Raw genomic sequence first — 115343 nt, 5'->3', positions numbered from 1 at the left:
GATTTGATGTAGAGAATGGCCGCGGTGCGCGGAGTGATCGCCGCCGCCAGCTGATCGGCGGAGCATTCGTTGGCGTAGCCCGCTTCCACCAGTCGGCCGCCGCCCAGCGCCACCATGGTGCCCACCGGGGCGCCGAAGTTGACGTTGTGGCCTTTCGGCAGGACGATCTCATTGTTCTCAATCGGGGTGACGTGGAGGTTTTCCAGCAGCCAGTCGCTGTCCTTCACCAGCACCGCCGCCACCGACTGGGCGATGCCCGCCGAGGCGCAGGAGACGACGGTTGCCCCTTCCACATCCAGCAGTTTTGCAATGTATTCACCGGTTTTGTTGACCAGATCCTTCATCTCAAAGTACTGGTTCATCCCCTCCATTGCCGCCTGCACTACCTCCGGGCGCGGGGTGGAGACGCCCAGCGCCGTCATGCGCCCGGAGGTGTTAATCACCTGTTTTAAATTGTATTTCTCAAAAATTGAAGGCATGTTCCGTGCTCCCTTGTTCGGTCATGTAGCCCTTGCCCGCGCGGATCGCGGCAAGCGGCACCAGAATGTGTTCAGCCTGCAGGCTGTCGTTTTCGGCATCCACCAGCAGCGTTGGCTGGCGCTTAAGGGTGAAGAGCGTCAGGTCGGCGTCGAGACCCGGCTGAATGCGGCCTTTGCGCGTCAGGCGCAGGCCGTCGGCGGCATTGGCGGTGACGCACTCAATCACCTGCGGCAGCGACATGCCGATAGCGAGGAATTTCGACATCACGCTCGCCAGCGAGCCCACCGGGCCGTTGATGCGGTTGCGGCAGTAGATATCCGAGCTGATGGTGTGCGGCAGAATGCCCATCGCGATGGCGCGTTTCGCCACCTCAAAGCTGAAGCTCGCCGTGCCGTGGCCCACGTCCAGCCGCACGCCGCGCTTCAGGGCGGAGGTGATGGAGGCGCGCAGCTCGCCGGAGGGGGTCAGAATGCGGTTCGGTTTGCCGTTGTAGCAGTGGGTAATGATGTCGCCTGAACTCAGCAGCTCGGCGATTTCGTCGAGGTTTGGCGGGTTGTTGCCAATGTGCACCATCAGCGGCAGATCGCCGTTCTCTTTCTGGATGGCCTTCGCACGTTCCAGCGGCGTAATGCCATTCTCGCCCACCACGCTGCTGCTCATGCGCGCTTTCAGGCCGACGATAAAATCAGGGTGGCGCTTTACCGCCTGCTTTACCGCATCGGCGTCGATATTGGCCATATTGGCCAGCTCGTTCTGGGCAATCAGCCCCACGCGGGAGATGTTCAGCAGGGCAAATACCTCGGTAGAGGCGTTGCGGGTGATGGCGTAAAAATCATCCACGTCATCCGCCCCGGTGCTGCCCGCATCCACCACGGAAGTGACGCCGGTGGCGATACCGACGCTGTCCGGCTCGTCGTGATAAATCGGCGAGTTCGGGTAGCAGTGAACGTGGGAATCAATCCAGCCCGCGCTGACCCAGGTGTCACCGTTGAGCTCAACGGTGTGCTGTGCGGGATCGGTGATGTCGCCAACCGCCGCGATCTTCCCGTCCTGAATGGCGATATCGGTCAGGGTATCGTCGGTGAGGCGCGCACGGCGCAGGAGTAAATCAAACATGGGGTTCTCCTGAGAAGGCGGGCGCCGGAGCGCCCGCGGGTATTAAAGGGCGACCGGGAACAGCCAGCCTAAAAGCATTGCGCCGAGGATGGCGCCACCGGTAATCGGCTTCTGCCAGATATAGAACAGCAGCGCGCCCAACAGGGAACCGATGCCGATCGGGATTGAGGCGGTCATGGCGCTGAGGATAATCAACGGCCCAAGGAAGCGGCCAGAGGCGTTACCCGCGCCCATCATCACGTCTGCCCCGTAGGTGGAGTTGCTCTGATTGATGGTGAACTTACGCGCCAGGATGATGACGTAGCCAATCGCCAGGCCAATCACCAGGCCGGTTGCCAACGAGGCGATAAAGTTGGTCACCGGGAACATGATGCCCGCGCCCAGCAGCAGCGCCGGCACGCCTAAGCCGACGCCGGTCTGGATCGCCCCGCCGATATCCAGAATCCCCACCAGGGAGCCTTCGATAATACGGGCGAACAGGAAGCTGGCGCCGAACGCCGCCACCGCGCCGTAGGCACCGGTATCGATGCCCGCTTTCAGCATCGCCACGAAGGCCACTTCGTTAAAGGCGCCGATGCCGTAGAGGTAATACATGTGTGTCCCGGCGAAGACGCCGGAGGAGAGCAGGCCAACAAAGATCGGGAACGACCAGTCGGCATACCAAAAACCTTTATTCTGTTCCATTTAGAGGCTCCTGTTACTTGCCGCTGAGCGAGTTGTGGATCATGTCGAGCCAGTTCGGCACGGTCAGATGGAAGGATTCGATCATCTTCATGTCGAAGCCGCGGAAGAAGCCGCTCAGCACGAAGAGCAGAACGATGGCCGCCATCATCACTTTGGTGACGTGGTTCCAGCCGCTCTCTTCCACCCCTTTACCGATCAGAATACCCAGTACCAGACCCGGTACGGCGTTACCCATAATCAGCTGCGCCGCGCCGCCAAAGACGGTGGCCCAGAAGCCCGATTTTTTACCCGCATCGATGGCCGCCAGCCAGAAGATCACCGGCATCACGGTGTTAACCAGCAGGTTTGCCGCCGGCACCAGCACCTTAACGGCGGTGACCTGCAACGCAGCCGGAACGGAGGAGGCGGTGAGGTTCAGGAAGGTGACGACAATCATGCCGATCACGCCGCAGGCGATCGCCATTTTGCGGGGATCGTGCAGTGTCTCGCCGACGTTGCGGTTTTTGATCATCAGCGCCGCGGCACCCCAGTTCGGGATGATGCGGTGGTCAACGTCCTGGGTGAAGGAACCCGCCGCAACCGACGAGGCCCAGGCGTTAAAGAAGAAGCCTAACCCAAAGGAGAAGTGGGACGCCGGATCCCCCTCGCAGGAGTTCAGCTCCCCCAACGTACGAAACGCGCCCATACCCTGTGTGGTAGGCGCATTAAACATGCGTGCAGCCCCGGCCCCAACGCCGACGCCAACCAGGCCGCCGATGATGAGCGATTTTATTAAAATTATCAGGAACATTCGTCTGCCCTATTAGTAAGAATCAGCGTTGCGTGACAAAGTCCACCTGGTCCAGATTGATGGCAGTCACGTTGACGGTCACGTCCAGCTCCACGCTGTAGGTGCGTCTTTCCCGGCGCAAAAAGAAGAACAGAAACGCCTCTTTACGCACCGCTTCTTGCGCCTGAACAACCTGCACATCCTGTGGCTCAATACGCAGTAAGATATGCGGCGATGCTTTCATCACCGCGGCCTGAACATGGTTCAGCGCGTCGGCAAAGGCGCGCGCTTTGGCGTCGCCCTTGCCCTTCACTCTCACCGTGGTGGTGAACTGTTCTTTCATGCTTATGCGCCGTGCTTCTTCTGCCACGCCTGGACCAGACGCTCGCCCAGCTCTTCTTTATCCATAAAGCCAAAGCCGAGCACGTTGCAGCCTTCGTTGATGGCGGTGACGCCTTCATCGACCGAGCGCATGCCATACTTCGCTTTGTAGCCATATTTGGTCTGGGCGGTGATAGCACCCGCGCCGCCGCTGCCGCAGAAGGAGATACCGAAGGTGGCATTCTCCGCCTTCATCACGTCGCCCAGCTTCATATCTGCCGCCATGCCTGGCACCACGACCGCACGGCCACCCGCTTTTTCAACGCCTGCTGCAACCTTCTGGCCTTTACCCAGGCGATCGCCGATGACGACTGTAATTTGTTCCATGATGTGCTCCTTAAAGGTTGTCTTTGGCGACTTCGAAGTGAACGGAGAGCAGCCAGGCTTCTTCATCAGGAAGATTGCCAAACTGCGCCACCACTTCACGGGCAAGTCGCATGGATTCTGGTGAAATTTCGTCAAACAGGTCAGCCTCGACCTCCGGCAACGGCTCGCCGGTTACCGACCGGTGCGCCATGGCGCGAACGTGGGAGGTCAGCATCTGCTCCTGAACGGCATTGGGGATAATGTGGTGATGACTAAGCAGGGCGAAAATCTGCCTGAGCATGGTGTCGGCCAGCTGTTCAGTTTGCGCCGCCTGGTCTCCAGTGTCGTTTATTACCGTTCCGTTAATCACTCGTCTTACCCCGTTATTGGCTCTGGGATAAAACTAACGCCGGGTGTCAGGGGTTTGTAGCGAGTTGTTTTCCACTTCGAAGTGGAAAGGAGAGCGGCACCAGTGATCTGTGCCACATAATTGCGCTGAATAACGATTTTTCGCTGGCCTAACGTGATGAATATCACGCTCCTGAACGGCAAAAGCCACGTTGTGGAAGTGAAAAAGTTTACGAACAGACTCGTAGAAGTGTGAGCTGGATAAGGTTTTCTTATGAGGATTCGTTAGAGTGGCCGTGGGTGCTTGAGACTGACCGTCTCATGCATGGGACGGGAAGTGGAAAGCCCCGCCTGACGAAAAATCAGGGCGGGGGCTCGAAACGACACGTCCGAACACGTGGAGTTCGCTACCTCGCCCGCTTTAAAAGCAAGGAGGCATCCATGAAAAGCACAAAACTTATTATCAGAGTAACAACGATTGCCGCAATAACAGCAATCCTGCTCACACTGATAACCCGGCGAAACCTGTGCGAAATTAGCTATCGCAAAGGTTCACTGGAGGTGACTGCCCGACTGGATTGCAACTCTGGCAAGGAGTAGAGCGAGTATGCGGGGGGAGTACAATCCCCCTGCATTTCATGAGTGTATCAAGGACGTAAGGCTCAGGCACCCATTAACGGTATTTTTTGTGATAGGTATTGCGCGTGGTAACAAAGCCATCGGCTGCCGCCTGGGCCTCTTTTACTTTGCCTTCGTTCGCCAGCTTCAGCGCGCCGTCAATCTGGCCCACCAGCGTCTCAAGGCCGTGGCGGAAATCTTTCATCTCCGGGCTATCTTCCGCTTTGCCTTCCAGCTTTGGCGGGGTCTCTTTTTGCGCGTCTACCGCGGCGGTGCGCATTTTGGTTAACGCCTCTTTCATCTCAGCCGCGTTATCGGTTTTTTGCACCACTTTCAGGTTTTCGCTGAGGGTGTCCATATTGTCTTCCAGGTCGGCAAAGACCGAGGTGCTCATGACCAGCGATGACGCTGCGAGGATAGCTAACAGGGTTTTACGCATTGCTCACTTCCTTTTTTATTATTAAAAAAAGCGCACCGAAGTGCGCCTGGTATTATTGACCGGCGATTTTCATTTCCGGCAGAAGAACGGAACCGCACTGGATATTGCTGCGTGTCTCAATATCGTTGCCCACCGTCACGATATTACGCCACATATCTTTCAGGTTACCGGCGATGGTAATTTCACTCACCGGATACTGAATCTCACCGTTTTCCACCCAGAAGCCAGACGCCCCGCGCGAGTAGTCGCCGGTGACGCCGCTCACGCCCTGCCCCATCAGCTCGGTGACCACCAGCCCGGTGCCCATCTCTTTCAGCATCTGCTCAAAGCTCAGGCCGCGGCCCGGAATGCGCCAGTTGTGGATGCCGCCCGCATGGCCGGTGCTCTTAAGCCCCAGTTTGCGTGCGGAATAGTTGGTCAGCAGCCACTGGGTCAGGATGCCCTCTTTGACGATATCGCGACGCTCGGTGCGCACGCCTTCGCTGTCGAACGGTGTGGAGGCCAGTCCTTTCAGCAGATGCGGGTGCTCTTCAATGGTCAACCACTCCGGCAGGATTTGCGTACCCAGCGCATCGAGCAGGAAGGTGGATTTACGGTAGACCGCGCCGCCGGCAATCGCGCCGACCAGATGCCCGAACAGCCCGGTCGCCACTTCATTGGCAAAGATAACCGGTGCTTTCATGGTAGAGAGTTTACGCGGAGCCAGGCGGGATAAGGTGCGTTTTGCACACTCCGCCCCAACCCACTCTGGCGACTGTAGATCGCCCATCGCGCGGCCAATGGTATAGGCGTAATCGCGCTCCATGTCGCCGTTCTCTTCGGCAATCACGCAGCTGGAAAGAGAGTGACGGGTGGAGCAATAGCCCTGCAACATGCCGTGGCTGTTGCCAAAAACTTTAATGCCGTAGTGGCTGTTAAAGCTGCCGCCTTCGGTATTGGTGATGCGCTTATCGGCATTAAGGGAGGCCTGCTCCGCGCGAGCGGCGAACTCAATGGCTTCGTCCGGGGTCACTTCCGCCGGATGGAAGAGATCCAGATCCGGGGCCTCAAAGGCCAGCAGCTCTTTGTCAGCCACCCCGGCATAGGGGTCTGGAGAGGTGTAGGAGGCGATATCCAGCGCCGCCTGGACGGTCCGCGCAATGGCGTCAGGGCTTAAATCGGTAGAGGAGGCGCTGCCTTTACGGTTCTGGTGATAAACAGTAATCCCTAATGCGCCATCGCTATTAAATTCAACGGTTTCCACTTCGCCATAGCGGGTGCTGACGCTCAGGCCAGTGGTTTTGCTGACGGCGACTTCTGCCCCGTCCGATTTCGCTGACGCCAGCTCCAGGGCCATGGAGACGGCCTCTTCCAGTGCTTTACGCTGCGCTGCAACTTGTGAGATCACTTTCATCGTAAATGCCATAATGTAAGGTGTAGTTAGCTGAAGTCTAACAGAGAACCGTTTCTCAGTACGCGTCTAAACTGGTAACATTAGCCTCTTTTTTTAAGGAGCCTGACATGACTAAGCAGCCCGAAGACTGGCTCGACGACGTTCCCGGTGATGACATCGAAGACGAAGATGATGAGATCATCTGGGTCAGTAAAAGTGAAATTAAACGCGACGCCGAAGAGTTAAAACAGCTTGGTGCGGAGATGGTAGAGCTGGGTAAAAACGCGCTGGATAAAATCCCGCTCGACCCGGATCTGCGTGCCGCCATCGAACTGGCACAGCGCATCAAGAAAGAGGGCCGTCGCCGCCAGCTTCAGTTGATTGGTAAATTATTGCGCCAGCGCGACGTAGAGCCGATTCGCCAGGCGCTGGATAAGCTGAAAAACCGCCACAACCAACAGGTTGCGCTGTTCCATAAGCTGGAGCAGATCCGCGATCGTCTGATTGAACAGGGCGATGACGCCGTACCGGAAGTGCTGAACCTGTGGCCAGATGCCGATCGCCAGCAGCTGCGGTCTCTGATCCGTAACGCGAAGAAAGAGAAAGAAGGGAATAAACCGCCGAAGTCTGCGCGTCTGATCTTCCAGTATCTGCGCGAGCTGGCGGAAGCCGAAGATTAATATTTTACTTACTGTTTGCCGGATGGCGGCGTAAACGCCTTATCCGGCCTACAAAAAAACCCGGTCAGCGTTAACGCCACCGGGCTTTTTTTTACGCCACTGCTTCTGCTTTCTTCGCCAGACCGTCCAGCAGTTTCTGATGGATCCCACCAAACCCGCCGTTGCTCATCACCAGAATGTGATCGCCCGGCTGCGCGGTTTTCACCACCATCTCCGCCAGCGTATCCACGTCGGCACTCCAGTGCGCAGGCTGAACGCAGGCTTCGGCCACTTCCGCCACCTGCCACGGAATGTGCTGCGGTTGCAGGAGGAAGACCTCGTCCGCGCGACCTAAAGAGGGGGCTAAATCGTCTTTGCAAATCCCCATCTTCATGGTGTTGGAGCGCGGTTCCAGTACGGCCAGAATGCGTGCCGTGCCGCCCACTTTGCCGCGCAGGGCAGCCAGCGTCGCGAGGATCGCGGTCGGGTGATGGGCAAAATCGTCATACACCGTCACGCCATTGGCTTCGCCGCGCAGCTCAAGACGGCGACGAGCGTTGATGAACGATCCCAGCGCATTCGCCGCATCGGCAGGCAAGACACCCACATGACGGGCCGCGGCGATCGCCATCAGGCCGTTATGCATGTTATGTTCGCCCACCAGCGCCCAGTGCACTTCCCCGACTTTTTCGCCATCCAGCAACACTTCCCAGCGGGAGGCATCGTTGGTGAGCTTTTTCGCCTGCCAGTGGCCCTGCTCGCCCACCAGCTCCTGCTCGCTCCAGCATCCCATCGCCAGGGTCTGCTTCAGGTTAATGTCGTTCTCCGGCAGGATGATGCGTCCCTGCCCCGGTACGATGCGCACCAGGTGGTGGAACTGCTTCTGAATCGCTTTCAGGTCGTCGAAAATGTCCGCGTGGTCAAACTCAAGGTTGTTGAGGATCAGCGTACGCGGGCAGTAATGAACGAACTTGGAGCGTTTATCAAAGAACGCGCAGTCATATTCGTCCGCCTCAATAACAAAGAACGGGCTCTCGCCCAGACGGGCAGAAACGTCAAAGTTCCCCGGCACGCCACCAATCACAAAGCCCGGCTTGTAGCCGCAGGCTTCGAGGATCCACGTCGCCATACCGGCGGTGGTGGTTTTACCGTGGGTTCCCGCCACCGCCAGCACCCAGCGATCGCGCAGAACGAAATCATGCAGCCACTGCGGGCCTGACATGTAGGGAATATTCCTTTCCAGCACGGCTTCTACGCAGGGATTGCCCCGGGTCATGGCGTTTCCGATGATCACCAGATCCGGCTGCGGCTCCAGCTGGCTGGCGTCGTAGCCCTGAATCAGATCAATGCCCTGGTTTTCCAGCAGCGTGCTCATCGGCGGATACACATTGGCGTCCGAACCTGTCACCTCATGGCCAAGAGCGCGCGCCAGCATAGCCAGGCCGCCCATGAAAGTGCCACAAATCCCCAATATATGAATGCGCATACGTCACTATCCTTCTTCAATGTGGCGCACATTTTACGCATATGTCAGCAGCAGAGAAATGCATTTCAGGAAAATCTGTAGCAAGCTGGCGCGATTCACCTCTGCGCGACAATTTGAAAGTTTGTTAAGATTGTTGGGCATCAACAACTTTACTCAACATCCAATGCAGGGAAAGTGTTATGAAAACGTTAGGTGAATTTATTGTCGAAAAGCAGCACGAGTTCTCGCATGCTACCGGTGAGCTCACTGCTTTGTTGTCGGCAATAAAGCTGGGCGCCAAGATCATCCACCGCGATATCAACAAAGCCGGACTGGTCGATATCCTGGGTGCCAGCGGTGCTGAAAACGTGCAGGGCGAAGTTCAACAGAAACTCGATCTGTTCGCGAATGAAAAACTGAAAGCTGCACTGCGCGCGCGCGACATCGTTGCGGGGATCGCCTCCGAGGAAGAAGATGAAATCGTCGTCTTTGAAGGCTGTGAACACGCCAAGTATGTCGTCCTGATGGATCCGCTGGATGGCTCCTCCAACATCGACGTTAACGTCTCTGTCGGCACCATTTTCTCCATTTACCGTCGCGTCACCCCTGTCGGCACGCCGGTCACCGAAGAAGATTTCCTGCAGCCGGGCAATAAGCAGGTTGCTGCGGGTTATGTGGTATATGGCTCCTCCACCATGCTGGTCTACACCACCGGCTGCGGCGTCCACGCCTTTACCTACGATCCGTCGCTGGGTGTATTCTGCCTGTGCCAGGAGCGCATGCGCTTCCCGCAGAAAGGCAGCACTTACTCCATCAACGAAGGGAACTACATTAAATTCCCGGCCGGGGTGAAGAAGTACATCAAATTCTGCCAGGAAGAGGATAAATCGACCCAGCGTCCTTATACCTCGCGTTATATCGGCTCCCTGGTGGCGGATTTCCACCGCAACCTGCTGAAGGGCGGTATCTACCTCTACCCAAGCACCGCCAGCCACCCGGAAGGCAAGCTGCGCCTGCTGTATGAGTGCAACCCAATGGCCTTCCTCGCCGAACAGGCGGGCGGTAAAGCCAGCGACGGCAAAGAGCGGATTATGGATATCATTCCTGAAAGCCTGCACCAGCGCCGTTCCTTCTTCGTTGGCAACGATCATATGGTTGACGACGTGGAACGCTTTATCCGTGAATTCCCGGATGCCTGATTGTTGAGTTTGACCAAAAGGGGCCACTCGGCCCCTTTTTGTTTTTCCAAACATTTATATCTTTGTTGGTATAAAACTATATAAAAATGCTGCTGTAACCCGCTGAATCAATGCGTCATCATGACGGCGTTCAAATAGCGTTCAATGGAAATCAGCCGATATGAAAAACCTCTCTCGCTCATCCACTGGCATCGACCTCAATCTGATTCCGGTATTTATTGAAGTCGTCAGGTGCGGGAGCATGGCCAAAGCCTCTTCACGTCTTGAGATGTCCAGGCCAGCAGTCAGCCTGGCCCTGAAACGCTTTGGCATGCTGTTTAATGAGCCGCTGTTTACCCGCAAGGGTCTGTTTCTTGAGCCAACGCCTTATGCGTTGCGCTTGACCGCTGAGATGGAAAAGCTGCTGGGCGCCATTCATGACCATATCGCCAGCACCCCGGCTGGCGCGGAAAGCCTCCCGGCGCCGGAAGACGATAAGGCTACGCCTGTTGCGACGACAGCTTAAACAGTGACATCGCCTCGATGAGCTCGCGGGACTGCTCTTCCAGCGAGCGCGTCGCGGCGGACGATTGCTGGACCAGCGCCGCGTTTTGCTGCGCGGTTTCGTCCATCTGATTAACCGCAATATTCACCTGCTCAATACCTCGGCTCTGCTCGTGCGACGCATTGGCGATCTCACGCATCAGGCGGGTCATGCGCATCACCTCGTTGGCGATCTCGTCCATGGTTTCACCCGCCTGCTGCGCCAGTTCGCTGCCTTCGCTGACGTGCGCCTGGGAATCACTGATGAGCGTGCGGATCTCTTTCGCCGCATCGGCGCTACGGCTGGCGAGGTTACGGACCTCTCCGGCCACCACCGCAAAGCCGCGCCCCTGCTCACCCGCGCGGGCGGCTTCCACCGAGGCGTTCAGCGCCAGGATATTGGTCTGGAAGGCAATGCCGTCGATGACGCTGAGAATATCGGCGATACGATCGGCGCTGCCGGAGATATCGCGCATCTTCTCAATCACATAACAGACCATCTCGCTGCCGCGGTCAGCGGTATCTGACATCGTCTTCGCCACCTGATGCGCCTGCTCGGCGTTGTGGGCATTCTGCTTCACCGTGGCGGTGATCTCTTCCATGCTGGCCGCGGTCTGCTCCAGCGAGGTGGCGGTCGATTCTGTACGCTGGGCAAGGTGCATATTGCCTGCAGTCAGCTCCCGGCTGCCGGTATCGATCTGCGAGCTGGCATCGCGCACCCGCAGCACCGACCCCATCAGCGACTGACGCATCTCCTCAATGGCGGCGTTGAGGCGGTTAAACTCCTGGCTTGCGGGGGTGGTCAGGGCGTGGGTCAGATCCCCGGCGGCCACGTGTTCAAGCTGGGCGATAGAGGAGGAGAGCGGCTTCAGCAGCATATGACGAAGTGCCAGCCACGCCAGCACGATAATGCCCGCGGTCAGCAGCGCGGCGACGATGATCAGCAGCATCACCCGACTTTTACTCGCCTGCACTGCGGCGACTTCAGCTTTGCCCCGGTTGTCACTCCAGGCCTGGAAGGCCTGCATATCGTTATCAAACTGACGCGCTACCGGCACCAGACGGTTCTCCAGCAGATCGTAATAGTCATCGGCATTCTGCGCATTCAGGGCGTTCTGCATTGGCACGATCCCCTCAGCATTATAGGCGGCGAGGCTCGCGGCAACTTTCTTCAGCAGCGCCTCACCTTCGGGATCGTTTACCCCGCTATCGATCACGCTTTTCAGCGTGGTTTGCGCCTGTTTGAGTTCGTCATTGATGTTTTTCACCGATTTTGTGGCGTCATCCAGCAGCCCCACCTCCATCATGCGGACGGCCTGCCCCGCCTCGTTGCGCGCGCGCAGGATCAGGGTGTAGCCCGAGTTGAGCTGCACCAGCTGTTCGCCCTGAAGATGGTTAATGCGCTGCAAAGAGGAGGAGCTCTGGGTGAGGGCATAAATGCCGATACCGCTGACAAGCAGCAGCAGAAGGGTCATAACGGCCAGTAACGAAAGCAAGCCGGTACGAATCGATAGCGTTTTAAGCATGATGTAATTTCCGGTAGCGAGATAAATCTGGACAGAATTAAGGGTTATCGGCTGCTACCGGAAAAGATTTAGACTTGACGTAAATTCAGGCGCTTATAGCTTGCTGGTGGTGCTCACCCGTGTGACAGGCGAGTTCTGGCGGTTCTCCCAGAGCACCGTCAGGCCGCGCTGCAGGGCGATAAAGATGAACAGCAGAATGCCAATCGCAATCTTGGTCCACCACGAGCTGAGGGTGCCGTCGAAGTTAATATAAGTCTGGATCAGCCCCTGGATCGCCACCCCAAACAGCGTGCCCAGCACCGTGCCGACGCCGCCGCTGAGCAGCGTGCCGCCAATCACCACCGAGGCAATCGCGTCCAGCTCCACCCCTACCCCCGCCAGCGCATAGCCCGCCTGGGTGTAGATGGAGAAGACGATCCCCGCCAGCGTCGCCAGCCCGGTGGAGAGCATGTAGATACGAATGGTGGTGCTGCGGGTGGAGATGCCCATCAGGTTGGCGGAGGTCGCGCTGCCGCCGATGGCATACACTTCGTTGCCAAAGCGGGTGCGGTGGGCGAGGAAAATGCCGATCACTATCACGCCCAGCATCACCAGCCCCAGAATACTCAGCCGGCCACCGCCGGGGATTTTCCACGCCAGGCTTGAGAGGGTGTCGTAGACCGGATGGTTAATCGGGATCGACTCCTCTGACACCAGATAGCTGACGCCGCGCAGGAAGAACATCCCGGCGAGGGTGATAATAAACGCCGGGATCTTCAGGGCGTCGATCAGCAGTCCCATAAAGGCGCCAAAGGCGCAGCCCATCACCAGCACCAGCGGGAAGGCCAGCAGCGGGGAGATCCCCCAGTAGCCAATCGCCTTAGCCAGGAAGACGCCGGTAAAGGCGATCACCGACCCGACGGAGAGGTCGATCCCGCCGGAAAGGATCACGAAGGTCATGCCGACGGCGATGATCCCGAGGAAGGCGTTGTCGGTCAGGATGTTGCAGATCACCCGCGTCGAAGCAAAACCGGGGAACTGCGTCAGGCAGTAGAGATACCCCAGCACAAACACGCCCAGGGTTATCATGAGCGGTAAATTACGTTTTATCATGACCACGCATCCCCTTAATGAGACTGATAAAGCGCGGCGACTGCACGATGAGCACGCAGAGCACCACCACCGCTTTCACCACCTGGTTGAGTTCCGGCGGGAAACCGGACAACAGGATCCCGGTGTTCATCCCCTGGATAATCAGCGCGCCAATCACCGACAGCAGCAGGTTGAAGCGCCCGCCCATCAGCGAGCCGCCGCCAATCACCACCGCGAGGATCGCATCCAGTTCCAGCCAGAGCCCGGCGTTATTGGCATCGGCCCCGCGAATATCCGCCGCGACGATAATCCCGGCAATGGCGGCACAGACCCCACTCAATACGTAGGTGAGCATCACCATCAGACGGGTGCTGACCCCGGCGTTTTTCGCGGCGCGAATGTTAATCCCCACCGCTTCGATAAACATCCCGAGGGCGGTTTTGCGGGTGAACAGCCAGAAGGCGATCAGGGTGACCACCACAATAATCACCGGCGTCGGGAAGAAGAACAGCGATCCGCTGCCAATCCACGCCAGATTCGGGGCGTTGAAGGTGACGATCTGCCCGGAGGTGATCAGCTGCGCCACCCCGCGTCCGGCCACCATTAAAATGAGGGTGGCGACAAAGGGCTGGATTTTGAGGATCGCCACCAGGATGCCGTTCCACAATCCCGCGAGCACGCCGGTGCCCAGCGTCGCCAGCAGCACCACCGGCAGGCTGTGTCCGGCCACGGTCATTGAGGCCGCCGTCGCCCCGGCAATCGCCATCACCGCCCCGACCGACAGGTCGATACCGCCGGTGGCAATCACCAAGGTCATGCCGATCGCCAGCAGGGCGACCGGCGCGGCGCGGTTTAAGATATCAATCGGACTGCCGAACAGGCGGCCATCCTGGAGGATAATCTGATAAAAATGCGGCGAAACGAGGCTGTCCACCAGCAACACCAGGATCAGCGCAATGATTTGCGGCGTGCCGGTGGGCCAGCTGAAGCGGCGCTTCGTCTCGCCGGTCTGAGAAAGTGAACGTGACATCACGATCTACTCCTTATGCCGCAATGGCGTTCATGATTGCCGGAACGGAGAGCGCATCCAGCGGGATCTCGGCCACCTGCTGACGGTCGCGCATGATGATCACCCGATCCGCATAGCCCACCAGCTCCTCCAGCTCCGAGGAGATCACCAGCAGCGCAAGACCGTCGGCGCAGAGGGTTTCGATCAGGCGGATAATTTCCGCGTGCGCTCCTACGTCGATACCGCGGGTCGGCTCGTCGAGGATCAGGAACTGCGGCTTGGTCAGCAGCCAGCGTGACAGCAGCACCTTCTGCTGGTTACCGCCGGAGAGAAATTCGATCGGCTGCTCCGCACTCGGGGTGCGGATGCCCAGCTGGCGAATAAAGCGCTCGGCAATCACATTTTGCTCTTTACGGGGAATGGGGCGCAGCCAGCCGCGCTGGGCCTGCAGGGCCAGAATGATGTTCTCACGCACCGAGGCGGCGGCGATGATGCCGTCGGTCTTGCGATCTTCCGGGCAGAAACCGATCCCCAGGCTGGAAGCCTGATGCGGGGAGCGCAGCGTCTGCGGTTTACCTTTGATCAGCGCAGTGCCGCTGTCGGCAGGTTTAATCCCGAAGATCACCTCGGCCGTTTCGGTACGTCCCGATCCTAACAGCCCCGCCAGTCCGACGATTTCGCCCGGGCGCACCTCAAGATCAAAGGGCGCGATAGTGCCTTTCTTGCCGTACCCTTTAAACGCCGCCACCGGCTTCTCGCTGAGCAGCGTCCGGCCCGCACGCTGCAGGGCATTGCTCTCCAGCTCGCGGCCCAGCATCATTTTCACCAGCTCGATTTGCGGCAGCTCCCGGGTTTCGCGACAGCCGACGAAGCCGCCGTTACGCAGGACGGTAATGCGGTCGCTCACCTCATACACCTGATCGAGGAAGTGGGTGACGAAAATCAGGCTCACCCCCTGATCGCGCAGCTGGCGCATCAGGGTGAAGAGCATTTCGACCTCCTGGGTATCCAGGCTGGCGGTAGGTTCATCGAGGATCAGCACTTTTGCCGAGAGATCGATAGCCCGGCAGATGGCGACGATCTGCTGCATCGCCACCGAGAAGCGGTTGAGCGGCTCGCGGACGTCGAGAGAGAAACCGTAGGACGCCATCAGTTTTGTGGCGCGCTCTTCCATCTCTTTACGGCGCAGCAGGCCAAAGCGTCGTGGCTCGCGGCCGATAAACAGGTTATCCGCCACCGACATATTCGGCAGCAGATTCACTTCCTGATAGACCGTCCCGATACCCAGCTGCTGGGCATGGGCGGTATTTTTGGGCGATATGGCGTGGCCTTCCAGCCAGATGGTGCCGCGATCGGCGTGATAGACACCGGTCAGGGCTTTAATCAGGGTCGATTTTCCGGCGCCGTTTTCGCCCAGCAGGGCCATGATCTCGCCACGCCGCAGGCTGAAATCGACATTATCCAGCGCTTTTACGCCGGGAAAATATTTGCTCAAGCCCTCTGTGCGGAGGATTTCCTGGTGTTGGTCTGTGATCATGGTTCCCCCTGCATCATGTCGGATGGCGCTACGCTTATCCGGCCTACAAAAAGCGAGCCGCAGGCCGGGCAAGCGCAGCGTCGCCCGGCATTTTCAGTCGAGCTTAGTAGCCCATATTTTTCTTCTTCTCTAACTCTTCTGCAGCGGTATCAGGCAGATAGAGCGTGGACTTGGTGATCGTGACTTTCTCTGGCATGGTGCCGTCTTTCTTGAATTTCTCCAGCGCGTCAAAGGCCGGGCCTGCCATGTTTGGCGTCAGCTCCACGCTGGCGTTGGCCTCTTTGTCGATCATCGCTTTATAGATATCCGGTACGCCGTCGATGGAGCCGGTCAGGATGTCGGTACCCGGCTTCAGGCCCGCCTCTTTGATCGCCTGAATAGCGCCGATCACCATGTCATCGTTATGGGCATAAACCATGCAGATGTTCTTGCCGTTGTTCTCAGCTTTGATAAAGCTCTCCATGACCTCTTTCCCCTTACTGCGGGTGAAGTCGCCGGACTGAGAACGGATAATCTTGATGTTTGACGCTTTGGAGATGGCATCAGCAAAGCCTTTCTTACGGTCGATGGCCACGCTGGCGCCGACGGTGCCCTGCAGTTCCACCACGTTACACGGCTTACCATCCACCTGTTTCACCAGCCATTCACCAATCAATTTGCCTTCCAGCACGTTGTCGGCGGTGACGGTGGTCATATAGAGAGATTTGTCTTTTACATCGATGGAACGATCGAGCAGGAAGACCGGAATTTCGGCATCTTTCGCTTCTTTCAGAACCGGTTCCCAACCCGTCGCCACGACCGGGGCAATGAAGATGGCGTCAACGCCCTGAGCGATAAAAGAGCGTACCGCTTTGATCTGGTTTTCCTGTTTTTGCTGACCATCGGCGATCTTCAGCGTAATGCCGCGTTTTTCGGCCTCACTCTTCGCGACGTTGGTCTCAGCGGCGCGCCAGCCGGACTCTGAGCCGACCTGGGCAAATCCTACGGTTAAGGGGGCGGCCATCGCCATAGACGACATGGCTGCCGAAACTGCTGTGACAAGAAGTAAGCGCTTCCACATAAGTGCGTCCTCGTAGGGGAGTTTATTGTTGGGTAAAAAATGTTCTGCGAAGAGACTATAGACAATGCGAGATGTAACGGAGTGTGTTACATCACACTTCGGAAAAGTGAATAAAACGTTAATCACAAGTTTGTAATCGCTTTCACTGAGCCATTAAAAATGCGGCTGAGTTTATGGATTATCTTGTCATGAGAAAGTGCTGATAAGGGTTTTCAGGAACAGGGATTGGCGAAAACAGGCGGAGACATTCCGCGCCAGTTGGCTATAATACTCGCCACTTGATTACCAATCATTTAAAGGACACAGACATGAGCTTACTCAACGTCCCAGCGGGTAAAGAACTGCCGGAAGACATCTACGTAGTTATCGAAATCCCGGCGAACGCTGATCCTATCAAATACGAAATCGACAAAGACACCGGCGCACTGTTCGTTGACCGTTTCATGTCTACCGCGATGTTCTATCCGTGCAACTACGGTTACATCAACCACACCCTGTCTCTGGACGGTGACCCGGTAGACGTGCTGGTCCCAACGCCATACCCACTGCAGCCGGGCTCCGTGATCCGCTGCCGTCCAGTTGGCGTGCTGAAAATGACCGACGAAGCGGGTGAAGATGCGAAGCTGGTTGCGGTACCGCACACCAAGCTGAGCAAAGAGTACGATCACATCAAAGATGTGAACGACCTGCCAGAGCTGCTGAAAGCGCAGATCGCCCACTTCTTCGAGCACTACAAAGATCTCGAGAAAGGCAAATGGGTGAAAGTGGAAGGCTGGGACAACGCAGAAGCCGCTAAAGCGGAAATCGTTGCCTCCTTCGAACGCGCTAAGAAGTAATGCTTAACGTGTGAAAAAAGCCCCGACTTGTCGGGGCTTTTTTTATCTGTGCGGTCTGTTGCCGGGTGGCGGCTGCGCCTTACCCGGCTTACAAAATCTGTGCGGCCTGAAAAAACAACGCCACCCGAAGGTGGCGTTATTCATATCAGTACTGGTCTCTGTCTAACCAGTTACCGCTTTCAATCAGCGTCAGGCCTTCCACCGAACGTTGGTACACGTACATCCATGCACTGCCGTAGGGTGTCTGGATTAACCGGCGAGCGTATTCCCCGCCTTTGGTGCGCAAGGCATCAAGTTCGGCCAGCGTGGCATTATCAATACGATAAACCTCACCGTGTACTGCTCCTTCTCCCGGAACGGCGCCTGGATAGTGGCCCAGGCTGTACAGCTGGTAGTTCTCGATACTGTAATCCCCCAGCAACTGGGCGTTAGTCATCCAGTGGCTGTTGCCTTGCTTTGTTCTTAAACTGCCGTAGACAAATATTCGCATTGCTAAAACTCAAACTGATAGAGCAGATCGAGTGCCTGGTCTACGCCAGACACCGCTTCCAGATATAGCTTAGGCATCAGGCGATAGCGTAACGTGAGAGTTGCTAATGAGTCAAAGATCCCCACACCATATTTCACCTGCAGACCCGGCAGTACATAGCCGCTGACCACCACCTGAGAGGAGTCGCCGACCCCTTGGGTGTCCAGCGCCAGATTGCTTACGCCAAACGTCTCGCCGATTTTACCCACAACCTGACCACTTTGTGCAACCCCCAGACCGACTAACATTGAGGTCATCGCCGCGCTGTCGCTCTGATTGCTGTCCAGCCCCTGCCCGCGCAGCAGGTATGAGAGCGCTTCCTGCTGGGACATGGCCGGGTCAGAGAAAATTTCCGCTTTCGGTTCGTCCGCGGTGCCCGTCACGCGCACCCCGGCGATCACGTCATTTTCGGTGGCCTCCGGATTACGGATCGCTTCGATATTCAGCAGCGGCTGATCCGGCGGGCCGGAGAAGAGCAGTTCGCCTTTACGCACCATCAAATCCTGGCCGTAGGCGTGGAAACGCCCTTCCGGAATGTTGATCTGCCCATTCAGGCCCAGCCCCTGTTTATCCTGCGCGACTTTCAGATCGCCGGTCAGTCTGGCCTTCAGCCCAAACGCATCCAGGCGCACGTTGTTGCCCACGTGTACGATCAGGTTGCTGTTGATCGGGATAGAGGCGGTCTGTGGCTCCTCCGGCTGGAGGTTGTTGTTGAGCATCACCTCATCGCTGGAGACGCCCACCGCGCTTTCCGGCAGTTCATGCACCACGATACGAGCCCACGGTACATCGACGCGGCCATCAAGGGTGAATAGCTGCGGCGTGGCCTCAAAGACCACATCCGGCGAGACGTCTAAACGCACCATCGGCGGCACGGTGATCCGCACCTTGCTGCCTTTGGCCGCCACGCGGGCGCGCCAGTTATCGAGCTGGCTCCAGTCCGCATCGCCGCTGAGGTTGATCTGCCCCTGCTGGGTACGCACGGTGCCCGTAAGCGTCGAGCTCATACCGTTAAAGTTCATCGCCAGCTGGCTCGGCAGCATATCGAACGGCATAAAGTTGCCGTCGATATCCACCCCGTTCAGCTGCATCTGACCAAACAGCTGCGGGCTCTGGGCGCTGCCCGCCAGCCGCAGGTTGGCATTCAGCATGCCTGCCGCCTTCTCGCCGCGGGAGAAGATGGCATTCGCCATCGCCAGGTTAAGGTTGCGGATATTGACGTTGCCCCCCAGGTTGCGCCGTCCTTGCGGATCGGTCACCTGGATCTGGCCGTCCAGCTGCCCGTTGTTGGTGAGGCGGATCAGCCAGCCCAGCTCGGCGCGGTTGTTATGCAGATCGGCGGTGAGATTAAGAGTGCTGAAGGCCAGCGGCAGCGGCGCATCGTTCACCACCTGCGTCACCTTCACGTTACGCCCGGCGAGCGTGACGTTGCCCTCCGGCAGCCCCGGTTTGGTGGTATCCCAGGAGACATCCGCCTTGCCGCTAAACACGCCGCTTGCTTGCGTAGTGTCTGGCATGAACGGCTTAAGCATCGCCAGATCGAAGCGGTTAAGGTTGACCACCGCCCGCCCTTCTGCGCCTGCGTCAATGGTCTGCGGCACACACAGTTCGGCATTCGGGTTGGTCCAGCAGTGCGGCCCGATGCTGATCTTCTGCTCCGCGTTGCGGTAATCCAGGGCAATAGCGCGCGATAACGACCACGGCCCCACCGGGGTGGCGAAGCGGGTGTTATCCAGGGTGCCTTTCCAGCGGGTCTCCTGACGGTCAAAACTGCCCGCCAGGTGCAGCTGGCCGGAGACCGGTTCACCCTGAATGCGCAGCTGGAGATCGTGCTGTTTCTCGCTCCCCTTGGCTTCCAGCGTGACCTGATTAAGGTTGAGGCCCGGCTGGGAAATGCGATCGACCCGCAGGTTCAGGTGCCCGGCGATCTGATCGGTAGATTTCACGTCGCCATCTACCCGTACGCGGGCGATGGTGAGATCCTGCCAGCGCAGGCCGTTGGCGGTGATATCCGCCAGCAGCTGCGGGGCTTCTACCGTGCCGCGCACCTTCAGCAGCCCTTTCGCGGTTCCGCCCAGCCCTGGCAGGGCATTATCCAGATTCGGCGCGTCGATGGTGGCATCCAGATCGAGATCTTTCACCCCCAGCTCGCCCTTAATATCGGCGGTGTTGCGCCCCAGCGCGACGTGCAGGCCCGGGATGACCCATTGCAGGTAGCTGTTGCCCTTCAGCGAGCCGTTTACATCCACTTTGTTCTGCTTCACGTTGCCGGTGATTTTCAGCTCAGGCACTTCCATCTGCCAGCTACCGCCATAGAGACTGCCGCGGGTTTTAATCAGCCCGTCGAGCTTCGAGGGCCAGTCCGGCACCTCTTTGGCAGTGTTGATCCCGGTGAGCTTCAGCTCCCCGCGCCAGCTGATCGCCTTCTGCCAGTCGAGCAGCGCCGTCAGCTCGGTTTTGCCCTCCAGCGCGGCCACCGTCAGCTTGTCGAGATTAATCTGCTGCTCGTTGCCCTTCGCATCCAGGGTGATGCCGGCAGGGGGCAGCCCCTCCCCTTTCACCGCAGTGCGGAACGACAGGGTGTAGTCAGTCATTTTGCCGGTGAGCTTCAGCTTCACGTCATCGGCCTGGTACTGCTTCTCACCGGTAAATGGCCAGTAGAGCTGCTCACTCACCACCTCAAGGTTGAGCGGCAGGCCCGCCTCCGCAAGCCGGGTCTGGCCCCGCAGCACCACGTCAACCGGGCCGGAGAGGTTCACGCCAAACTCAAGCTGTTCGCGCATGGCGCCGCCCACCTTCAGCTTCACCTTCTCACCTTTAATCGGGTCGATGTTCAGGGTGCTGTTGAGGGTGATATCCACCGGCCAGTTATCCCGCAACAGGGCGTTGCCGGTGGCGTTGACGCTGCCCTGGTTGGTGTCGATATCCAGCGCGTCGAGCTTCATGTTGCCGTCGATGCTGCTCACTTTCAGCAGCATGTTGAAGACCGTCAGATCGGTATCGCCGGTGAGGCGCAGCTGCTCGCCCTTAAACTCTTCAATATTAAGGTTCAGCGGCAGGTGAACGTCGGTCATCTCCGGCAGGACCGGTTTCGAGAAGAGATCCTTCAGGGTTTCGCCCAGCGGCTTCTCTTCCGGCTGCGGGTTCTGAATTTTAGGCTCGACGATCTCTTCCTGGGCCACCTCCGCCACTTTCGGCAGGGCAATCAGCAGCCCTTGCAGAGAGGTCGGGGTCAGGGTCAGGTTTTTCTCCTCCCAGCGCAGGCCGGAGGTGAAGTCCATCACCGACACGGTGGTGTCGTCGATTTTGACGTTGATGTTATTCAGCGCCACCCGGTTAAGCGATATCGGGTATGGCGTGGAGAGATCCAGCGGCCCGCTCTCCTCTTCGGCAACGGGCTCCGATTGCTCCATTTTTTTAGAATCTATCGTCACGAAGACATCTTTTAACGACAGATCGTTGATGCACAGGCTGCTGTCGCGCACACAGCTGAGCTTCACCGCCAGATGCAGATCCCCGGCGTTGACCGCCACGCCCGGCTGGTCGTAGCGAACGTTTTTCAGATGTAAGTCGCGCCAGCCGCCGGTGACCTGACCAATCTCCAGCCCCGGCACCCAGCGGTCTGCCGCCTTAAACAGCAGATGCAGCCCGCTGGTGGTCCCCACCAGAAAGGCCACCGCAGCCAGCAGCAGCAGGATAAACAGCAACACGCCGAGGCTGATTTTCTTCCATAAACTCATAATTCCGGCCCCAGACCGATGTAAAACTGTAAACCGTGTTCATCTTTATCGCCCGCCGGCACGGCGAAATCGAGCTTGATCGGCCCGACCGGTGACTCCCAGCGCACCCCGACGCCTGCGCCGGTTTTAAAGTCGCTGCGGCGGATATCGCTCACCGCTTCTCCGCTGTCGATAAAGGTCGCGCCCCACCATTTTCCGGTGACGTTGTACTGATACTCCAGCGAGCCGGTAGCCAGCTTCGAGGCCCCGATCAGCTTGCCGTCGCCATCTTTTGGCGCGATGGATTTGTATTTGTAGCCACGAATGCTGCGATCGCCCCCAGCGAAGAAGCGCAGATCCGGCGGCACTTTTTCAAAATCGCCGGTTTCAATCCAGCCCAGGTTGCCACGCACCACAAAGCGATGGCGGTCATAAAAGGTGCGGATCCAGACGTTTTGCGCCTGTACCACGGAGAAATCCACATCCGAGCCCCAGGCGGTATTGGAGTAGTCTATCGAATAGCGCTGGGAATCCCCCCAGTCCGGCATCAGGCCGCCGCGGGAACGGGTCCGGCTGATCATCACCCCCGGATAGAGCAGCATGGTGGTGTTGGTGACGTTGGCCTGGGTAAAGTGGTCGAGGCTCCAGCGCAGGTTGATGGCGCGCTGCCAGCCGCTGGAGAGATCCCAATAGCGCGACACGGCGAGGGTGGTGGAATCTGCTTCGGTGTCGTTCAGATCGGTGCGCTTAAAGCCGCCCTGCACCAGGTAATATTGCTCAAGCGGGTTTTTCAGCAGCGGCATTTTATAGCTGAAATCGAGCTGCTGTTCCGGGGCTGAGAGACTGACGTTGCTGGTCAGGCTGTGGCCGTAGGAGTTCATCCACGGCTTTTTCCAGGTCGCTTTTACCCGCGGACCGACGTCGGTGGAGTAGCCCACCCCGGTCTCAATGGTGTTCTCGGTGCGTGGCGATACCACGCCGTGCAACGGCAGCACTTTGGTCTGTCGCGCTTTATCAAACTCCGGGGCCACCACCACGGAGTTAAACCAGCCGGTGGCTGACAGACGGCGGTTGAGCTCGGCCAGATCTTTCGACTGGTAATAGTCGCCCTCTTTAAAAGGGATCAGATTCTGCAAATACTCATCACGGATCTGCGACCCTTCGAAGGTCACATCACCAAAGCGGTAGCGTTCCCCGCTGTCGTAGTCGATATCCCAGAACGCCTGATGGCGGTCGAGGGCGATGCCGAGCTGACTCTTATTGAACTGGCTATCAAAGTAGCCTTTGCGCAGCGCCACCTTGGTCAGATCTTTTTTGAAGCCGTCATAGTCGCTGTGATTGAGCACGGTGCCGTTCTTTGGCCGCGTTTTAAGCAGTTCAAGATAGTCCTGATCGGTACGCGCGCCGCCGCGCAGCACCACGTCCGTGCCGCCGATGAGCACCGGAACCCCAGGCTTGACGCGGGCAATCAACACCTGCCGCCCTTTGGCCGGCGGTGGACGCAGCTCGAAGTCGATGGTCGGCTCATAGTAGCCGAGCGCTTTTAAACCGCCACGAATGGCATCGTCCACGCGAGCGCGAAAGCGACGATCGGGCGTCACTTCGTCGCTCTCAATAGTGGAGAGCTGTGCGCGTACGTTTTTTTCCAGCGCCCCGGATAGCCCCTCAACCTGTAAACGAACGTTCGCCGCGCTGGCGATTCCGCTTGTCAGCAAGAGACTGGCTAAACATAACTGGCGGATTTTTGGCACGTTTTCTCCTGAATATCCTTGTTTCCACCCCTGGAAGCATATGATGTGCCGCTCCGCAGCAAATCACGGCAAAAGCCCAAAACCCAATACGCGGGTTGAAAAATGGTTAAACACCCTAATATTTCTTATGTTTAAATCTAGACTCATTCACCGCATTTATTGTGTTCAATTAAACGCGTCGTGACAACCTTAACCCAAACATCACCCACCCGGAGGCCACACCGTGAGTTTATTTGATAAAAAGCACCTGGTTGCTCAGGCGGACGCATTACCGGGACGTAACACCCCTATGCCTGTCGCGACTCTCCATGCCGTCAACGGCCACTCTATGACCAACGTTCCGGAAGGGATGGAAATTGCCCTGTTCGCAATGGGTTGTTTCTGGGGCGTGGAGCGCCTCTTCTGGCAACTGCCGGGCGTCTACAGCACCGCGGCAGGCTATACCGGGGGCTATACCCCGAACCCAACCTACCGCGAAGTCTGCTCCGGCCAGACCGGTCACGCCGAGGCGGTACGCGTAGTATATGATCCGAACGTCGTCAGCTACGAACAGCTGCTGCAGGTATTCTGGGAAAACCACGATCCTGCGCAGGGTATGCGTCAGGGCAATGACCACGGCACCCAGTACCGCTCGGCGATCTATCCGCTCACGCCGGAACAGGATGCCGCCGCCCGCGACAGTCTGGCACGCTTCCAGCAGGCGATGCACGCCGCCGGTGACGATCGCCCGGTGACGACCGAAATCACCAACGCCTTACCGTTCTATTATGCGGAAGATGACCATCAGCAGTATCTGCATAAAAATCCATACGGCTACTGCGGTATCGGTGGCATTGGTGTCTGCCTGCCGCCTCAGCTGGCATAACAGTAAGCTGGTTTTGCCTGTTGACGAGCAAAACCGGCTCAAAATGCGATCTCTGGCGACTTTACAGCCGTTTACGCTATACTACCCCTCGAAATAACCGGCCTACCGCTTCGGACCGGTGTTCAAAATATCTACACACCTGTATGACCAACTTCCCTCCGAGGATCTGGCGAGAAGCCGGATAAGATATGTTAAACAGCCATTTTGAATCCACTTTACTGGTGCAGTATGTCAGTGTTGGTGCGGGTTTGATGGATTGTTATGAAGATTGGACCTTAGAAGATAAGACAGAAAATATCAAGTTTATATATCTGAGCTGGGTTGAGAATATAAATATCAAAAAGATAAAGAAACTTTAAGCAGTCATTAATTTCTTGACCTTAATGATTAAATAGTTATTGCTAAGGTTAATATCCGAAAAAATCGAATTTAATCCCTAGAATACTAAAATGTTTAATTCCATAATTGATATATTCCTTACCCCAATATCAACATCATTCAATTTAATTAATCATATCGCTAAGATAATGTCGTAAAAATTAGAAGATTGACATATAAAAATATCACTCCATAAAAAAGAAAGCCAAACAGGGCTTTCTTTTCCATAAAATTAAATCGAATGAAAACCCACTAACATGTTAACATTCAAAGAAATATTATTTTCGAAGCTATAAACATGTAAATGATCCAACATTTATCCGTAAAAAATGACATTAATTATATTTTGTTATTTCATAGCTATGATGCGAACGTGTTAAATCTATATATTTTTTTAATGATGACTCCAGAATGCTATCCTCATCAAGGATTGATTTAATCAATTCAGTTGTTACCGTACGATCTGTCATCGTCGCACTCGCCGTAAATTCTGGAACAAAAATCATCGCACGTCTTGTCAAATATCTTTGCACCACGGTAAAGTTATCATTGTCAACTTCAATAGTTTCATCACCAAGATCTAGGTATCCATTATAGATCTCGCTGGGATCAATACATAGCCCATTCCAATAAATCGCACGGTCTTCTTTATATAAATCATCGCCCCTTGAAATAATGTTATTAGTAATTGGATTAACATATACAAATGGTTCATGTGCTTCGAATATCAGAACAAAGAAATTTTTGTAGGGATAGTGATTGTCATTATAAACATGTAAAGACTCAACTTTAGCTTCTAAATGATAAGCCCCAAGGTCAAAAAACCAAGAATCATTACGAAACTCACATGAAATAAATTTATTATCCCCCCCATCATCCTTCATAAACCAGAATTGTTCATTGCTATTAATAGAATTTACATCAGTAAGAAAACGATTGATCTTTTGTGGTTTTTTTTCTGTTAAAATATTTCTTATTTTTGGAAAGTTCCGTCTAATTAAATTATCAAATTCATGTAAGAAGGTCCAAATATTTTTAGGTTTAGGTATATTGTCCTGAGATACTCTAATAAACTCACGAATAGAAGATATGGTTTGGAATCTGCTGATAGCCGAATTCATCAAGCAACGTTCAACTACTTTATCAAGAATATATATATGGTTGTTCACACTGTGATAAGGTAATTTTTGTCTCCCCACCCCTCTGTTAACTGAACCAGTACTAACCCATTGTATGACTTGCCCAAACGCATAAATGTCAGTTGCAAAGGAAATTAAACCATCTTTACAAGCTTGTTCAGGGGCTGAAAACTCAAAATTTGCGAGCCTTTCGGAGTTTCTAGTCATAGCATTTTTTGGAAAAAACTCTTGATCAAATTTTGCTATACCAAAATCTGAAATAACATATTCCCCCTTATCATTTAGAAGTATATTACCTGGTTTAATATCACGATGAATTATATTATTGCTATGCAAATGTTCCAGTCCTGATATCAAATCACGAACTAGTTTTTTCACTTCTCTTAAATATTGTTCTTCGGAATCCGCTTTGAAAGGCTTCAGAGTTGAATGATATAACTCCATAACAATTATAAAGTACTCCTCATTCAACAGTGAAACTTTATCAAGATGGAACATACGAGCTATATTTTTATGTTGGTTGATTATTGACATGCAAAAATATTCATCTTGGAATCTAGCGAGTTTTCCAGTGGATGTCATCATGCCTTTTTTTAAAAATTTTATAGCATATTTCTGTGTACCTTTATTAAACTCAAACACATCACTGTTACCACCCTCTCCAATGTTATTAACATAATCAAAAGTCCCAACGTCTGTTGTAATGCTCTTCAATTCTCTTAAAGTCTTTATTAGACTCATTTTAAACCCCACAAACAAGTAATATAACAAACAATATTAATCACATTGCTAATGTTAAGTACTAGCACCAGTGTTACCAGGTTGCGTAGAGCAGATATCATAAATCATCAAAAATATTATGTGCAATATATATTTTTAGTTGATTCGACATTCTATTAGTAACTTGAGTTAATATCATCCATAAATTATTTGTCACTCTCATAGTTTACAATCAAAACCTATCAAACATCACTAAAAGCGAAAAAACTTAAATCACTCCGATGTTAATATCTCATAGGTAATCATGTTATTTTTTGAAATCAATAGTATAAGTATTACTTCCATTTAAACACTTAAAGTTTACTCTTATATAATTTCATTAAGAGATTTTTATTTTGATTACTAATTCATATTACCTCCAGTCATAACAAAGCTTTTTATAGAAGAAATTTAAATTTTTTTGGGGGTGGACATACATGGATCGACAATCTCATAATACATCAATATATATATACTGGCTCATTGCGACATCTATTTTAAATACAATAGAAAGATTGTAAACCAATTGTACTGTTAATAGTGAAACACGTGTGATGATATGGTTGTTGATTGATTTAAATAAGAATATTCGATATCTGACTAGTTCTTAAAATTAGAGCAATACTTTTACTTTAACAAATGTTCCTGTTGCAATTTAGCATCCTTAATCGCTACATACCACACATCCCCCTAAAGTCTGATTGAACGTAGCGATCTGCCTTGATTTTTCATCGCTACACCCTATAATAAATCGCAACATACAAATCAATACAGTGTAGAGATTTTGACATGGCACACATCGCTTATATTCGCGTATCCAGCTTGCAACAAAACAGCGAGCGACAATTAGCAGATACGGGAATCACCTTTGACAAAGTATTCACTGAGAAAGTAAGTGCAAAAGATACCAATCGTGAAGCATTCTTAGCGATGATGGAGTACTTACGCGAAGACGATACTTTGCATGTGCATGACATCAGTCGTCTTGCCCGTAATACAGCCGACCTCCTCTCAACTGTAGATACACTGACTAAACGAGGTGTCGCGATCCAGTTCCATCATGAAGGCATTAAGACGGGAGATAGCTCACCTACAGGTAAACTGGTTTTAACTTTACTTTCCGGGATCTGCCAAATGGAACGTGAAATGATGTTGCTCAGGCAGAGAGAGGGTTACAATGCAGCTAAAGCCGCTGGTCGTATTGCCGGGCGTGGTAATGGCAGGAACATCCCGCGTACCGAAATAGTGGCAGCGTTAGCTTCCGGTGGCAGTGTTCGCTCTGTAGCTGCTGACTTCGGTGTAAGTACCAATACCATCAGCCGAATAAAGAAAGAAATGAACAGTGTAGCGGCTTGAATGAGAAATGAAAAAATGAATGCCTTCACAGAAACAGAACGTACTTTGCATGACTTAATGCACAATTACTTTAACCCTGGAACAGAAGATTACCTTATGTTCGGCGTTTTGCTGTGTGAATGGTGTGATGAAAGTACTTTAAGAATTATTCATAGCGGCTTTCCACCAGCCCTGACATATCGATGGAAATAAAAAAGGCAGCCTAAGCTACCTTGAAAGTTTTAAATACAATTAAAACTCACATCATTTACAAGCATAAAGAGTTAATTTAAATTTCGTATGCTTGAATGCTGTACTCGCCCACGTAGTAACTACATAATTAGAGCTATCTTTAGAAAAGGTTGAAACAGTACCATCCTCTTGTTGGCTTCCTGTACCAATCATTTTATTTTTTACTGAAGTTAGATTGTTGGGGCTAATTAATTTATCTGGGATATTAAAATAATCACCAGTAAGTACAGTGAACTGTATCCCTTTATCTAATACAGTCATTTTATTTTCTGCGAAAAACCCGGGCATTTCCTTAATTGTTTTATCAGTTTGTATTACAAATTTACACGCCAGCGTCTTTAAATTAGAGGAATCATCACTTGATACTTTTGAAACAACTTTTTCATCCACCTTTTCTTCACCAACGCTATTATTAACTTCAGTGTTTTCTATTTTATTATTGTCTACCGTTGCTGGCGATGATAAATCAGTACTATTTCTTAATCGATAAAGATCAATTGTTTTATCACGAGTAATATTGAGTTTAGATTCAGCTGCATTTAATGATGAAATAGTACCACCTTGTTGTTTGTAAAATACATCTATAGCAGAAACATATTGATCTCTATATTTAATCCATTGTCTTTGTGAGTCTCTGAGAGCAATACGTACGTTATCAGGTTGACCATTCATTAGTAGTTTGTACTGGTTTCCCAATTCTAAATCCCATTCAGCTGTAGCTTTAATATAGCAATTCTGTGAGGCAATAGTGCTAACAGCATCCATCTTACATTTTTGTAATGTACTATCAATATTTTGCTTAAGTTCCTCACCAGAGGCCGATAAACAAAATAGTAAACTTGAACTTATAACCACTGTTTTGAAATACATAATACTAAGCCTATGTTAATTATCAATTTGCACTGTAACACGGTGTTCTATCTCGCCAAGATGAGCTATCCCACAATTTTCTAATTGAGATTGGGCAAATCTAATATCGTTGCTGGTTCGCTGAATATCAGGATCAGTTGTGGGGCTTCGACCGCCTGCGAACGGGGATGAGCCACTTTGCCTTAAGGCATCCGATGTTTCATTCCAGCTCTCAATTGCTTGCTCAGATGCAGCAGTCGCAGCTAAAAGCCGATTGAATTCGCGTGAACACGATTTCTTTTGAACAGCAATGTAATCATCAACCCAGACACCATGTTTCTTGTAGGTATTTTCAGCTACTAAGTACTCACCACTGCTTCTGTCGAGGCTGTTAATCTTACTTTCGATGTAGTCTTTATTCTTTTTTTCTGATGCAGCATTAGCAGCTTGTTCATCGGCTAATTTTATTGACTCATCTTGCTTAGCTTTAACCTCAATCCACTTTTCTCTGCTAAAGATCCCTGCACTCTTCGCTTTAGAAAATTGGTCTTCAACCGTAAAGCCCAGATTCCTCCCTTGTACATTCATCATGTACACGTTAGCTTGCCCTGCCATTAATAATAAAAAAACAATCATAACAGGCAGAAGGTAATTATTGAAAAATTTTGGCAATTTCTGCATTAATGCAGGGTAGTTTTCTTGAATAGATGGAATGGCTATAACTGACCACCATAGTGAAATGATCATAACCATGCTCCAAATTGCTAAAGTAACTAATGCAAGTAATACCGTAGAAAATGACATGCCAGGTTCACTAAATGTACTGAAAAAATCATAGACAATGAATGCCATGATTATTCCAAATCCCATGTAAACAAAAAACTGTAATTTATTCATTTTTACTTTTCCTTGTTATTTTAATACTCGCTTTATATTACCGTGAGAATCAACTTCTACTCTGACAAGTTTTCTACATGCCCCGCAAGAACCTACACCTGTGCCACTGCTTTTAATTCCGGTGTTTACTGTCGTCGTACTTCCACAATGTGGGCAAGTCACTGTATATGTTGCGTAAGCCACAATTCATTCCTCATTGTTGTAACGTTCAGACCAGATTTCTCTAAAATTCATAGACATGTTATCGGCAATCATTTGCTAACCTTTAGGCCAACCCCTCCCAAGGAGGTTGTATAACGTACTTTCATGTAAACTGTTATATCTGGACAACATAGCCAACGTATTACCCCTCTTGCATACAACTACCAGTACATAAGTACTATTCCAGCTTTCAGAACTGGAATTTAATTATTTACTGATGCACCCATCCATTTTGAAAATTAATTACATACACCATATTATTAAATTTTCACATGCATTAATCACAAAATTTATATTTTTATTTGGTTACATATTTTCAGTCATGTAATCATATATAATCACGAGAAGAATCCACTAGATATCTTATATCTATTTCGTCACATATAATGTTTACATATTATATGGCTGCTCTACGAGCATGCCAGAATTTCATTCAAGATAAACTCTCTACGTTCGTTTATCTTGAATGAAATTCAGTGGGTTTTACCGTTAGCTTTAACAGCATTATTCCTTGACGAGATTTCTTGGATACAATTCGCCCCCCCCATAGGGGGGAAGAAAAAACAACACAATTATATGTGTGTGTCTTGACGATGATACTCATCAACAATTCATGTCGTAAATTTCGAACAGTCCTATATATTACTGATCCGGTTCGAGCGGAAGCGGGTTGCCCTGTTTCTTCCTATTACGGTTCTTGTGCAACGGTCGTAGTTCATCACTACACTACTTATTAATACCACATGAACAATATTAATAAGCGTCTAATTACTCAAATTCTGGACGGATCTATATTATTAGATTCACCATAGAATTTCTATTACGAGTAATAGACTCCCTTTATACCCTTCTCCCTTACTAATATAATAAGGGTTTGGTCTTATATGTCTATCCTGGGAATCTGCGGGGTATTATTGCTGACTCCTTTATAGTGCCGCATTGCCGTGCCTCCTGCGATTCCGTCTTATTGGTCTAGGAATTTCGCTCGGGATATCTGCACAGGTCTCTTTTGCACTGCGTTCTGTCTGAACAACTCATCTGCCATCTACTTGTCGATAGGATCAGGTTTTAATATATCTAAGTCATGAGACTTAGCCAGTCAGAATTGTATTCTTATACTATAAGCATATGACATAATTATTTATCATTTAATTCCCCTAACTACTACCAGGTAGTTAGGGATTTAAAAATTTGTTAATTATTACAGCATGAGAATTATTAATGATCTATGTTTAACTGTCTCGCTTTACAAGCGAACCAGGAATTTATATTCCAGTTTAACCTCACTGCGTTCGACTAACTGGAATATAAATTCATTGGATTTCGTTTCCTGATTTAATAAGTGATTTAGATAATAGTTTAAACAACATTACTTGACGGGATTTCTTTGATACATTTCTATCCCCCACAAGGAGGAAGAAAACAAAAAGCACAAGTGATTTTGTGCTCTTGACGCTGATACTCATCAACATTTCATGTCGTAGATTTCGGACGGATTTATATTGTACTAATCCAGAACGAACGGAAGCGGGTTGCCCTGTTTCTTCCTATTACGGTTCTTATGCAACGGTCATGGTTTATCACCATTCATATTATAAAGACTACATGAACAATCTTTATAATTGTCTAAGTACTCAAATTCAGAACGGAATTGTATTGTACAATTCCGTTGCCAAATTCTATTATGAGTAATAGACTCCCTTATACCATTTGGTAAGCATTGGCCTATATGTCTATCGTGGAACCTACGGGGTATTATCCGGTTCTTTATAGTGCCGCATTGCCGTGTTCTGTAAAAATCACCACGGGTATAATTTGCACTTCGTTCTGTCTGGACAACTCATCTGCCATCTACTTTTCGATAGGATCAGGTTCTAATTCGTCTAAGTATAAAACTTAACCAGTCAGGATTTTATTCTTACACTAATAGTATAGGACATAATATTTTTTTGTTTCATATATTTTATTATCCCTATAAACATCTGCGGATGGTTATAGGGAATAAAATGTACATTTATTGCTTTAGATCTTTTAGTATACTACGATTCTAATATCTGTTCCCCTGAGTTTTGCTAAGTAACCCGCCTTTAGAGTATAAAATAATGACAACACAGCTATCATTGATCATAAGTAAAGAATCAAAGGAATCGTTTACCCAGGGAAAAGATGATGGCATCTTCAATGTCAAGGATCAAACAACAATAATATCAACAATAAAAATATCCAATTAAAATAAAAACGCCTTAAATAAAAAACATATAAATCATTTTCTATTATGTTGTTCATTGTTATTTTTTGCGGATCTGTGCTTATTGATGGCTTCAGAAAGTGATCCATCTCCTTTCCATACAAGATATTCATATTCTTCCTCCAGGATTTTATAATCAGCTAACATCTGCTCGTAATAATAATCTGCCATTCTCATATATAACACCTCACGCTTTATTAAATTTCAAATCCATTTTAGTATAGAACATAAAAAGCATACGTTTCACAAAAAATAACTCACTTACAGAAAGCACATCCATATGCTTGCTTTTCATTTATATACGATCAATTACTTGTTTCATTTGTAAGAGTGGTTGTTTACTCCTGTATGTTCTATCTGTCATTGTTTTATGAGCATGCCCAAGTATTGAGAATCTGATATGGTCAGGTACTTCCTGAAGGTCACGTAATCTATCAGATAATCCATATCGATAGTCATGTGCAGTATGCTTCATACCTACTTTTTTGAATGCCTTGCTTATGGCATTGCTTGCAGATGAATTATTAACCCAATGATATATTGGTTTCTCTTCCCATATACCAGCCTTTAGAAGACTATCACTTAAAGGTATATCTCGAATTGACTCGCGGTTCTTAACGGTTTTAGTACCAGCATCATTAATGCTGATACATTTGATGAGCCTTCCTTGATCTTCTTTCTCAATATAATCATTCGAAGTGATTTGGATCGCCTCACCTATACGTACTCCTGTGTAAAAAAGTAGGTTTAGTAACCACCATAAGGATCTGGTATTGGCAACATGCTCAGAAGCAATTAATTGTTGATGATCCATTAATGAAACACCCATTTTAATACTCACATTTTCAACATTCTTATAATTCATCCCCAAAAAAGGATTCTTCGAGATGTAATCACGTTGCTTCATAGCGAAATTGAACATCGCTGAAACCTTAATGATAGCATCTTGCCTAGATCGAGGTGACTTACCCGACTTATCAAGAAACTTTTTATAAGTGCTTACCGTCTTTTTCGTAACGGAAGCTACTGGGATATCCCCACACCATTCCAGGAAACCATTTACCGTTCTCTCATTAAGCACTTTGGTACTCTTCGCCCAATCAGAACTCATCTCCTCAAGCCACTCTTTAAGTACTGTAGATAATTGCGGTGCAAAGTTATTTTCTTGCATTACTGGATAAGGCGAGACATGACATGCTGCAACAGCAGATAAAAACTCATCCTCTATTTGCCTATCTCTGGCCTTAAGAAGAGTTTCTCGAATCAAACCGGGGTTTGTATCACCCATTAACTGAGACAGCCTTATAAAGGCTTCTGTGAGCTTTACGGCACGTTGCTGAGCCACATTTTTGTCCTGTGTCCGTAGACTGACTCGGATTAGTTTCCCTGATAACCGACGCTGCCACATAAAAGAGCGTTCAGAGGAAGTCGTCCTGTCTAAAAAACGCACATTTTTCTGTATAAAGATTGGATAAAGATCCGGTAAAGATTGCATGAAAACCCTCTTTAAATGAGAATGGTTCCCATCAACATCCAAACACAACACTTTGCGGTCCTGGGATGGCAAAACGTGACCTCTGGCAGATTTACACGCCTTTACGCTATACTAGCCGCTGAAATAACCGGCCTACCGCTTCGGACCGGTGTTCAAAATATCTACACACCTGTATGACTAACTTCCCTCCGAGGATCTGGCGAGAAGCCGGATAAGATATGTTAAACAGTATTTTAGTAATACTTTGTCTCATCGCTGTCAGTGCATTTTTCTCTATTTCAGAAATCTCTCTGGCCGCATCCCGTAAAATTAAACTTAAACTGCTCGCCGATGATGGCGATCTCAATGCCCAACGCGTCCTGAAAATGCAGGAAAACCCGGGAATGTTCTTTACCGTGGTGCAAATCGGCCTCAATGCGGTCGCCATTCTTGGCGGTATTGTGGGTGATGCTGCATTCTCGCCCGCATTCCATAGCGTTTTCTCCCGATACTTCTCCCCTGAGCTTTCCGAGCAGCTGAGCTTCATTCTCTCCTTCTCGCTGGTGACTGGCCTGTTCATTCTCTTTGCCGATTTGACCCCGAAACGCATCGGTATGATTGCGCCAGAAGCTGTGGCTTTGCGCATCATCAACCCGATGCGCTTCTGTCTCTTCGTGTTCCGCCCGCTGGTGTGGTTCTTTAACGGACTGGCCAATACCATTTTCCGTCTGTTTAAGCTGCCGATGGTGCGTAAAGATGACATCACCTCTGACGATGTCTACGCGGTATTCGAAGCCGGCGCGCTGGCGGGGGTACTGCGTAAGCAGGAGCATGAGCTGATCGAGAACGTGTTTGAGCTGGAATCCCGTACCGTGCCGTCATCCATGACCGGACGTGAAAACGTGATCTGGTTCGATCTGCACGAAGATGAGCAGAGCCTGAAGAAAAAGGTGGCGGAACATCCGCACTCCAAGTTCCTGGTCTGTAATGAAGATATCGATCACATCATCGGCTATGTCGACTCCAAAGACCTGCTGAACCGCGTGCTGGCGAACCAGAGCCTGACGCTGAACAGCGGCGTGCAGATCCGCAATACCCTGATTGTCCCGGACACCCTGACGCTCTCCGAAGCGCTGGAAAGTTTCAAAACCGCCGGGGAAGACTTCGCGGTGATCATGAACGAATATGCGCTGGTGGTGGGGATCATCACCCTCAATGATGTCATGACCACCCTGATGGGCGATCTGGTGGGCCAGGGTCTGGAAGAGCAGATTGTGGCGCGCGATGAGAACTCATGGCTGGTGGACGGCGGTACGCCTATCGACGACGTGATGCGCGTGCTGGACATCGACGAGTTCCCGCAGTCGGGCAACTACGAGACCATTGGCGGCTTTATGATGTTTATGCTGCGTAAAATCCCGAAACGCACCGACTCGGTGAAGTTCTCAGGGTATAAGTTCGAGGTGGTGGATATCGACAACTACCGCATCGATCAGCTGCTGGTGACGCGCATCGACAACAAACCGACGGTGCTCGTGCCAAAAATGCCGGATGCTGAAGAGAACGCCTCGGCCTAAACCAGAAACATCAACGGCTCCCATCGGGAGCCGTTTCTTTTACTGCATAGCACGTTGGTTAAGCCATCTCAGTTTGCAGACGCATAACCTGACGGTTGACTTCGGACATCACAGAAAAGTGCTGTTTATCCTTCACTTTTGGGACAAGGATCTTGCCCTTATCAAACTCAAAAGCGCCAACGTCCTTGATATACAACCGTCCACGGAACAGGATTTTTACGTATTTAGCTACCTGAAGCGGATTGTAGCGTTGAAAAATTTTCATTCTATTATCTCCTGCGAATCATACGCTCTTGCGGCACCACAATCGGGCCGACCCTCTGGAGCGCAAATTTTGTTGCCCAATGACTATAGACGAGAAAAATGGTGATACCCAGTCTGCATAAGTTTATTTACCTTTTGATGACAAATAATCAGAATATTCTTTGCAATCGTAACTTTCGGGCAGTATAAGCCATCGTTTTTGTGCAGATATGTGCGTTCCCCCTCACTCTGGCACCAGGATTGCGGGTAAAGCGCCGCGATCGCACTTATGATTAAAACATCAGACCAAGTGGTCGGATCACCTGCTAATAAAACAATAAGGAAAACACCATGAACTTACGTAACATCCTGGCAACTGCCTGCCTGATGCTGCCACTGATGGCTTCCGCACATAATTTTGAGAAGGGACAACGTGTGCCACCGGTGGGCATTGCCGACCGGGGAGAATTGATCCTCGACAATAATGAGTTTAGCTACAAAACCTGGAATAGCGCGCAGCTTCCTGGCAAAGTGCGAGTGGTGCTACATATTGCCGGTCGCACCTCGGCAAAAGAGAAAAACGCAACCCTGATTGAAGCGATCAAGTCGGCACATTTACCAAAAGATACTTATCAGACCACTACCATAGTGAACACCGATGATGCGATACCGGGTTCCGGCATGTTCGTGCGCAGCAGCCTGGAGAGTAATAAAAAGCTCTACCCATGGTCACAGTTCATCGTCGACAGCAACGGCGCAGCCCGCGGCGCCTGGCAGCTGGAAGAAGAGAGCTCAGCCGTCGTCGTGCTGGACAAGCAAGGTAAAGTGCAGTGGGCGAAAGACGGGGCGCTGACCCAGGAGGAGGTGCAGCAGGTGGTCGCCCTGCTGCATAAGTTGGTCGGTCAGTAAAGCGAGACCCGGAAGCCTGGATTAAGGAAGGATTCCCGCGGGGTATAGTCGAGCGGCTTGCCCTGCCAGTCGTGAACATGGGCCCCCGCGGCGGCGGCAACGGCATGGCCTGCCGCCGTATCCCAGACGTTGGTTGGCCCAAAGCGTGGATAGAGCTGCGCCTGCCCTTCTGCCACCAGGCAGAACTTCAGTGATGACCCGATCGACGTTGTCTGGTGCTCACCCAGCTGATGCAGATACTCCTCAAGTTCGTTATCCGAGTGAGAGCGGCTGATCACCACCAGCGGTGGCCGGGCGTCACGCACCTGGATCGGGTTGCGCACCCCGCACTCCTCTTTCCACGCTTTGCCTTCGGCGGCGCTGTACATCACCTTCAGCACCGGGGCGTAGACCACCCCCAGCACCGCTTTGCCTTTATCAATCAGGGCAATATTTACCGTGAATTCACCGTTACGCTTGAGGAACTCTTTGGTGCCGTCCAGCGGATCAACCAGCCAGTAACGCTGCCAGTGCTGACGCTCCTCCCAGGGCTGGGGATCTTCTTCGGAAAGCACAGGGATATCGGGCGTTAACGCCTGCAAGCCTTTCAGAATCACCCCGTGCGCCGCGAGATCGGCTGCGGTCACCGGGGAGTCGTCGATTTTACGGATCGTGTCCATTGGGATCTTGCCATCGTAGACCTGCATAATGGCCTCGCCCGCTTCCCGTGCGAGCTGACAAATTTTATCTAACATTCTCCACCTCTTTGTTATCACAGTGGGTATAACTCTTTGTTTTATTTATATCGCATTGTGAATAAATCCGCTATCTGTGAAGCAATTCCGGTTTCAGGGCCCTTTTTTCTGGCAGGATTCACAATTCTGTAAGCAAAAAAATATAGATACATATTCTTTTGTGGCCTGGATCGAATAAAAGGACTCCTCTGATGATTAAGTTTAGCGCAACGCTCCTGGCGACGCTGATTGCGGCGAGCGTACAGGCAGCGACGGTTGATCTCCGCATTCTGGAAACCACCGACCTGCACAGCAATATGATGGACTTCGACTACTACAAAGACGCCCCGACGGAAAAATTTGGTCTGGTGCGTACCGCAAGCCTGATTAACGCAGCCCGTAGCGAAGTGAAAAACAGCGTCCTGGTCGATAACGGGGACTTAATTCAGGGTAGCCCGCTTGGGGATTACATGGCGGCGAAAGGTCTGAAAAAGGGTGATGTGCATCCGGTCTACAAGGCGCTGAACACCCTGGATTACGCGGTGGGTAACCTGGGTAACCATGAGTTTAACTACGGGCTGGACTATCTGCATATGGCGCTTTCAGGAGCCAAATTCCCGTACGTTAACGCCAATATCATCGACGTTAAGACCCAGAAGCCGCTGTTTACCCCTTATCTGATCAAAGAGACCACCGTGGTCGATCAGGACGGGAAACCGCAGACCCTGAAGATCGGTTATATCGGTTTTGTCCCGCCACAGATCATGACCTGGGATAAGGCCAACCTGAGCGGCAAAGTGACGGTCAATGACATCACCGAAACCGCCCGCAAGTATGTGCCGGAGATGCGCGAGAAAGGCGCCGATCTGGTGGTGGTGGTAGCCCACTCCGGTCTCTCTGCCGATCCATACCAGGCGATGGCGGAAAACTCGGTCTACTACCTCAGCGAAGTCAAAGGGGTGGACGCCATTCTCTTCGGCCACGCCCATGCGGTCTTCCCGGGCAAAGATTTCGCCAGCATTAAAGGGGCTGACATTGCCAAAGGCACCCTGAACGGCGTGCCCGCGGTGATGCCGGGCATGTGGGGGGATCACCTTGGGGTGGTCGATCTGGTGCTGAATAATGACGGCGGTAAATGGCAGGTCACCCAGTCGAAGGCCGAAGCCCGCCCGATCTACGATCTGGCCGCTAAAAAAGCGCTGGTGGGCGAGGATAAAAAGATCGTCGAGGTGCTGAAGCACGATCACGACGCCACCCGTGAGTTTGTCAGCAAACCTATCGGCAAATCTGCCGACAACATGTACAGCTATCTGGCGCTGGTGCAGGACGATCCTACCGTGCAGGTGGTGAACATGGCGCAGAAAGCCTACGTGGAGCGCTATATTCAGGGCGATCCGGATCTGGCGAAACTGCCGGTCCTCTCCGCTGCGGCGCCGTTTAAAGTGGGTGGACGCAAGAACGATCCGGCCAGCTATGTTGAAGTCGAAAAAGGCCAACTGACCTTCCGTAACGCCGCCGATCTCTATCTCTATCCGAACACCCTGGTGGTGGTCAAAGCCACGGGCCAGGAGGTGAAGGAGTGGCTGGAGTGCTCAGCGGGCCAGTTTAACCAGATCGACCCGACCAGCACCAAACCGCAGTCGCTGATTAACTGGGACGGTTTTCGCACCTATAACTTCGATGTGATCGACGGGGTGGAGTACCAGATTGATGTCTCCCAGCCGGCGAAATATGACGGCGAGTGCCAGGTGGTGAATGCCCAGGCCGAACGCATTAAGAACCTGACCTTTAACGGTAAGCCGATTGATCCGAAAGCGACCTTCCTGGTGGCGACCAACAACTACCGCGCTTACGGCGGTAAGTTTGCCGGGACCGGCGACAGCCATATCGCCTTCGCCTCACCGGATGAGAACCGTTCGGTGTTGGCAACGTGGATTGGCGAGCAGTCGAAGAAGAGCGGCGAAATCCATCCGGCAGCAGACAACAACTGGCGTCTGGCCCCTGTTCACAGCGATGTGAAGCTGGATATCCGTTTTGAGACCGCACCAACGGAAAAAGCGGCGGCGTTTATCAAAGAGAAAGCGCAGTACCCGATGCAGCAGGTTGCGACCGATGAGATTGGGTTCGCGATTTATCAGGTCGATCTAAGTAAGTAGCCGTTGTTTAGCCCGGCGGCGCTGCGCTTGCCGGGCCTACAAAACCCGTTCATCCCGGTTACTCATTACCTGGGGTAAATTCAGCTCGATCCAGTCGGCCAGCGCCGCTACCTTCTCACTCACCTCTTCCCCCAATGGGGTCAGGCTGTACTCCACGTGCGGGGGCACTACCGGATACGATACACGATTGACAAAGCCGTCCTGCTCCAGCGCCTGTAGCGACTGGGCCAGCATCTTCTCGCTCACCCCGCCCATCTTGCGGCGCAGATCGCTAAAGCGATGCGTCCCCTGACGTAACGCCACCAGGATCAGCACGCCCCAGCGGCTGGTCACATGCTTAAGCACATCCCGGGAGGGGCACTGCTCGGCAAAGAGATTGCCGTCGCGCATTTGCTCGCTGAGGGTTGGGTTTGCCATGAGATACTTACCTTTTTGTACGTACTTACTAAAAGTTAGTTTGAGTGATAGTGTGCCACAACATTCACCCGAGACGAAGGATATTCATCATGATCGCAATTACAGGCGCTACCGGCCAGCTTGGCCAACGCGTTATTGAACAGCTGCTGAAAACCGTTCCGGCCAGCCAGCTGGTCGCCATTGTACGTAACCCGGCGAAGGCTGAGGCGCTGAGCCAGCAGGGCGTGACCGTGCGTCAGGCCGATTATACCGACCAGGCCGCTTTCACCGTCGCACTCGCGGGCGTGGATAAACTGCTGCTGATCTCCTCCAGCGAAGTGGGCCAGCGCGCGCCGCAGCATCAGAATGTGATTAACGCGGCGAAGGCGGCGGGCGTGAAATTTATCGCCTACACCAGCCTGCTGCATGCCGACACCTCCCCGCTGGGCCTGCATGTGGAGCACGTTGCCACCGAAAAAGCGCTGGCCGAATCCGGTATTCCTTACGCCCTGCTGCGTAACGGCTGGTACACCGAAAACTACCTCGCCAGCGCCCCGCCTGCGCTGGAACACGGCGTGTTTATTGGTGCGGCCGGTGAAGGCAAAATTGCCTCCGCCACCCGCGCCGACTATGCCGCCGCTGCGGCCCGCGTTATCAGCGAAGAGGGTCATGCCGGTAAAGTTTATGAGCTGGCAGGCGACCAGGCCTGGACGTTAAGTGAGCTGGCTGCCGAACTGAGCCGCCAGAGCGGTAAAAACGTGGCCTATCAGAACCTGAGCGAAGCCGATTTTGCCGCCGCGCTGAAGGGGGTGGGTTTACCGGCGGGCCTGGCCGATATGCTGGCCGACTCCGACGTCGGTGCCTCGAAAGGCGGTCTGTTTGATGACAGCCGCACCCTCAGCGCGCTGCTGGGCCGCCCAACCACCACGCTTGCGGAGAGCGTGAAGCACATCCTGTAATTGTTAAAACATGGTTAATTAGTGTGGCATCCCTGCGGGTCATCTCTGATAATGACATTCTGACCCGCGAGGAGGCTCACCGTGCAAGGCGTACCTGAACAGTTTTTCGATGAGAGAGACAGCGCGCGCTTTCGCCATCTGGCGCAGGTGCCGGGCGTGGAGCTGTATCACGCCCATATCTCCCGTTACGCCTTTGAACCCCACACTCACGAGGCCTTCGGCATCGGTGCCATAGAAGCCGGTGCCGAACGCTTCCGCTATCGCGGCACGCAGTACGTCGCCCCCGTTCACTCCGTCGTCACGATGAATCCCGACGAGCTGCACACCGGCGAGGCCGAAACCGCCGACGGCTGGCGCTACCGGATGATCTATCTCGAACCGGATCTGCTGGAGGAGGTGACAGGCATCCGCCACTGGTGGTTCAGCGACGTCACCCGCCACGATCCCCGCCGTTCGCAGCAGATCTGTCAGCTGATCTACGGCCTGTGGCACACCGACGATCCGCTGGCGCAAAAGGGCCTGCTGCTGGATCTGATTGATACCTTCCAGCCGCTGGCGCGTCATGCGCCGGTCGCAAAAGAAGGGGCGCATCGCTTCGAGCGCGTGCGCGACTACCTGCATGACAACTACATGCACTCTCTGACCCTCGATGAGCTGGCGCAGGTGGTGTCGCTCAGCCCGTACCATTTCCAGCGCCAGTTCAAAGCCCATTTTCACGTCACACCGCATCAGATGCTGATGGCGATCCGCCTGTGGCGCGCCAAAGCCTTTCTCACCCAGGGACTCCCGGCGGCAGACGTGGCCGCCGCGACGGGCCTGACCGATCAGTCGCACCTGACCCGGGCGTTTACCCGTCGCTATGGCATTACCCCGGTGCGCTACCAGAAACAGGTAACGCAGCGCTAATGCGCAATCTCATACAATACCGCCCTCTGTTGCCTTTCTACACTGCTAGCAGGTTCAAAGCAGAGGAAGGGAAAAATGATTAGCGGCGTGTTGTATGCCCTGCTTGCAGGGTTAATGTGGGGACTGATTTTTGTCGGGCCGCTGATCGTCCCGGAATACCCGGCGGCGCTACAGTCGATGGGGCGCTATCTGGCGCTTGGGCTGATCGCCCTGCCGATCGCCTGGCTCGGCCGGGCACGGTTACGCCAGCTGAAAGGCCGGGACTGGCTCACCGCCCTGTCGCTGACGATGATGGGCAACCTGATCTATTACGTCTGCCTGGCAAGCGCGATCCAGCGTACCGGGGCTCCCGTGTCGACCATGATCATCGGCACACTGCCGGTGGTGATCCCGGTGTTCGCCAACCTGCTCTACAGCCAGCGCGATGGTAAGCTGGCGTGGTCGAAGATGCTCCCGGGGCTGTTTGCCATTGCGCTGGGGCTGGTGTGCGTGAATATCGCCGAGCTGCGTCACGGCGTGGCCGGAGGCAGTGGCTGGCGCTATGTTTCGGGGATCCTGCTGGCGTCGGTGTCGGTGGTCTGCTGGGCATGGTACGCCCTGCGTAACGCCCGCTGGCTGCGGGAAAACCCCGACAAACATCCGATGATGTGGGCCACCGCCCAGGCGCTGGTGACGCTGCCGGTCTCGTTACTGGGCTACCTTGCCGCCTGCGCATGGCTGAACGTGCAACAGCCGGACTTTGCCCTGCCACTGGGGCCACGCCCGTGGGTCTTTCTCGGGCTGATGCTGGCGATTGCCGTCTGCTGCTCGTGGGTGGGCGCCCTGTGCTGGAACGTCGCCAGCCAGAAATTACCGACGGTTATCTTAGGGCCGCTGATTGTCTTCGAAACCCTGGCCGGTCTGCTCTATACCTTCCTGATGCGCCAGAGCCTGCCGCCGCTGTTAACCGGCACGGGAATTGTGTTGCTGGTGGTGGGGGTGGTGATTGCGGTGAGTGCGAAACCGGAAAAACCGAGGGTAATTCCGGTTTCACAGCCGTGAAAAAGCCCGGCGGCGCTGCGCTTGCCGGGCCTACAAAGTCATGCGTTTCGTAGGCCGGGTAAGCGTTAGCGCCACCCGGCGTCTGTCAGAAGGTTTCCCAGTTGGCGTCGGTGGTCGCCTGTACCGGTTTGGCTTTTGCAGCATAGGTTTTCACTGGCGCAGCCTTAGCCACCGGGCCCTTCGCGATCTTAAACACCGCCACCGCCTCGTTCAGGCGTGCCGCCTGCTCTTCCAGCGCTGCCGCTGCCGCCGCAGACTCCTCCACCAGCGAGGCGTTCTGTTGGGTCACGCGATCCATCTCGGCCACCGCCTGGCCGACCTGATCGATACCCCGGCTTTGCTCATCTGAGGCGGACGCAATTTCGCCCATAATGTCGGTGACGCGGGTTACGGCGCTGACGATCTCTGCCATCGTCTCCCCGGCCTCATTGACCAGCGCGGAACCGGCGCTGACCCGGGCACCCGAGTCGTCAATCAGCCCTTTGATCTCTTTCGCCGCCTGGGCGCTACGCTGGGCCAGGGTACGAACTTCCCCTGCCACCACCGCAAATCCGCGTCCCTGCTCTCCGGCACGCGCCGCTTCCACCGCCGCGTTCAGCGCCAGGATGTTGGTCTGGAAGGCGATGCCGTCAATCACGTTGGTGATCTGGGCGATTTTGCTGGAACTGTTGGCGATCTCGTCCATGGTGCGCACCACCCCTTCCACCACGTTTCCGCCTTTTTTCGCGGTGCTTGAGGCATCCAGCGCCAGGCGTGACGCCTGACGGGCGTTATCGGCGTTCTGCTTCACGGTGGCGGTCAGCTGTTCCATACTGGCCGCGGTCTCCTCCAGCGAGGCCGCCTGCTGCTCGGTACGGGAAGAAAGGTCGTTGCTACCTGCGGAGATTTCGCCCGCGCCGGTATAAATAGTGTCGGAGCCCTCACGCACCACACCTACGGTGTTCGCCAGCGCCTTCTGCATCTCGTGAACGTTATAGGCCAGCATCGCCATTTCGTTTTTGCCCTGAACGTCAACAGGCTGCGTCAGATCACCCGCGGCGATAGCGCGAATATGATCGATGACCTCCTGCAGCGGCAGCAGCAGCACACGGCGCATGGCGATCCAACTGGAGACAATCACGGCGATCACCAGAAGCATCATCCCGGAAAGGATCCACAGGATGCGTTTGTAGTCGCTTTCGTTATCTTCGATGCCTTTATCGGTAAGGGCTGCCTGAGCCTGGCGCCATTCACGATAGACTTTCTGCATTGCGGTCTGCTTCTGCTCGGCGTTCTGCTTAAACATATCTTCGAGGTTGCCCTGGGAGAGCAGAAGGTTCATCTGGGTCAGGGTGGCCGAGTAGATGCGGTACTGCTCTTCCAGCTGGCTGGAGAGTTTTTCATCCAGGCCCGGCGTTTCCGGCAGCGCGTAGTATTTGTCGTAATGGGACTGGGCGTCTGCCAGCAGGTTTTTTGCCGTGTTGACCAGCTCATTCAACTGCCCGCCGTTAATCTGCGAAGCCACGCTGCTTTGCAGGCGCAGCATGCCGCGGTTGAGGGTGACGCGCGCCTGGTTAAGGCTGATCCACGCGTCAGTGAACTCGGCCACATTCTGGCTGGAGACCTGGGAAACGGTGAAGTTCTCTTTGTCGTTATTAAGCGCGTTGATGAAAATGCCGGCGGAGATCAGTTGCATGATCCCGAGCGCCAGCAGCACCGAAATCAGAAGGGTTATCACTTTTATACGTTTAAACATGCGTTGCCTTTTTTATATGCAGGTATTGTCTGACCTGTATCTATCGGCAGGCGCAGCGGGTTGTTTACCGTCTCTGTGCCTTTAAAAAGTTTCTAAACCCGTTTTTTAAATCCATTCATAGAGTTAAATCGGCATTTTTTTGTGATCTGTATCGCTTTTTTAACCCTGCCTATAAAGGGTTATAGCTTCGCCTAAAAGATGCATTTAAAATACATCTTATCAAATAACGATGAGGTAACGACCATGGCCTTCCGCGACCAACCTTTAGGCGAGCTGGCGCTCTCCATCCCACGCGCTTCGGCGCTGTTTCGTAAATACGATATGGATTACTGCTGCGGCGGTAAACAAACCCTGGCGCGTGCCGCGTCGCGTAAGGAACTGGATCTGGACCTCATCGAAGCAGAACTGGCGAAGCTGGCCGAGCAGCCGCTGGAAAAAGACTGGCGCAGCGTGGCGCTGGCCGAAATCATCGATCACATCATCGTGCGCTTTCACGATCGCCACCGCGAACAGCTGCCGGAGCTGATCCTGCAGGCGACCAAAGTTGAGCGCGTTCATGCCGAAAAAGCCTCTGTACCGCGCGGCCTGGCGAAAAACCTGACCCTGCTGCATGAAGAGCTCTCCAGCCACATGATGAAAGAGGAGCAGATCCTGTTCCCGATGATCAAACAGGGAATGGGCAGCCAGGCGATGGGGCCGATTAGCGTGATGGAAAGCGAGCACGACGACGCCGGTGAGCTGGTTGAAGTGATCAAGCACATCACCCATAACGTGACCCCACCGGCGGATGCCTGCACCACCTGGCGCGCCATGTATAACGGCATTAACGAGATGATCGACGACCTGATGGAGCACATCAGCCTCGAGAATAACGTGCTGTTCCCGCGGGCGCTGGCCGGGGAATAAAAAAGCCCGGTAGCGTTAGCGCTTACCGGGCTTACAAGAGCAACGAACCGTAGGCCGGGTAAGGCGAAGCCGCCACCCGGCACAATGCAATTAACGCATGCCAGCCATCCGCTTCTTACCGATAAACAGCCAGCCCAGCCCCAGCGCGATAAACCACAGCGGCGTGACCATCAGCGCCTGACGGGTATCCTCTTCCAGAGTCAGCAGTACCAGTACAAACACGAAGAACGCCATGCATACCCAGCACATCAGCTTGCCCCACGGCATCTTGTAGATGGATTTTTCATGCAGGTGCGGACGCTGTTTGCGATACACCAGGTACGAGCACAGGATGATGGTCCAGACGAACATGAACAGGATCGCCGAAACCGTGGTGATCATGGTGAACGCGCCAATCACGCTTGGGTTCACGTAGAGCATCACCACGCCGCCCAGCAGACAGATACAGGAGAAGGTCAGCCCTTTCGCCGGTACCGCACGCTTCGACAGCTTAGCAAACGCGCTCGGTGCCACCCCTTCCTGCGCCAGACCAAACAGCATACGGCTGGTGGAGAAGACGCCGCTGTTGGCAGACGAGGCCGCAGAGGTCAGCACCACGAAGTTAATCAGGCTTGCCGCCGCCGGTAAACCGACCAGCACAAACAGCTCAACGAACGGGCTCTTGCTGGGTACCACGGAGCTCCACGGCGTCACTGACATAATCACGATCAGCGCGAAGACGTAGAACATGATGATACGAATCGGAATAGAGTTGATCGCGCGCGGCAGCGATTTCTCCGGGTCTTTGGTTTCGGCGGCGGTTGTGCCCACCAGCTCAATCCCTACAAAGGCGAAGACCGCAATCTGGAAGCCGGCAAAGAATCCGCTCAGCCCTTTTGGGAACCAGCCCCCGTCATTCCACAGATGGGTGAACGAGGCCTGCACGCCGCTCGGAGAGGTAAAGTGGGTCATGATCATCACCAGGCCGACCACAATCAGGCCGACAATGGCGACGATTTTGATCATCGCGAACCAGAACTCCATCTCACCGAACATTTTTACGGTGGCGAGGTTAAGGCTCAGCAGCAGGATAATCACCGCCAGCGAGGCCACCCAGTCCGACAGTCCCGGGAACCAGAACTGCGCGTAAGCCGTAATGGCGACGACGTCGGCCATCCCGGTCACCACCCAGCAGAACCAGTAGGTCCAGCCGGTGAAGTAGCCCGCCCACGGCCCGAGAAGGTCGGAGGCAAAGTCGCTAAAGGATTTGTATTCGAGATTCGAGAGCAGCAGCTCGCCCATTGCCCGCATCACGAAAAAGAGCATAAAGCCGATGATCATATAGACAAAAATGATCGACGGCCCGGCAAGACTGATGGTTTTGCCTGACCCCATAAACAGCCCGGTACCGATAGCGCCGCCGATGGCGATAAGCTGAATATGACGGTTTGTGAGATTTCGCCGTAGCGATTGTTCAGACGGTGCCTCTTCGTCGGCAACGACTTTTACCTGATCTACCATGTGATGTTTTCCTGTTGTTACTGCCTGTGTTGTTTAGGCTCTTCTGGCCCTTTATTACGTCGAAAAGCGACGGCCCGGTTAAGGACTCATCGATATTAGGTAAGAATCGGCGGGATGAATACTTTGATTTAAATATTATGTTAACAATATGTTGAAACTGAGTGACGTATCACTTAAGCCACGCAAAACAGCTCACAAAAATACACTTACTGTGACCTTTTGCAAGATAATCTGTTGATTAGGGCGTAACTATAGGTTTTTAAACTAATTCCCTCTCCCCTGGTGGGGAGAGGAAGAGGAGAGGTCGCTTACAGGATTTCCAGCAGCTCAACTTCAAAGACCAGTGTGCTGAATGGCGGAATAGAGGCGCCAGCGCCACGCTCGCCGTAGGCCAGGTTCTGTGGGATAGTCAGCTCCCATTTAGAACCAACCGGCATCAGGGTCAGGGCTTCGATCCAGCCTGGGATCACGCCGTTTACCGGGAATTCTGCCGGTTCGCCGCGGGCAACAGAGCTGTCGAATACGGTGCCGTCAATCAGTTTACCGGTGTAGTGTACGCGAACGTGGTCGGTACGCGCCGGGATTGGACCTTCGCCCTGGGTGATAACGCGGAACTGCAGACCGGTTTCGGTGCTGTTCACGCCTTCGCGCTCACGGTTCTCTTCAAGGAATTTCTCGCCTGCCGCAGCCATCTCTTCGAAACGGGCACGACGCACAGCGTCTGCACGTTCGTGGATTTCACGCAGCGCGCGGTGAACCACATCTACCGGAACCGCTGGCTGTTTACCTTCCAGCGCATCGGCGATACCCGCCACCAGCGCTTCAGGTAACAGACCCTGCAGACCTGATTCGCTCAGCTGCTGTCCTACCTGCAAACCAATGCCGTAGCTTGCCTGCGCTTCGATTGTGTCAAAAGTCGGGGTGGTCATGGGATTTCCTTCCATCACATTTAAAGTAGCGGGCAGCATAACAGCCACCTTCCATCCGGTAAAACTTTGTCTTATGGAAAGATGACAAATTACGACGAAACGGAAACAATAGAGGCTATCTGGATTTTTCCCGAATGCGTGTCACGGAAGCTGGCTTTGTTACGCTCATCAGGCAGTTAGCAAACTATACTTATCGGGACAGGAAAAAAGACGCGGAGCAGGAGGAGAGCCATGCCCGGGCCATTTGAACTAAAACCTACCCTGACGAAAATCTGGCATGCGCCAGATAACTTTCGCATCATGGACCCGCTGCCGCCGCTGCACCGCAGAGGCATTATTATCGGTGCGCTGATGGTGATTGTCGGTTTTCTGCTGCCAGGCGGCGCGGACGACAGCGCCACAGCGCCCGTGCGTCGTGATACCGAACTGGATTTCCGTTCGCAGACGCAGCCGCAGCCAGATTCACAGCCGATGCAAACGCAGCTGGTGTCACCCTCTAACGATCCCGGCCAGGTCGCGCCTGTTGAGCCGGAGCCGATTCAGGAAGAGCAGCCCCAGGAGCAGGCCGCCGCGCCGGTACAATCCCAGCAATCCCCTCCCGGTATTGAACAGCAGTGGCGTTCCTACCGTGTAGAGTCGGGCAAAACGATGGCGCAGCTGTTCCGCGATCACAACCTGCCGCCGACCGACGTCTATGCCATGGCGCAGGTTGAGGGACCAGGCAAGCCGTTAAGCAACCTGCAAAACGGCCAGATGGTGCAGATCCGCCAGAATGCGAGCGGCGTGGTGACAGGGCTGACCATTGACAGCGGCAACGGCCAGCAGGTGCTGTTTACCCGTCAGTCTGACGGCAGCTTCATCCGCGCCAGATAGCAGTTCGCCCGGTGGCGTAACGCTTACCGGGCCTGCTTTTCACTGACTTTGTTAACCCACCAGATCCCCGAGCAGACCAGCACCAGCGCCACAACGTATTTGATCTCCAGGATATTTTCGCCGAGGAAAATGGCCGAAAGGACGGTTCCGGCCACCGGTACTAAGAAGTTGAACGGGGCGATCATGCTGACGCGGTTATATTTCAGCAGCAAACTCCACAGTGCAAACGCCACCGAGGAGAGCAGAGTCAGGTAGCCCAGGATGGCCGCCGCTTTGACGCTGGGAACGGCCAGCGTTCCGCCGGTAATATAGCCTCCCACCACCAGCATCACCCCACCTATCGCCAGCTGCCAGCCGGTCATCACCATCGGATCCACCGTCTGAGAAATGCGTTTACCGTACAGCGTGGCGGCAGAGAGGATAAACGCCGCCAGCACCACAAAACCATCCCCGTTCCAGACGAAGTGGAAGTCCTGCAACCCGCTGTTAAAGTTCACGATCATCACCCCGGCAAACCCGAGGATACAACCGAGGGCTTTGTTGTAGCTGATCTTGTCGTTCTGATAGATAAAGTGCGCCAGCATAACGCTGAAGAAGGTGGCGGTCGCGTTCATGATCGACCCTTTGGCACCCGTTGTGTATGCCAGACCGATATAAAAGAACGTGTACTGGATCGTGGTCTGCGTCAGGCCCAGTATCGTCAGTTGCCCGAACTGGCGCGGGCTGAGCCGACCAATCGGCTTGCGCTGGGCCAAAGCAAGCAGCAGCAATAGCAGGCCAGCAAAAACAAAGCGATACCCCGCAAAGACTACTTTTGATGGAATGTCGTTGGTGGCGATATGAAAGAGTTCGTAGCCACTCTTGATCGCGGGATAGGAGCTACCCCATAGCAGACAGCACAGCGTAGCGCTGGCGAACACAATGTTTTTACGGGAGAAAAGCGGTGCAGGCAGAGCGGTATCCATGAAAAATCCCAAAGATAAAATAGTGTTTCATTTTATTATCAGGGAATGCGCAAGGAATAGCCACCATACAAGTCACAAAGAAGGGAACAGGACGCGTCAAAAAGCAAAACGCCGGCACAAGGCCGGCGCTTCGACGTGGTGAAGAGTAATTACTTACTCAGCAACAACGTTAACAACCAGTTTCGCGAAGACTTCGCTGTGAACCTGGAAGTCCACTTCGTGCTCACCGGTGGTACGCAGAACGCCGTTCGGCAGACGAACTTCGCTCTTAGCCACGTCAACGCCAGCTGCAGTTACAGCGTCAGCGATGTCGCGAGTACCGATGGAACCGAACAGTTTACCTTCGTCGCCAGATTTAGACGCGATGGTAACGGTGCCCAGTGCGTTGATTTTCTCAGCGCGAGCGTTAGCAGCCGCCAGAACGTCAGCCAGTTTGGCTTCCAGTTCAGCACGACGTGCTTCGAAAAACTCTACGTTTTTCTTGGTAGCAGGAACAGCTTTACCCTGTGGAACCAGGAAGTTACGAGCGTAGCCCGCTTTAACGTTTACCTGATCACCCAGGCTGCCCAGGTTTGCTACTTTATCAAGCAGAATAACTTGCATTACCTTATCCTCTTAAAGTCGTATTAATGGACCGTGCCCGATTACTGATGACGATCAGTGTACGGCAGCAGAGACAGGTAGCGAGCGCGTTTGATAGCGCGAGCCAGCTGACGCTGGTATTTTGCACGAGTACCGGTGATACGGCTTGGGACAATCTTACCGCTTTCGGTGATGTAGTTTTTCAGCGTTGCGATATCTTTATAGTCGATCTCTTGAACGCCTTCCGCGGTGAAACGGCAGAACTTGCGACGACGGAAATAACGTGCCATTTGGCTAGTCTCCAGAATCTATCAAATCAATCTGCTCGGCATGCAGAACAAGTTTGCTCAGGCCGTTCTTTGCCTTGTGGCAAGAGATGAACCCCTGAACCGTTACTGCACTACCGACCGTTATACTGTGAGTAATGGCCTGGTTTTCGTGACCGCTAATAATAACGGGCATTTGGCACCACGCCTGCCGGTTAAACCCGGCTTCCTCCTGCACTGAACGATGCTCAAGCACGAACTGGCAGTGAGGAATTCCTGATGGGCTGACCTTGCGAAGTGGGGTCCTGCACACGGTACCGGACAACACCAGACGGTTGGTCATCAGAAATTACTCTTCAGAATCCCCAGCATCAGAATCATCTGCGGTTTCGTTTGCGAAATCATCGCGACGCTCACGGCGCTCGTCTTTCGCTTTAACCATCGGAGATGCTTCGGTCACTGCGTTTTTGGTACGCATAACCATGCTGCGGATAACGGCATCGTTGAAGCGGAAGTTAGTTTCCAGCTCATCGATCGCTTCCTGCGGAGCTTCAACGTTCATCAGAACGTAGTGAGCTTTGTGCAGTTTGTTGATCGGATAAGCCAGCTGACGACGGCCCCAGTCTTCCAGACGGTGGATCGTGCCTTCTGCTGCAGTGATTGCACCAGTGTAGCGCTCGATCATACCCGGAACCTGTTCGCTCTGGTCAGGATGGACCATAAAAACGATTTCGTAATGACGCATCGAATTGCTCCTTACGGATTATTCAGCCTCCTGTCTGGGTCAGCCGAGGCCCGGGGAGGCAAGGAACGTGTTAAAGGTCGGCTGAAAAATTGACGCGTCATAATACTTGCGCACCCTTCGAAACTCAAGCTGATTGCGCAAATAATTCGCACAAAGCGCAAAGCGGGTCTAAGTGGGTGATTTACCATTACTCACGGGCGATCGCGGCGATTTTTTGAACAACTGCATCAGAAATGGTCGCCATAGCCTGCGAGATTCGTGCTTACACTTTAATCAGACCCTGTCTCTGGACAAAAGACAGCCGTGAATATCGTCGCACCGTAGTTAGTCGTGGAGCGCATATCATGAAAAAATTCACCCTTGCCATTCTGGCTGCGCTTTTGCTGAATGCAAACGCGACAGCAGCCATTCAGGTTGATGGCCGACAGGCCAGAAATATGGATGATGTGCAAAGTCTGGGCGTCATTTATATCAACCATAACTTCGCCACGGAAAGTGAAGCGACTGAAGCCATTAATGCAGAAGCCGATGCGCGGGATGCCCGCTACTATCACGTCATGCTCACCCGTGAACCGGGCAGCAACGGCAATATGCACGTCAGCGCAGACATTTATCGGTAACGCTTTGACGCTAGCACCAGGAAAGCCAACAACGAAAAAATTGTCATAGTCTTATTAGCCCCCTGCCCGGGGGCTTTTTTTTATTTTTGCCCGTAATAAGCATTCGGGCCATGTTTGCGCATAAAGTGCTTGTCCATCAGATAGCTGTCTATAGGTTTCAGGCATGGATTAATACCTCGCGCAATCCATGCCATTCTCGCCACCTCTTCCATTACCACGGCATTGTGCACGGCATCATGGGCATCTTTACCCCAGGCGAAGGGGCCATGTTGATAGACCACAATTCCCGGCGTGTGCAGCGGTTCGCCGTCACCCAGCGTTTCAATAATCACTTTGCCGGTATTGAGCTCGTACTCGCCGAGCACCTCCTCTTCGGTGAGTGCGCGCGTGCAGGGGATATCGCCAAAGAAATAGTCTGCATGGGTGGTGCCGAGCGCGGGGATCGCCTGCCCTGCCTGCGCCCAGGCTGTCGCATGGGTCGAGTGGGTATGCACTACCCCGCCAAGAGAGGGATAACGCCGGTAGAGCGCCAGGTGGGTCGCGGTATCAGACGAGGGTCGCCACTGCCCTTCCACGACCTTTCCGTCGAGATCCACGACGACTATATCTTCCACGCGCATGGTCTCGTAGGCCACCCCGCTGGGTTTGATCGCCACCAGCCCGCGCTGACGGTCAATCGCGCTGACGTTTCCCCAGGTAAAGGTGACCAGACCGTAACGCGGCAAATCCATGTTTGCCTCAAATACCTGCTGTTTAAGCTGCTGCATGATCTTCCTCCCCAAGCCCGGCTCGCGCCATACGCTCAAGTACCCAGTCACGCGCCTGCACCACTTCGCGCTCGGGATCGTCCGACGTTTCACTCCACATCTCGATCAGGTAAGGCCCACAATAGCCACTCTGTTTTAACGTCTGGAAACAGCGTTCAAAATCGACGACTCCGCTGCCAAACGGTACGTTTTTGAAGACGCCGGGACGGGTATCTTTCACATGTACCGCCACGATATGTCCGATGCCGGCCTGCAGCTCCATCTGCACGTCGTTATCCCACGCAGAGAGATTGCCGATGTCGGGATAGAGCTGGAACCACGGATTATTCAGGTAATGGGCATAACCCAATGCCTTGCTGATGGAGTTCATCAGCGGGTAATCCATGATCTCCATCGCCAGGGTGACCTGCGCGCGGCTGGCCATTTCAACGCTCTCTTTCAGGCCATCACGGAAACGACGGCGCGTCTCATCATTGGCTTCCTGATAGTAGACGTCGTAACCGGCAAGCTGGATTACGCGGATCCCGACATCCTGCGCAAAGCGAATTGCTTTACGCATGATCTCAAGGCCCTGCGCCCGCACCGCGTCATCTTCACTGCCGAGCGGAAAACGACGGTGGGCGCTCAGGCACATCGAGGGGACGCGCACGCCAGTTTCGGCGACGGCGTCCACCAGCGCCAGACGCTGCTCGCGGCTCCAGTCGAGTCGGGAAAGACGCGCATCCGTCTCATCCACCGACATTTCAACGAAATCGAATCCCAGCCGTTTCGCCAGCCGCAGCCGCTCAAGCCAGCACTCCCCGGTGGGGAGCGCTTTTTCATAGATGCCAAGCGGAACCTGTTTGCTTAACATAACCGCTCCTTATCCCCATAGCTGGACGATGGAACGTTTAAACTGACGCGCCGCTTCCACCGGCGAGGCGGCATCGCGAATGCTGCGACCGGCGATAAAGACGTGGATAGGAATGCCGGCAAACAGCGGCAAATCTTCGAGCGCCAGCCCGCCCGTCACCGTAACCTTAAAGCCCATATCCGCCAGACGTTTAACGGCGCTGATATCCGCCTCGCCCCACGCGACCCCCGCGGCCTGCGCATCGCGGCTGCGGTGATAGACTACCTGCTGAATACCCGCAGCGCGCCACGCTTCTGCCTGCTCCCAGGTCCAGAAGCCCGTGAGTTCGATCTGCACGTCACCGTTAAATTCTTTCGCGACTTCCAGCGCGCCTTTCGCGGTGTTGATATCTGCGCAGCAGATGACCGTCACCCAGTCGCCATTGGCTTCGAAACACATCCGCGACAGGATTTTGCCCGCATCGGCAATTTTGGCATCGGCCAGCACAATCTTATGCGGATAGAGGGCTTTCAGATCGCGGACGGCACGGACCCCCTCCCCGACGCACAGAATGGTGCCCACTTCGATAATGTCCACCTCTTCCGCAATCAGACGCGTGGTTTCGTAAGCGTGGGCCAGAGTCTGGTTATCCAGCGCAACCTGCAACATTGGTAATGACATGTTCAACTCCCTCTTAAGCTGCCGCCGCAGTGGCATTGTCGATTAAATCCAGCACGTCCTGCGCGGTACGGCAGGCGCGTAAACGGTCAAAATTGGCTTCATCTTCAAACAGGTTGACGATCTGCATGATGCCCACTTCCTGGTGAGTATTGGCATCAACGGCCGCCATGGTGATCAGAATGTCCACCGGATCGTTATCTTCGTGGTTAAACACCAGCGGCGTTTTCAGGGTGACCAGGGCGAAACCGGTTTTTTTGACCCCCTCTTCCGGGCGGCCATGGGGCATCGCCAGCCCTGGCGCAATCACAAAATAGGGCCCGAACTGCTCAACGCCATCAAGAATGGCCTGGTAATAGCGCGGCTCAACGACATCCGCCTTAACCAACAAATCAACGCCCAGCTTTACCGCCTCCTGCCAGGTATTGGCCTCGGCCTGGAGAAGGATGGAATTATTCTCCGCCAGCGAATCACGTAGTTTCATATGCCTCTCCTTACTTCACATCTTGCGGAAAGTGCGCTTTGATCACTTCCAGCAGTTTTGGGCCGAAGTCCGCAGGCGACAGCATGTTGCGTACACCCACCACATATTTATTGCCTGCGACGCTAATCTCACCGGCGATGTGGGTAGAGGCGATGATGATGTCCGCGCCGTTCAGTTCACTTTTGTATTCACCCACCGCGCAGCTGTTTACCGTGTGGTCAATGTTTGACTGGGTTAAAAACTGGTCCACTTTCATCTTCATGATCATGGAGCTCCCTTGCCCATTGCCACACACAGCCAGGATACGTACGGTCATAATCAAAACTCCTTAGTGAGCAGAAACTTCTGCTGTTTGTTTTTCCGCATCTTCTTCCGCCCGCAGCGTACGGCCAGCGAAGAACATATAAGCCAGTGCAATCAGAATGATGACGCCCATAAAAATAAGGCCGACAGAGGCGAAGCCCTGCATCATCGGCGGCGCCAGGATTGACCAGTCCGCCATGCCCATCCAGGCGCTCATACCGGTCAGTTTGACCGCCCACACGCAGCCGAAGATTTCAACCATGCCCATCACCAGGCAGATCTTGAGCGCCGCGCGCCAGCCGCCAAAGTGGTTAGCGAACACGCCGATAGTGGCGTTGGAGAAGAACATCGGGATAAAGCCAGGAATGATCAGGATGGAGGAGCCGCAGCCCACCAGGATGCCCACCGCAATCAGCTGGCCGATGGTGCCCCACATAAAGCCCCAGACGACGGCGTTCGGCGCGAAGCTATAAATCGCCGCGCAGTCAATTGCCAGTACGGCGCCAGGGATCAGGCGTTGAGAAATACCGTTGAAGGCCTCAGACAGTTCAGCCACGAACATGCGCACGCCTTGGGTAATGATGAAAATCGCTACCGCGAAGGAGAAGCCGGTTTGCAGGATATAGATAGACCAGTGCGTTTTGCCGGCCATCGCCTGCACCGTATCAATACCGAATGAGAGCAGGATCGCGCCGAAGAAAATGGTCATCACGATGGCGGTAGAGACGATATTGTCGTGGAAGATATTCAGCCAGCCGGGCAGCTTCAGATCTTCAACGCTCTCCTCTTTTTTCCCCAGATACGGGGCGACTTTATAGGCAATCCAGGAGGCAAACTGCTGTTGATGGCCGATAGAGAAACCGCAGCCGTCGGTCACTTCCTGCGTCGGCTTGTACATCATATTGGAGGTGATGCCCCAATAGAGCGAGACCAGGATCGCCGTGCAGATAATGGTGGTCCACATCGGGTAGCCGAAGATATAGAGGGAAACCGCAATCAATCCGGCCTGCTGGAACATGATGTGGCCGGTGAGCATGATGGTGCGGATGCCGGTAATCCGACGCAGCAGAACGTAAATGATGTTCAGCGCCAACGCGAGCAGGACGGCGTATCCCACCCAGCTATAGGCATCTCCCATCCGTTCGATAGTAGCCATCATTGAGGCGTAGGTGTCTGATATCGCGCCGTTGATGCCATACACTTCCGACATTTTGGCGACAACGGGTTTAAAGGTGCTGGTTAAAATGCCTGAACCCGCCTGAAGCAGCATAAAACCGATGATGGTTTTAATGGTGCCTTTGATTATCACGCTCACGCTTTTACGCAGCAGGATATAACCCAGACACGTCACGATACCCAACAGCAGCGGGGCGTTGGTCATGACCTGATTAAAAAAGACGGTAAAGACGCTGTAGAGGATCTCCATAACACTCTCCGGTAAAGGCGGTACGATGCCTAGTGTTCGTACAACAGGCCTCCACTCTAGTAATCACAAATAATCACCACAAGATTGAATTTGATTATTTGTGACGTATCACGCAAATTATTTCCACCCTAAGTGCAATGTCTTTATCCGTACCTATGCGATATCAATAAAAAATATTTATTTCAATAAGTTAACAAAGACAAAGCATAAAAATCACGTATAGGATTTTTAATGAGAGCAGCTTTAGATTGCCGTAACGCTCGCAAATCGCCATTGCAATGCTGATTCATTGGTGCCAATATAAATCAAAACACGTCACCAAATGATTACTTGTGATAGAGAGGGAGTCTGACTATGAGTAAAGTGAACACTATTACCCGCGAATCATGGATCCTCAGCACCTTCCCGGAATGGGGAAGTTGGCTGAATGAGGAGATCGAGCAAGAGCAGGTCGCGCCGGGCACATTTGCGATGTGGTGGCTGGGTTGTACCGGTATCTGGCTGAAATCTCAGGGCGGGGCTAATGTTTGCGTCGATTTCTGGTGCGGCACCGGCAAACAGAGCCACGGCAACCCACTGATGAAAAAAGGTCATCAGATGCAGCGTATGGCGGGCGTCGAGAAGCTGCAGCCAAACCTGCGTACCACGCCATTTGTCCTTGATCCTTTTGCGATTCGTCAGATAGATGCCGTCCTCTCGACCCACGATCACAACGATCACATCGACGTTAACGTCGCGGCGGCAGTCATGCAGAACTGTGCGGATGACGTGCCTTTCATTGGACCGCAGACCTGCGTCGATTTGTGGATCGGTTGGGGCGTGCCAAAAGAGCGCTGCATCGTAGTGAAACCGGGCGATGTAGTGAAAATCAAAGACATTGAAATTCATGCCCTCGATGCGTTTGACCGTACAGCGCTGATTACTCTGCCAGCCGATCAAAAGGCAGCGGGTGTGTTACCGGACGGCATGGACCAACGTGCGGTGAACTACCTGTTCAAAACCCCGGGCGGTACGCTGTACCACAGCGGTGACTCACACTACTCTAACTACTATGCCAAACACGGTAATGAGCACCATATCGACGTGGCGCTGGGCTCCTATGGCGAAAACCCGCGCGGCATCACCGATAAGATGACCAGCGCTGACATTCTGCGCATGGCTGAAGCGTTGAATACCCAGGTGGTGATTCCGTTCCACCATGATATCTGGTCAAACTTCCAGGCCGATCCGCAGGAGATCCGCGTGCTGTGGGAGATGAAAAAAGATCGTCTGAAATATGGCTTTAAGCCTTTTATCTGGCAGGTGGGCGGCAAGTTTACCTGGCCGCTGGATAAGGATAATTTCGAATATCACTACCCGCGCGGCTTTGACGACTGCTTTACCATTGAGCCGGATCTGCCGTTCAAATCTTTCCTGTAATTGGCCCCTCATCGCCAGGCGCTGCGCCTGGCGATTCCAACTTTTGCTTAGTAATTTCAGGCTATTTCAAATATCATCTTTTAAAATCAATTTATTTCGGAATAGCTCATGACAGAAGCACAACGTCATCAAATCTTACTGGAACTCCTGGCGCAAACGGGGTTTGTTACCGTTGAGCAGGTGATTGCCCGGCTGGGCGTTTCTCCGGCGACGGCACGCCGGGACATCAACAAACTTGATGAGAGCGGTAAGCTGAAAAAGGTGCGTAACGGCGCGGAAGGGATCAGCCAGCAGCGCCCACGCTGGTCGCCGATGAATATTCATCAGGCGCAGAACCACGACGAGAAAGTACGTATTGCCAGAGCCGCCTCCCAACTGGTTAATCCTGGCGAAAGCGTGGTGATCAACTGCGGTTCCACCGCCTTTCTGTTGGGCCGCGAGATGTGCGGCAAACCGGTGCAGATCATTACCAACTACCTGCCGCTGGCCAACTACCTGATCGACCAGGAGCACGAAAGCGTGGTGATCATGGGCGGGCAGTACAACAAAAGCCAGTCCATTACCCTAAGTCCGCAGGACAGCGAGAACACGCTCTATGCCGGCCACTGGATGTTTACCAGCGGCAAAGGGCTCACCGCCGAAGGGCTGTATAAAACCGACATGCTGACGGCGATGGCGGAGCAGAAGATGCTGAACGTGGTCGGCAAGCTGGTGGTCCTGGTCGACAGCAGCAAGGTCGGGGAACGTGCGGGCATGCTCTTCAGCCGTGCCGAGCAGATAGACATGGTGATCACCGGTAAAAACGCTAACCCACAGATCCTCCAGAAACTGGAAGATCAGGGCGTGAAGATCCTGCGCGTTTAAAGGTGCTGGCGGAAAAACGCGACCGTGGCGTCGAGCGCGCCCGGCGTAATACGATGTTTGACTCCCGCCTCCCACAAACAGGTCAGATTTTTATCCAGCCCTTCCTGCTGCAACGCCTGTTGCAGGCGGAACGTCTCCCCGGCGGGCACCACATCATCCTCCTCACCGTGCCACAGCAGCAGCGGGCGGTCAGCCAGACGCGGTAGCGCGGTCGTTACTTCCCAGTCAGCAAGCGGTGCGACCATCGACGCGAATGACCCGGGTTGCTGCGGCGGAAACAGCGTACGGGCCAGCGAGGTAAAGTAGCCCGAGCCCATCAGGCTTGCCACACATTTGACCTCCGGATAGCGCGCCATAATGCCCAGCGCGGTCATTCCCCCCATTGAGGCCCCGGCCACCGCGAGCCGTTCATCGGCCACCAGCCCGGCCTGATACAGCGCATCCCGCAGCAGGGCAAACTCGGTGAGGTTGCCATGCAGGATCGGCCAGAACTGTCCCAGGCGGGTCTGCTCATCACCGCTAAAACGGGCCCCGTGATCGGGCGCATCCGGCATCACCACCCGAAAACCTGTCTGTGCCAGCGCCACCGCAAAATAGCTGTAGACCAGTTTTGATGAGGTAAAACCATGATAAAAAATAACAACCGGCAACGGTTTAGCCCCCTTTCCTGCGGGAACGGCATGTACAATCTCATGGTCGCCAAGCTGCCGTACTTCAAGTTCAATCATAATTGGGCCTCATACTTATGGGTGAATCATAATGTTGAGAACTGGCTTACGCTTTCACACAATTTTCATTCGAAATTTACGCTATAGCTAACAATTTGGGAACATTCCCCCAATGTCAAATCAACAGAGATCTACACTATGGCTATCAGGAAACGAGACAGGTTTATGCGAAAGGTTGCTGCTTTAACGCTGATGATGTTGTTGGGCGGATGTAGCGTATTGCAAGGTACGCCGCAGCCTGCGCCACCGGTCGCCGATCACCCCCAGGAGATACGTCGTAATCAAACGGAAGGATTACAGCGAATGGGTACCGTGACCGCACTTGAGCGAGGCTCTCCCGATGATGCGGCAGAGGCCATTAAAGCAAAAGCTGTCGCCGCGAAAGCAGATTATTACGTCATCGTCCTTATCGATGAAACCATCGTGACGGGACAATGGTATTCGCAAGCCATTTTATACCGTAAATAACGCGCGGTATTTAAACGACATTTACACTGCTTTGCGTCCATAGACGTTTTCCTGTCCACAATAAACTCCAGCCAGTGACAATGGAAATGAGTTTATTAGCGAAGGATTGCCCGGCGGATACCGGGGACACGTAAAATGGAGCTGACGATGAAACGATCTCTTGCTTTGACCACACTGTTACTCTCAGCCGGTCTGGTGAGTACGGCAGCACAGTCAGCTGAATTTGCCAGCGCTGATTGTGTGACGGGTTTAAATGAAATTGGATTGATCTCCGTGAGTGATATCTCAGGGAGCCCGCAGGACGTAGAGCGCATGATTGCGCTGAAAGCCGATGAGCAGGGTGCCTCGTGGTATCGCATCATAAAAATGCAGGAAGAGAGCCATGTCGATCGCTGGCGGGCGCAGGCCATCCTTTACGTCTGAAAATCGTCAATAAAAGCCACTAAAAAAGAGTGGCTTTTTAATCTTTACAATTCTATTATCCTTGCCATAACTCCTCCGAGATATCTTTGTAACATTTTGTTACATAAAGCCAATAAATGTTATCCCCGCTCTGCCGTTGAAAAGCGATACCTTTTTAACAATGAGCAATTTATGATCAACTTTTTCCGCCGTGCAGGTCTGGGCACAAAGCTATCGCTGCTTACCGGCTTGAGTGTCGCCACTCTCTTTTTACTTTTCACTTTTCTCCTGAGCTACAACGCCAGTCAAAAACTTGAATCGCTGGCCGTAGAAGACCTTCATAACCAGTCCACCGGCGTGGTGGATATGGTGCAGATGTTCAATACCAGCCTCACCGAAGAGGTAGAGAGCTACACCCGCCTGTTCACCACCTTTTTGCCGCAGCCGCTGAGTATTGATGCCAGCCAGACCCGCGTCATCAACGGCCAGAGCGTCCCCCTGCTGAAAGGCGGCGATACGGAACTCCATGAGAACAACACTACCCCCGATGATTTTCTGAATCGCACCAGCGCGATCTCTACGCTCTTTGTCCGTAGCGGCGACGATTTTGTCCGCGTGGCGACCTCGCTGCGTAAAGAGAACGGCGACCGGGCCATCGGTACGGTACTCGATCATGCCAGCCCGGCATGGGAAGTGGTCAACAAAGGTGAGGTATATCGCGGCCTCGCCCTGCTGTTCGGTAAGCGCTATATCACCCAGTACCAGCCGGTAAAAGATGCCGGTGGGCAGGTGATTGCCATTATCTTCGTCGGCGTCGACATCACCCACTCCTGGAACGTCATGCGCGAGAAGATCCTTAGTCGCCGTCTGGGTGAGAGCGGCCACTTCTTTGTGCTGAACCGCAGTAACGGCAAGAACCACGGCCAGTACCTGTTCCATAGCGCAGAAGAGGGAGAGCTGCCGAAGTGGGATAACACCGTTCAGCAACAGCTGCTGGGGGATCAATCCGGCACCCTGGAGCGCCAGAGCGCCGATGGTCGCACGTTGATCATGGCCTGGACACCGCTACCGGGCTGGAACTGGACGATTGTGGGCGAGGTGGATAAAACCGTACTGCTGGCTGATGTGACCAGCATGCGCGACCGCTTCCTGCTGGCGGGCGTGGCACTTTCCGCGCTCTTTGCCATGCTGTTCGTGTTTATTATCCGCCGCTGGCTCACGCGCCCGCTGCGCGATGTGATTGGCCTGGCCGAACAGTATGCCGCAGGCGATCTGCGTGCCACCCTGCCTGCCACCCGTCAGGATGAGGTGGGTCAGTTGATCGGTGCCATCAACGGCATTGGCGGCGGGCTGCAAAAAATCGTGCTGCAGGTGCGGGAAGCTGCGGGCGATATTCATCTGGGGACCAACGCCCTGGCAGCGGATACCGGCGAGATCTCCGAGCAGATCAACAAGCAGGCCAGCAGCGTGGAGGAGACGTCCGCCAGTATGGAGCAGCTGGCGGCCACCGTGCAGCAGAACGCCGCCAATATGGAGCAGACCCAGCAGCTGGTCGGCGAAACCTCCCGGGCGGTGCATCAGGGTGGGGAGACCGTCAGCAATGCTGTCTCCACCATGGATGATATTCGCGAAGCATCAAAACGTATCGAAGCCATCACCCGGGTGATTGAGGGGATTGCCTTCCAGACCAATATTCTGGCGCTCAACGCCGCCGTCGAAGCCGCCCGGGCGGGCGAGCATGGTAAAGGCTTCGCCGTGGTAGCCCAGGAGGTCCGCGCCCTCGCAGCGCGCAGCGCCAACGCGGTGAAGGAGATTGAGCAGCTGATTGGCGATACGCTCAGCAAGGTGAGCGAAGGCCACGCCCTGTCGGAGCAGACCCGCCAGGCGATGGAGAGCATCATCGCGCACATCGATAACATCAAGGCGCTGGTAACCGAGATTAACCATGCCTCTCACGAGCAGTCGGCGGGTATTGGTCAGGTGAACCTGGCGATGACCCATATCGGCGAAGCGTCGCATATCAACGCCGACCGCGTCTCACGCAGCGAACAGACGGCGCAAACCCTGCGGGAGAAGGGTTCGCACCTGACCGAGCTGGTCAGCCTGTTCCGCCTGTAAGGTTCAGGCTACGCCGCCCGTGGCGCGCAGCAGCAGGTCGTCCTGGACCTGCTCACTGAGCAATGATCGGCCACGGGCGTCGAGCATTTCACGGCACCAGGCCTGCGCCAGCGGCGGAGAAGCATGGCGCAGCATCTGCGCCCCTGCGCCCAGCAGGTAAATCTGCCGGGCGATCTCCCTGCCCTGCGCCTCCTGCGGTTTACGCAGTTTTTGCTGGAGCTGGCGCCAGCTGCGATCGAAATGACGATCCTGACCTTTAACCTCGGCAAAATCCGCCGCAAGCAGATCGACTACGCCAGGCTGTTTCGCCAGCACCCGCAGCACGTCCAGCCCCATGATATTGCCCGAACCTTCCCAGATGCTGTTAACCGGCATCTCGCGGTACAGGCGCGGCAGCTCGCTCTCTTCGCAATAACCGATCCCTCCGAGAACCTCCATCGCTTCGGCGACAAACGGGATCCCCGCTTTACAGATCGCCAGCTTCGTCGCCGGGGTAAACAGCCGCGCCCACAGGGCTTCGTGTTCGCTGTCGCGGCGATCCCAGGCCCGGGCGAGGCGGAACAGCAGCGCCGTCTGCCCCTCGAGCTGCAACGCCATGCGGCTTAACACATCACGCATCAGCGGCTGATCGATCAGGTTTTTGCCAAAGGTCTGCCGCTGGTGGGCATGGTACAACGCCACCGAGAAGGCGCGGCGCATCAGGCCGTGGCTGCCGAGCGCGCAGTCGAAACGGGTGAGGCCGCCCATCTTCAGGATCTGGCGCACCCCTTCCCCCTCTTCGCCCAACAGCCAGCCGGTCGCCTCGAGAAACTCGGCTTCGCTGCTGGCGTTCGAGCGGTTGCCCAGCTTCTCTTTCAGGCGCTCCAGATGCACGGCATTGCGCAGACCATCAGGCAGAAAACGGGGAACGAAGAAGCATGACAGGCCACCTTTGGCCTGCGCCAGCACCAGATGGGCATCGCTTTGCGGCACCGAGAAAAACCACTTATGCCCCACCAGCCGATAACTCCCGTCGCCGCAGCGTTCTGCCCGGGTGCTGTTGCTGAGAACATCCGATCCGCCCTGCTTTTCCGTCATTCCCATCCCGATAAGCAGACCGCGCTTCTGATTACCCGGCGCCAGATGGGAGTCATACCGGTCGCTCAGTAACGGCGTCAGCCAGTCGTGAAACGCGCGCGGTAGCGCCTGCTGCAAAAGTGGCGTGGCGGCGTGGGTCATGGTGATGGGGCAAAGCGTGCCAGCCTCAACCTGCGCATGGAGGATAAACCGTGCCGCCCGGGCCACGAATGCCCCTTTTCGCGCCTCCTCCTCCCACGCCAGGTTATGTACCCGGTTGGCACAAAGCCCCTGCATCAGCAGGTGCCAGGCGGGATGGAAGCGCACATCATCCAGCCGGGTTCCGCTGGCATCATAGCGCAGCAGTTCAGGGGGATTGGCGTTGGCCAGGCGGCCAAGCTCCAGGGATTCTGCCGTACCCAGCTGTTGACCGATGCTGGCGAGCAGCTCAGCGTCCCAGTCGGCACCTTCACGATTGACCGCTTCACACAGCGCGCGATCGGAAAGAAACAGGTTGCTGTTGGTAAGTGGCGCAGGCTGATTAAAAACAGTGTGCGTCTGCCAGTGCATAACGTATCCCTCCTTCTATGGCAATGGAATAAGTATGGACAAACCGGGCAGGCGCTGCACAACAGCGGGCGCACAATATCGCCACGCTCAAGCGTGAATCTGGTCACACAATGAACGAATAATAAATTTCTTATCGTTTGTTATGGTGAATAATTTATTCTTACCCTCATGGAGAGATGACGATGCAAACCACTCAACGGGCGCCGGATGCCCATAAGCGCGCTTTAATTGCTGGCTCAATTGGTAATTTCATCGAATGGTACGAATTTGCGGTATACGGTTTTCTCGCCACCGTGATTGCGAAAAACTTCTTTCAGCTCAGCGGTGAAGCGGGACTGACCAGCCTGATCCTCACCTACGCCTCTTTCGCTATCGCCTTCTTCTTTCGTCCGCTGGGGGCCATCGTCTTTGGCCGGATTGGCGATCGCATCGGCCGCAAACCCACACTGATTATCGTGCTGGTGATGATGACCCTGGCAACCGCCGCAATCGGCATCGTGCCGGTCTATGCCAGCATCGGCATTGCCGCCCCGCTCATCATCACCGGCCTGCGGATCCTGCAGGGACTTTTCGCCGGGGGGGAGTATGGCGGCGCGGTGTCGCTGATGACCGAGTTCGCCCCGCGCGGTAAACGCGGGCTCTACGGCGCCTGGCAGTCCTTTACCGTAGCGCTGGGCCTGCTGGCTGGCGCGGGCATCGTGGCGCTGCTCTCCGCGCTGCTAACGCCAGAAGCCCTGCACGACTGGGGCTGGCGCATTCCCTTCTTTATCGCCCTGCCGCTGGGGGCCGTCGCTTTATGGCTGCGGGTGAGCATGGAAGAGACGCCCAGCTTCGTGAAGCAACAAACCAAACCGGTGGCCGTGAAGGCGCGCACCAGCGACACGCTGAAAGCCATTGGGATGGGAATTGGCCGGGTGATGGTGTGGTCTGCCGCGGGCTATACCTATCTGGTGATCATGCCCGCTTACCTGCAATCGGCTCTGCATACCGGCTTTAACCAGGCGCTGCTGATTGCGGTGATCTCCAATATCGGTTTTGCGCTGACCATTATCCCATCGGGGATCCTCAGCGACCGCATCGGACGCCGGACGGTGATGGTTATCGCCGCCGCGCTGCTGCTGATCCTCGCCCTGCCGTTGCTGAAAATTTTGCAGGCGGAGTCCAGCACCCTGGCGGTGAAAGCGATAGTGGTGCTGATTGCCGGTGGCCTGGTGGGGATGCTGGCAGGGCCAGGTCCGGCCATGCTGTCAGAGATGTTCCCGACAAGGGTGCGCTATACCGGACTGGGGCTGGCCTATTCGCTGTCGAACGCCATCTTCTCGGGCTGTGCGGGGCTAATCATTACCGGGCTGATAAAAGAGACGGGGAACCTGGATATTCCGGCGTATTACGTGATGGTCACGGCGGTGGTGAGTATTGGGGCGCTGATGACGCTTAAGAAGGATGACCATTTACGGTCGCTGGAGGAGTGAGTGATACTGCCGGGTGGCGGCTTCGCCTTACCCGGCCTACAAAAGCACGGACCGTAGGCCCGGTAAGCGCAGCGCCACCGGGCACAACAGACTACCCGCGCTGGCGTACCGCTTCGAACAGGCAGATGCCGGTTGCTACGGAAACGTTCAGGGACGAGACGCTGCCCGCCATCGGAATGCTGATCAGTTCGTCGCAATGCTCGCGGGTCAGACGACGCATGCCTTCACCTTCGGCACCCATCACCAGTGCCAGACGACCGGTCATTTTGCTCTGGAACAGGGTATGGTCTGCCTCACCCGCAGTACCAACGATCCAGATGTTCTCTTCCTGTAACTGACGCATGGTGCGCGCCAGGTTGGTCACACGGATCAGCGGCACGTTCTCCGCCGCGCCGCAGGCCACTTTTTTGGCCGTCGCGTTGAGTTGCGCGGAGCGATCTTTCGGCACGATCACCGCATGGACGCCCGCCGCATCGGCGCTGCGCAGGCAGGCACCGAGGTTGTGCGGATCGGTCACGCCGTCGAGGATCAGGAAGAACGGGTTTTCCAGCGCGGCGATCAGATCCGGCAGATCGTTCTCCTGATATTGGCGGCCCGGCTTCACGCGGGCGATGATGCCCTGATGCACTGCCCCTTCGCTTTTCTCATCCAGATACTGACGGTTCGCCAGCTGGATCACCACGCCCTGCGCTTCCAGGGCATGGATCAGCGGCATCAGGCGTTTATCTTCACGCCCTTTCAGAATAAAGACTTCCTGAAAACGCTCCGGTGCGCGCTCCAGCAGGGCCTGCACCGCGTGGATGCCGTAAATCATTTCACTCATTGATGGTTCTCATTAATTACTGTTCACCTCTCCCTTTCGGGAGAGGATCAAGGTCAGGGGAGAATTACTCCGCCACTTTTTTCTTTGCCGCGCGCTTCGCTTTGGTCGCCGCAGCTATTTTTTGGGTTTTGGCCGACGGTTTTTTGGCGGCTCTGGCCTCTTTCTTCGCGGCCTTCGACTTCTGTTTTTTCTCCCCACGGAAGGCGCTGTCCGGCTCGAAGTTTACCCGCTTACCGGCCTGACGGCGTTTGCCGCTGGTTTTTCCGGCGGCCCCTCTCTTCGCATTATCCCGCGCGGTTTTACCCACGTTACGTGGCGCGCGTTCGCTGGAGATCAGGCTGAAATCAATCTTACGCTCGTCCATGTTGACGGCTTCGACCTTTACTTCCACGCGATCGCCCAGACGGTAGGTCTGGCCGCTGGACTCGCCGGTCAGACGCTGCCCAACCTGATCGTAACGGTAGTAGTCGTTGTCCAGGGATGAGACATGCACCAGACCATCGATAAAGAGTTCATCAAGGCGTACAAAGAAGCCAAAGCCGGTGACGCTGGCAATCACGCCTTTAAAGATGTTCCCGACCTGATCCAGCATGAAGTCGCACTTCAGCCAGTCCGCCACGTCGCGCGTCGCTTCATCAGCGCGGCGTTCGGTCATGGAACAGTGTTGGCCCAGCTGCAGCACCTCTTCCATGGAGTAGTGATAACCCCCGGTTTCGGTCGTGTTGCCTTTGTGGCCCTGCTCATGTGCCAGCAGATACTTAATGGCACGGTGCAGTGACAGATCCGGATAACGGCGGATCGGCGAGGTAAAGTGCGCATAAGACTGCAACGCCAGACCAAAGTGGCCGCGGTTCTCAGGATCGTAAATCGCCTGCTTCATAGAACGCAGCAGCATGGTTTGCAGCATTTCCGCGTCAGGGCGATCGCTAATCGATTCCAGCAGCTCGGCGTAATCGCGCGGCTCCGGCTTGTTGCCGCCCGGCAGTTCAAGACCCAGCTCCGCCAGTACGGTACGGAAAGAGGTGATGGCCTCGGTGGTCGGTTTATCGTGGATACGGAACAGCGCAGGCTCTTTGGCTTTCTCAACGAAGCGTGCCGCGGAGATGTTCGCCAGGATCATGCACTCTTCAATCAGCTTGTGGGCATCGTTACGCTGGGTCTGTTCGATACGCTCAATGCGACGCTCAGCGTTAAAGATGAACTTCGCCTCTTCACTCTCAAATGAGATCCCGCCGCGCTCTTCACGCGCCTGCTCCAGCACCTTATAGAGGTTATGCAACTCTTCGATGTGCTTCACCAGCGGGGCGTACTGTTCACGCAGATCCCGATCACCCTGCAGCATATGCCACACTTTGGTATAGGTCAGGCGCGCATGTGAACTCATCACCGCTTCATAGAATTTGTAGCCGGTTAAGCGCCCCTTGCTGGAAATGGTCATTTCACAAACCATGCAGAGACGGTCAACCTGCGGGTTAAGCGAACACAGGCCGTTGGAGAGCACTTCCGGCAACATCGGTACAACCTGGGACGGGAAGTAGACCGAGGTGCCACGGTTACGCGCTTCGCCATCCAGTGGGGTGCCAGTACGAACGTAATAGCTCACATCGGCAATCGCCACCCACAGACGCCAGCCGCCGCCGCGTTTTTTCTCACAGTAGACGGCGTCATCAAAGTCACGGGCGTCTTCGCCATCAATGGTGACCAGCGGCAGGCTGCGCAGATCCACGCGGCCCGCTTTTGCCGACTCCGGCACCTGCTCTTTCAGCCCTTCAACCTGCTCTTCAACGGCTTTTGGCCAGACGTGGGGGATTTCATGGGTGCGCAGCGCCATATCCACGGCCATGCCGGTGCCCATGTTATCGCCCAGCACTTCCACAATCTTCCCGACCGCTTTGGTACGACGGGTTGGACGCTGAGTCAGCTCAACCACCACCACAAAGCCCATCCGCGCGCCCATTACCTCTTCAGGCGGAATGAGGATGTCAAAGCTCAGGCGACTGTCATCCGGCACCACAAAACCCACACCAGCATCGGTGAAGTAGCGGCCCACGATCTGGCTGGTTTTTGGCACCAGCACACGCACAACGCGCGCTTCACGACGCCCTTTGCGGTCTGCACCCAGCGGCTGGGCCAGGATCTGGTCGCCGTGAATGCACATTTTCATCTGTTCAGATGAGAGGTAGAGGTCGTCCTTGCGGCCTTCGACGCGCAAGAAGCCGTAACCATCACGGTGGCCAATCACCATGCCTTTCAGCAGATCGAGACGCTCCGGTAGGGCATAGCATTGACGGCGGGTAAAGACGAGTTGTCCGTCGCGCTCCATCGCGCGAAGGCGGCGGCGAAGGGCTTCAATTTGCTCTTCGCCTTCAATGTTCAGTTCAACGGCAAGTTCTTCACGGTTGGCAGGTTTTTCGCGTTTTGTGAGGTGTTCAATGATGAACTCGCGGCTGGGGATAGGGTTTGCGTATTTTTCGGCTTCGCGTTCCTGGAAAGGATCTTGTGACATAGCGGTTCCTCCGTTGTCATCTCCGGTGGACGTTTTCTTCATTCCACCAGCAATAATTTATACAGCGGTTGATTCTCTTCAACCAAATCGGCCAGCGTGTAGTTATCCAGCTCCATGAGAAAACTTTGCACAGCCTTTGAAAGCGCCTGTTTCAGTCGACAGGCGGGGGTAATGTGGCAGAACTCGCTGCTGCAGTTCACCAGAGACAATGGCTCTAGTTCGCGCACCACATCACCAACACGAATACTCTGTGCCGGTTTACCGAGGCGGATGCCGCCATTTTTCCCGCGGACGGCAGCAACGTATCCGGCTCGGCTAAGTTGATTGATTATTTTGACCATATGATTACGGGACACACCGTAGACCTCTGTCACCTCAGAGATACTGGTCATCTGTCCAGCGGGTAACGACGCCATGTAAATCAGCGCACGCAATCCGTAATCGGTGAAACTTGTTAACTGCACATCAACCTCAGGAAAAGGGTAAAACGCGGTATATCCGCAGAGATATTCATTAATGATGATAAACCAGCCAGATAGTCAACGGCGAATTTATTTAAACTGAAAGGGGGAAAGGAGAATGAAAAAGCCGGATGCGCATGGCTTTCCGGCCTGTGATGGGTATTGCAGGCCCGGCAAGCGTAGCGCCGCCGGGCGAAACCATCATTATGCGTCGAACGGGTCGCGCAGGATCATGGTTTCAGAACGATCCGGGCCGGTAGAGATAATATCAATCGGCACACCGGTCAGCTCTTCAATACGCTGGATGTAGTCCAGCGCTGCCTGTGGCAGACCGCTACGCTCTTTCACGCCGAAGGTGGTTTCAGACCAGCCTGGCATGGTTTCGTAGATCGGCTCAATGCCCTGCCAGTCGTCAGCAGCCAGCGGAGTGGTGGTCACTTCACGGCCATCCGGCATACGGTAGGCAACACAGATTTTCACTTCTTTAAGGCCGTCCAGGACGTCCAGCTTGGTCAGGCAGAAGCCAGACAGGGAGTTGATCTGCACCGCACGGCGCACAGCAACCGCATCCAGCCAGCCGGTACGACGACGACGACCGGTGGTCGCGCCAAACTCGTTACCTTGCTTGCACAGGAACTCGCCGGTTTCATCAAACAGTTCGGTCGGGAACGGACCCGCACCCACGCGAGTGGAGTAAGCCTTGATGATACCCAGAACGTAATCCACATAACGCGGACCCAGGCCAGAGCCAGTTGCCACACCACCTGCGGTGGTGTTGGAAGAGGTTACGTACGGATAGGTACCGTGGTCGATATCCAGCAGTGTACCCTGCGCACCTTCGAACATGACGAAATCGCCACGCTTGCGCGCCTGGTCCAGCAGATCGGAGACATCAACAACCATACCAGTCAGGATGTCAGCGATCGCCATGACGTCATCCAGCACTTTCTGGTAGTCAACGGCGTCAACTTTGTAGAAATTCACCAGCTGGAAGTTGTGATATTCCATCACTTCTTTCAGTTTTTCAGCAAAGGTGGCTTTATCGAACAGGTCGCCAACGCGCAGACCGCGACGAGCGACTTTATCTTCGTAAGCCGGGCCGATACCACGGCCGGTGGTGCCGATTGCTTTCGCGCCGCGTGCTTTTTCACGCGCCAGATCCAGCGCAACGTGGTAGTCGAGGATCAGCGGACAGGCTTCTGAGAGCAGCAGACGCTCGCGAACCGGGATGCCACGGTCTTCCAGGCCTTTCATCTCTTTCATCAGCGCAGCAGGAGACAGCACAACACCGTTACCGATGATGCTGGTCACATTGTCACGAAGAATGCCTGATGGAATAAGATGGAGGACGGTTTTTTCACCGTTGATTACGAGAGTATGGCCTGCGTTGTGACCACCCTGATAGCGTACAACAAATTTAGCACGCTCAGTCAGAAGATCGACGATCTTCCCTTTACCTTCGTCACCCCATTGGGTGCCCAGTACGACGACGTTGTTACCCATTTTCAAAATCACCGATTGCTTAAAAATGGATTCTACCATCGGTTTTGATGATGTTCAGCTTTTTTTGTATACAAATTTCGGCGAAATTGATGCCTTCCTCGCCAGTTAAACGATTACCTCAATATCTTGTGTGATGGGCCAATTCTCATCACAAGCGGTGCGGCAATTTCACTTATAGGTATGCCGAAGGGATTGGCGCTTTTCGTTCCCCTTCAGTGAATCGGCTTTAACGAGCAAAAAAAAAATGGCGCCCCTGAGGGACGCCATTCGCTTTTTGAAGCCGTGAAATCAGCGACTGGCTTCCGGTGACTTCATATAGCGGAAGAAATCGCTGTCCGGGCTGAGAACCATAACGTCCTGATTGCTCTGGAAGCTGCTCTCATAGGCACGCAGGCTACGGATAAAGGCATAGAAGTCTGGATCCTGGCTGAAGGCATCCGCAAACAGCTTCGCCGCTTCGGCATCACCTTCACCGCGCAGGATACGGCCCTGACGCTCCGCTTCTGCCAGGGTTTTAGTCACTTCATAGTCTGCGGTTGCACGCAGCTTTTCAGCCTCTTCCTGACCCTGTGAGCGATGACGACGGGCTACCGCTTCACGCTCGGCACGCATACGGTTGTAGATCGCCTCAGAGACTTCCGTTGGCAGGTTGATCTGCTTGATACGCACGTCAACCACTTCGATACCCAATGCCGCCATACTGTTCGGGTTGATCACCGCCACTTTACCGTTGGTTTCAGCCTGAACGCGTTCAGCCGCTTTGGCGATGGCATCGTCAGCCGCTGGGGTTGTCACTTCATCTTCCGTGCCGGCGGAACCGGAGTTCAGCGCATCGCGTACTTCAGAGGTCAGACGACCGCGGGAGTCGGTTACGATGTCGCGTACATCCAGACGACCAATTTCAGAACGCAGACGGTCAGAGAACTTACGTTTCAGCAGCACTTCGGCCTGAGAGACGTCGCCGCCGCCCGTTGCCAGGAAGTAACGGCTGAAGTCGCTGATACGCCACTTGATATAGGAGTCAACGATCAGGTCTTTTTTCTCTTTGGTCACGAAACGGTCGGCCTGGTTATCCATCGTCTGGATACGCGCATCAAGCGTTTTCACTGACTGAATAAACGGCACTTTGAAGTGCAGGCCCGGCTCATAAATGACCGGACGCTTGTCGCTGTCACGCACGACGCTGCTGAACTGGAATTTAATCCCACGCTCGCCCTCTTTAACCACAAAAATTGAGGTGTAAAGCACAACCAGCACGATAATAATGATCGCAATTACTGACTTACGCATCGTTATTCCCCCTGACGCTGGTAGTCGTTACGCTGCGCGTTGGCGCGGCGTTGGTCCATAATGTCACCATCGCTTGAAGAAGAGCGGGTGTTTGCGCTGGCGTTACCGGTAGACGCAGGTGGCAGACGCAGCAGGTTATTCGCCCCGCTGTCGTTCTTTGCGCCCGCGGCACTGGTGCCTTTCAACATCTGATCCAGCGGCAGAACCATCAGGTTGCCACCTTTGCTGTCATTGACCAGTACCTTACGGGTGTGGCTCAGCACTTTCTCCATGGTTTCGATATAGAGACGTTCACGGGTAATTTCCGGCGCAGCTTTATATTCCGGCAGGATTTTCGCAAAGCGAGCCACCTCACCCTGGGCTTCCAGCACGGTCTGGGTCTTATAGGCTCGCGCCTCTTCCAGAATACGCTGTGCCTGACCGTTCGCACGTGGCTGAACTTCGTTGGTGTAGGCTTCTGCCTCACGGATGTACTGCTGTTCGTTTTCACGGGCAGCAATCGCATCGTCAAACGCCGCTTTGACCTCTTCCGGCGGACGAGCAGCCTGGAAGTTAACGTCCAGCAGGGTGATACCCATGTTATACGGACGAATGGTCTCTTCCAGCTCACGCTGGGTATCGCTACGAATAACGGTACGACCTTCGGTCAGGATGCGGTCCATGGTGTATTTACCGATCACGCCACGCAGGGCGCTGTCGGTCGCCTGACGCAGGCTGTCATCGGCACTGGTCACGCTAAAGAGGTAACGTTCAGGATCGGTCACGCGATACTGCACGTTCATCTCAACGCGCACCACGTTTTCGTCTGACGTCAGCATCACGCCGGATGCCGCCAGTTCGCGTACCGATTCAACGTTCACCGCCGTGACGTCATCGATAAAGGTCGGCTTCCAGTTCAGGCCTGGCTCAACCAGATGGCTGAATTTGCCAAAACGGGTGACAACACCGCGCTCGGCTTCTTTGATTGTGTAGAATCCGCTGGCAGCCCAGATAATCACCGCCGCTGCGGCAACAATGCCCACCACACGACCGCCCATATGAGGACGCGGCCCCTGGCCAGTACCGCCGCCAGTGCCTTTACCACCGCCGAGTCCGCCCAGCTTTTTGCTCAGCTTGCGGAAGATATCATCCAGATCGGGTGGCCCCTGCTCGCGACCACCTTTGTTGCCATTTCCCCCGGAGTTGCCGCCTTGATTATTGCTGCTCCCCCACGGGTCGCGGTCTTGTCCGTTATTACCGGGCTGATTCCACGCCATGTATGTGCTCCATATTTGTTATGCGGTGATATACCCTCAAACGCCTGGCATGCCGTAGCATTCGCAGCAGTTCGGGTATCCCAAAGGGCAAAATCCTTCAGGCATCTCCTTTCCGGTCAGACGACGTAGTCGACCAGCGCAGGTTCTTGTTTACAGAGGCGACGCCAGTCGACGATTGGCATACGCACCTGCAACCCCACGCTGCCGTCATCCTCCATCCACTCTTTTTCTATCGCCTGAAGCTGATAAAAACGGCTGCGCAGTCGGCCTTCCTCGGGTGGCAGACGCAGCGTGTGCTGAGCCACTTCACCGGAAAGACGTTCTGTTAAAGCCTGGAAAAGCAGTGGTACACCGACACCGGTCTGCGCAGAAAGCCAGACCCGAATCGGTATGTTCTCTTCATCCCTGTCGATACGCGGTTCGAAATTGTCCAGCATATCGATCTTGTTCATCACCAGCAGCGTCGGGATCTCGTGGGCATCAATCTCTTCCAGCACGATATTCACTGCATCAATATTTTCCTGTACGCGTACATCCGCAGCGTCGATAACGTGCAACAGCAACGTCGCCTGACGGGTCTCCTGCAGGGTGGCTTTAAACGCGGCCACCAGATCGTGCGGCAGATGACGGATAAACCCAACGGTATCCGCCAGCACGGTTTCACCGACGTCCGTCACATCAATGCGGCGCAGCGTCGGATCCAGGGTCGCAAACAGCTGGTCTGCGGCGTAAACCTGGGCCTCAGTAATCTGGTTAAACAGGGTGGATTTACCGGCGTTGGTATAACCGACCAGCGACACCGTCGGGATGTCTGCTTTCTGTCGGGAGCGGCGCCCCTGCTCACGTTGCTTCTCAACTTTTTCCAGCCGTGAGAGGATCTGGGTAATACGGCCACGCAGCAAGCGACGGTCGGTTTCGAGCTGGGTTTCACCCGGGCCGCGCAAACCAATCCCGCCCTTTTGTCGTTCAAGGTGTGTCCAGCCACGCACCAGGCGCGTCGCCAGATGGCGCAACTGCGCCAGCTCAACCTGCAATTTCCCTTCATGGGTACGTGCACGTTGGGCAAAAATGTCTAAAATCAAACCCGTCCGATCGATAACACGACATTCGCACAGACGTTCCAGGTTGCGTTCCTGGGCCGGTGTCAGGGCGTGATCAAACAGCACGACCGATGCGCCAGTCGCTTTAACGGCATCCGCAATCTCTACTGCTTTACCTTCACCAACAAAAAACTTTGGGTGCGGCGCTTTACGGCTACCGGTAATCACCTGCATTGCTTCGACACCGGCGGAAGAGACCAGAGATTCAAACTCCTGGAGATCTTCCATATCTTTGTCTTGCGAAAAATAGATGTGTACCAGCACCGCCTGCTCACCGGCATCGTAACGGTCAAACAAGCGTAAACCTCTCAAAAAAGATCAGCGGGGAACGCAGAAAACCTGGCTCCCCGATATGGAAATAACAGCCAGTAACCTTATTCGGTCTCTTCGCTGTCCTGCGCAGGCGCAGAAGAACCCTGCGCGTTGCTGCCATGATGGTAGTTACTGGAACCGCCGCCAGCGTTATTGCTGTGATGAGATACCGGGCGAGACGGAACAACAGTAGAAATCGCGTGCTTATAAACCATCTGGCTGACCGTGTTTTTCAACAGGATCACGAACTGATCGAAAGACTCAATCTGACCTTGCAGCTTAATACCATTCACCAAATAAATAGAAACTGGAACACGTTCCCGACGCAGTGCGTTCAAGAACGGATCTTGTAAAGATTGCCCCTTAGCCATTCTATCTTTTCCTTATATGCTTGTTTTGTACTTAGAACCTTGCGATTCTGAAAAATTGCGCACGATACGGCTTAATTGTACACATTCAGTCTGCGATATCACCAACAACCTGTAATACATCGTGTAACGCCTGTTGCGGTTTTTCACTGTCTAACCAGTGAACTCCCTCCCAACCGCGCAACCAGGTAATCTGGCGCTTCGCTAACTGTCTCGTGGCGCAAATACCTCGATAAACCATTTCATCATGCGAAATCTCACCTTCAATGTATGACCACATCTGGCGATAACCCACACAACGAATGGAAGGCATATCCGTATGCAAATCTCCACGGGCAAATAGCGCCCGCACTTCTGCTTCAAAATCTGAAGCCAACATCTGATGAAAACGCTGCTCTATTCGCTGATGGAGCAGTTCACGGCTCGCCGGGGCGATGGCGAACTGATGCACCTGATACGGCAGAGCCTCTCCTGACGTTTGCGTCAGTTCCGTTAAAGTTTTACCCGAAATGAAAAAAACTTCCAGTGCCCGGGAAAGCCTTTGCGGATCATTTGGATGAATACGTGCTGCCGCAACCGGATCAATTTCTGCCAGCTGCGCATGCAGTACACCCCATCCCTGCTCTGCTGCCTGATGCTCAATTTTTGCTCTAATGGCCGGATCTGCCGAAGGTAACGGCGACAACCCTTCCAGTAACGCTTTGAAATAGAGCATTGTTCCGCCCACCAACAGCGGGATACGTCCTGCTGCTGTGATCTCAGCCATATGCGCCAGCGCATCGCGACGAAAATCAGCCGCCGAATAAGCCTGCGCCGGGTCAAGGATGTCCAGTAATCGGTGCGGCGCCGCGCGTAACTCGTCTGCGTTAGGCTTTGCCGTACCAATATCCATCCCCTGATAAATAAGGGCGGAATCAACGCTAATCAACTCTACTGGCAAAACTTTACGTAACTCAATGGCTAACGCGGTTTTACCCGAGGCCGTTGGCCCCATCAAAAATATCGCCTTAGGCAGGCGGGTATTGCTTACATCACTCATTTTTCAGGGCGGCCTTAGCCGTTTGTAGATCAACAGGTTGTAATAAACCACCCGGCGGAGCCTTCACCAGCTGCGGACAGAGGCGCTCGACCTCCGCCAGCACGGTGATAGCCTGCGCCATACTCCACGTCGGGTGATCGCTGGCCAGCTGGCGGGCGATCCACTGTGCAGTATTGGCGGCATCAAACGTTGTCTGCTGCGCCAGGTAGCCTATCAGTTCAGGAATCAAGTTTTGTAAATTTTGTTGGCGTAAGGGTAAAGGCACGGCCCGCAGCGTCACATGATGCGATTCCAGCACCATTTCGATCCCCATTTCAGCAAGGGCAGCCTGATGACGCTGCACCACCTGCGTCTCTTGCGGCGAGATTTTTATCCGCACCGGGATCAACAGCGGCTGGGCGCAGGCCTGATGAGGACCGGGTGCCAGCTGCGCCTGTTTCAGCCAGCGTTCAGCGACCGGCAGGGATAACAGCGCCAGATGACCGTCCTGCTCAAGCAGCGCGGCATCGGGTGCAATGATGGTCAGCACCCGACCAAAACTCTGGTTATGGCCCATCAGGGCGGGGGCTGCGGGAGCGGCCTCAGCCGTTTTTTGTGCCGGAGCCGGGGTGTCCAGCAAGGTGCGATACACCGCGCCCGCCTGCTTCTGGTAACCCGGCTGGGCATGAGGATAATTCGCCCCGGACGTCCGGGGAGCTGAGCCGCCAGACGAAAAACGCGGTGCGGCAGGTTCCCGCGCCACAGCGGGTTCAGCAAACTGGTTTTTGCCCGCCGCAATACGGTTTTCCGGGATGGGACGCGGCGCAGGCTCCACGTTACTCAGCGGCAGGTTTGGCTCGGCCTGCTGCTGCAATACGCTCAGCACCCCCTGGTAGATGAAGTCATGCACCAGCCGGGACTGGTGAAAACGCACCTCATGCTTCGCCGGATGGACATTCACATCCACTTGGTGCGGGTCGATCTCCAGATAGAGCACAAATGCAGGTTGCTCGCCAGCGCCGAGTTTATCTTCGCACGCCTGGCGGATCGCATGGTTGATGAGACGGTCACGCATCATGCGTCCGTTCACATAGCAATACTGGATCTCTGCAAAAGCCGCGCTGCTCGCTTTCGGATCGGCCACCCAGCCGCGCAGGGTCATATCGCCATGCTGCCACTCAATGGCCAGCGCCTTTTCAAGAAACGGCGTGCCGCAAATGGCGCCCAACCGGCGCTCCTTCTGCCCGCCCTGCGCCACGGCGCGATACTGGCGCATCATCTTGCCGTTATGGCTCAGATTGATGGTGACATCGAAGCGCGCCAGGGCGATGCGGCGAATAATCTCGTCGATATGGCCAAATTCGGTTTTCTCGGTGCGCATAAACTTGCGCCGCGCGGGGGTGTTATAGAAGAGATCCAGTACCTCCAGCGTCGTTCCCACCGGATGCGCGGCAGGTTTGACCGTCACGTCCATATCCCGGCCTTCGGCATAAGCCTGCCAGGCTTCCGGCTGTTCCGCCGTGCGGGAGGTGAGCGTTAAGCGGGAGACGGAGCTGATACTGGCCAGCGCTTCGCCGCGGAAACCGAGGCTGATAATGGCTTCGAGATCGTCGAGGGAGGCGATTTTGCTGGTTGCGTGACGAGCCAGCGCCAGCGCCAGCTCCTCTTTTTTGATGCCGCAGCCGTTATCACGGATCCGAATGAGCTTCGCTCCGCCGCGTTCAATATCGATATCGATGCGGGTGGCGCCCGCATCAAGGCTGTTTTCCACCAGCTCTTTCACTACCGACGCAGGTCGTTCTACCACCTCACCGGCGGCGATTTGGTTCGCAAGCTGCGGCGGCAGAACCTGAATCGGCATGATAGCTCCTTAATTGGTCGAGGTTGACTCGCCCGGTAACATGGCGCTGGCGGTCTGCCCCGCCCCACCCTGTGGGGCAGACTGGAGCGGATGCGCATCAAAGTACTTACGCAGGCCTTTATAAATCGCTTCGGCAATCTGCTGCTGGTAGCTGTCGCTGGCCAGCAGGCGCTCTTCACCGTTATTACTGATGAAGCCCGTCTCCACGAGAATGGACGGAATATCCGGCGAACGCAGCACACCGAGGCTGGCATGTTCCGGGCGGCGCTTATGCAGGGAACCGACACTTTGCAGCTGATTCAGGACGTTAGTCGCTACATCATACCCGACACGCTGGGAATGGCCGAACTGTAAATCCAGTACTGCCTGGCTCAGGTAGGGATCCGACTGGCTGTTCGCCAGCACGTCGCCCGCCCCGCCTAACAGCTCGGATTGCTTTTCATGTTCCTCAAGCCAGTTTGCCATTTCGCTGTTGGCGCGACGGTTGGAAAGTACCCATACGGATGCCCCCGTCGCGTTGCGATTTGGAGCCGCATCGGCATGCACAGAGACCAGGAAATTGGCATTCTGCTGACGCGCCACATCTGAACGGCCCATGACCGAGATAAAATAGTCACCGTCACGGGTTAACACCCCTTTAAACATCGGGTCGTCGTTCAGCAGGGTCCGCAGCTTACGGGCAATGGCGATGGTCACGTTTTTCTCACGCGTCCCCCCCGGCCCGATGGCGCCAGGGTCATCGCCACCGTGTCCAGCATCGATGGCGATAATAACTTTATCGCCGCTTGCCGGGCGTGCCTGCACCGCGGGACGGGTCACCGTGTTGCTGCTGGTGACGCTGGTAATACGATCGCTGCCGGATTTAAACGGATTTCGTGCGGGCTCCGAAGGGCGCGGTGCAACGACAGGCTCTTCCACCCGCTTCACCACGACCGGTGGCGGCGGAGGTGGCGGTGGTGCATCGGCGTTGATGGTAAAGACCACCATATAGCTCGCGCCGTTTTGTTGCTTTACCGCCCGGGTCTTGCCGTTCTGCGTTAAATCAACCACCAGACGCAGGGACTGCGCGTCTTTTGGCGTACCGGAACGAATGCTGCGCACCAGGTTGTTGCCGCTGAACTGTAACGGCAGCCCCTTGATAACGCCGGTCTGTTTAATATCCAGCGCGACGCTGCGCTTATCGTCCTGGGAAAACGCATACTCAGGATCGCCCATAAAGCTGAAGGTGATCCGGGCCTGAGTGTCTCCGTTGGAAACCTGAATATCGGACAACGTTGCCGCCCCGGCCTGTGCGCAAAACAGCACCGTTGCAGCTATCAGCCAACTTTTAACGCGATTAATCATCCCGTTATCTCTTAACTTAACCGGCTAAACGCGCCAGTATCGAATTTCCTGATGCGGAGAGAGCAGTCACGCGGGCCTCACGCCCTTGCGCCTGATACTCCAGGTGAATTTCAACATCGGGTTCAGGTAACACACCGGTACCCTGCTGCGGCCACTCGACCAGACAAATGGCATCGTTGGCAAAGTAGTCACGGATCCCCATAAATTCCAGCTCTTCAGGATCGGCAAGGCGATAAAGATCGAAGTGGTAGACCATCAGGTTTTCCAGGGTGTAGGGCTCGACCAGCGTGTAGGTCGGGCTTTTCACATTACCCTGATGCCCCAGCGCCTGTAAGAAGCCCCGGCTAAAGGTGGTCTTACCCGCGCCCAGGTCTCCATACAGATAGATGACGGTTGCGCCCTCGCAGGCCTGCGCCACGCGCTGGCCGAGATCTAAAGTTGCTTGTTCGTCGGGTAAAGGGATCACGCGATTAATCATTTTCTACGTCAGTTATTTTCGGGTTAACGACACGCCTTAGCGTGTCAAAAAGATCGGTTGCCAGCATGCCGCGCGTACCATAGTGGTCAGCCAGCCGATCGGCTGCTGCACCATGCGCGACGCAGCCTGCGCAGGCGGCATCATAAAGCGCCAGTTTCTGTCCAAGCAACGCGCCAATAATACCGGAAAGCACGTCGCCCATTCCGCCGCTCGCCATTCCGGCATTGCCGACATCCACGATGCCTGCCTCTCCGCTCTCGCTGGCGACGACGATACCGGCGCCTTTCAGGACGACAACACCACCGTAACGTTTTACCAGACGCTGGGCAGAATGTAAGCGATCGCTTTCAATTTCTGCAACGCTGCAGTTAAGCAGCCGCGCGGCCTCGCCGGGGTGCGGCGTCAGGATGCGATTGTGACGTTTATCTGGGTTGATTGCCAGAAGGTTCAGCGCGTCAGCGTCCCATAGCATCGCATGGCGAAAGTTTTCGACCTTGCGTAGTGCCTCTTTCCCCCACGGCTCCTGACCGAGACCTGGGCCAATCACCACCACATCGGCCCATTGCAGACTGTCATCCAGCACCTTCGGCGTCAGTTCATGCACCATCAGTTCAGGCCGGGCGGTAACGATCGGGGCAATATTTTCGCGGCGGGTCAGGACGCGCACCAGCCCAGCCCCCGTGCGCAGTGCTGCTTCGCCGGTCATGCGAATAGCGCCCGCTGTGCCATGGTCGCCGCCGATAATCACCAGCCGGCCATGATCGCCCTTATGGGAGGTTGGACGGCGTGGCGGCAACCACTGCGCCAGATGCGAGGCATCAAAGCGGGTGATGGCGGTCTCCTGCCCGGCGAGCCAGCCCTCCAGGCCAAGCGCGTGATGATGCAGCGAGCCCACCACATCGCGCGCTTTACCGGTCAACAGGCCCGGTTTAAGAGCAATAAACGTCACCGTATGGTCGGCATTTATGACCGCGCCTGGCGTGGTCCCCGTCTGAGCAACCAACCCGGAGGGAATATCCAGCGCAACGATGGGCGCCGCATGCTGGTTAGCGTGGGCGATCAATCCGGCAACCTCGTCGCGAGGCGCGCTGCGCAAACCTGTTCCAAGAAGGCCGTCAACAATCAGGTCGATGCCTTCCGGCCAGGGGGTATCCGCAGCGTGGATAATCCCCGCCGCATCCAGCCAGGCTTGCCGCGCGTTTGTGGCTTCTTCCGGAAGCGGTTTGTCACTCTCTGTCGCCAGCAGCGTGACGGTAATGCCCGCGGCAAGCGCCAGTCGGGCGACGACATAGCCATCGCCACCGTTATTGCCATGACCGCACAGGATGAGCCAGTGGCGGGATTGCGGATAAGCGGTACGGGCAATGGTGAACGCTGCCTCACCCGCACGTCGCATCAGTTCATAAAGGGTTATACCCAGACTGTCTGCCGCCTCTTTTTCGGCGCGCCGCAGGTCGTCCGCAGGCCAGACAGAGTGTGGTATACTTGCGGGGTTTTTCTTCACAGTATGGTCCGTCATGTCACAGCCCCTCGATCTCAATCAGTTAGCGCAAAACATTAAACAGTGGGGCGCTGAGCTTGGTTTTCAACACGTGGGTATCACCGATACCGATCTCTCTGCCAGCGAGCCCAAACTGCAGGCATGGCTGGATAATCAATACCACGGCGAGATGGAGTGGATGGCGCGTCACGGCATGATGCGCGCCCGCCCGCATGAACTGTTGCCGGGAACCCTGCGCGTGATCAGCGTGCGTATGAACTACCTTCCCACCGGAGCCGCTTTTGCCAGTACGCTGAAGAACCCCTCTCTGGGGTATGTCAGCCGTTATGCCCTGGGGCGTGACTATCATAAACTGTTGCGTAACCGGCTCAAAAAGCTTGGGGAAATGATTCAGGAGCAGTGCGCCACGCTGAATTTTAGACCTTTTGTCGATTCTGCGCCTGTTCTTGAGCGCCCGCTGGCGGAAAAAGCCGGGCTCGGCTGGACAGGTAAGCACTCACTTATCCTCAGCCGCGATGCCGGATCGTTCTTCTTCCTGGGGGAACTGCTGGTGGATATTCCGTTGCCGGTGGATAAGCCGGTCGAAGAAGGCTGCGGCCGCTGTGTGGCCTGTATGACCATCTGCCCTACCGGCGCCATTGTCGAGCCCTATACCGTCGATGCCCGCCGCTGCATCTCCTACCTGACCATTGAACTGGAAGGGGCGATCCCGGAAGAGTTTCGGCCGTTAATCGGCAATCGCATTTACGGCTGCGATGATTGTCAGCTGATCTGCCCGTGGAATCGTTATTCACAGCTAACGGAAGAGGACGACTTCAGCCCGCGCAAGGCGTTGCACGCGCCGCCGCTGACAGAGCTGTTTGCCTGGAGCGAAGCCTGGTTCCTGAAAGTGACGGAAGGATCGGCGATTCGCCGTATTGGTCACATCCGCTGGCTGCGTAATATCGCCGTTGCGCTGGGAAATGCCCCCTGGGATGAAGCCCATCTCCGGGCGCTGGAAAGTCGCCGAGGTGAGCACCCACTGCTCGATGAACACATAGAGTGGGCGGTTGCGCAGCAGATCGCCAAACGAAATGCCTGCGTGGTTGAGGTGCAATCTCCGCAGAAACTCAGGCTGGTAAGGGTCGTCGAAAAGGGGCTTCCGAGAGATGCATGATGTTTCCACAGCCTGTGAATAAAAATTAAAAGGCAGAGAGAGACTGGTTCTGGCTATTGGTCAAGTGATCGAGCTAACATTTTGAAATGAAATTTTCTTTATAAATTTCAAGATATTAAAACGTTACTATTCATCAGGCGAAGTTTCCGAATATTCGGTAAAAAGAGATCAACCTGTGGATAAGTCTGTTAAGAAGAGTTTGTCAGAAATGAAACAAGTCGTCCCCGGCGGGGCTTTCCGCGGTGGATATCTGGAGGAGGAGAAAAAATTTGGAGCGGGAAACGAGACTCGAACTCGCGACCCCGACCTTGGCAAGGTCGTGCTCTACCAACTGAGCTATTCCCGCTTGGGTGGTGTTACTTCTTTGCGAACAAATTTTGGAGCGGGAAACGAGACTCGAACTCGCGACCCCGACCTTGGCAAGGTCGTGCTCTACCAACTGAGCTATTCCCGCTTAATCTTCGTCTTTCAAGACGCCACTGCGTTGGCTGCCTTCACTCACCTTAGTCACTTACTTTAGTAAGCTCCTAAGGATTCGTTCAGTTGCCGCCTTGTTGCAACCTGAAATCCTGCGATTGGTGGTCTTACTTCTCAGCGAACAGATTTGGAGCGGGAAACGAGACTCGAACTCGCGACCCCGACCTTGGCAAGGTCGTGCTCTACCAACTGAGCTATTCCCGCAAAATCTGTGCTGTCGTAACGATGAATTCTCTGTCGTTACGGGAGGCGCATTATACGAGAAATCCTTTCTGCTGCAACCCCCCAAAAAGCGTTTTTTTATAAATTTAGTTCAAGTGCTGCAATATTCGTCACATTGTGCAGATTTAAAGCGTTATACCCCGGCAGGCGCACGCCTGCCGGAAAGATCGCTTATAAATTAATAAAATGTTCGCGGTAGTAGGCCAGCTCCGCCACCGACTCACGGATGTCATCCATGGCCTGGTGGGTACCCTGCTTCTTAAAGCCGTCGAGAATTTCCGGCTTCCAGCGACGCGCCAGCTCTTTCAGGGTGCTGACATCCAGATAACGGTAGTGGAAATACGCTTCGAGTTCCGGCATGTACTTAAACAGAAAGCGGCGATCCTGGCCGATGCTGTTGCCACAAATCGGTGATTTTCCCTGCGGTACCCACTGCTTCAGAAATTCGATTGTCGCCAGTTCGGCTTCGCGGTCGCCCTGGGTGCTGGCTTTCACGCGATCCACCAGCCCGCTGCCGGTGTGGGTGCGCACGTTCCAGTCATCCATCAGCGCCAGCTGTTCGTCGGACTGGTGCACGGCAATGGTCGGCCCTTCCGCCAGGATATTCAGGTTCGCGTCCGTGACCAGCGTGGCGATCTCAATAATGCGATCGCGCTCGGGATCAAGCCCGGTCATCTCCAGATCGATCCAAATCAGATTGTTTTCATCTGCACTCATGTTATTTTCCACCCTTCTCGCATAACCGGCCGTGGCAGGTTAACTACTATTAATTAGTGTGTATCATAGAGGTTTTGCCCAATATGGGCGACCAGGAGCCAGCACGATTGAGTAAAAATAAACTCTCCAAAGGGCAGCAGCGCCGCGTTAAAGCCAACCATCAGCGCCGCCTTAAAACCACTTCAGAGAAGGTCGACTACGACGACAACCTGTTTGGCGAGCCCGCGGAAGGCATCGTGATTAGCCGCTTCGGTATGCATGCTGATGTGGAGTCTGCCGACGGCGACGTTCACCGCTGCAACATTCGTCGCACCATCCGCTCGCTGGTAACGGGTGACCGCGTAGTATGGCGCCCCGGTAAAGCCGCTGCTGAAGGCGTGACGGTGAAAGGTATCGTCGAAGCCGTGCACGAGCGCTCGTCGGTATTAACCCGCCCCGACTTTTACGACGGCGTAAAACCGATTGCCGCCAATATCGATCAGATTGTCATTGTCTCGGCCATTCTGCCCGAACTGTCGCTGAACATTATCGACCGTTATCTCGTCGCGTGTGAAACCCTGCAGGTTGAGCCGCTGATCGTCCTGAATAAGATTGATCTGCTCGACGCCGAAGGCACCGCATTTGTTAACGAGCAGATGGATATCTATCGCAAGATTGGCTATCGCGTATTGATGGTCTCAAGCCGCACTCAGGATGGCCTGAAGCCGCTTGAAGAGGCGTTGACCGATCGCATCAGCATCTTTGCGGGCCAGTCCGGGGTGGGCAAATCCAGCCTGCTGAATAATCTGCTTGGCTTGCCGCAGGAGATCCTGACTAACGATGTCTCCGACACCTCCGGTCTTGGCCAGCACACGACTACCGCTTCACGCCTCTATCACTTCCCGCACGGCGGCGATGTGATCGACTCCCCCGGCGTGCGTGAATTTGGTCTTTGGCATCTTGAACCGGAACAAATCTTTAACGGTTTTGTCGAATTCCACGACTACTTAGGCGCGTGTAAATATCGCGACTGTAAGCATGACAACGACCCGGGCTGCGCCATTCGTGAAGCGGTCGAAAACGGTGAAATTGCGGAAACCCGTTTTGAAAACTACCACCGCATTCTCGAAAGCATGGCTCAGGTAAAAACGCGTAAAAGCTTTTCTGAATCTGATGACTGACAACTAAGCTAAGCGTCGCTAAAATCGTCCCCTTTTTTCAGGTTCCGGCTGTTTAACAGCCGGCTCAGGAACGACAAAACAATGGCCTGGAGGCTACCTTGTTAAACTCATTTAAACTTTCGCTTCAATACATTCTGCCGAAACTGTGGCTCACTCGCCTGGCGGGCTGGGGCGCAAGCAAACGAGCGGGCTGGCTGACTAAGCTGGTAATCGATCTGTTCGTGAAATATTACAAGGTCGATATGCGTGAAGCGCAGAAGCCGGACACCGCCAGCTACCGCACCTTCAACGATTTTTTCGTGCGTCCACTGCGCGATGAAGTACGCCCCCTGAATACAGACCCGAACGTGCTGGTAATGCCTGCCGACGGCGTGATCAGCCAGTTGGGTGCTATCGAAAACGACAAAATTTTGCAGGCTAAAGGCCACAACTACAGCCTGGAAGCCCTGCTGGCCGGTAACTACCTGATGGCGGATCTGTTCCGCAACGGTACGTTTGCTACCACCTACCTGTCGCCACGCGACTACCACCGCGTGCATATGCCGTGCAACGGTATCCTGCGCGAGATGATCTACGTGCCGGGCGATCTCTTCTCGGTTAATCACCTCACCGCGCAAAACGTACCGAACCTGTTTGCCCGTAACGAGCGCGTTATCTGCCTGTTCGACACCGAGTTTGGCCCGATGGCGCAGATTCTGGTGGGTGCGACCATTGTCGGCAGCATCGAAACGGTCTGGGCGGGCACCATTACGCCGCCGCGTGAAGGGATCATCAAACGCTGGACGTGGCCTGCGGGCGAAAGCGAAGGTTCCGTGGCGCTGCTTAAAGGCCAGGAGATGGGCCGCTTCAAGCTCGGCTCCACCGTTATCAACCTGTTTGCGCCGGGTAAAGTGAAGCTGGTAGAGCAGCTTGAAAGCCTGTCTGTGACCAAGCTCGGCCAGCCGCTGGCGGTATCAACAGAGCCCTTCGTTACCACAGAGGCAGAGCCTGCGCCGCTGCCAGCGGAAGAGATTGCCGCCGAACACGAAGCCAGCCCACTGGTCGACGATAAAAAAGACGTAAGCTAAGCAAAAGGTAAACTGACGTGCGCCTGATTATCACTTTTCTGATGGCCTGGTGCCTCAGTATGGGGGCCTACGCAGCGACGGCCCCCGATATCAAACAGATCACGCAAGAACTGGAGCAGGCAAAGGCGGCAAAACCCGCCCAGCCAGAAGCCGTAGAGGTGCTCCAGGCTGCGCTGAACGCCCTTGAGGAGCGTAAAGGCTCCCTTGAGCGTGCCACGCAGTATCAGCAGGTTATCGATAATTTCCCCAAACTTTCTCAAACCCTGCGCGCGCAGCTGAGCGATATCCGTGAAGAGCCGCGTCAGGTGCCCGCGGGCTTAACCTCTGACGCGCTCAACCAGGAGATCCTGCAGGTCAGCAGCCAGCTACTGGAAAAAACCCGCCAGGCGCAGCAGGAGCAGGAGCGTGCCCGGGATATCGCCGACTCGCTGAACCAGCTGCCACAGCAGCAAACCGACGCCCGCCGCCAGCTCAATGAGGTTGAACGCCGGGCCGGGACGCAAACCGGCAATACCCCCCTTAACCAGGCACAGAATCTCGGCATGCAGGCGGAATCCGCCAGATTAAAAGCCCTGGTGGATGAACTGGAGCTGGCGCAACTCTCGGCTAACAACCGTCAGGAGCTGGCCCGTATGCGCTCTGAGCTGGCGAAAAAGCAGGGTGAGCAGTTGGACGCTTATCTTCAGGCGCTGCGCAATCAGCTGAACAGCCAGCGCCAGCGTGAAGCTGAGCGGGCGTTGGAAAGCACCGAGATGCTGGCGGAGAACAGCGAGAACCTGCCGTCCGGCATCGTGGAGCAATTCAAAGTCAACCGGGAGCTTTCGGCCGCGCTTAACCAGCAGGCGCAGCGTATGGATCTGGTGGCCTCGCAGCAACGTCAGGCAACCAGTCAGACCCTGCAGGTGCGCCAGGCGCTGAATACCCTTCGCGAACAGTCCCAGTGGCTGGGTTCGTCGAATCTGCTGGGCGAGGCGCTGCGCGCTCAGGTTGCCCGTCTGCCCGAGATGCCAAAACCGCAGCAGCTGGATACCGAAATGGCACAGCTGCGCGTACAGCGTCTGCGCTTTGAAGATCAGTTGAATAAGCAGCCCCAGTTGCGCCAGATCCACCAGCCGGATGGCAAGCCGCTGACCGCCGAACAAAACCGGATTCTGGAAGCCCAGCTGAGAACCCAGCGCGAGCTGCTGAACTCTCTGTTGCAGGGCGGCGATACGCTGCTGCTCGAACTGACCAAACTGAAAGTGTCGAACAGCCAGCTGGAAGATGCGTTAAAAGAGGTCAACGAGGCGACCCACCGCTATCTGTTCTGGACCTCTGACGTGCGCCCCGTCTCCTTCTCCTGGCCGATTGATATTGTTCAGGACCTGCGCCGCTTAATTTCGCTGGATACCTTCAGCCAGCTTGGCAAAGCCAGCATTATGATGCTCACCAGCAAGGAGACGATTTTCCCGCTGCTGGGGGCGCTGATCCTGGTCGGATTCAGCATTTATTCACGTCGCCATTTCACCCGCTTCCTTGACCGCTCCAGCGCCCGTGTAGGCAAAGTGACGCAGGATCATTTCTGGCTCACGCTGCGCACGGTTTTCTGGTCGATTCTGGTTGCCTCACCGCTGCCGGTGCTGTGGATGACCCTGGGTTATGGCCTGCGCGAAGCCTGGCCATACCCGCTGGCGGTGGCGATAGGTTTCGGGGTAACGGCTACCGTGCCGCTGCTGTGGGTGGTGATGATCTGCGCCACCTTCGCGCGCCCGAACGGGCTGTTTGTCGCCCACTTTGGCTGGCCGCGTAATCGCGTGGCGCGGGCCATGCGCTACTACCTGATGAGCATTGGGCTTATCGTGCCGCTGATTATGGCGCTGATCATGTTTGATAACCTCAACGATCGGGAGTTTTCCGGCTCGCTGGGTCGTCTCTGCTTTATGCTGATTTGCGGTGCGCTGGCGGTGGTAACGCTGAGCCTGAAGAAGGCCGGGATCCCGCTCTATCTCGACAAAGAGGGTAGCGGCGATAACATGGTCAACCATATGCTGTGGAATCTGCTGCTCGGCGCTCCGCTGGCGGCGATCCTCGCGGCCGCCGTCGGCTATCTGGCCACTGCTCAGGCGCTGCTGGCGCGTCTCGAGACGTCGGTAGCGATCTGGTTCCTGCTGCTGGTGGTCTACCACGTGATCCGCCGCTGGATGCTGATCCAGCGCCGTCGTCTGGCCTTCGACCGGGCGAAAAACCGCCGGGCCGAAATCCTTGCTCAGCGTGCGCGCGGCGAAGAGGAGCCAGCCCATATGCTCAGCACCGAAGGAGTAGTGGAGGTGGACGAAACCGAGCTGGATCTGGATGCCATCAGTACCCAGTCCCTGCGGCTGGTACGATCCATCCTGATGCTGATCGCCCTGCTCTCCGTTATCTTCCTGTGGTCGGAAATTCATTCGGCGTTTGGCTTCCTGGAGAACATCACCCTCTGGGATGTGACCTCGACGGTACAGGGCGTGGAGAGCCTGGAGCCGATTACACTCGGCGCAGTCCTGATTGCCATTCTGGTCTTCATCATCACCACCCAGCTGATCCGGAACTTCCCGGCGCTGCTGGAGCTGGCCCTGTTGCAGCATCTGGATTTGACCCCAGGAACCGGATACGCCATCACCACCATCACCAAATACCTGCTGATGCTCTTTGGCGGGCTGGTGGGCTTCTCGATGATCGGCATTGAGTGGTCTAAGTTGCAGTGGCTGGTTGCTGCGCTCGGGGTGGGGCTCGGGTTTGGTTTGCAGGAGATCTTCGCCAACTTTATCTCCGGCCTGATCATCCTGTTTGAAAAGCCGATTCGTATTGGCGATACCGTGACGATCCGCGATCTGACCGGGAGCATCACCAAAATCAACACCCGCGCTACCACCATCAGCGACTGGGACCGCAAAGAGATCATCGTGCCAAACAAGGCGTTTATCACCGAGCAGTTTATTAACTGGTCGCTGTCTGACTCCGTCACGCGTGTGGTCCTGACCGTGCCGGCACCGTCGGATGCCAACAGCGAAGAGGTAACGCAGATCCTCTACACGGCGGCCGAGCGCTGCTCGCTGGTGATCAGCACGCCAGAGCCGGAGGTGTTCCTGGTGGATTTACAGCAGGGGATCCAGATTTTCGAACTGCGTATTTACGCAGCGGAAATGGGCCATCGTATGCCGCTGCGTCATGAGATCCACCAGCTGATACTGGCGGGCTTCCGTGAACACGGTATCGATATGCCGTTCCCACCGTTCCAGATGCGCCTGGAAACGCTGGACGGACGTAAGACGGGAAGAACGTTGACGTCGGCTGCGAAGCAGCGCCCGGCGGGGAGTTTGTAGTGCAAATGCCGGGTGGCGCTACGCTTACCCGGCCTACAAAATCCGTAGGCCCTTGCAAGCGCAGCGCCGCCGGGCAAACAAAATGTCAGGCGCGATCTACGGTAAACGCAATCACATCACCCAGTTGCTCGGCGCCCAGCGCCAGCATCACCAGACGATCAACACCCAGCGCCACGCCGGAGCAGTCCGGCAGTCCCGCTTTTAACGCACCCAGTAAGTTGTGGTCGATAGGCTGTTGCGGCAGGCCGCGTGCGGCACGCTTGCGGTTATCCTGTTCGAAACGCTGTTGCTGCTCCCGGGCATCGGTCAGCTCATGGAAACCATTCGCCAGTTCAATACCTTTAAAGTAAACCTCGAAGCGCTCCGCCACACGGTGGTCTTCCGTGCTGATTTGCGCCAGTGACGCCTGGCTTGCCGGGAAGTGATAGACGAAGGTCGGGCGATCTTTACCAATCTGCGGCTCAACACCAAAGGTAAAGAGCATCTGCAGCAGCGTATCGCGATCTTCTTCGGTATCGGCAATGTTGCTGAGATCCAGTTTTGCTGCCGCTTCACGCAGTTGCGTTTTGTCAGCCGAGAGCGGATCAATCTCCAGATGACGCTGGAAAGCCTGCTGATAAGAGAGCGTTTCGGCTTCCGGGCACTCCAGCACCTGTTGCAGCAGGTCGTCCACCTCGTTCATCAGGCGGTACATGTCATAGTGCGGACGGTACCACTCCAGCATGGTGAATTCCGGATTGTGATGACGCCCCATCTCTTCATTGCGGAAACTGCGGCACAGTTGGTACACCGGGCCACATCCGGCTGCCAGCAGGCGTTTCATGTGGTATTCCGGGCTGGTCATCAGATAGAGATTCATCCCCTGAGAGTGACCAGGGCCAACAAAACGGGTTTCAAACGGCACCAGATGAATATCCGTGACCGTCGCCTGACTCATGCAGGGCGTTTCCACCTCCAGCACTCCGCGGTCGGCAAAGAAGCGGCGGATCTCCGCCATAATCGCTGCGCGTTTTAACAGATTGGGGATGGATGCGCTCGGCTGCCAGGTGGCCGTTTCGCTCATGAGAATTTCTCCGATTTCAGACAAGGGGACGAAGTCTACTCGCAACCCAGGGCGGAGACAAATTTTGCCCAGTGAATTTTAGGGTTTTCATAACTTCCAATAATTACGTGACGCAATTCATCAATTGCAGTGATAAATGAAGGGAAATAACCGCAAAAAAATCGAACACGTCAAATTTCCCTTCTTTCCCTGCGGCTATACTGCGTTACCCATAAAGGAGCAGTGGAATCGCTTTCGCATTCGCCCTCCGGGGCCCTGCACTACCCCAGGGTAGTCGTGATGCGAATATCAAAAATCTGGAGGAATGTCGTGCATACCTTTCAAGCCGATCTTGCCATTATAGGCGCTGGCGGAGCAGGATTACGCGCAGCGATAGCTGCAGCCCAGGCTAATCCGAACGCTAAAATCGCCCTGATTTCAAAAGTATACCCAATGCGCAGCCATACGGTTGCCGCCGAAGGGGGATCCGCCGCCGTCGCGCAGGATCATGACAGCTTTGATTATCACTTCCACGACACGGTGGCCGGCGGCGACTGGCTATGCGAGCAGGATGTCGTTGATTATTTCGTCCATCATTGCCCGACGGAAATGACCCAGCTTGAGCAGTGGGGTTGTCCGTGGAGCCGCCGGGATGACGGCAGCGTCAACGTGCGTCGCTTTGGCGGCATGAAAATTGAGCGTACCTGGTTTGCCGCCGATAAAACGGGCTTCCATATGCTCCACACCCTGTTCCAGACATCACTCCAGTTCCCCCAGATCCAGCGCTTCGACGAACATTTCGTCCTCGATATTCTGGTCGATGACGGCCAGGCTCGCGGCCTGGTGGCGATGAATATGATGGAAGGTACGCTGGTCCAGATCCGCGCCAATGCTGTGGTGATGGCGACCGGCGGTGCCGGACGTGTCTACCGTTACAACACCAACGGCGGCATTGTGACCGGCGACGGAATGGGCATGGCGCTACAGCACGGCGTTCCGCTGCGCGATATGGAGTTCGTGCAGTATCACCCAACCGGCCTGCCGGGTTCCGGTATTCTGATGACTGAAGGCTGCCGCGGTGAAGGCGGTATTCTGGTCAATAAGAACGGCTATCGCTATCTGCAGGATTACGGCATGGGCCCGGAAACGCCGCTGGGAGAGCCGAAGAACAAATATATGGAGCTTGGTCCGCGCGATAAAGTGTCTCAGGCCTTCTGGCATGAGTGGCGCAAAGGCAACACCATCCCTACCCCACGCGGCGATGTGGTCTACCTTGATCTGCGCCACCTGGGTGAGAAAAAGCTGCTGGAACGTCTGCCGTTCATCTGCGAACTGTCCAAAGCCTATGTCGGCGTCGACCCGGTTAAAGATCCGATTCCTGTGCGTCCCACCGCACACTACACCATGGGCGGTATCGAAACCGATCAGCAGTGTGAAACCCGCATTCAGGGCCTGTTTGCAGTGGGCGAATGCTCCTCCGTTGGCCTGCACGGGGCTAACCGTCTCGGTTCAAACTCGCTGGCGGAACTGGTGGTGTTTGGCCGTCTGGCCGGGGAGCAGGCCGTTGCGCGCGCCGCTGCCGCCGGTGTGGCTAACGACGCCGCGCTCGATGCGCAGGCAGCCGATGTCGAGCAGCGCCTGAAAAATCTGGTGAATCAGGAAGGCAGCGAAAACTGGGCGAAGATCCGCGATGAGATGGGGCTCTCTATGGAAGAGGGCTGCGGTATTTACCGTACGCCGGAGCTGATGCAGAAAACCATCGATAAGCTGGCTGAGTTGCAGGAGCGCTTCAAACGCGTGCGGGTGGCGGATACCTCCAGCGTCTTCAATACCGATCTGCTCTACACCATTGAGCTGGGCCACGGGCTGAATGTTGCCGAATGTATGGCGCACTCCGCCATGGCGCGTAAAGAGTCGCGCGGCGCGCATCAGCGTCTGGATGAAGGCTGCACCGAGCGTGACGACGTGAACTTCCTCAAGCACACCCTCGCTTATCGCGATGCGGACGGCACGACCCGTCTGGACTACAGCGACGTGAAAATCACCACGCTGCCACCAGCGAAACGCGTTTACGGTGCAGAAGCGGAAGCAGCCGATAAGAAGGAGACGGCGAATGGCTGAGATGCAAACCCTGAAAGTCGAAGTGGTGCGCTATAACCCGGAAGTGGATAGCGCCCCGCATAGTGCTTTCTATGAAGTCCCTTACGATGAACAGACCTCCCTGCTGGATGCGCTGGGTTATATCAAAGACAATCTGGCACCGGACCTGAGCTATCGCTGGTCCTGCCGTATGGCCATTTGCGGCTCCTGCGGCATGATGGTCAACAAGGTGCCTAAGCTGGCCTGTAAAACCTTCCTGCGTGAATACCCGAAGGGCATGAAAGTCGAGGCTCTGGGGAACTTCCCGATTGAGCGCGATCTGGTGGTCGACATGACCCACTTTATCGAAAGCCTGGAAGCCATTAAGCCATACATCATTGGTAACCCGCGCACACCGGATCAAGGGCCTAACAAACAGACCCCGGCGCAGATGGCCAAATACCATCAGTTCTCCGGCTGTATCAACTGCGGTCTGTGCTATGCCGCCTGCCCGCAGTTTGGCCTGAATCCGGAGTTTATCGGGCCAGCAGCCATTACCCTGGCGCACCGCTACAACGAAGACAGCCGCGATCACGGTAAGAAAGAACGTATGACGCAGCTGAACGGCCAGAACGGCGTATGGACCTGTACCTTTGTCGGCTACTGCTCGGAAGTCTGTCCGAAGCATGTCGATCCGGCCGCCGCGATCCAACAGGGTAAGGTGGAAAGTTCGAAAGACTTTCTTATCGCCACCCTGAAACCACGCTAAGGAGTGCATGATGACGACTAAACGCAAAGCCTATGTACGGCCGATGCCGTCCACCTGGTGGAAAAATCTGCCGTTTTATCGCTTCTATATGCTGCGTGAAGGCACAGCAGTACCGGCGGTGTGGTTCAGCATTGAGTTGATGTACGGCCTGTTTGCTCTTAAACACGGTCCGGAAACCTGGGCCGGTTTCGTCGGGTTCCTGCAGAATCCGATTGTGGTGATCCTGAATATCATCGTGCTGGCGGCGGCGCTGTTGCATACCAAAACCTGGTTTGAACTGGCGCCAAAAGCGGCAAATATTATCGTGAAAAACGAAAAACTTGGGCCAGAGCCAGTCATTAAGGGACTCTGGGTGGTGACTGCGGTGGTAACCGTGGTGATTCTTGGCGTAGCCCTGTTCTGGTAAGGAGACCATCGTGATTAATCCAAATCCAAAACGCTCTGATGAACCCGTCTTCTGGGGTCTTTTTGGAGCAGGCGGTATGTGGTGCGCCATTATCGCGCCAGTCATTGTTCTGCTGGTGGGCATTATGCTGCCGCTGGGGCTCTATCCTGGCGATGCGCTGAGCTACGAGCGGGTGCTGGCCTTTGCGCACAGCTTTATTGGTCGGGTATTCATCTTCCTGATGATTGTTCTGCCGCTGTGGTGCGGTTTGCACCGTATCTATCACGCCATGCATGACCTGAAGATCCACGTGCCTAACGGTAAATGGGTATTCTACGGTCTGGCGGCTATTCTGAGCGTCGTCACGCTGGTTGCCGTGGTCTTTATGTGATCTCTCCCCCGCTCTCCCGCCTGCCGGTGGGAGAGCAAAATTCCTGACAGGTTCTACACTTAACAAAAATCCTGTAAGGATATTCTTATGCGCATCCTGCCTGTCATCGCCGCAGTTACCGTTGCGTTTCTGGTTGTTGCCTGTAGCTCCCCTACCCCACCCCGGGGCGTGACGGTTGTTCGTCCTTTTGAAGTCCAGCGATTCCTTGGCACCTGGTATGAAATTGCCCGCTTTGACCACCGTTTTGAACGTGGACTGGAAAAAGTGACAGCGAATTACAGCCTGATGCAAGACGGGGGAATCCAGGTGATCAACCGGGGCTACAATCCTGCACGCGGCATGTGGCAGAAGGTGACGGGCAAGGCGTACTTTACCGGCGCGTCTGATACCGCAGCGCTGAAAGTCTCCTTCATAGGCCCTTTTTATGGCGGTTATAACGTGATTGCGCTGGATAAAGATTACCGGCATGCGCTGGTGTGCGGGCCAGATCGCGATTATCTGTGGATCCTCTCCCGCACACCGACGATTTCAGATGAGATGAAACAAGCGTTACTGGATTCTGCAACGCGTCAGGGATTTGATGTCAGTAAGCTTATCTGGGTTGAGCAGACCCATTAATGGGTGCTGAGCTTCAGCCCGATAATACCGGCAACAATTAATGCGAGACTGGCAATACGCGCCAGACTCGCAGACTCACCCAGCAGTAAAATCCCGGTAATGGCCGCCCCTACCGCACCGATCCCCGTCCATACGGCATAAGCCGTTCCCACAGGCAGCGAACGCATCGCCCAGGAGAGCAGCACGATGCTTACAATCATGGCAGAGACGGTAATCACGCTGGGGGTGAGACGCGTAAAGCCGTGGGTATATTTCAGGCCGATGGCCCATACGACTTCGAGTAAACCGGCAATAAAAAGGATGATCCAGGACATTTCAGGCTCCTTAACTTAAATAACAGTCTGGGGCCGTCCCCGATGAAAGAAACACTTACAGGTCGTCCTGTAAGGGATAAGAATTTCCTATTGTGAAGAGCTTGAATTCTTTTTTCAACTCGTTTGTTTTATTCAATAGTTGAGACATTAAAGCCAGGAAATAGACGCAATTCGCAGCGAAATTCAGTCATTTATTACTCACCCGACTTCTTTATGATGGGGCACTTCCTGATAGCAGGAAGCGACTATACTTTGCCAATTGCGAAATAAAATGTTCAAAATTCTCTTGATTGACCGGTGTCATTACACCCGTAAGGGCCTGGAAATGTGGATCAATCATTCAGGGCTATTTCCTTCACCCGTGCTGGTGACGGGCCTTAACAATCTCTTTCTTGCCAGAGAGCATATCCTGCAGTGGAAGCCGACGCTGGTTATCGCCGATTTTCAAGGATTTACGTCAGACATTCAGCATATCCAGCAGCTCTCTTCGGTGATAAACGCCAGTAAAACTGTGCCTTTCATTTCGCTTCATTCCGATGAACACCCTGAAATGTCAGCCTTTATGGATACCTTTCCTTTGTGGGCGTCGTTGTCTAAAACGGCCCCGCTGGACGTACTGGCCCAGACGATTAACGCCGCATTAGCCGCACAGGAAGTCAGTGGGCCAGGGCCTGCCGCGACGCCATTATTGACGCGCCAGGAGGAGAAGGTGTTGATGTTGTGGATGGATGGCGCCAGCAACCACATCATTGCCAGCAAACTGAGGATTCATGGAAAAACGGTTTATACCTACAAGCGCAATATTCGCATGAAATTGCACATGGATACCCGGTACTCGCCGTTTCTGTCACTGCCCTGAGCGATAAACTGAGGGTACGGCGATTCAATATTCAACACCGTACCGCCCAAAATTACGCCTGTGCTTTAGTTCTGTGCTTTAGTTGCCGCACCAGAAATCGCGCTGCCGCCAGAGGAGATATCCTCACCGACGCCGCGAGTGGTATTACAGGCGGTTAATACAGATGAAAGCACCAGGACAGAAAAGATCGCTACACATGTTTTCTTAAGAATAATGTCTTCCTTTTTTAGGCAAAGTTATTTTGTACAGCTACATAAGCATAGCCAGGATCCCGACGAGTGCCGGAAAAGGAAGAATTTTTAGGAAAAGTAGAAAGTATCAGGAGGCGGCGTGCGAAATAGCATTACCCAGGCTTCTGATATCTTCCCCGACACCACGAGCGGTGTTGCAGCCGGAAAGCAGAGCGCTGGCAATCATTGTCATCAGGATAATTTTGAGTGTACGCGACATCTTCCATGACCCTTCTTTAGAATAGTAAGGCGCAGCAGACCGCTGCGCCCAGCATCCCGGAATGAATTACTTCACGCGAGAAACGTATTCACCAGAGCGAGTGTCAACTTTGATCACTTCGCCAGTCTGGACGAACAGTGGAACTTTAACCACAGCGCCGGTAGACAGCTTAGCTGGCTTGCCGCCAGTACCTGCGGTGTCACCCTTCAAACCTGGATCGGTTTCAACGATTTCCAGCTCAACGAAGTTTGGTGGGGTCACAGCGATAGGCTGACCGTTCCACAGGGTCACGATGCACTCAGCCTGATCCAGCAGCCATTTAGCGCTGTCGCCGACAGCTTTCTCATCAGCAGAGAGCTGTTCGAAAGTAGAGTTGTTCATGAAGTGATAGAATTCACCGTCGTTGTACAGGTAGGTGAGGTTCATATCAACAACGTCTGCGCCTTCAGCAGAGTCGGTGGATTTGAAGGTTTTCTCGATACGGGTACCGGTCAGCAGGCGGCGCAGCTTAACGCGTGCGAATGCCTGGCCTTTACCTGGTTTCACGAATTCACTGGCTTCAACCGCGTACGGTTCGCCATCCATCATGATTTTAAGACCGGCACGAAAATCGTTGCTATAGTAAGTCGCCATAAGGCCCTCTGAAATTGTTAACTGGTAGCTAAGCCACAAAATGGCGCATATTGTAACCCTAAACACCCCATCCAGAGAAGATTGGTTATTGCAACTTGCCGATGTAATCACCAGTCCTGATGAACTGCTACGTCTTTTAAATGTAGACGCTAACGAAAAACTCCTTGCCGGACGGGAAGCGAAGCGCCTGTTTGCGCTGCGTGTTCCTCGCGCTTTTGTTGCACGCATGGAAAAAGGCAACCCTGATGATCCGCTCTTAAAACAGGTGCTTACTGCGCAGGATGAGTTTATCACCGCCCCCGGTTTTAGCACCGATCCCCTTGAAGAGCAGAACAGCGTGGTGCCCGGTTTGCTGCACAAGTACCGTAATCGCGCACTATTGCTGGTTAAGGGCGGTTGCGCGGTAAATTGCCGGTACTGTTTCCGTCGCCACTTCCCCTATGCCGATAACCAGGGGAACAAGCGTAACTGGCAGACGGCGCTTGATTACATCGCCTCTCATCCGGAACTGGATGAGATCATCTTCTCCGGCGGCGACCCTTTGATGGCGAAGGATCACGAGCTGGACTGGTTAATTACACAGCTGGAAGCGATCCCGCACATTAAACGGCTACGCATTCATAGTCGTTTACCGATTGTTATCCCGGCACGTATTACCGATGAGCTGACTCACCGGCTGGGGCGTTCTACACTCCAGATCCTGTTAGTGAACCATATCAACCATGCCAACGAGATTGACGATGCGTTTCGGGATGCCATGTCCAGGTTGCGTCGGGCAGGCGTGACATTACTCAATCAAAGCGTTCTGCTGCGTGGCGTGAATAACAGTGCCGCGACGTTAGCCGATCTGAGTAATGCTCTGTTTGATGCCGGGGTGATGCCCTATTACATCCATGTGCTGGATAAAGTGCAGGGTGCTGCGCACTTTATGGTCGATGATGAGGAAGCGCGCACCATAATGCGTGAATTGCTTACCCTGGTGTCAGGTTATATGGTGCCTAAACTGGCGCGTGAGATTGGCGGTGAACCGAGCAAGACGCCGCTGGATCTGGGATTAAAGCAGCATTAATTAAATTGCCTGTTTCACAGGAAGCAGGCAAATTCGATTTTAATTTTTGAGCTATGCCCGTCGTAATATAGATACATATTAATGTTAGTAGATTAGGTAAATATAAATACTACGAATAATTCTTGTTATTATAACAGAAAATACAGAAGATTATCTGTATGTTTTCTTATAAACTATTGTATTCAATTTCACTTTACTTTTGTTTAACATCATGCAGAATCCTCTGCCGGGACCGTCCACGCTAATAACAAGTGAAAATACATGGGAAATAGTTTGTATCGCAAGGAAGCGATTGAATATAAGAAAAATCACTGGAAAGGAAAAGCATTATTGTTGGCAGGAATGCCTGCATGGCTTATAAGCCTGCTGGCCTTTGCATTTTTAGTCATACTGATCTCAACGCTCACTTTTTGCAGCTATACCCAGCGTATTGACGTCCGCGGAGAAGTGATTACGCATCCTCACTCAATAAACGTTTACGCTCCCCAACAAGGATTTGTCGTTAAAAAGCATGTGGAAGCCGGAGACATTGTCGTTAAAGGCACACCGCTTTACGAACTGGATGTTTCACGTACGACGGTTATTGGCAATGTAACCGATGCGATGAATGCCGCCATCTCAGAAAAAATCCTTAATGCCGAAGAGATCATCAATAAAACTTTAATTAATAAAAAAGAGACGCTCGAAGCCCTTGATACCCAGGTTAAGCAATATGAGAGCTCGCTCAAAGAGACGAAAGTGATGCTTGCCAACGCTGGCACAGGCCTGAAAAAGATGAAGGATAACCTGTCCAGCTATGACTCCTATCTTAAGCAAGGGTTGATTACCAAAGATCAATATAACTACCAGCACTCTCTCTATTTTCAGCAACAGGGTACCTATCAATCCCTTATTAGCCAGAAAATGCATCTCGAATCGCAACTCACCCAATTAAAGAGTGATATTGTGATTAAAGCTGCCGATTTTGATAATCAGATCTCCAGTCAAAAAAACCAGATAAATGATTTCAAAAATCAAGCCGTGGAATCAAACGCCAACGGTAATGCGGTTATTAAAGCCACAGCAGCAGGCAAGATTGAATCCGTAGCCGTAACGGTGGGTCAGATGGTTGATAAAGGCAGTAGCCTTGCACAAATTAAACCCACCGGAAATATCGAGTATTATTTAATACTGTGGTTGCCTAATAACAGTATCCCCTACGTCAAACCCGGGGATACGGTTAATATTCGCTATGATGCATTTCCTTCCGATAAGTTTGGTCAGTTTCCGGGAGAAATTATGTCTATCTCCTCTGTACCCGCTTCTCGTCAGGAAATGGCTGAGTACACTAACGTTACAACAGGGGCCAATCAACAGGAGTTCGCGCTTTATAAAGCAATAGTAAAAATAAAACATACGAGCTTCATCTACAACGGAAAGAAACTTGAATTGTCCAATGGCTTAAAAGCACAGGCGATTGTTTTCCTTGAAGAGCGTCCGCTTTACATGTGGATGTTTACTCCATTTTATAAAATTGCCCAGAGCGTAAGTGGACCAATCAATGACTAAGGCCTTATTTAAAACGATTACAGAACAGCTGAACTTTTCTTTGCGAAATAAAACGCCCGTTATTTTGCAGGCAGAAGCGTCAGAATGCGGTATCGCATGCCTGGCAATGGTCGCCGGTTTTTATGGCCTGAATATCGATTTGTTTAATTTTCGCCAGCGCTTCGGCAGCCCGAGCCAGGGCACGACGCTGCTATCCTTAAGCCACACAGCGGAACGTGCAGGTCTGAAAAACCGTGCGCTTTCCCTCGATCTGGATGAAATTCGGCAACTGAAGTTACCCTGCATTCTCCACTGGGGAATGAATCACTTTGTCGTTTTGACGCAAGTAAAAAAATCGAGTTTCGTTGTTCACGATCCCGCGCTGGGCAAACGCGTCATCGGCATGCAGGAGATGTCCAACTATTTTACCGGCGTGGCCCTCGAACTGTGGCCCGATCACTCTTTCCGGCAAGAAAAAGCGAAAACGCAATTACGCTTGCTGGATTTGATGAGAAATATTGTTGGTCTCAAAAGCACCTTACTTAAGCTGTTTGCCTTTTCTGTTGTTATTGAAGCTATCGGTCTTTTATTACCAGTCGGTACACAACTGGTTACCGACCATGTGATTATGGCGCATGACCAGAGCTTATTATCCGTCATTTGTATTGGACTGGTATCCTTTACGTTATTTTGTACCTTCATTAGCATGTTGCGCGCGTGGACGTCGCTCACGCTAAACACCTTAACCAATATTCAGTGGAAAACGACGCTGTTTGATCACCTCACCAGCCTGCCGCTCTCATTTTTTGAAAAGCGGCATTTGGGGGATATCCAGTCTCGATTCTCCTCGCTGGATGTGATTCGTTCGACCTTTACGAACAGTATCGTCACCGGGGTTATTGATTCAATCATGACTATCGGCCTGCTCATCATGCTGACGCTATATGGTGGCTGGCTGGTATGGGTGGTGGTAGGTTTTACAGCCTGCTATGCCATTATGCGTTTAGGCACTTATCGTTTTTATCGCCGTGTTTCTGAAGAGCAGGTCATTAAAGGAGCGCGTTCAAGTTCCCATTTCATGGAATCCCTGTACGGCATCTCTACAATCAAAGCGCTTAATTTAAGAGAGAGACGCTCTAAATACTGGCTTAATATCAACGTGGATGCCTGTAACGCTGGCATTAAGCAGACCCGGTTTGACATGATGTTTAGCGGCATTAATACGTTCATATCGACCATCGATCAGGTGGTAATTTTATGGCTGGGCGCCTTGATGGTCATCGATAATAATATGACTCTCGGTATGTTTATGGCGTTTAACGCCTACCGCGGCCAATTCTCTCAGCGAGCCTCAAGCCTCGTCGATCTCTTTATGCAGGTTCGCATGTTATCTTTGCATAACGAGCGACTGTCAGAAATTGCCTTTAGCGAGCCGGAAGCGGAGATGCCTACCCGCCGCGTATTTGAAGAAAACACAGGCGTGAAACTTGAGATTAAAAATCTCAGCTATCAGTACGATCCTTTTTCACAACCTATATTTTCCCAGTTGGATCTCACCATCTCCCCCGGGGAGTCAGTCGCTTTAGTGGGCCCATCAGGTGTAGGCAAAACGACTTTACTGAAAGTGATGTGCGGTCTTCTTGCGCCGACAACGGGTGATGTCCTGGCTAACAATCTCGATATTAACAAGATTGGCCTGAATAACTATCGCCTGAGTACATCCTGCGTGTTGCAGGAGGATCGCCTGTTTTCTGGCTCTATAGCTGAAAACATCAGCTGCTTTGAAGACAATGCAGATCAAGCGTTTATTGAGCAATGCGCCCGAAACAGCAACATCCACAATGAAATCATGAAAATGCCGATGGGCTATGAAACGATAATCGGTGAGTTAGGATTAGGGATTTCTGGTGGGCAGAAGCAACGCATACTGATTGCCCGGGCGCTTTATCGCAAGCCAAGTATCTTATTTATGGATGAGGCGACAAGTCACCTCGACCTTGATAATGAATCATACATTAACCAGGCGATCTCGAATCTAAGCATTACACGCGTGATTGTTGCACATCGTCCTTCAATGATTGCCTCTGCAGATCGGGTTATCGATTTATCTACCCATAAAACGACCTTCCAGTCCGTTTAATAACTCAAAGGGAAAACGCCAACATGGAAATCAAAGGCATAAATACTGTACCAATCAAACAGGGTGAACGCCTGTCCGTTATGACCTTAAAGGTAAGGGATAACACTGACAACGAGCATATACTCTTCATGCAAATGTCTACCCTCGTTGATTTCCTTATCATTCTTAATAACCGTATGTATAAGGTTTCTCAGCGCATAAAAGAACGAGGGGAGAGTTACAAAGCAGGGTTGATGGCTACTATTGAATCGTTGACTAAAAATATCCCTCAAATTACTGCGCAAGAGGTTATGCAACCCGATACCGGCAAACTGGTCATGTCTATGGCACCCAAATTTGCCGATGAAGGATTCACGCTGATTATGTCACTCAATAATCAGCATGTTGTTACTCTCGATATTGGTGACTTAGAGGCTGAATTTATTATGATGGCGATCGTCAAAGCGATTGAAGCCTCTAATGATAAAGAAGCGTTCCAGATGATGGGATCGATTCTGGATTTCATCCTGCTTTATAACGTTGACTTAGCGAATGTCGAAAATTTGCGCTATCTCGAGATTAAGCACGAGCCGTGGAAAGAGAGCCTTTTTGCGCATCATCTGGCGGTCTTGTATTGCTTTAATACTGAAAACGGAAAGAAAATCCTTGCCGGCACGGTAATTAAATCTAATGCTCAGCCGAACACGCCGGAAGCTGACAATATTATTCAGCGAGTGGCCTTTTTAACCCCGTCGATTAAAGAGATTCAGGGGAAATATACCCTGTGTCAGACCTTTAGCAGAATTATTCCATCACAGCCTGAAAAAACCCTGGCGAAAGCAAACTGCCTTAAAGCGCTTCAGAACTTCTGTCTTGAGACGCAGGGAACACTGTCTCAGTAAGTTGCGTCGGGCTGAAAAACAGGTTCCATTAACGGCTTGTACGGGTTGCCCTCTCCCGATGGAGAGGGATAATCCGACGTTGAATCAGTTCGGGCACTTATAAACCTGGCCCTGCATTTCGCTGGCGGTCGGGACAAAACTCGACAGCAAGCCCTGGGTTGGGCTGCTCACGCCATAAATCACGTTCCCGCCCATCTCCGCTGCATGATTACGCAGAGCGTTTGCCGCGCCGCGCATTGAACCGCCCTCTTCGCCATGCTGCCCAGAAAGCCAGTTACTTTGTTTACCGGTTGCGGTACCGACCAGCTGACATTCACTGCCCGGCTTATCTTCTACAAAGCGAACGCTCTGCCCACCAGAAGAGAGTTCGTTACCGGAACTACAACCCGCCAGCAGCAACGCTGCCGCTACGATCCCTGCACCCACTTTAACGCGCATGTTATTCCTCGTTTTCAATAAGCTGGGCACGTGCTGCCCGCGTCTAAACCTTATACCTAAAAGATGACCAAAAGAAAAACCCCCGATCATTTCTGACCGGGGGTTTGTTCATTTCTGCGAGGTGCAGAACAACATGATTACATCATGCCGCCCATACCACCCATGCCGCCCATACCACCAGCAGCACCTAAATCAGGCGCATCGCCTTTTGGCAGGTCAGTGACCATGCACTCGGTGGTGATCATCAGGCCAGCAACAGAGGCCGCGTACTGCAGAGCAGAACGGGTCACTTTAGTTGGGTCCAGGATACCGAAGTCGATCATGTTACCGTACTCTTCGGTAGCGGCGTTGTAACCGTAGTTACCTTCGCCCGCTTTCACCATGTTCGCCACAACAGACGGCTCTTCACCGGCGTTGGAAACGATCTGACGCAGTGGCGCTTCCATTGCGCGCAGCGCAACTTTGATACCTACGTTCTGATCTTCGTTCTGAGCGGTCAGGCCAGCCAGTTTCGCTGCAACGCGAACCAGAGCAACACCACCACCGGCAACCACGCCTTCTTCTACCGCAGCACGGGTCGCGTGCAGGGCGTCGTCAACGCGGGCTTTCTTCTCTTTCATCTCAACTTCGGTAGCGGCACCGACTTTGATTACTGCTACGCCGCCTGCCAGTTTAGCAACGCGCTCCTGCAGTTTTTCACGGTCGTAGTCAGAGGTCGCTTCTTCGATCTGCTTACGGATCTGAGCAACACGGCCCTGGATGGCATCTTCTTCACCCACGCCATCGATGATGGTGGTGGTGTCTTTGTTGATAACAACGCGTTTCGCCTGACCCAGGTCTTCCAGCGTCGCTTTTTCCAGCTCCATACCGATCTCTTCGGAGATGACGGTACCGCCAGTCAGGGTAGCGATATCCTGCAGCATCGCTTTACGGCGATCGCCGAAGCCAGGTGCTTTAACCGCTGCCACTTTCACGATGCCGCGCATGGTGTTAACCACCAGGGTCGCCAGCGCTTCGCCTTCAACGTCTTCAGCGATGATAACCAGCGGCTTGCCTGCTTTCGCAACGGCTTCCAGCACTGGCAGCATTTCGCGGATGTTGGAGATTTTCTTGTCAGCCAGCAGGATGAACGGACTTTCCAGCTCAACAGCGCCAGTTTCTGGCTTGTTGATGAAGTATGGAGAGAGGTAACCGCGGTCGAACTGCATACCTTCAACCACATCCAGTTCGTCTTCCAGACCGGTACCGTCTTCAACGGTGATCACGCCTTCTTTACCGACTTTATCCATCGCTTCAGCGATCAGTTTACCTACGGTTTCGTCGGAGTTAGCGGAGATGGTACCCACCTGAGCAATAGCTTTAGAGTCAGAGCACGGTACAGACAGCGCTTTCAGCTCTTCAACAGCGGACGCGACAGCTTTGTCGATACCACGTTTCAGATCCATCGGGTTCATACCCGCAGCAACGGCTTTCAGACCTTCAGTGATGATAGCCTGCGCCAGTACAGTTGCGGTGGTGGTGCCGTCGCCTGCAGCGTCGTTCGCTTTAGAGGCAACTTCTTTCACCATCTGGGCACCCATGTTTTCGAACTTGTCTTCCAGCTCGATCTCACGCGCTACGGAAACACCATCTTTGGTGATGGTTGGTGCGCCGAAGGATTTATCCAGAACCACGTTACGGCCTTTCGGGCCCAGGGTCACTTTAACTGCGTCTGCCAGTACGTTTACGCCGCGCAGCATTTTCACACGAGCGTCGTTACCGAATTTTACGTCTTTAGCTGCCATTTTAATCTTTCCCTTAAATTCGTATGTTCAGTGTCGTTCGCGGATTACGCTTCAACAATTGCCAGAATGTCGCTTTCGGACATGATCAGCACTTCTTCATTGTCGATCTTCTCGGATTTCACACCGTAGCCATCGTTGAAAATGACGATGTCACCAACTTTAACGTCCAGCGGCTGCACATTTCCGTTTTCCAGAATGCGACCTTTACCGACAGCGATGATTTCGCCACGCGTTGATTTTGCTGCTGCAGAACCGGTCAGAACGATGCCGCCCGCAGATTTGGTTTCAACTTCTTTACGTTTGACGATCACACGATCATGTAACGGACGAATACTCATTGATAGCTCTCCTTTGAGAAAGTCATTATCAGTTATGGGTGACGCCGGGCCGTAAGCGGTTTTCCGGCTAGTGCCCTGAGAGATGGGGATGGGGTTTTACCCCTTCAAGGGGTAGTCGAAAAAAAATTTGTGAAAGTGTTACCATCGCCTCTCTTTTGATGGCGGCAGGACAATGGAATGAGTGGACTCAAACAGGAGCTGGGACTCGCACAGGGTGTTGGCTTACTTTCAACCTCTTTATTAGGCACGGGGGTGTTTGCCGTACCGGCGCTAGCGGCCCTGGTGGCGGGTGATAACAGTCTGTGGGCCTGGCCGGTGCTTATTGTATTGGTCTTCCCGGTGGCGATTGTCTTTGCCCTTCTCGGGCGACACTTCCCGAGCGCCGGTGGCGTGGCGCACTTTGTCGGCATGGCGTTTGGCCCGCGTCTGGAGCGCGTTACCGGCTGGCTGTTTCTCTCTGTTATTCCGGTAGGCTTACCTGCCGCCCTGCATATTGCGACGGGGTTTGGCCAGGCGTTGTTTGGCTGGCATGACGCGCAGCTCTTGCTGGCTGAACTGGGTACGTTGGCCATCGTCTGGTGGGTCGGTTCACGCGGCGCCAGTTCCAGCGCCAATCTGCAAACCCTGGTGGCGGTGCTGATTGTGGCGCTGATTGCCGCTATCTGGTGGGCAGGGGATCTTCAGGTGACACAGATCCCCTTCCCTGCCTTAACCGATCTCGATCATTCGCAGCTTTTCGCCGCCCTTTCCGTCATGTTCTGGTGTTTCGTCGGTCTTGAAGCCTTTGCGCATCTGGCCTCCGAGTTTAAACAGCCGGAACGTGATTTCCCGCGGGCGCTGATGATAGGGCTGCTGCTGGCAGGTACGGTCTACTGGGCCTGTACGGTGCTGGTGCTTCATTTTACTGCCTATGGTGCCGATATGGCTGCGGCGGCCTCGCTTCCCGCCATCGTGGTCCAGCTATTTGGCGTGAAAGCGCTGTGGGTTGCCTGCGTGATTGGCTATCTCGCCTGCTTCGCCAGTCTGAATATCTATATCCAGAGCTTCGCCCGGCTGGTGTGGTCCCAGGCGCTGTACAAACCCGAAAGCCCCCTCGCCCGCCTGTCCAGACGCCAGCTACCGCTCAACGCCCTGAACGCGGTGCTGGGCTGCTGTGTGATAAGCACCCTGGCAATCTACTGGCTGGATATCAACCTCGACGCGCTTATCGTCTATGCCAACGGCATCTTCATCATGATCTATCTGCTGTGCATGCTGGCGGGATGTCGCCTGCTGAAAGGACGCTATAAAGCGCTGGCGATAATCGGTGGGGTACTCTGCTTACTGCTGCTGGCGATGGTGGGATGGAAGAGTCTCTACGCGATTGTGATGCTGGCGGGGTTGTGGGTCTTTTTACCGAAGCGGAGCGTTGTGTAAACGCCGGATGGCGCTTCGCTTATCCGGCCTACGGTTTCGTAGGCCCGTGCAAGCACAGCGCCGCCGGGCTACTGACATCAACGGTCGTCTTTATGATCCAGACGGTCGCGCTGGTCATCCTTGCGCTGGTACTCCCCGTCAAAGGTCTCCCCACCGCCCGTTCCGGCGCTGAATCCACCACCCGGCATGCGGTTAAAACGCAGATGCGGCATCAGCTTCAGCGTCAGGAGCTTTTGCACTGGCGGAACGAGCAGCAACAGGCCAAGGAAGTCGGTGAAAAAGCCGGGAATAATCAGCAGGATCCCACCAATAATCAGCGATACGCTTTTGACCATCTCCGCTGCCGGACTCTCCCCGGCGGCCATCTTCTGCTGCATTAACAGGAAATTTTTGAAACCCTGGTTGCGCACCAGTGACATGCCAATCACCGATGTAAAAATGACCAGAATCAGGGTCAGCAGGACGCCAAACACGTGGGCGACCTGAATAAAAATAGAAATCTCTATATAAACATAAAGAAAGATTGCAGCTAACGGTATCCAGCGCACTGGCTTCTCCTGTGTGGCAGACGCCGTTACGGCCCCTGTCGGTAACAATTTGCGATTCGCGTCTGTCAGAAATGGAGGCGTTTAGTCAAAATTCAATCGGTTTGCACGGATATTTTTTCTGGAAATATTAAAGCGGTGATTCATTTCACAGATTGATAAATATCATGTCGCCGGGTCCATAATAAGTGATCCAGGTTACGGCAATTCGCTATCATCAGCATATCATTCCGGGTATCTGGTCGATTCAGGGGATAATCGTCGGTCAGAAAATAGACATAACCACATATGTACTGTGTGTTTAGTACATCAATCGGCAGCTTGAAAAGAAGGTTCACATGTTAAACAACATTCGTATCGAAGAAGATTTGTTGGGTACCAGGGAAGTTCCAGCGGATGCCTATTATGGTATTCACACTCTGAGAGCGATTGAAAACTTCTACATCAGCAACAGCAAAATCAGCGACATCCCTGAGTTTGTGCGTGGCATGGTGATGGTGAAGAAAGCGGCAGCAATGGCAAACAAAGAGCTGCAAACCATTCCAAAAAGCATCGCCAATACCATCATCGCCGCCTGCGATGAAGTGCTGAACAACGGCAAGTGCATGGATCAATTCCCGGTAGACGTCTATCAGGGCGGCGCGGGTACGTCAGTGAACATGAATACCAATGAGGTACTGGCAAACATCGGCCTCGAGCTGATGGGCCACCAGAAAGGTGAGTACCAGTACCTGAACCCGAACGATCACGTCAATAAATGCCAGTCTACCAACGACGCCTATCCGACCGGTTTCCGTATCGCCGTATACGCTTCCATCGTGAAGCTGGTTGATGCCATTAACCAGCTGGGCGAAGGTTTCCAGAACAAGGCCGTCGAATTCCAGGACATCCTGAAAATGGGTCGTACCCAACTGCAGGACGCGGTGCCAATGACTCTCGGTCAGGAGTTCCACGCATTTAACGTGCTGCTGAATGAAGAGACCAAAAACCTGATGCGCACCTCTGAGCTGCTGCTTGAGGTGAACCTGGGTGCAACGGCGATTGGTACGCGTCTGAATACCCCGGACGGCTATCAGCAGCTGGCGGTGCAGAAGCTGGCCGAAGTCTCCAACCTGGCGGTGGTGCCAGCAGAAGACCTGATTGAAGCCACCTCCGACTGCGGCGCCTATGTGATGGTGCACAGTGCGCTGAAACGCCTGGCGGTGAAACTCTCCAAGATCTGTAACGACCTGCGCCTGCTCTCTTCCGGGCCACGTGCCGGTCTGAACGAAATCAACCTGCCGGAATTGCAGGCGGGCTCCTCCATCATGCCAGCCAAAGTGAACCCGGTGGTACCAGAGGTAGTTAACCAGGTGTGCTTCAAGGTCATCGGCAACGACATTACCGTTACCATGGCTTCCGAGGCGGGTCAGCTGCAGCTGAACGTTATGGAACCCGTGATTGGCCAGGCGATGTTTGAATCCATTCATATCCTGACCAACGCCTGCTACAACCTGCTGGAAAAATGCATCAACGGCATCACCGCCAACAAAGCGGTATGTGAAAGCTACGTCTATAACTCCATCGGGATCGTGACTTACCTCAACCCGTTCATCGGTCATCACAACGGCGACATCGTCGGTAAGATCTGTGCGGAAACCGGTAAGAGCGTACGAGAGGTCGTACTTGAGCGTGGCTTGCTGACAGAAGCCGAGCTGGATGATATCTTCTCCGCGCAAAACTTAATGCACCCGGCCTATAAAGCAAAAAGATATACGGATGAAAGTGAACAATAACAGTTCAGGTTAAACTTCATGAAGGCACGTCAGATGACGTGCCTTTTTTCTTTTTAGGCGTTACCTAAACACAACAATTTAATATCAACTTGTTAATAAGCAAGGTAGGAACTTATGTTCGGAGCAGAACTCGTCATCGTCCTGTTGGCGATATACTTAGGCGCAAGACTCGGGGGGATCGGCATCGGTTTCGCCGGGGGTCTCGGCGTGCTTGTCCTCACTCTCTTTCTCCAGATTAAACCCGGTGCTATCCCGTTTGACGTTATTGAAATCATCATGGCGGTTATCGCCGCTATCGCAGCCATGCAGGTTGCAGGCGGTATGGACTATCTGGTGAGTCTGGCGGAGCGTATGCTGCGCCGTCATCCAAAATACATTACCTTCCTTGCTCCGCTGGTCACCTGGTTTATGACCATTCTGGCCGGTACCGGCCATACTGCATTCTCCACCCTGCCAGTGATCACCGAAGTGGCGAAAGAGCAGGGCATCCGCCCCTCCCGTCCGCTCTCTATTGCCGTTGTCGCCTCGCAGATTGCCATCACCGCCTCGCCCATCTCGGCGGCAGTGGTGTTCTTTGCCGGTATCCTTGAGCCGCTGGGCGTGAGCTATCTGACGCTGCTGGCGATCTGTATTCCGGTGACCCTGATTGCCGTGATGATCACCGCGGTGTTCTGTAACTTCCTCGGCGCCGAGCTGAAAGACGATCCGGTCTATCAGGAGCGTCTGGCAAAAGGCGAAGTGAAGCTGCGCGGCAGCCAGGCGTTTATCCTGAAGCCACACGCTAAACGCTCCGTACTGCTGTTCCTGATCGGCATTGTCGCGGTGATGTTCTACGCCACCGCCATCAGTGATACCGTTGGGTTGATCAAGAACCCGGTCCTGCCGCGTAACGAAGCGATCGTGGTGTTTATGCTGACCATCGCCACGCTGATTAGCATCACCTGTAAAATCGACACCAGCGAAGTGCTCAACGCCAGCACCTTCAAATCCGGTATGAGCGCCTGCGTGTGTGTACTGGGCGTGGCCTGGCTGGGCGATACCTTTGTAAAAGCGCACATTACCGATATCCAGACCGTGGCGGGCGACCTGCTGCATAACTACCCGTGGTTGCTGGCGGTGGTGCTGTTCTTTGCCGCGACCCTGCTCTACTCTCAGGCGGCCACCACCAAGGCGCTGATGCCAGCCGCACTGATGCTGGGCGTCTCACCGCTCACCGCCATTGCCTCTTTCGCTGCCGTCTCCGCGCTGTTTGTGCTGCCAACCTACCCGACCCTGCTGGCCGCGGTCGAGATGGATGACACCGGCTCAACCCGCATCGGTAAATACGTCTTCAACCACGCCTTCCTGATCCCGGGCGTGATCGCCATTACCCTGTGCGTGATCCTCGGCTTCATCATCGGCGGGATTGTGCTGTAAATCCTTTTTGGTTGTAAAAAGAGTTAAAGTCGGGCCGCTTAGCGGCCCGATTCATTAATGAGCAGCGTCCCGTCGTGGTATAGTGATTTTTTTGCGATAACGAGGTCGACCTGTGAACACGCCTGACACTGTTGTTGTACTCTGTACCGCCCCCGATGAAGCTACCGCTCAGGATTTGGCTGCCAAAGTCCTGGCAGATAAGCTCGCCGCCTGCGTGACCATCCTCCCCGGCGCCACCTCCCTTTACTACTGGGAAGGCAAACTGGAACAGGAGTATGAAGTGCAGATGCTGCTCAAATCGAGCGTTGCGAAACAGCAAGCGCTCCTCGACTGCCTCAAATTGCATCACCCTTACCAGACTCCGGAGCTGCTGGTGCTGCCAGTGCTCCACGGCGATAACGACTATCTCTCATGGCTCAACGCTTCCTTACGCTAATCCTGCTGCTGTGCAGCACATCCGTCTTTGCCGGGTTGTTTGATGCACCCGGCCGCTCGAACTTCACCCCTGCCGATCAGGCTTTCGTCTTCGATTTTCAGCAAAACCAGCATGAACTAAATCTCAACTGGAATGTGAAGGAGGGCTATTACCTCTATCGCAAGCAGATCAGCATTACGCCCGCTCAGGCGCAGGTCGGCAAACTCCAGCTGCCTGCTGGCGTCGCCCACGAAGACGAATTCTACGGCAAAAGCGAAATCTACCGGGGCCAGCTGTCTGTTCCCGTGACGGTGGATCAGGCCGCTAAAGGCGCCACCCTGACGGTCACTTATCAGGGCTGTGCCGACGCCGGGCTATGCTATCCGCCAGAGACGAAAGTGGTGCCGCTGAGCGAAGTCAAAGCGGCTGCTGCATCTCTTCCCGTCTCTCCTGAGAAGAGGGAAACGGCCCCAGCAAAAACCGGCAGTGAACTGCCCTTCTCCGCCCTCTGGGCCTTGCTGATCGGCATTGGCATCGCCTTCACGCCGTGTGTGCTGCCCATGTACCCGCTCATCTCCGGTATCGTGCTCGGCGGTAAGCAGCGCCTCTCTACCGCCCGCGCGCTGTTGCTGGCGTTTGTCTACGTGCAGGGGATGGCGCTCACCTATACCGCTCTCGGTCTGATCGTCGCGGCGGCTGGGCTCCAGTTTCAGGCGGCGCTCCAGCATCCATGGGTGCTGATCGGGCTGTCAGCACTCTTTGTCCTGCTGGCACTGTCGATGTTTGGTCTCTTCAGCCTGCAGTTGCCTTCCTCCCTGCAAACCCGCTTAACGCTGATGAGCAACCGTCAGCAGGGCGGCTCCGTGGGGGGCGTGTTTGCCATGGGCGCCATCGCCGGGCTGATCTGCTCGCCCTGCACCACAGCGCCACTCAGCGCGATCCTGCTCTATATCGCCCAGAGCGGCAATATGTGGCTCGGCGGTGGCACGCTCTATCTTTACGCCCTGGGAATGGGTCTGCCGCTGATTCTGGTGACGGTATTTGGCAACCGTCTGCTGCCGAAAAGCGGCCCGTGGATGGAGACGGTCAAAACCGCGTTTGGCTTTGTCATCCTGGCCCTGCCGGTCTTCCTGCTCGAGCGCGTGATCGGTGATGTCTGGGGCCTGCGCCTGTGGGCGATGCTGGGCGTGGCCTTCTTTAGCTGGGCCTTTATCAGCAGCCTCAGTGCCCGCAAGCCCTGGGTCCGCATTGTGCAAATCCTGCTGCTGGCCGCCGCGCTGGTCAGCGTGCGTCCGCTACAGGACTGGGCATTTGGCGCACCGGCCGCGCAAAGCCAGGCCCACCTGAATTTTATGCCGGTTAAGAACGTCGATGACTTACATCGCGCGCTGGCTCAGGCGCAAGGAAAGCCGGTCATGCTCGACCTCTACGCTGACTGGTGCATCGCCTGCAAGGAGTTTGAAAAATACACCTTCAGCGACCCGCAGGTGCAAAATGCTCTGAACGATACCGTTCTTTTGCAGGCTAACGTCACGGCAAACGGTCCAGAGGACAAGGCCCTGTTGAAGGCACTCAACGTGCTCGGTCTGCCCACCATCCTGTTTTTCAACGCTCAGGGTGAAGAGCAGCCCGCGCAACGGGTAACGGGCTTTATGAATGCCGCCGCGTTCAGTGCGCATTTGCGCAATCGCCAACCGTAAACGACACTTTAAGCGGGAAAGTACGAAAGTAGACGGAGGAATAAACCGTGCAACGTGAAGATGTTCTGGGCGCAACCCTGCAGTTGCTTGAAATACAAGGGATAGCCAGCACCTCGCTGGAGATGGTTGCTGAACGTGTTAATTATCCTCTGGATGAACTACGTCGTTTCTGGCCCGATAAAGAGGCGCTGCTGTACGATGCCCTGCGCTACCTGAGCCAGCAGGTGGATACCTGGCGCAGGCAACTGATGCTTAACACCGAGCTCTCGGCGGAGCAAAAACTCATGGCGCGCTATTCCGCGCTCACCGAATGCGTGCGTAATCACCGCTATCCGGGCTGCCTGTTTATTGCCGCCTGCACCTTTTACCCGGATCCCGACCATCCGATCCATCAACTGGCCGATCAGCAAAAACGCGCCTCTCATGACTTTACGCATGAATTGCTGACCACCCTTGAAGTGGACGACCCGGCGATGGTGGCCAAGCAGATGGATCTGATCATAGAAGGCTGCCTTAGCCGGATGCTGGTGAATCGAAGCCAGGCTGATGTCGATACTGCCCAGCGGCTGGCGGAAGATATTCTGCATTTCGCGCAATGTCGTAAAGGTGGGGCGCTGACTTAAGCCAGCATCCCCGCCCAGGCGGAAATGAAGAGACAGAGCGCCATCAGGCGCTGAAAACGCACCATGGGGGCAGGGGTGCGAAACAGCCTGTTTACCGCCTGCCCCAGCCATGCCCAGCACAGCAGGCAGGCCACCGAAATCAGTAAAAACCAGAGCGCCATCAGCGCGATCTCCCGCAATGCCCCCTCTCCCGCCGGTGCAAACAGGCTGACAACTGCCAACGCCATCATCCAGGTTTTGGGATTGATAATCTGCAATAGCGCCGCGGCACGCGCGGTGAAGCGGGTATAGGTATGCCGGGATAAATTTGCCGCAGGCGCGCAAAAAAGCTGCCAGCTCATCCAGCTTAACCACAACACCCCGGCCCAGCTCATCACCTGGCGCACCAGTGGATACTGCCGCAGCGTCTCGCCCGCTCCGGCTCCCGAAATCAGCACAATGGCGCTGGCTGCCGCGCAGGCGCTCACCAGCGCAGGCAGGGTCGCCTTCACGCCGTAATGCTGGCTGTTGGTCAGAATAAGGATATTGGTGGGGCCTGGGGTTATCGAGGCGACAAAAGCAAACAACAGAAACGGCAACATATTCACAGGTGGCTCCTTTTTATAAGAGCCCTGACATTGCCGTTATTTTCTGGAAACGTCTGGAAGGTTTGTGCACAACCTCCGGTAGTGGGCAGGCGTAATGCGATAGGCGCGCTGGAACCAGCGCCCGAGATGGCTTTGATCGGCAAACCCCAGCGCTGCCGCTACATCGACGGGCTGATCCCCACGCGCCAGAAACTGCCGTGCTTTTGCCAGCCGCAGCTGAATCAGCCACGCATGAGGGGCCAGATGAAACTCACGCTTAAAGCAGCGGGTGAGCGTGAAGCGATCGGTGCCCGTCTCCCGGGCCAGATCGGAGAGGCCAATATTGTCGCCCAGGTGGGCATAGAGATAGTCCCGCGCCCGGTGCGCCACCGCCGCGCTCTGCAACTGTGAGGGCAATTTTCTGCGCCAGTGGCAATGGGAGGTCAGTTGAGAGAGCAGATTATCCATCGTGCTTTGCTGGACGATCTTCATCTCGTCAGTGTGCAGCGTCGCAAAGGTGTCGCCAATGGCGCGTACCAGTTGCGGCTCGCGGGTCAGGGTCTGCGTGAAATGCAGCGAATAGCTGCCGGGCGTCGAGTCATACAGGCCATGCAGGGTCTGGGTCAACCAGCGCTCATCAAGATAGAACGTCAGATAGGTGAAGCCCCCCGCAACAGGGGCATCACCGTCGTGGATCTCACCCGGCTCAAGCAGAAACGCATCACCCGGATGGCTACGATGACGTTCACGACGGCAATGAAACTGCTGGGTACCGCTGAGGGTGATGCCAACCAGATAACTGTCGTGCCAGTGAGGATCAAAGGCATGCCCTTCAAAGTGCGCCTTGATCGTTTCTATTCCCGTATCTGCATGCTGTCGCAGCTCAAGCCAGTCTTTCACTGTCGCGCCCCCTTTTTGGCTGTCAGCATTGCCCGAGATGACCTTTCTGTCTGGAAGATTTGTGCAAAATCGACGCACAAACTGACAGATTGCCGCAAACTTAAGCAGTTGAACAGCAATTCCCGAAATAAGGTTGACGATTGTACGTGATTACGGTTTAATGCGCCTCGTTGCCCGGATAGCTCAGTCGGTAGAGCAGGGGATTGAAAATCCCCGTGTCCTTGGTTCGATTCCGAGTCCGGGCACCACTATTTAAAGAACCCGCCCAAAAGGCGGGTTTTTGCTTTTGGAGAGCCGGACTCTTCATCGAACGATGTTCGATTATTCGCCGCAAGCGGCTCACCCCTCCGGGGCCAGCGCGACAAGCGCGCTGTTCAACGCCTGCGGCGTTAGTCCGAGTCCGGGCACCACTTTTTAAAGAACCCGCCCAAAAGGCGGGTTTTTGCTTTTCAGGGTTCTGTCAGCTCCCCCTCCTTCAAGCCTGCTTATGGCCTCTTGCATCTCTCACGTAACGTATCTCTGCGTGCCGCAGACAGCGATTCACCCCACTGACATCTTTGATACAACATCGCTTAAAAAGGGCCTCATAACGCGACTCAGTGCGCCAGACATGTATCAGTTAAAAGATCGGCTACTGGTACATGCGCGATCCTGTTGAAAAGGGGAAATAAACGAAGAAAGAAATACATTCAGGCCGGATAAGCGCAGCGTCGTTCGGTGTGCTGCGGCGCAGAAACGCAAAAAGCCCATCCGTGAGGATGGGCTTTCGGCTTGTTTGATACCTGGCAGTTCCCTACTCTCGCATGGGGAGACCCCACACTACCATCGGCGCTACGGCGTTTCACTTCTGAGTTCGGCATGGGGTCAGGTGGGACCACCGCGCTACAGCCGCCAGGCAAATTCTGTAA

110 protein-coding genes, 4 tRNA genes, 1 rRNA gene and 1 pseudogene (1 of these 116 running past the window's edge) are annotated in these 115343 nt (G+C 54.2%); 44 read left to right on the top strand and 72 right to left on the bottom strand.

Annotation, left to right across the window (positions count from 1 at the left end; translation table 11 throughout):
- The 7 genes in view from C3406_RS15265 to C3406_RS15235 are tightly spaced (at most 42 nt apart) and all read right to left on the bottom strand, a layout consistent with a single transcriptional unit that may run on beyond the window.
- Positions 1–479: the 5' portion of a DgaE family pyridoxal phosphate-dependent ammonia lyase gene (locus tag C3406_RS15265; protein WP_103823044.1), read on the bottom strand. The gene continues 664 nt to the left of window position 1, outside the view; 479 of the gene's 1143 nt are visible here — the first part of the coding sequence; it begins with the start codon at positions 477–479; its stop codon lies beyond the left edge, outside the window.
- The gene (locus C3406_RS15260; protein WP_103823043.1) at positions 463–1596 is read right to left on the bottom strand and encodes an amidohydrolase/deacetylase family metallohydrolase; all 1134 of its coding nucleotides are present in this window, start codon (positions 1594–1596) and stop codon (positions 463–465) included. Before C3406_RS15260 ends, C3406_RS15265 begins: the two co-directional genes overlap by 17 nt.
- 42 nt (positions 1597–1638) lie before the next feature.
- Positions 1639–2280 (bottom strand): DUF4310 family protein, encoded by a 642-nt coding sequence (locus C3406_RS15255; protein ID WP_103178023.1) that lies wholly within the window; start codon positions 2278–2280, stop codon positions 1639–1641.
- Positions 2281–2293: 13 nt separating this feature from the next.
- On the bottom strand, positions 2294–3070 hold the full coding sequence (locus tag C3406_RS15250) for a DUF4311 domain-containing protein (protein WP_103823042.1): 777 nt from the start codon (positions 3068–3070) through the stop codon (positions 2294–2296).
- Between the two features lie 22 nt (positions 3071–3092).
- Entirely contained in the window at positions 3093–3392 is a 300-nt protein-coding gene (locus tag C3406_RS15245) for a DUF4312 family protein (protein ID WP_006810338.1), read from the bottom strand.
- Between the two features lie 2 nt (positions 3393–3394).
- Complete coding sequence (locus tag C3406_RS15240) at positions 3395–3757, bottom strand: SFCGS family glycine-rich protein (protein ID WP_006179053.1); 363 nt, start codon at positions 3755–3757, stop codon at positions 3395–3397.
- A 10-nt stretch (positions 3758–3767) separates the two neighbouring features.
- Complete coding sequence (locus C3406_RS15235; RefSeq protein WP_103823041.1) at positions 3768–4106, bottom strand: glycine dehydrogenase; 339 nt, start codon at positions 4104–4106, stop codon at positions 3768–3770.
- Between the two features lie 299 nt (positions 4107–4405).
- Between C3406_RS15235 and C3406_RS26880 the strand changes: the two genes are divergently transcribed.
- Entirely contained in the window at positions 4406–4684 is a 279-nt protein-coding gene (locus C3406_RS26880) for a Hok/Gef family protein (RefSeq protein WP_309236373.1), read from the top strand.
- A gap of 73 nt (positions 4685–4757) precedes the next feature.
- On the opposite strand, the gene cybC is transcribed toward C3406_RS26880, so the two are convergent.
- Positions 4758–5141 (bottom strand): cytochrome b562, encoded by a 384-nt coding sequence (gene cybC / locus C3406_RS15225; RefSeq protein ID WP_103823039.1) that lies wholly within the window; start codon positions 5139–5141, stop codon positions 4758–4760.
- A gap of 52 nt (positions 5142–5193) precedes the next feature.
- Positions 5194–6546: a metalloprotease PmbA gene (gene pmbA / locus C3406_RS15220; RefSeq protein ID WP_103823038.1), complete on the bottom strand. Its 1353-nt coding sequence runs from the start codon at positions 6544–6546 to the stop codon at positions 5194–5196.
- 95 nt (positions 6547–6641) lie between these two features.
- Between pmbA and yjgA the strand changes: the two genes are divergently transcribed.
- Positions 6642–7193 carry a ribosome biogenesis factor YjgA gene (gene yjgA, locus C3406_RS15215; protein WP_103823037.1) on the top strand — a complete coding sequence of 184 codons (552 nt, stop codon included), beginning with the start codon at positions 6642–6644 and terminating at the stop codon, positions 7191–7193.
- 91 nt (positions 7194–7284) lie between these two features.
- Here the strand turns inward: yjgA and mpl are convergent, their stop codons facing one another.
- Positions 7285–8658: a UDP-N-acetylmuramate:L-alanyl-gamma-D-glutamyl-meso-diaminopimelate ligase gene (mpl, locus tag C3406_RS15210; RefSeq protein ID WP_103823036.1), complete on the bottom strand. Its 1374-nt coding sequence runs from the start codon at positions 8656–8658 to the stop codon at positions 7285–7287.
- A gap of 179 nt (positions 8659–8837) precedes the next feature.
- On the opposite strand from mpl, the gene fbp reads away from it, so the two are divergent.
- Together fbp and C3406_RS15200 are read left to right on the top strand one after the other, a co-directional pair.
- A complete protein-coding gene (gene fbp / locus C3406_RS15205; RefSeq protein WP_103178013.1) occupies positions 8838–9836 on the top strand; it encodes a class 1 fructose-bisphosphatase in 999 nt (332 codons plus the stop codon).
- 160 nt (positions 9837–9996) lie between these two features.
- Positions 9997–10341 carry a LysR family transcriptional regulator gene (locus C3406_RS15200; RefSeq protein ID WP_103823035.1) on the top strand — a complete coding sequence of 115 codons (345 nt, stop codon included), beginning with the start codon at positions 9997–9999 and terminating at the stop codon, positions 10339–10341.
- Here C3406_RS15200 and C3406_RS15195 read toward each other — a convergent pair.
- From C3406_RS15195 to ytfQ, 5 genes are all read right to left on the bottom strand, one after another.
- A complete protein-coding gene (locus C3406_RS15195; protein WP_103823034.1) occupies positions 10316–11884 on the bottom strand; it encodes a methyl-accepting chemotaxis protein in 1569 nt (522 codons plus the stop codon). The genes C3406_RS15200 and C3406_RS15195 overlap by 26 nt on opposite strands.
- A 93-nt stretch (positions 11885–11977) precedes the next feature.
- Entirely contained in the window at positions 11978–12976 is a 999-nt protein-coding gene (gene yjfF, locus C3406_RS15190; RefSeq protein WP_103823033.1) for a galactofuranose ABC transporter, permease protein YjfF, read from the bottom strand.
- Complete coding sequence (gene ytfT / locus C3406_RS15185) at positions 12963–13988, bottom strand: galactofuranose ABC transporter, ATP-binding protein YtfT (protein ID WP_168194501.1); 1026 nt, start codon at positions 13986–13988, stop codon at positions 12963–12965. The genes yjfF and ytfT overlap by 14 nt, the downstream gene beginning before the upstream one ends.
- A gap of 10 nt (positions 13989–13998) precedes the next feature.
- The gene (ytfR, locus tag C3406_RS15180) at positions 13999–15501 is read right to left on the bottom strand and encodes a galactofuranose ABC transporter, ATP-binding protein YtfR (protein WP_103823031.1); all 1503 of its coding nucleotides are present in this window, start codon (positions 15499–15501) and stop codon (positions 13999–14001) included.
- 103 nt (positions 15502–15604) lie between these two features.
- The gene (gene ytfQ / locus C3406_RS15175) at positions 15605–16561 is read right to left on the bottom strand and encodes a galactofuranose ABC transporter, galactofuranose-binding protein YtfQ (protein WP_103178007.1); all 957 of its coding nucleotides are present in this window, start codon (positions 16559–16561) and stop codon (positions 15605–15607) included.
- Between the two features lie 308 nt (positions 16562–16869).
- Between ytfQ and ppa the strand changes: the two genes are divergently transcribed.
- On the top strand, positions 16870–17397 hold the full coding sequence (gene ppa / locus C3406_RS15170) for an inorganic diphosphatase (protein WP_103178006.1): 528 nt from the start codon (positions 16870–16872) through the stop codon (positions 17395–17397).
- Positions 17398–17542: 145 nt separating this feature from the next.
- Here ppa and C3406_RS15165 read toward each other — a convergent pair whose 3' ends face one another.
- From C3406_RS15165 to tamA, 3 genes are read right to left on the bottom strand one after another with little or no spacing between them, the layout of a single operon-like run.
- Positions 17543–17887 carry a gamma-glutamylcyclotransferase family protein gene (locus C3406_RS15165; protein WP_103823030.1) on the bottom strand — a complete coding sequence of 115 codons (345 nt, stop codon included), beginning with the start codon at positions 17885–17887 and terminating at the stop codon, positions 17543–17545.
- A 2-nt stretch (positions 17888–17889) separates the two neighbouring features.
- Positions 17890–21666: an autotransporter assembly complex protein TamB gene (gene tamB, locus C3406_RS15160; RefSeq protein WP_103823029.1), complete on the bottom strand. Its 3777-nt coding sequence runs from the start codon at positions 21664–21666 to the stop codon at positions 17890–17892.
- On the bottom strand, positions 21663–23396 hold the full coding sequence (tamA, locus tag C3406_RS15155) for an autotransporter assembly complex protein TamA (RefSeq protein WP_103823028.1): 1734 nt from the start codon (positions 23394–23396) through the stop codon (positions 21663–21665). Before tamA ends, tamB begins: the two co-directional genes overlap by 4 nt.
- 223 nt (positions 23397–23619) lie before the next feature.
- Here tamA and msrA point away from each other — a divergent pair, with 223 nt between their 5' ends.
- On the top strand, positions 23620–24261 hold the full coding sequence (gene msrA / locus C3406_RS15150; protein ID WP_103178003.1) for a peptide-methionine (S)-S-oxide reductase MsrA: 642 nt from the start codon (positions 23620–23622) through the stop codon (positions 24259–24261).
- Between the two features lie 188 nt (positions 24262–24449).
- Positions 24450–24620, top strand: coding sequence for a hypothetical protein (locus C3406_RS26180; RefSeq protein WP_158250564.1), 171 nt, complete (start codon positions 24450–24452; stop codon positions 24618–24620).
- Between the two features lie 354 nt (positions 24621–24974).
- Here C3406_RS26180 and C3406_RS15145 read toward each other — a convergent pair whose 3' ends face one another.
- A complete protein-coding gene (locus C3406_RS15145) occupies positions 24975–26519 on the bottom strand; it encodes a protein kinase domain-containing protein (protein WP_103823027.1) in 1545 nt (514 codons plus the stop codon).
- Positions 26520–27326: 807 nt separating this feature from the next.
- Between C3406_RS15145 and C3406_RS15140 the strand changes: the two genes are divergently transcribed.
- Positions 27327–27893 (top strand): recombinase family protein, encoded by a 567-nt coding sequence (locus C3406_RS15140; protein WP_103823026.1) that lies wholly within the window; start codon positions 27327–27329, stop codon positions 27891–27893.
- Positions 27894–28136: 243 nt separating this feature from the next.
- Here the strand turns inward: C3406_RS15140 and C3406_RS15135 are convergent, their stop codons facing one another.
- From C3406_RS15135 to C3406_RS15125, 5 genes and pseudogenes are all read right to left on the bottom strand, one after another.
- Complete coding sequence (locus tag C3406_RS15135; RefSeq protein WP_103823025.1) at positions 28137–28994, bottom strand: lysozyme inhibitor LprI family protein; 858 nt, start codon at positions 28992–28994, stop codon at positions 28137–28139.
- Between the two features lie 15 nt (positions 28995–29009).
- Complete coding sequence (locus C3406_RS15130) at positions 29010–29870, bottom strand: hypothetical protein (protein ID WP_103823024.1); 861 nt, start codon at positions 29868–29870, stop codon at positions 29010–29012.
- Between the two features lie 258 nt (positions 29871–30128).
- Positions 30129–30245, bottom strand: a pseudogene (locus tag C3406_RS26875) (helix-turn-helix domain-containing protein); the annotation flags it as partial.
- Positions 30246–32334: 2089 nt separating this feature from the next.
- Positions 32335–32496 carry a hypothetical protein gene (locus C3406_RS26175; RefSeq protein WP_158250563.1) on the bottom strand — a complete coding sequence of 54 codons (162 nt, stop codon included), beginning with the start codon at positions 32494–32496 and terminating at the stop codon, positions 32335–32337.
- Positions 32497–32614: 118 nt separating this feature from the next.
- Positions 32615–33664, bottom strand: coding sequence for a tyrosine-type recombinase/integrase (locus C3406_RS15125; protein ID WP_103823023.1), 1050 nt, complete (start codon positions 33662–33664; stop codon positions 32615–32617).
- Positions 33665–34032: 368 nt separating this feature from the next.
- Between C3406_RS15125 and paeA the strand changes: the two genes are divergently transcribed.
- Complete coding sequence (paeA, locus tag C3406_RS15120; RefSeq protein WP_103178002.1) at positions 34033–35370, top strand: polyamine export protein PaeA; 1338 nt, start codon at positions 34033–34035, stop codon at positions 35368–35370.
- Between the two features lie 58 nt (positions 35371–35428).
- Here paeA and C3406_RS15115 read toward each other — a convergent pair whose 3' ends face one another.
- The gene (locus tag C3406_RS15115; protein WP_032616223.1) at positions 35429–35635 is read right to left on the bottom strand and encodes a DUF1107 domain-containing protein; all 207 of its coding nucleotides are present in this window, start codon (positions 35633–35635) and stop codon (positions 35429–35431) included.
- Between the two features lie 329 nt (positions 35636–35964).
- Here C3406_RS15115 and C3406_RS15110 point away from each other — a divergent pair, with 329 nt between their 5' ends.
- Entirely contained in the window at positions 35965–36522 is a 558-nt protein-coding gene (locus C3406_RS15110) for a YtfJ family protein (RefSeq protein WP_103823022.1), read from the top strand.
- Here C3406_RS15110 and cysQ read toward each other — a convergent pair.
- Positions 36516–37256, bottom strand: coding sequence for a 3'(2'),5'-bisphosphate nucleotidase CysQ (gene cysQ / locus C3406_RS15105; RefSeq protein WP_103178000.1), 741 nt, complete (start codon positions 37254–37256; stop codon positions 36516–36518). The genes C3406_RS15110 and cysQ overlap by 7 nt on opposite strands.
- 191 nt (positions 37257–37447) lie before the next feature.
- On the opposite strand from cysQ, the gene C3406_RS15100 reads away from it, so the two are divergent.
- Positions 37448–39391 (top strand): bifunctional 2',3'-cyclic-nucleotide 2'-phosphodiesterase/3'-nucleotidase, encoded by a 1944-nt coding sequence (locus tag C3406_RS15100; protein WP_103823021.1) that lies wholly within the window; start codon positions 37448–37450, stop codon positions 39389–39391.
- A gap of 36 nt (positions 39392–39427) precedes the next feature.
- On the opposite strand, the gene C3406_RS15095 is transcribed toward C3406_RS15100, so the two are convergent.
- On the bottom strand, positions 39428–39808 hold the full coding sequence (locus C3406_RS15095; RefSeq protein ID WP_168194502.1) for a winged helix-turn-helix transcriptional regulator: 381 nt from the start codon (positions 39806–39808) through the stop codon (positions 39428–39430).
- 89 nt (positions 39809–39897) lie between these two features.
- Here C3406_RS15095 and C3406_RS15090 point away from each other — a divergent pair, with 89 nt between their 5' ends.
- The 3 genes from C3406_RS15090 to C3406_RS15080 all read left to right on the top strand — a co-directional run bounded on the left by C3406_RS15090 (position 39898) and on the right by C3406_RS15080 (position 42693).
- Positions 39898–40746 carry an SDR family oxidoreductase gene (locus tag C3406_RS15090; RefSeq protein WP_103823019.1) on the top strand — a complete coding sequence of 283 codons (849 nt, stop codon included), beginning with the start codon at positions 39898–39900 and terminating at the stop codon, positions 40744–40746.
- An 81-nt stretch (positions 40747–40827) separates the two neighbouring features.
- Positions 40828–41652: an AraC family transcriptional regulator gene (locus tag C3406_RS15085; RefSeq protein ID WP_103823018.1), complete on the top strand. Its 825-nt coding sequence runs from the start codon at positions 40828–40830 to the stop codon at positions 41650–41652.
- A 75-nt stretch (positions 41653–41727) separates the two neighbouring features.
- A complete protein-coding gene (locus tag C3406_RS15080) occupies positions 41728–42693 on the top strand; it encodes a DMT family transporter (RefSeq protein WP_103823017.1) in 966 nt (321 codons plus the stop codon).
- Between the two features lie 85 nt (positions 42694–42778).
- Here C3406_RS15080 and C3406_RS15075 read toward each other — a convergent pair whose 3' ends face one another.
- A complete protein-coding gene (locus C3406_RS15075; protein WP_103823016.1) occupies positions 42779–44428 on the bottom strand; it encodes a methyl-accepting chemotaxis protein in 1650 nt (549 codons plus the stop codon).
- A gap of 243 nt (positions 44429–44671) precedes the next feature.
- Between C3406_RS15075 and ytfE the strand changes: the two genes are divergently transcribed.
- Positions 44672–45334 (top strand): iron-sulfur cluster repair protein YtfE, encoded by a 663-nt coding sequence (ytfE, locus tag C3406_RS15070; protein WP_103823313.1) that lies wholly within the window; start codon positions 44672–44674, stop codon positions 45332–45334.
- A 90-nt stretch (positions 45335–45424) separates the two neighbouring features.
- Here the strand turns inward: ytfE and cycA are convergent, their stop codons facing one another.
- Positions 45425–46834 (bottom strand): D-serine/D-alanine/glycine transporter, encoded by a 1410-nt coding sequence (gene cycA, locus C3406_RS15065; RefSeq protein ID WP_103823015.1) that lies wholly within the window; start codon positions 46832–46834, stop codon positions 45425–45427.
- A gap of 308 nt (positions 46835–47142) precedes the next feature.
- Entirely contained in the window at positions 47143–47763 is a 621-nt protein-coding gene (gene fklB / locus C3406_RS15060; protein ID WP_168191996.1) for a BamJ family beta-barrel-assembly machinery protein, read from the bottom strand.
- 231 nt (positions 47764–47994) lie between these two features.
- Between fklB and C3406_RS15055 the strand changes: the two genes are divergently transcribed.
- On the top strand, positions 47995–48636 hold the full coding sequence (locus tag C3406_RS15055) for an OapA family protein (protein WP_103823014.1): 642 nt from the start codon (positions 47995–47997) through the stop codon (positions 48634–48636).
- A 23-nt stretch (positions 48637–48659) separates the two neighbouring features.
- Here C3406_RS15055 and C3406_RS15050 read toward each other — a convergent pair whose 3' ends face one another.
- The 5 genes from C3406_RS15050 to rpsF form a co-directional block, all read right to left on the bottom strand.
- On the bottom strand, positions 48660–49601 hold the full coding sequence (locus C3406_RS15050; protein ID WP_103823013.1) for a DMT family transporter: 942 nt from the start codon (positions 49599–49601) through the stop codon (positions 48660–48662).
- A 153-nt stretch (positions 49602–49754) separates the two neighbouring features.
- Complete coding sequence (gene rplI, locus C3406_RS15045) at positions 49755–50204, bottom strand: 50S ribosomal protein L9 (protein ID WP_103177988.1); 450 nt, start codon at positions 50202–50204, stop codon at positions 49755–49757.
- Positions 50205–50245: 41 nt separating this feature from the next.
- Positions 50246–50473, bottom strand: coding sequence for a 30S ribosomal protein S18 (rpsR, locus tag C3406_RS15040; RefSeq protein WP_000135199.1), 228 nt, complete (start codon positions 50471–50473; stop codon positions 50246–50248).
- A 4-nt stretch (positions 50474–50477) separates the two neighbouring features.
- Positions 50478–50792 carry a primosomal replication protein N gene (gene priB / locus C3406_RS15035; protein ID WP_103177987.1) on the bottom strand — a complete coding sequence of 105 codons (315 nt, stop codon included), beginning with the start codon at positions 50790–50792 and terminating at the stop codon, positions 50478–50480.
- A 6-nt stretch (positions 50793–50798) separates the two neighbouring features.
- A complete protein-coding gene (gene rpsF / locus C3406_RS15030; RefSeq protein WP_103177986.1) occupies positions 50799–51194 on the bottom strand; it encodes a 30S ribosomal protein S6 in 396 nt (131 codons plus the stop codon).
- Between the two features lie 344 nt (positions 51195–51538).
- On the opposite strand from rpsF, the gene yjfY reads away from it, so the two are divergent.
- A complete protein-coding gene (gene yjfY, locus C3406_RS15025; RefSeq protein ID WP_103823012.1) occupies positions 51539–51814 on the top strand; it encodes a DUF1471 family protein YjfY in 276 nt (91 codons plus the stop codon).
- A gap of 80 nt (positions 51815–51894) precedes the next feature.
- Here yjfY and C3406_RS15020 read toward each other — a convergent pair whose 3' ends face one another.
- Genes C3406_RS15020 through ulaA form a run of 6 tightly spaced genes read right to left on the bottom strand, consistent with a single transcriptional unit; the run spans position 51895 to position 56304 of the window.
- Positions 51895–52581 carry an L-ribulose-5-phosphate 4-epimerase gene (locus tag C3406_RS15020; protein ID WP_103823011.1) on the bottom strand — a complete coding sequence of 229 codons (687 nt, stop codon included), beginning with the start codon at positions 52579–52581 and terminating at the stop codon, positions 51895–51897.
- Positions 52568–53434: an L-ribulose-5-phosphate 3-epimerase gene (locus C3406_RS15015; protein ID WP_103823010.1), complete on the bottom strand. Its 867-nt coding sequence runs from the start codon at positions 53432–53434 to the stop codon at positions 52568–52570. The genes C3406_RS15020 and C3406_RS15015 overlap by 14 nt, the downstream gene beginning before the upstream one ends.
- Positions 53435–53443: 9 nt before the next feature.
- A complete protein-coding gene (locus tag C3406_RS15010; RefSeq protein WP_103823009.1) occupies positions 53444–54094 on the bottom strand; it encodes a 3-keto-L-gulonate-6-phosphate decarboxylase UlaD in 651 nt (216 codons plus the stop codon).
- Positions 54095–54107: 13 nt separating this feature from the next.
- On the bottom strand, positions 54108–54575 hold the full coding sequence (gene ulaC / locus C3406_RS15005) for a PTS ascorbate transporter subunit IIA (RefSeq protein WP_103823008.1): 468 nt from the start codon (positions 54573–54575) through the stop codon (positions 54108–54110).
- Between the two features lie 10 nt (positions 54576–54585).
- Positions 54586–54891 (bottom strand): PTS ascorbate transporter subunit IIB, encoded by a 306-nt coding sequence (ulaB, locus tag C3406_RS15000; protein ID WP_103177980.1) that lies wholly within the window; start codon positions 54889–54891, stop codon positions 54586–54588.
- Positions 54892–54903: 12 nt separating this feature from the next.
- Entirely contained in the window at positions 54904–56304 is a 1401-nt protein-coding gene (ulaA, locus tag C3406_RS14995; protein WP_103823007.1) for a PTS ascorbate transporter subunit IIC, read from the bottom strand.
- Between the two features lie 354 nt (positions 56305–56658).
- Between ulaA and ulaG the strand changes: the two genes are divergently transcribed.
- The gene (gene ulaG, locus C3406_RS14990; protein WP_103823006.1) at positions 56659–57723 is read left to right on the top strand and encodes an L-ascorbate 6-phosphate lactonase; all 1065 of its coding nucleotides are present in this window, start codon (positions 56659–56661) and stop codon (positions 57721–57723) included.
- 108 nt (positions 57724–57831) lie between these two features.
- A complete protein-coding gene (ulaR, locus tag C3406_RS14985; RefSeq protein ID WP_103177977.1) occupies positions 57832–58587 on the top strand; it encodes an HTH-type transcriptional regulator UlaR in 756 nt (251 codons plus the stop codon).
- Here the strand turns inward: ulaR and yjfP are convergent.
- Positions 58584–59315, bottom strand: coding sequence for an esterase (gene yjfP, locus C3406_RS14980; protein ID WP_103823005.1), 732 nt, complete (start codon positions 59313–59315; stop codon positions 58584–58586). The genes ulaR and yjfP overlap by 4 nt on opposite strands.
- Positions 59316–59453: 138 nt before the next feature.
- On the opposite strand from yjfP, the gene bsmA reads away from it, so the two are divergent.
- The 3 genes from bsmA to C3406_RS14965 all read left to right on the top strand — a co-directional run bounded on the left by bsmA (position 59454) and on the right by C3406_RS14965 (position 62303).
- Positions 59454–59783 (top strand): biofilm peroxide resistance protein BsmA, encoded by a 330-nt coding sequence (gene bsmA, locus C3406_RS14975; RefSeq protein WP_103823004.1) that lies wholly within the window; start codon positions 59454–59456, stop codon positions 59781–59783.
- A 135-nt stretch (positions 59784–59918) separates the two neighbouring features.
- Positions 59919–60206, top strand: a complete 288-nt coding sequence (gene yjfN / locus C3406_RS14970) for a DUF1471 family protease activator YjfN (protein WP_103823003.1) — start codon at positions 59919–59921, stop codon at positions 60204–60206.
- 171 nt (positions 60207–60377) lie between these two features.
- A complete protein-coding gene (locus C3406_RS14965; protein WP_103823002.1) occupies positions 60378–62303 on the top strand; it encodes a methyl-accepting chemotaxis protein in 1926 nt (641 codons plus the stop codon).
- Between the two features lie 3 nt (positions 62304–62306).
- Here the strand turns inward: C3406_RS14965 and C3406_RS14960 are convergent, their stop codons facing one another.
- Entirely contained in the window at positions 62307–63929 is a 1623-nt protein-coding gene (locus tag C3406_RS14960; protein ID WP_103823001.1) for an isovaleryl-CoA dehydrogenase, read from the bottom strand.
- Between the two features lie 182 nt (positions 63930–64111).
- Between C3406_RS14960 and C3406_RS14955 the strand changes: the two genes are divergently transcribed.
- On the top strand, positions 64112–65401 hold the full coding sequence (locus C3406_RS14955) for an MFS transporter (RefSeq protein ID WP_103823000.1): 1290 nt from the start codon (positions 64112–64114) through the stop codon (positions 65399–65401).
- Between the two features lie 91 nt (positions 65402–65492).
- Here C3406_RS14955 and rlmB read toward each other — a convergent pair whose 3' ends face one another.
- From rlmB to nnr, 13 genes are all read right to left on the bottom strand, one after another.
- Positions 65493–66224: a 23S rRNA (guanosine(2251)-2'-O)-methyltransferase RlmB gene (gene rlmB, locus C3406_RS14950; RefSeq protein ID WP_103822999.1), complete on the bottom strand. Its 732-nt coding sequence runs from the start codon at positions 66222–66224 to the stop codon at positions 65493–65495.
- A gap of 64 nt (positions 66225–66288) precedes the next feature.
- Positions 66289–68730, bottom strand: coding sequence for a ribonuclease R (gene rnr / locus C3406_RS14945; protein WP_103822998.1), 2442 nt, complete (start codon positions 68728–68730; stop codon positions 66289–66291).
- Positions 68731–68768: 38 nt separating this feature from the next.
- Positions 68769–69194 (bottom strand): nitric oxide-sensing transcriptional repressor NsrR, encoded by a 426-nt coding sequence (nsrR, locus tag C3406_RS14940; protein WP_103822997.1) that lies wholly within the window; start codon positions 69192–69194, stop codon positions 68769–68771.
- Between the two features lie 201 nt (positions 69195–69395).
- Positions 69396–70694 (bottom strand): adenylosuccinate synthase, encoded by a 1299-nt coding sequence (locus tag C3406_RS14935; protein ID WP_039028486.1) that lies wholly within the window; start codon positions 70692–70694, stop codon positions 69396–69398.
- A gap of 288 nt (positions 70695–70982) precedes the next feature.
- Entirely contained in the window at positions 70983–71984 is a 1002-nt protein-coding gene (hflC, locus tag C3406_RS14930; protein WP_103822996.1) for a protease modulator HflC, read from the bottom strand.
- 2 nt (positions 71985–71986) lie between these two features.
- Complete coding sequence (gene hflK, locus C3406_RS14925) at positions 71987–73240, bottom strand: FtsH protease activity modulator HflK (RefSeq protein ID WP_103822995.1); 1254 nt, start codon at positions 73238–73240, stop codon at positions 71987–71989.
- 116 nt (positions 73241–73356) lie between these two features.
- Entirely contained in the window at positions 73357–74637 is a 1281-nt protein-coding gene (gene hflX / locus C3406_RS14920; RefSeq protein ID WP_103177967.1) for a ribosome rescue GTPase HflX, read from the bottom strand.
- 77 nt (positions 74638–74714) lie between these two features.
- Positions 74715–75023 (bottom strand): RNA chaperone Hfq, encoded by a 309-nt coding sequence (gene hfq / locus C3406_RS14915; protein ID WP_032616179.1) that lies wholly within the window; start codon positions 75021–75023, stop codon positions 74715–74717.
- An 85-nt stretch (positions 75024–75108) separates the two neighbouring features.
- The gene (gene miaA / locus C3406_RS14910) at positions 75109–76059 is read right to left on the bottom strand and encodes a tRNA (adenosine(37)-N6)-dimethylallyltransferase MiaA (RefSeq protein ID WP_103822994.1); all 951 of its coding nucleotides are present in this window, start codon (positions 76057–76059) and stop codon (positions 75109–75111) included.
- Entirely contained in the window at positions 76052–77899 is a 1848-nt protein-coding gene (gene mutL, locus C3406_RS14905; protein ID WP_103822993.1) for a DNA mismatch repair endonuclease MutL, read from the bottom strand. Before mutL ends, miaA begins: the two co-directional genes overlap by 8 nt.
- A 9-nt stretch (positions 77900–77908) precedes the next feature.
- Positions 77909–79243: an N-acetylmuramoyl-L-alanine amidase AmiB gene (gene amiB / locus C3406_RS14900; RefSeq protein ID WP_103822992.1), complete on the bottom strand. Its 1335-nt coding sequence runs from the start codon at positions 79241–79243 to the stop codon at positions 77909–77911.
- A gap of 16 nt (positions 79244–79259) precedes the next feature.
- A complete protein-coding gene (gene tsaE, locus C3406_RS14895; protein ID WP_103177963.1) occupies positions 79260–79721 on the bottom strand; it encodes a tRNA (adenosine(37)-N6)-threonylcarbamoyltransferase complex ATPase subunit type 1 TsaE in 462 nt (153 codons plus the stop codon).
- Positions 79714–81240 carry a bifunctional ADP-dependent NAD(P)H-hydrate dehydratase/NAD(P)H-hydrate epimerase gene (gene nnr, locus C3406_RS14890; RefSeq protein WP_103822991.1) on the bottom strand — a complete coding sequence of 509 codons (1527 nt, stop codon included), beginning with the start codon at positions 81238–81240 and terminating at the stop codon, positions 79714–79716. Before nnr ends, tsaE begins: the two co-directional genes overlap by 8 nt.
- Between nnr and queG the strand changes: the two genes are divergently transcribed.
- Entirely contained in the window at positions 81239–82378 is a 1140-nt protein-coding gene (queG, locus tag C3406_RS14885; protein ID WP_103822990.1) for a tRNA epoxyqueuosine(34) reductase QueG, read from the top strand. The two genes, nnr and queG, sit on opposite strands and share 2 nt — an antisense overlap.
- 270 nt (positions 82379–82648) lie before the next feature.
- Here the strand turns inward: queG and C3406_RS14880 are convergent.
- The 4 genes from C3406_RS14880 to orn form a co-directional block, all read right to left on the bottom strand.
- Positions 82649–82724, bottom strand: a tRNA-Gly gene (locus C3406_RS14880).
- A gap of 32 nt (positions 82725–82756) precedes the next feature.
- Positions 82757–82832 (bottom strand) — tRNA-Gly (locus C3406_RS14875).
- Between the two features lie 151 nt (positions 82833–82983).
- Positions 82984–83059 (bottom strand) — tRNA-Gly (locus C3406_RS14870).
- A gap of 189 nt (positions 83060–83248) precedes the next feature.
- A complete protein-coding gene (gene orn, locus C3406_RS14865) occupies positions 83249–83794 on the bottom strand; it encodes an oligoribonuclease (RefSeq protein WP_039028434.1) in 546 nt (181 codons plus the stop codon).
- 107 nt (positions 83795–83901) lie between these two features.
- Here orn and rsgA point away from each other — a divergent pair, with 107 nt between their 5' ends.
- From rsgA to mscM, 3 genes are all read left to right on the top strand, one after another.
- Entirely contained in the window at positions 83902–84954 is a 1053-nt protein-coding gene (gene rsgA / locus C3406_RS14860; RefSeq protein WP_168191995.1) for a small ribosomal subunit biogenesis GTPase RsgA, read from the top strand.
- A gap of 98 nt (positions 84955–85052) precedes the next feature.
- Positions 85053–86021 (top strand): archaetidylserine decarboxylase, encoded by a 969-nt coding sequence (gene asd, locus C3406_RS14855; RefSeq protein ID WP_103822989.1) that lies wholly within the window; start codon positions 85053–85055, stop codon positions 86019–86021.
- Positions 86022–86038: 17 nt separating this feature from the next.
- Positions 86039–89362 (top strand): miniconductance mechanosensitive channel MscM, encoded by a 3324-nt coding sequence (gene mscM, locus C3406_RS14850; RefSeq protein WP_103822988.1) that lies wholly within the window; start codon positions 86039–86041, stop codon positions 89360–89362.
- 85 nt (positions 89363–89447) lie between these two features.
- Here the strand turns inward: mscM and epmA are convergent, their stop codons facing one another.
- Positions 89448–90425, bottom strand: coding sequence for an elongation factor P--(R)-beta-lysine ligase (epmA, locus tag C3406_RS14845; RefSeq protein WP_103177957.1), 978 nt, complete (start codon positions 90423–90425; stop codon positions 89448–89450).
- 309 nt (positions 90426–90734) lie between these two features.
- Here epmA and frdA point away from each other — a divergent pair, with 309 nt between their 5' ends.
- The 5 genes from frdA to C3406_RS14820 all read left to right on the top strand — a co-directional run bounded on the left by frdA (position 90735) and on the right by C3406_RS14820 (position 94646).
- Positions 90735–92525, top strand: coding sequence for a fumarate reductase (quinol) flavoprotein subunit (gene frdA / locus C3406_RS14840; RefSeq protein ID WP_103822987.1), 1791 nt, complete (start codon positions 90735–90737; stop codon positions 92523–92525).
- Complete coding sequence (locus C3406_RS14835; protein ID WP_103177955.1) at positions 92518–93252, top strand: succinate dehydrogenase/fumarate reductase iron-sulfur subunit; 735 nt, start codon at positions 92518–92520, stop codon at positions 93250–93252. The genes frdA and C3406_RS14835 overlap by 8 nt, the downstream gene beginning before the upstream one ends.
- Before the next feature lie 10 nt (positions 93253–93262).
- On the top strand, positions 93263–93658 hold the full coding sequence (gene frdC, locus C3406_RS14830) for a fumarate reductase subunit FrdC (protein WP_103822986.1): 396 nt from the start codon (positions 93263–93265) through the stop codon (positions 93656–93658).
- Between the two features lie 10 nt (positions 93659–93668).
- Positions 93669–94028 carry a fumarate reductase subunit FrdD gene (frdD, locus tag C3406_RS14825; protein ID WP_103822985.1) on the top strand — a complete coding sequence of 120 codons (360 nt, stop codon included), beginning with the start codon at positions 93669–93671 and terminating at the stop codon, positions 94026–94028.
- Between the two features lie 87 nt (positions 94029–94115).
- On the top strand, positions 94116–94646 hold the full coding sequence (locus C3406_RS14820) for a lipocalin family protein (protein ID WP_103822984.1): 531 nt from the start codon (positions 94116–94118) through the stop codon (positions 94644–94646).
- Here C3406_RS14820 and sugE read toward each other — a convergent pair.
- The gene (gene sugE / locus C3406_RS14815) at positions 94643–94960 is read right to left on the bottom strand and encodes a quaternary ammonium compound efflux SMR transporter SugE (RefSeq protein ID WP_014882209.1); all 318 of its coding nucleotides are present in this window, start codon (positions 94958–94960) and stop codon (positions 94643–94645) included. The two genes, C3406_RS14820 and sugE, sit on opposite strands and share 4 nt — an antisense overlap.
- Positions 94961–95231: 271 nt before the next feature.
- On the opposite strand from sugE, the gene C3406_RS14810 reads away from it, so the two are divergent.
- Positions 95232–95819 (top strand): helix-turn-helix transcriptional regulator, encoded by a 588-nt coding sequence (locus C3406_RS14810; protein ID WP_103822983.1) that lies wholly within the window; start codon positions 95232–95234, stop codon positions 95817–95819.
- 65 nt (positions 95820–95884) lie between these two features.
- Here the strand turns inward: C3406_RS14810 and ecnB are convergent, their stop codons facing one another.
- The 3 genes from ecnB to efp all read right to left on the bottom strand — a co-directional run bounded on the left by ecnB (position 95885) and on the right by efp (position 96902).
- Positions 95885–96031, bottom strand: coding sequence for a lipoprotein toxin entericidin B (gene ecnB / locus C3406_RS14805; protein ID WP_103177950.1), 147 nt, complete (start codon positions 96029–96031; stop codon positions 95885–95887).
- A 106-nt stretch (positions 96032–96137) separates the two neighbouring features.
- A complete protein-coding gene (locus tag C3406_RS14800; RefSeq protein WP_370463885.1) occupies positions 96138–96242 on the bottom strand; it encodes an entericidin A/B family lipoprotein in 105 nt (34 codons plus the stop codon).
- Positions 96243–96335: 93 nt separating this feature from the next.
- On the bottom strand, positions 96336–96902 hold the full coding sequence (gene efp / locus C3406_RS14795; protein ID WP_103822981.1) for an elongation factor P: 567 nt from the start codon (positions 96900–96902) through the stop codon (positions 96336–96338).
- A 40-nt stretch (positions 96903–96942) separates the two neighbouring features.
- Between efp and epmB the strand changes: the two genes are divergently transcribed.
- The 4 genes from epmB to yjeJ all read left to right on the top strand — a co-directional run bounded on the left by epmB (position 96943) and on the right by yjeJ (position 102519).
- Positions 96943–97971 carry an EF-P beta-lysylation protein EpmB gene (gene epmB, locus C3406_RS14790; RefSeq protein ID WP_103822980.1) on the top strand — a complete coding sequence of 343 codons (1029 nt, stop codon included), beginning with the start codon at positions 96943–96945 and terminating at the stop codon, positions 97969–97971.
- A gap of 261 nt (positions 97972–98232) precedes the next feature.
- Positions 98233–99519, top strand: a complete 1287-nt coding sequence (locus tag C3406_RS14785) for an HlyD family secretion protein (protein WP_103822979.1) — start codon at positions 98233–98235, stop codon at positions 99517–99519.
- The gene (locus tag C3406_RS14780; protein WP_103822978.1) at positions 99512–101638 is read left to right on the top strand and encodes a peptidase domain-containing ABC transporter; all 2127 of its coding nucleotides are present in this window, start codon (positions 99512–99514) and stop codon (positions 101636–101638) included. Before C3406_RS14785 ends, C3406_RS14780 begins: the two co-directional genes overlap by 8 nt.
- 23 nt (positions 101639–101661) lie before the next feature.
- Positions 101662–102519 carry a YjeJ family protein gene (yjeJ, locus tag C3406_RS14775; RefSeq protein WP_103822977.1) on the top strand — a complete coding sequence of 286 codons (858 nt, stop codon included), beginning with the start codon at positions 101662–101664 and terminating at the stop codon, positions 102517–102519.
- An 84-nt stretch (positions 102520–102603) separates the two neighbouring features.
- Here the strand turns inward: yjeJ and C3406_RS14770 are convergent, their stop codons facing one another.
- The 3 genes from C3406_RS14770 to C3406_RS14760 form a co-directional block, all read right to left on the bottom strand.
- Entirely contained in the window at positions 102604–102957 is a 354-nt protein-coding gene (locus tag C3406_RS14770; RefSeq protein WP_103822976.1) for a DUF4156 domain-containing protein, read from the bottom strand.
- Between the two features lie 137 nt (positions 102958–103094).
- Positions 103095–104741, bottom strand: coding sequence for a chaperonin GroEL (gene groL / locus C3406_RS14765; RefSeq protein ID WP_103822975.1), 1647 nt, complete (start codon positions 104739–104741; stop codon positions 103095–103097).
- A 44-nt stretch (positions 104742–104785) separates the two neighbouring features.
- A complete protein-coding gene (locus C3406_RS14760) occupies positions 104786–105079 on the bottom strand; it encodes a co-chaperone GroES (protein ID WP_032616151.1) in 294 nt (97 codons plus the stop codon).
- Between the two features lie 177 nt (positions 105080–105256).
- Between C3406_RS14760 and yjeH the strand changes: the two genes are divergently transcribed.
- Positions 105257–106495: an L-methionine/branched-chain amino acid transporter gene (gene yjeH / locus C3406_RS14755; RefSeq protein WP_103822974.1), complete on the top strand. Its 1239-nt coding sequence runs from the start codon at positions 105257–105259 to the stop codon at positions 106493–106495.
- Between the two features lie 77 nt (positions 106496–106572).
- Here the strand turns inward: yjeH and C3406_RS14750 are convergent, their stop codons facing one another.
- Positions 106573–107043 carry an FxsA family protein gene (locus C3406_RS14750; protein ID WP_103822973.1) on the bottom strand — a complete coding sequence of 157 codons (471 nt, stop codon included), beginning with the start codon at positions 107041–107043 and terminating at the stop codon, positions 106573–106575.
- A gap of 335 nt (positions 107044–107378) precedes the next feature.
- Here C3406_RS14750 and aspA point away from each other — a divergent pair, with 335 nt between their 5' ends.
- The 5 genes from aspA (at position 107379) to C3406_RS14720 (ending at position 112969) form a co-directional block, all read left to right on the top strand.
- Positions 107379–108815, top strand: a complete 1437-nt coding sequence (gene aspA / locus C3406_RS14740) for an aspartate ammonia-lyase (protein WP_103822972.1) — start codon at positions 107379–107381, stop codon at positions 108813–108815.
- 114 nt (positions 108816–108929) lie between these two features.
- Entirely contained in the window at positions 108930–110231 is a 1302-nt protein-coding gene (locus C3406_RS14735; RefSeq protein WP_103791334.1) for an anaerobic C4-dicarboxylate transporter, read from the top strand.
- A 112-nt stretch (positions 110232–110343) separates the two neighbouring features.
- Entirely contained in the window at positions 110344–110667 is a 324-nt protein-coding gene (gene cutA, locus C3406_RS14730; RefSeq protein WP_103822971.1) for a divalent cation tolerance protein CutA, read from the top strand.
- Positions 110643–112346, top strand: a complete 1704-nt coding sequence (locus C3406_RS14725) for a protein-disulfide reductase DsbD (RefSeq protein ID WP_103822970.1) — start codon at positions 110643–110645, stop codon at positions 112344–112346. The genes cutA and C3406_RS14725 overlap by 25 nt, the downstream gene beginning before the upstream one ends.
- A gap of 47 nt (positions 112347–112393) precedes the next feature.
- Positions 112394–112969, top strand: a complete 576-nt coding sequence (locus C3406_RS14720; RefSeq protein WP_103822969.1) for a transcriptional regulator — start codon at positions 112394–112396, stop codon at positions 112967–112969.
- Here C3406_RS14720 and C3406_RS14715 read toward each other — a convergent pair.
- Together C3406_RS14715 and C3406_RS14710 are read right to left on the bottom strand one after the other, a co-directional pair.
- Positions 112966–113556, bottom strand: a complete 591-nt coding sequence (locus C3406_RS14715; protein ID WP_103822968.1) for a LysE family translocator — start codon at positions 113554–113556, stop codon at positions 112966–112968. The two genes, C3406_RS14720 and C3406_RS14715, sit on opposite strands and share 4 nt — an antisense overlap.
- Before the next feature lie 36 nt (positions 113557–113592).
- Positions 113593–114435 (bottom strand): AraC family transcriptional regulator, encoded by an 843-nt coding sequence (locus tag C3406_RS14710; protein ID WP_103822967.1) that lies wholly within the window; start codon positions 114433–114435, stop codon positions 113593–113595.
- Between the two features lie 172 nt (positions 114436–114607).
- Between C3406_RS14710 and C3406_RS14705 the strand changes: the two genes are divergently transcribed.
- A tRNA-Phe gene (locus C3406_RS14705) sits at positions 114608–114683 on the top strand.
- A gap of 532 nt (positions 114684–115215) precedes the next feature.
- Here C3406_RS14705 and rrf read toward each other — a convergent pair.
- Positions 115216–115331 (bottom strand): 5S ribosomal RNA (gene rrf, locus C3406_RS14695).
- Positions 115332–115343: the final 12 nt, after the last annotated feature.

Origin of the sequence: Leclercia sp. LSNIH8, from assembly GCF_002920195.1 — a bacterium.
GTDB lineage: Bacteria > Pseudomonadota > Gammaproteobacteria > Enterobacterales > Enterobacteriaceae > Enterobacter.
The sequence above is the reverse complement of the archived record's forward strand: the minus strand, read 5'-3'. Positions and strand labels throughout refer to the sequence as shown.

What these genes read in the sequence shown, in the direction of transcription:
- C3406_RS15260 (WP_103823043.1), bottom strand. Translation starts at nt 1,596, where the DNA reads ATGTTTGATTTACTCCTGCGCCGTGCGCGCCTCACCGACGATACCCTG.
- C3406_RS15255 (WP_103178023.1), bottom strand. Translation starts at nt 2,280, where the DNA reads ATGGAACAGAATAAAGGTTTTTGGTATGCCGACTGGTCGTTCCCGATC.
- C3406_RS15250 (WP_103823042.1), bottom strand. Translation starts at nt 3,070, where the DNA reads ATGTTCCTGATAATTTTAATAAAATCGCTCATCATCGGCGGCCTGGTT.
- C3406_RS15245 (WP_006810338.1), bottom strand. Translation starts at nt 3,392, where the DNA reads ATGAAAGAACAGTTCACCACCACGGTGAGAGTGAAGGGCAAGGGCGAC.
- C3406_RS15240 (WP_006179053.1), bottom strand. Translation starts at nt 3,757, where the DNA reads ATGGAACAAATTACAGTCGTCATCGGCGATCGCCTGGGTAAAGGCCAG.
- C3406_RS26880 (WP_309236373.1), top strand. Translation starts at nt 4,406, where the DNA reads ATGCATGGGACGGGAAGTGGAAAGCCCCGCCTGACGAAAAATCAGGGC.
- cybC (WP_103823039.1), bottom strand. Translation starts at nt 5,141, where the DNA reads ATGCGTAAAACCCTGTTAGCTATCCTCGCAGCGTCATCGCTGGTCATG.
- pmbA (WP_103823038.1), bottom strand. Translation starts at nt 6,546, where the DNA reads ATGGCATTTACGATGAAAGTGATCTCACAAGTTGCAGCGCAGCGTAAA.
- yjgA (WP_103823037.1), top strand. Translation starts at nt 6,642, where the DNA reads ATGACTAAGCAGCCCGAAGACTGGCTCGACGACGTTCCCGGTGATGAC.
- mpl (WP_103823036.1), bottom strand. Translation starts at nt 8,658, where the DNA reads ATGCGCATTCATATATTGGGGATTTGTGGCACTTTCATGGGCGGCCTG.
- fbp (WP_103178013.1), top strand. Translation starts at nt 8,838, where the DNA reads ATGAAAACGTTAGGTGAATTTATTGTCGAAAAGCAGCACGAGTTCTCG.
- C3406_RS15200 (WP_103823035.1), top strand. Translation starts at nt 9,997, where the DNA reads ATGAAAAACCTCTCTCGCTCATCCACTGGCATCGACCTCAATCTGATT.
- C3406_RS15195 (WP_103823034.1), bottom strand. Translation starts at nt 11,884, where the DNA reads ATGCTTAAAACGCTATCGATTCGTACCGGCTTGCTTTCGTTACTGGCC.
- yjfF (WP_103823033.1), bottom strand. Translation starts at nt 12,976, where the DNA reads ATGATAAAACGTAATTTACCGCTCATGATAACCCTGGGCGTGTTTGTG.
- ytfR (WP_103823031.1), bottom strand. Translation starts at nt 15,501, where the DNA reads ATGATCACAGACCAACACCAGGAAATCCTCCGCACAGAGGGCTTGAGC.
- ytfQ (WP_103178007.1), bottom strand. Translation starts at nt 16,561, where the DNA reads ATGTGGAAGCGCTTACTTCTTGTCACAGCAGTTTCGGCAGCCATGTCG.
- ppa (WP_103178006.1), top strand. Translation starts at nt 16,870, where the DNA reads ATGAGCTTACTCAACGTCCCAGCGGGTAAAGAACTGCCGGAAGACATC.
- C3406_RS15165 (WP_103823030.1), bottom strand. Translation starts at nt 17,887, where the DNA reads ATGCGAATATTTGTCTACGGCAGTTTAAGAACAAAGCAAGGCAACAGC.
- tamB (WP_103823029.1), bottom strand. Translation starts at nt 21,666, where the DNA reads ATGAGTTTATGGAAGAAAATCAGCCTCGGCGTGTTGCTGTTTATCCTG.
- C3406_RS26180 (WP_158250564.1), top strand. Translation starts at nt 24,450, where the DNA reads ATGTTAAACAGCCATTTTGAATCCACTTTACTGGTGCAGTATGTCAGT.
- C3406_RS15145 (WP_103823027.1), bottom strand. Translation starts at nt 26,519, where the DNA reads ATGAGTCTAATAAAGACTTTAAGAGAATTGAAGAGCATTACAACAGAC.
- C3406_RS15140 (WP_103823026.1), top strand. Translation starts at nt 27,327, where the DNA reads ATGGCACACATCGCTTATATTCGCGTATCCAGCTTGCAACAAAACAGC.
- C3406_RS15135 (WP_103823025.1), bottom strand. Translation starts at nt 28,994, where the DNA reads ATGTATTTCAAAACAGTGGTTATAAGTTCAAGTTTACTATTTTGTTTA.
- C3406_RS15130 (WP_103823024.1), bottom strand. Translation starts at nt 29,870, where the DNA reads ATGAATAAATTACAGTTTTTTGTTTACATGGGATTTGGAATAATCATG.
- C3406_RS26175 (WP_158250563.1), bottom strand. Translation starts at nt 32,496, where the DNA reads ATGAGAATGGCAGATTATTATTACGAGCAGATGTTAGCTGATTATAAA.
- paeA (WP_103178002.1), top strand. Translation starts at nt 34,033, where the DNA reads ATGTTAAACAGTATTTTAGTAATACTTTGTCTCATCGCTGTCAGTGCA.
- C3406_RS15115 (WP_032616223.1), bottom strand. Translation starts at nt 35,635, where the DNA reads ATGAAAATTTTTCAACGCTACAATCCGCTTCAGGTAGCTAAATACGTA.
- C3406_RS15110 (WP_103823022.1), top strand. Translation starts at nt 35,965, where the DNA reads ATGAACTTACGTAACATCCTGGCAACTGCCTGCCTGATGCTGCCACTG.
- cysQ (WP_103178000.1), bottom strand. Translation starts at nt 37,256, where the DNA reads ATGTTAGATAAAATTTGTCAGCTCGCACGGGAAGCGGGCGAGGCCATT.
- C3406_RS15100 (WP_103823021.1), top strand. Translation starts at nt 37,448, where the DNA reads ATGATTAAGTTTAGCGCAACGCTCCTGGCGACGCTGATTGCGGCGAGC.
- C3406_RS15095 (WP_168194502.1), bottom strand. Translation starts at nt 39,808, where the DNA reads ATGGCAAACCCAACCCTCAGCGAGCAAATGCGCGACGGCAATCTCTTT.
- C3406_RS15090 (WP_103823019.1), top strand. Translation starts at nt 39,898, where the DNA reads ATGATCGCAATTACAGGCGCTACCGGCCAGCTTGGCCAACGCGTTATT.
- C3406_RS15080 (WP_103823017.1), top strand. Translation starts at nt 41,728, where the DNA reads ATGATTAGCGGCGTGTTGTATGCCCTGCTTGCAGGGTTAATGTGGGGA.
- C3406_RS15075 (WP_103823016.1), bottom strand. Translation starts at nt 44,428, where the DNA reads ATGTTTAAACGTATAAAAGTGATAACCCTTCTGATTTCGGTGCTGCTG.
- ytfE (WP_103823313.1), top strand. Translation starts at nt 44,672, where the DNA reads ATGGCCTTCCGCGACCAACCTTTAGGCGAGCTGGCGCTCTCCATCCCA.
- cycA (WP_103823015.1), bottom strand. Translation starts at nt 46,834, where the DNA reads ATGGTAGATCAGGTAAAAGTCGTTGCCGACGAAGAGGCACCGTCTGAA.
- fklB (WP_168191996.1), bottom strand. Translation starts at nt 47,763, where the DNA reads ATGACCACCCCGACTTTTGACACAATCGAAGCGCAGGCAAGCTACGGC.
- C3406_RS15055 (WP_103823014.1), top strand. Translation starts at nt 47,995, where the DNA reads ATGCCCGGGCCATTTGAACTAAAACCTACCCTGACGAAAATCTGGCAT.
- C3406_RS15050 (WP_103823013.1), bottom strand. Translation starts at nt 49,601, where the DNA reads ATGGATACCGCTCTGCCTGCACCGCTTTTCTCCCGTAAAAACATTGTG.
- rplI (WP_103177988.1), bottom strand. Translation starts at nt 50,204, where the DNA reads ATGCAAGTTATTCTGCTTGATAAAGTAGCAAACCTGGGCAGCCTGGGT.
- rpsR (WP_000135199.1), bottom strand. Translation starts at nt 50,473, where the DNA reads ATGGCACGTTATTTCCGTCGTCGCAAGTTCTGCCGTTTCACCGCGGAA.
- priB (WP_103177987.1), bottom strand. Translation starts at nt 50,792, where the DNA reads ATGACCAACCGTCTGGTGTTGTCCGGTACCGTGTGCAGGACCCCACTT.
- rpsF (WP_103177986.1), bottom strand. Translation starts at nt 51,194, where the DNA reads ATGCGTCATTACGAAATCGTTTTTATGGTCCATCCTGACCAGAGCGAA.
- yjfY (WP_103823012.1), top strand. Translation starts at nt 51,539, where the DNA reads ATGAAAAAATTCACCCTTGCCATTCTGGCTGCGCTTTTGCTGAATGCA.
- C3406_RS15020 (WP_103823011.1), bottom strand. Translation starts at nt 52,581, where the DNA reads ATGCAGCAGCTTAAACAGCAGGTATTTGAGGCAAACATGGATTTGCCG.
- C3406_RS15015 (WP_103823010.1), bottom strand. Translation starts at nt 53,434, where the DNA reads ATGTTAAGCAAACAGGTTCCGCTTGGCATCTATGAAAAAGCGCTCCCC.
- C3406_RS15010 (WP_103823009.1), bottom strand. Translation starts at nt 54,094, where the DNA reads ATGTCATTACCAATGTTGCAGGTTGCGCTGGATAACCAGACTCTGGCC.
- ulaC (WP_103823008.1), bottom strand. Translation starts at nt 54,575, where the DNA reads ATGAAACTACGTGATTCGCTGGCGGAGAATAATTCCATCCTTCTCCAG.
- ulaB (WP_103177980.1), bottom strand. Translation starts at nt 54,891, where the DNA reads ATGACCGTACGTATCCTGGCTGTGTGTGGCAATGGGCAAGGGAGCTCC.
- ulaA (WP_103823007.1), bottom strand. Translation starts at nt 56,304, where the DNA reads ATGGAGATCCTCTACAGCGTCTTTACCGTCTTTTTTAATCAGGTCATG.
- ulaG (WP_103823006.1), top strand. Translation starts at nt 56,659, where the DNA reads ATGAGTAAAGTGAACACTATTACCCGCGAATCATGGATCCTCAGCACC.
- ulaR (WP_103177977.1), top strand. Translation starts at nt 57,832, where the DNA reads ATGACAGAAGCACAACGTCATCAAATCTTACTGGAACTCCTGGCGCAA.
- yjfP (WP_103823005.1), bottom strand. Translation starts at nt 59,315, where the DNA reads ATGATTGAACTTGAAGTACGGCAGCTTGGCGACCATGAGATTGTACAT.
- bsmA (WP_103823004.1), top strand. Translation starts at nt 59,454, where the DNA reads ATGGCTATCAGGAAACGAGACAGGTTTATGCGAAAGGTTGCTGCTTTA.
- yjfN (WP_103823003.1), top strand. Translation starts at nt 59,919, where the DNA reads ATGGAGCTGACGATGAAACGATCTCTTGCTTTGACCACACTGTTACTC.
- C3406_RS14965 (WP_103823002.1), top strand. Translation starts at nt 60,378, where the DNA reads ATGATCAACTTTTTCCGCCGTGCAGGTCTGGGCACAAAGCTATCGCTG.
- C3406_RS14960 (WP_103823001.1), bottom strand. Translation starts at nt 63,929, where the DNA reads ATGCACTGGCAGACGCACACTGTTTTTAATCAGCCTGCGCCACTTACC.
- C3406_RS14955 (WP_103823000.1), top strand. Translation starts at nt 64,112, where the DNA reads ATGCAAACCACTCAACGGGCGCCGGATGCCCATAAGCGCGCTTTAATT.
- rlmB (WP_103822999.1), bottom strand. Translation starts at nt 66,224, where the DNA reads ATGAGTGAAATGATTTACGGCATCCACGCGGTGCAGGCCCTGCTGGAG.
- rnr (WP_103822998.1), bottom strand. Translation starts at nt 68,730, where the DNA reads ATGTCACAAGATCCTTTCCAGGAACGCGAAGCCGAAAAATACGCAAAC.
- C3406_RS14935 (WP_039028486.1), bottom strand. Translation starts at nt 70,694, where the DNA reads ATGGGTAACAACGTCGTCGTACTGGGCACCCAATGGGGTGACGAAGGT.
- hflC (WP_103822996.1), bottom strand. Translation starts at nt 71,984, where the DNA reads ATGCGTAAGTCAGTAATTGCGATCATTATTATCGTGCTGGTTGTGCTT.
- hflK (WP_103822995.1), bottom strand. Translation starts at nt 73,240, where the DNA reads ATGGCGTGGAATCAGCCCGGTAATAACGGACAAGACCGCGACCCGTGG.
- hfq (WP_032616179.1), bottom strand. Translation starts at nt 75,023, where the DNA reads ATGGCTAAGGGGCAATCTTTACAAGATCCGTTCTTGAACGCACTGCGT.
- miaA (WP_103822994.1), bottom strand. Translation starts at nt 76,059, where the DNA reads ATGAGTGATGTAAGCAATACCCGCCTGCCTAAGGCGATATTTTTGATG.
- mutL (WP_103822993.1), bottom strand. Translation starts at nt 77,899, where the DNA reads ATGCCGATTCAGGTTCTGCCGCCGCAGCTTGCGAACCAAATCGCCGCC.
- amiB (WP_103822992.1), bottom strand. Translation starts at nt 79,243, where the DNA reads ATGATTAATCGCGTTAAAAGTTGGCTGATAGCTGCAACGGTGCTGTTT.
- tsaE (WP_103177963.1), bottom strand. Translation starts at nt 79,721, where the DNA reads ATGATTAATCGCGTGATCCCTTTACCCGACGAACAAGCAACTTTAGAT.
- queG (WP_103822990.1), top strand. Translation starts at nt 81,239, where the DNA reads ATGTCACAGCCCCTCGATCTCAATCAGTTAGCGCAAAACATTAAACAG.
- nnr (WP_103822991.1), bottom strand. Translation starts at nt 81,240, where the DNA reads ATGACGGACCATACTGTGAAGAAAAACCCCGCAAGTATACCACACTCT.
- orn (WP_039028434.1), bottom strand. Translation starts at nt 83,794, where the DNA reads ATGAGTGCAGATGAAAACAATCTGATTTGGATCGATCTGGAGATGACC.
- epmA (WP_103177957.1), bottom strand. Translation starts at nt 90,425, where the DNA reads ATGAGCGAAACGGCCACCTGGCAGCCGAGCGCATCCATCCCCAATCTG.
- C3406_RS14835 (WP_103177955.1), top strand. Translation starts at nt 92,518, where the DNA reads ATGGCTGAGATGCAAACCCTGAAAGTCGAAGTGGTGCGCTATAACCCG.
- frdC (WP_103822986.1), top strand. Translation starts at nt 93,263, where the DNA reads ATGACGACTAAACGCAAAGCCTATGTACGGCCGATGCCGTCCACCTGG.
- C3406_RS14820 (WP_103822984.1), top strand. Translation starts at nt 94,116, where the DNA reads ATGCGCATCCTGCCTGTCATCGCCGCAGTTACCGTTGCGTTTCTGGTT.
- sugE (WP_014882209.1), bottom strand. Translation starts at nt 94,960, where the DNA reads ATGTCCTGGATCATCCTTTTTATTGCCGGTTTACTCGAAGTCGTATGG.
- C3406_RS14810 (WP_103822983.1), top strand. Translation starts at nt 95,232, where the DNA reads ATGTTCAAAATTCTCTTGATTGACCGGTGTCATTACACCCGTAAGGGC.
- C3406_RS14800 (WP_370463885.1), bottom strand. Translation starts at nt 96,242, where the DNA reads ATGACAATGATTGCCAGCGCTCTGCTTTCCGGCTGCAACACCGCTCGT.
- efp (WP_103822981.1), bottom strand. Translation starts at nt 96,902, where the DNA reads ATGGCGACTTACTATAGCAACGATTTTCGTGCCGGTCTTAAAATCATG.
- epmB (WP_103822980.1), top strand. Translation starts at nt 96,943, where the DNA reads ATGGCGCATATTGTAACCCTAAACACCCCATCCAGAGAAGATTGGTTA.
- C3406_RS14785 (WP_103822979.1), top strand. Translation starts at nt 98,233, where the DNA reads ATGGGAAATAGTTTGTATCGCAAGGAAGCGATTGAATATAAGAAAAAT.
- C3406_RS14780 (WP_103822978.1), top strand. Translation starts at nt 99,512, where the DNA reads ATGACTAAGGCCTTATTTAAAACGATTACAGAACAGCTGAACTTTTCT.
- yjeJ (WP_103822977.1), top strand. Translation starts at nt 101,662, where the DNA reads ATGGAAATCAAAGGCATAAATACTGTACCAATCAAACAGGGTGAACGC.
- C3406_RS14770 (WP_103822976.1), bottom strand. Translation starts at nt 102,957, where the DNA reads ATGCGCGTTAAAGTGGGTGCAGGGATCGTAGCGGCAGCGTTGCTGCTG.
- groL (WP_103822975.1), bottom strand. Translation starts at nt 104,741, where the DNA reads ATGGCAGCTAAAGACGTAAAATTCGGTAACGACGCTCGTGTGAAAATG.
- C3406_RS14760 (WP_032616151.1), bottom strand. Translation starts at nt 105,079, where the DNA reads ATGAGTATTCGTCCGTTACATGATCGTGTGATCGTCAAACGTAAAGAA.
- yjeH (WP_103822974.1), top strand. Translation starts at nt 105,257, where the DNA reads ATGAGTGGACTCAAACAGGAGCTGGGACTCGCACAGGGTGTTGGCTTA.
- aspA (WP_103822972.1), top strand. Translation starts at nt 107,379, where the DNA reads ATGTTAAACAACATTCGTATCGAAGAAGATTTGTTGGGTACCAGGGAA.
- C3406_RS14735 (WP_103791334.1), top strand. Translation starts at nt 108,930, where the DNA reads ATGTTCGGAGCAGAACTCGTCATCGTCCTGTTGGCGATATACTTAGGC.
- C3406_RS14725 (WP_103822970.1), top strand. Translation starts at nt 110,643, where the DNA reads ATGGCTCAACGCTTCCTTACGCTAATCCTGCTGCTGTGCAGCACATCC.